Below are 113,461 nucleotides of genomic sequence, written 5' to 3' on the forward strand. Positions count from 1 at the left end.
GCGTCTGCTCGACCGAACTGGCGGGGCGGATCGCCAAGCTCGTGGCCGAGCCGTTCCTTCTTCCCGGACACCGCGTCGAGATCGGTACCAGCATCGGCATTGCGATCGCGCCCGATCATGGCAGCGATCAGGAGCAGCTGCTGAAGAAGGCGGACCTGGCGCTCTACCGCTCGAAATCGTCGGGCCGCAACTGCTTCACCATCTACGACAAGGCGATGTCGGCCGAGCTCGAGGCGCGCAGCACGCTGGAAGGCGATCTGCGCGACGCCATCGCGCGGTGCCAGCTCGAGGTGCACTATCAGCCGTTCGTCGACGCCCTCAGCGGCACGCGGCGCGGCTTCGAGGCGTTGGTGCGCTGGCGGCATCCGACGCGCGGCTTGATCGCGCCGGACCAGTTCATCCCGCTTGCGGAGGAGACCGGGCTGATCGTGCCGCTCGGCGAATTCGTGTTGCGGCGCGCCTGCGCGGACGCGGCCGGCTGGCCGTCAGATCTTGCGGTCGCCGTCAACCTGTCGCCGATCCAGTTCAAGGAGGCCGAGCTGTTCGAGACGATCAGCGCGGCGCTCGCCGATTCCGGATTGCTGCCGCAGCGGCTGGAGATCGAGATCACGGAATCCGTGCTGCTGGAGCGTGGCGTCGAGAACCACGCCTTCATGGAGCGGCTGAAGAGCATCGGCATCGCGCTCGCACTCGACGATTTCGGCACCGGCTATTCGTCGCTCAGCTATCTGACCGCTTTCCCGTTCGACAAGATCAAGATCGACAAATCGTTCATCCGCAACCTCACGCATCAGCCGCGCAGCTCCGCCATCATCTCCTCGATCGTGACGCTGGCGCGCGGGCTGGACATGTCGGTCACCGCCGAGGGCGTCGAGACCCGCGAGGAGTACGAGCGGCTGAAGGCGCTCGGCGTCAATTTCGCGCAAGGCTATCTGTTCGGCCGCCCGCAGCCGATCGAACGGATCCTGTTCGACGCGCCCGCCAAATCGTCGCAACGCGACGCGGCCTGAGGGCGGCCGCCCAAGGATCGCTCAATGAGGCATGCGCGAAAAGCGCTTGACCCGGGCAGTCCTGGATGGTCGGAAGGACCGTCCAGGGATGAAACACACAATGCGGCTTCCGTTCTTCTACGGCTGGGTCGTGGTCGCGGTGACCTTCGTCACCATGGCCATCGGCGTCAACGCGCGCACCGCCTTCTCGCTGTTCTTTCCTCCCATCATCTCCGAATTCGGCTGGGAGCGCGGCGTCACCGCGGGCGCCTTCTCCTTCGGCTTCGTCGTGTCGGGCATGGTCAGCCCGCTGATCGGCCGGCTGATGGACCGCGCCGGCCCGCGCGCGGTGATGGAGCTCGGCGTGGTTCTGATGGGCGGCGGATTGCTGCTTGCGCCGCTCACGAGCCAGCCCTGGCATCTCTACGTCACCATCGGCGTCATGGTCGGTGCCGGCTCGGTGTGTCTCGGCTATTCCGGACAGTCGTTGTTCCTGCCGAACTGGTTCATCCGCACGCGCGGCCTCGCCATCGGCATCGCCTTCGCCGGGGTCGGCATCGGCTCGGTGACGCTGCTGCCGTGGGTGCAGCACTTGATCGAAGGGACCGGCTGGCGCACCGCCTGTACGGCGATGGGCCTGATGATCCTGATCGTGCTGGCGCCGATCAATCTGTTCCTGCATCGACGTCCCGAGGATATCGGCCTTCGGCCTGACGGCGATGCGGCCCCGGCCGCAGGCGCCGCAAAACCCGCCTCCAACGTCGTCGATCCCGTCTGGGCCGGGACCGAATGGACACTCCGGAAAGCGGTCGCCACGACACGGTTCTGGTGGATCGCGCTCGGCTATTTCTGCGGCCTCTACATCTGGTACGCGGTGCAGGTGCACCAGACCAAATTCCTGCTCGACATCGGCTTTAGCCCGGGTGTCGCGGTGTGGGCACTCGGCATCGTCAGCCTGCTCGGCATTCCCGGCCAGATCCTGCTCGGCCATGTCTCCGACCGGATCGGGCGGGAATGGGTGTGGGCGATCAGCTGCGCGGGTTTTGCGATCTCTTTCGCGGCGCTGATGGCCCTGAAATTCCAGCCGTCATTGTGGCTGGTCTATCTCATGGTGTTCACGCAAGGCGCGCTCGGCTACGGCCTGACCTCGATCATGGGCGCGGTGGTGTTCGAGATTTTTCAGGGCAAGCACCAGGGCAGCATTTTCGGCACGATCATGCTGGCAGCATTGGCCGGCGGCGCCGCCGGTCCCTGGGTCACCGGCTTGCTTTACGATCGGGCCGGCGACTACACGCTCGCCTTTGGAGTTGCCATTATCGTGAGTGGGCTGTCGGCGCTCTCGATCTGGCAAGCCGCGCCGCGCAAGGTGCGCGCCGTCGCCGGCAAGCTTCAGGCGGGAACCGGCGCCGAATAGGTTCCGTGCGCGCCCAATTACCTTCGTTTCTTTCGCGGAATGTTAATCATGTCGCGTCTTGGCGCGGTGCGAGGGGACTGCAAAAACGACTTGGACACCATGGTGGCGCTAGCGTCGGTTGCAAATTTTCCCGATGCCTCCGGGTCTAGCGATGTCCGCCTCCGATTGTGCCATGACAGAAACTCCGGAAGTGCTATTGGCCGCGCTCGAACGCGCCGACGAGGGCATCGTCATCGTCGACAGCGCGCATCGCATCACGCATTTCAATGCCGGTGCGGAGCGGATCTGGAAACTCGCACGCGTTGATGTGCTCGGTCACGACGCCGAAATTCTCACCCTCAAATGCCTTCAGGCCGATCCGGTTGCAGAATTCCGTGACGAGATTAGCCTCGTGCGAAACGACGGCAGCCGCATCCGGGCGGCCATCTCGCTTTCATCCATTGCAAGTGAAGGCATCACCTATCGCATCGTGTTCGCGCGCGACGTCACCGCGGATGCCGAACGCCGCGCCAGGATCGGGCTTCTCCACGCCGTCTCCGACCAGACCAACCGCGCGGTGCTCATCACCGACACCGACCAGAACATCGTCTACGTCAATGCCGCCTTCACGACGCTGTTCGGCTACACCAGCGAGGAAGCCGAGGGCCGCCGTGCCAGGGGCCTGCTCGCCGGCCGCCACACCGATCGCAAGGCCGTTGCGAAGCTCGTCAAGCGCCTGATGGAGGGTGGCCACCGCGGCGAGGTCGAGATGCTCGCCTATGACAAGGACGGCGAGGAGATCTGGGTCTGCGCTCGCATCGATGCCTTCCGCGACAGGAAGGGCCAGGTCAAGCACATCTTCGCGCTGCTCGAGGATATCACCGAGACCAAGCAGCTGCGCTCGCTGCAGCAGCTCATCATGGGCGCGCTGGCTGACGAGGTTCCGATCGGCGAGATCGCCGACCGGCTGTGCCGCCGTGTCGAGCAGATCGCGCCCGACGTCGTCTGTTCGCTGCTTCATATCGATGCCGCGGGCCTGATCCATCCGCTCGGCGGCCCAAGCCTGCCCGAGGACTATTCCCGCGCACTGGACGGCGTTGCCATCGGCCCCAATGTCGGCTCGTGCGGAACCGCGGCCTTCTACGGCGAGCCGGTGCTGGCGACGGATCTGGAGACCGATCCGCGCTGGCAGCCGTACAAGGCGATGCCGCTCGCGATTGGCCTGCGCGCATGCTGGTCGACGCCGGTCAAGGCCAAGGACGGACGGGTCATCGCCACCTTCGCCTTCTACTACCGGGAGCCGCGCGCGCCGAGCAATTGGCATCGGCGCATCGTCGAGGCCTGCGTCAATCTCGGCGCTTTCGCGATCGAGCGCAAGGAAGCGCGCGCCGAGATCGCGCGGCTCGCCTATCACGATATCCTCACCGGCCTGCCGAACCGCGCGCAATTGCGGCGCCTGATCACCACCGCCATCGATGCCTGCCCGACCGGCAGCCACGTCGCGCTGGCCTTCCTCGACGTTGATCATTTCAAGGACGTCAACGACACACTCGGTCATGCCGCCGGCGACGAGCTCCTGATCCTGCTCGCGCAGCGCCTGCGCGAGCAGATCGGGCCCGAGGACATGCTGGGGCGGCTCGGCGGCGACGAGTTCGTGATCCTGCTGCCGCAGCGCAACGCCGAGGGTGCCGAGCGCGTCGCGGCCGGAATCACCGAAGCGCTGGCCGCGCCGCTGCGGCTCGGCTCCAGGCAGCTGCAGATGTCGGCGAGCATCGGCGTCAGCCTCTATCCCGATCACGCCACCGACATCGACACCCTGATGCAGCAGGCGGACGCGGCCATGTACATGGCCAAGCAGGCCGGCCGCTCGACCCATCGCCTGTTCAGCGCCGAGATGAACGGGCTCACCGAGCAGCGGCTGGCCTTGATTGCGGCGCTGCGCCGCGCCATCGCCGAGGGCGCGCTGACCCTCCGCTATCAGCCGCAGATCCGCAGCTGCGACGGCGCGATCCATGGCGTCGAGGCGCTGGCGCGCTGGCACGATGCCGAGCTTGGCGACGTCTCGCCGGCAAAATTCATCCCACTCGCCGAAGAGTGCGGCCTGATCGAGCAGATCGGCCTGTGGTCGGTGCGCGAGGCCTGCCGGCAGATGGCGAGCTGGCGCCGCGCCGGGCTGAACATTCCATCTGTGTCGGTGAATCTGTCGCCGATCAATTTCCGCAACGTCACGCTGGCCGCGCGGCTCAAGGACATCCTCGCCGAATACGATCTGGCGGCGGATGCGCTGATGCTCGAGATCACCGAGGGCGCGTTCATGCAGGACAGCGTCGCCGCGCTCGAGACGATGAACGCGATCCGGGAGCTCGGCGTCGGGCTTTCCGTGGACGATTTCGGCACCGGCTATTCCAGCCTCAGCCGGCTCGCCCATCTGCCGATCCGCGAGCTCAAGATCGACCGCAGCTTCATGCGCGACATCGAGCGTGACGCTGGCGCGCTCGCGATCGCCACCGCTGTGGTGCGCGTCGGGCAGGGCCTCGGCATGACTGTCGTCGGGGAAGGAGTTGAGACCGAGGCGCAGCGCAAAGTGCTGGCCGAGCTCGGCTGCGACGTCGTGCAAGGCTTCCTCTACGCGCCCGCGCTCGCGCCCGTAGCGTTCGAGCGCTGGCTGATCGAGCACTGCGCCGAGCAGGCGCGGGCGATGCTCGCCCGTCTCGACATTGCACCGGCCGGCGCGACCGAGGTGAAGCGATCGGCGTAGAGCATCTGCCCTCGGAGCCGCCACAGCAGCAACGACTGGCTAGTCATCGAAATCAACCAAACGCGTTACTTCGATCGTGTCTGGTTTGATTTTGCTCGGCATTGACGCGGCAATGCATAGTGAACGGTCAGCAGGCTTTCGTTCCTGTCATCGAAAATCAAGTGATCGGTCAAGGCCATTTCCGCGCGCATCGCGTTGCAGCAGAAGATCATCCATCGATTGAACGTGGGCAGCTGGCTCATGGACCGGTAAAGCTCGCCACACTCGATGGTCAGGTTCGGCCGGCCTTCCGCGCTCGCCAACTCGAGCCGGGATCGAATCTCTTGCCGGAAACGATCCGTTGAAACCATGCGACTCCGATAGCCGAAAACCTTTCTGAGAAGGGGATCAGCCGGCCAATAATGAAATCGAGCGAGGAACCCCGTCAACTCAGACGTCAGGCCGCGTGACCATAGAGCAATGCCAACACAAAGATACAGCTAATAAAGCCGATCGGATTGATGCGCTCGTCTCGCTATTGGGTGACGGCGTTCCTATATGCTCGAGATCACCGCCCGCCCTTGGCAGTTATCGGTGACTGAGAGCATTTCGCTCCCGCCTCAACCACGCAGGCGGTCGCATGTCCGATATCCCAAAATACAAATCTCCTGGACCGATTGGTATCTCGGGTGCCGGTGCGGGTCGCTGCGTCGGCCTGCATGCAGCGGAATCCATTTTCAATTGATCTGCGGCAGCGATCTCGCACGCAGATCGTCAGGAGGTTTACGTGGCAAACACAGCAACGATCCGAAATTCGAACGGACTTCCGGCCACATTCACGGGATCGAAGACCGGGCAGGACGACGCTCCGTTTGTCTTCGTCAAGGTCGGCGATGAAGAGCGCCGCATGCGAAGGGCCGAATGGGATGCGCTTCCGCCCTGGACCGGTCCGCGCCCGGCACGAACAGCCAACGACTGATCGCACAGCCTTGGGGAGGCCCGCTTGACGGTCGAACATGCCATCGTGCGAACCAAGCCGAAGCCCTGGGGCAGTCTCGATCTGCGGCCCTGGAGTGAGACGTCGACGAGCGACGGGCCGATCGGGGAATTGTGGTTCGAGCGCCCGGGTCTTGCTGCGCCCAAGACGACGTTGCTGCTCAAAATGCTCTTCACCACCGAGCCGCTGTCGATTCAAGTTCATCCGGATGATGCGTTCGCGCGCTCGATCGGGCTTGTCAATGGCAAGACCGAAGCCTGGTATATCGTCTCCGCGATCCCCGGCGCCCGGGTCGCGGTGGGATTGAACCATTTGCGCTCCGCCGCGGAGTTGCGAACCGCGATCACTGATGGCTCCATCGCCGATATCGTGGATTGGCAGCCGGTTCATCCAGGCGACGTCATTTTCATTCCTGCTGGAACGATCCACGCGATCGGCGCCGGCATCGTGCTCGTGGAAATCCAGCAGCACAGCGACGCCACGTTCCGGCTATTCGACTATGGACGAGAGCGCGAACTGCACATCGACCATGCCGTCGCGGTGGCGACGGCAGGCCCACGCCAGATCCAATCGCCGTCCGAACGCCTGAGCGGCGCGCGAACGGTCCTCACGGTCAATTCCTATTTTGCGCTGGAGCAGACGGACCTTGCTCCTGGCTCCGTTTGGATGCTCGACGCACCGAAAGAGACCTGGCTGCTGGCGATAGAAGGCCAGGCCCAACTCGGCTCGACGAGGCTGGCGCCGGGGGACGCGATCTTCCTGGAAGCCGACCATGCGGAAATCGAGGTGGGCGCGAACGGGTTGAAAGCGCTGCTGGCCTATCCCGGCCCGAAGATAAACCCTGCTGCGCTAACAGAGCGCAGTGCCGCGAGCGCCAGTCTCGCACCGCACGCCTTTCCCGGCACCCTGGTCCCGTCTCCCTTCGAGACCGCCACGCTCAAACAATCGGAGACGCCAAATTGGCTGCCGTAAATCGTATCGCATTCATCGGCAATTCGCTTCCCCGCCGCTGCGGCATCGCGACCTTCACTACTGACTTGCAGAGCGCCGTTGCGGCGTCCCGGAGTGATCTGGAGACGGTCATCGTCGCGATGACCGATCACGGCCAGGTCTACGATTATCCTGCCACCGTGGGCCTGGAGATCAACGACGACAGGCAAGATGATTATGTCCGTGCGGCTGCCTATCTGAACAGCGGCGGCTTCGAGGCCGTTTCGCTGCAACACGAATTCGGCATTTTCGGCGGCGAAGCCGGATGCCAGATCATGGCGCTTCTGTCGCGCCTGACCATACCGATCGTGACAACCCTGCATACGGTCTTGTCCGAGCCGACCGAGGCTCAGCGCGACGTCATCACGCGCATCGTCGAGTGCTCGTCCAAGATCGTCGTGATGGGTGAAAAAGGCCGGGAGTTGTTGCGCTCCGTCTATCACGTGGCTGACGAGAAGATCGAGATCATCGCGCACGGCATCCCGGAATTTGCGTTCGTCGAACCCGACGCGGCCAAGGCTGCGCTCGGATTCAGCAACAAGTCGGTCATCCTGACCTTCGGATTGCTGTCGCCGAACAAGGGCATCGAAGTCATGATCGATGCGATGCCTTCCATTCTGAAGACCCGACCCGACGCCGTTTACGTCGTCCTCGGTGCGACGCATCCCAACCTCGTGCGCGATCGTGGCGAAGCCTATCGTGAGTCCCTGATCGCGCACGCGCGCCAGGCTGGCGTCGAGGATCACGTCGTGTTCCTCGATCAATTCGTCGACAAGAAGACGCTGCTCGATTTCATCTCGATGTCCGACGTCTACGTGACGCCGTACCTCAGTGAGGCCCAGATGACCTCGGGCACGCTGGCCTATAGTTTCGGCCTCGGTAAGGCCGTGGTGTCCACCCCGTATTGGCATGCCCGTGAACTATTGGCCGATGGCCGCGGTATCCTGGTTCCGTTTGGCGATGCGGCAGCGCTTGGCGTCGAAATCGCCAAGTTGCTCACCAACGACGTGCTTCGGCAGGCGATGCGCAAGCGCGCCTATTCGAGCAGCCGCGCGATGACATGGGAAAGAACCGCCGAGCGCTATATGTCGGTCTTCGAGAACGCCGGCCGCCGGCATCGGCTCAAGACCATCGCGCGTATGGATACTGGCACGCTGCTGCGCGACAGCCGCGCCCCGCCGGAAATGCAGCTCGGCCATTTCCTGTCGATGTGCGACGACACGGGACTGTTTCAGCATGCCGCTCATAGCGTGCCGGATCGTGCCCACGGCTATTGCGTCGACGACAACGCCCGGGCGCTGCTCGTGGCCTGTGCGCTCAACAATCCGGGTGAAGAGCGGCTGCCGGAAGCGCTGACGGCGCGATTTGCCGCTTTCGTCCAGCACGCCTGGAATCCGGATACACGACGATTTCGCAATTTCATGGGCTTCAACCGCTGCTGGTTGGAGGACAAGGGGTCGGAGGACAGTCACGGACGTACGCTCTGGGCCTTGGGCGTGTGCGCGTTGACCGACGCCAGTTCGTCGCGGCGCTCATGGGCCGCGGCCTTGTTTTCCGAAGCAATGGTGACAGTGGAAGATTTTCGTTCGCCCCGTGCGTGGGCGTTCGTATTGCTGGGCCTCGATGCTTACTGCTCGGCTGTCCCGGGCGATGTCCAGGCGACCCGCCTGCGTGCCGTGCTTGCCGATCGGTTGATCTTGATCTTCGACACCGTGGCAACCGGCGATTGGGTCTGGTTCGAGGACGGGTTGGCCTATGATAACGCGCGCTTGCCCCAGGCGCTGATCATAACCGGTCTTGCCAGCAAGACATCGCGCTATGTCAATATCGGGCTGGAGTCGTTGCGCTGGCTTGTGAAGCGGCAAACCTCAGCGAAAGGCCAATTCCGCCCGATCGGCACGGCGGGGTTTGGCGATCGACGCCAGCCGTCGCAAGCCTTCGACCAGCAGCCGCTGGAGGCCGCGGCGACCATCGCGGCATGCCTCGCCGCGTGGCGGGCCGATCACGATGTCGAGTGGAAAGCCGAAGCCGCGCGGGTCTTCGCGTGGTTTCTGGGCAGCAACGACCTGTCGGCCTCGCTGGTCGATCTGGAGACCGGAAGCTGCCGGGATGGCCTGCACCCCGATCGTCCCAATGAGAACCGCGGAGGGGAATCCGTGGTGTCCTATTTGCTTGGGCTTTCCGAGATTCGGCAAATTGCCCGCCTGAGCGAAAGCCGGGCCAAACCTGCTCCTCTCGTCGCTTGACGGAGCAGGATTACGATTTCCTCCTTCAACCCATCGAGGCCGTCTTGTCGCAATCTCCCTTCCTCAAACGTCAAGCCCTTCAGCTGCGGCCTGATCCGACCCGTGTCATCGTTCGGCCTTTCAAGCCGGCAACAGAGCCGCGCGACCTCAATCCGACGGACAAGACCCGCGCCAACCATATCGTCGAACGGGTCCTCGCGCTCGATGCCGAGACGGCTGACCGGCAATTGGCCGACGTTCTGGAGAATTTCCTCGGCCGTCACCGCAACCTGTTGCAGATATTCGAGACACGCGCCGCGGAAATGGAAGAGGCGCTGGCCGACCATGCTGTATTCACGCAGGTGCAGCGCCAACTCGCGGGCGCCTATTTTCTCAACGAATATTCGTTCGAGGCCTCGGCATTGTTCAATCCGAGTATCGTGCCGCATCCCGATCAATCCGGAACGCCGGAAGGCAGCCTTCGCTTCATCCTAAGTCTTCGTGCCGTCGGCGAGGGTCACGTGTCGTCCCTGACATTTCGCTCGGGGCTTATTGCGGCAGACGGGACCGTGACCATCGACCCGACGGCGCGCCTTGCATCCAGCCCCGATCTCGTCAAGCTGACATCGGGCGCCGGCGGCGACGAGATTGATGTTACATTTGCGGCCGGCCAGGATCTGAGCGAGCGGGTGATTTTCCCGGTCACTGAAGCGCAGTCGAACGGGATCGAGGACGCCCGCTTTGTGCATTTCAGCAACGCCGGCGAGACGATCTACTACGCGACCTACACCGCTTATAGCGGACGGGCGATCCGGTCGGAGCTGATCGAGACGTCCGACTTTGTATCGTTCCGGCTATCGACCCTGAAAGGCAGTGCCGCGCGCAACAAGGGCATGGCGTTATTCCCGCGCAAGATCGGGGGCAGATATGCGATGATCGCGCGCCAGGACAACGAGAACCTCTATCTGATCTTTTCCGAAGACCTCCAGACGTGGGATGGCGGCCAGCCGATTCTGAAGCCGCGATACCCCTGGGAATTTGTGCAGATCGGCAATTGCGGATCACCCATCGAACTCGACGTCGGGTGGCTGCTTCTGACGCACGGCGTCGGACCTTTGCGAAAATATTCGATCGGGGCCGCGCTGCTGGACAAGAACGACCCTTCGAAGGTGCTCGGCCGCCTGCGCGAGCCACTATTGCGCCCGGACCCTTCCGAACGCGAAGGATATGTTCCAAACGTCGTCTACACTTGCGGCGCGATGCGCCACCACGACAAGATCATCTTCCCCTACGCGGTCTCCGACAGCTACTGCAATTTTGCGACCATCGAGATCGCATCCTTGATCGCGGCCATGGACAGGAGCGCATAGGAACTGCGCTGACCGTTCTCGACATCCATCCGGTGGATTGGAAAAGCGTGAAGCGGTCGGCGCAGAACACTGCGTCGAGCGGGTGATTTCCGGGCTCAGGCATCCGGTTGCAGGAACGTGCCGTACTGCTTGGTCGCGGCGACCGCGGCCGCGGCCTGTCCGATCATCCGCATCGCGGCCATCATCGGCCACGGCCCAAGGCTGACCCGCCGAACGCCGACGCGAGCCAGATCCGGAAGTGCGGGAACGCCTTGTGTCACCATGATGTTGACCGGCAGAGGCGTGAGCTGAACGAACTTTTCAATGAGAGCGAGGTCGGTGAGGCCGGGGACGAAAATTCCGTCGGCGCCGGCCTCGGCATAGACCTTCGCCCGCCTTGCCGCTTCATTCATGCACTCGTCCGGCGATCCGAATTTCAGTGGGAACGGATCTGTTCTCGCATTGATGAATAGCTGAACTCCCAGATCTTTCGCGGCGTCGCGCACGGCCTTGATCTTGGCGGCATGGAGTTCGGGATTGACCAGTTGCCGCTTTCCCCCCGATAGCCCGTCCTCGATATTGATGCCGACGGCGCCGGCTTTCAAAATCTCGGTCGCCGATCTGGCGGCGGCCTCCGGGGTGTCGCCATATCCTGCCTCCAGATCGATTGAGACTGGAACCGACACGGCCGCAGTCATCCGCGATACGAGGCCGGTCACCATGTCGAACGGGACATTTTCTCCGTCGGCGTATCCAAGTGCGGAGGCGACCGCGCCGCTGCTGGTCGCGATGGCCGGAGCGGTCTTCGCGATGGCTTTGGCGGTGGCGGCGTCCCAGGCGTTGAACAGGACGAGCGGATCGCCCTTCCTGTGAAGGGCATGAAAGGTCTCGGCGTATTGATGTTGTGTCTTGGCGTCCATTGCGCGCACTCCAGATTAGAAAATCGAAGGATGTTGTGGGCCACCGCCCTCTGCGTTCAGTCAGGCGCGTGCGTCTTGAACCAGTCCATGATCAGGCCGGTGACTTCTTCCTCACGCTCGAGGTGCGGGAAGTGCCCGACATCGGGCAGGACAATCCGCTTGTGCGGCCCCTTGAACAGCGGCTCCTCCTTGACCGAGTACCTCGCTGTCGGATCGTTGCTGCCATAGATCGTCAGCGTCGGCGTGTGCATGTCATTGATCGGCAGCCGGCCCGTGAGCCCCGCATCGGTCAGGCCTCCGTAATATTTCAGCGCCGCGGCCATCGTGCCGGGCGAGCTGAGTGTCTCCTTGATCGAACGGATGTGCTCGGCATTGTTGAATGTCGGTGACCACAGCTTCCAGAGATAGTCGACAAAGGGGAGGCCCTCGGTATTGACCGCGGATTCGGCGCCGGGCAGCTGGAAAAAATAGACGTGGAAGACGGCTCGAACGAGCTCCGGATCCCGTCTGATGCTCGAAATTGTAATCGGGTGCGCGGTGTTCATGACCACGGCGGCCTTGATTGCCGATGGCGCCGTGGCCAGCGCCTGAAAGGTCGAGGTGCCGCCCCAATCCATGCCGACGACGCGTGCCTGTCCGTCGTCGCTCAGCGCCGCGATGAGGGCTTCGAGATCCTTGCCCAGTGCGATCGGATCGAAAATGCCGTCCGCCGGAATCTCGGTCGGCGCATAGCCACGCAGGAACGGCGCGACGGCACGATACCCGGCATCCGCGAAGACCTGCAGCTGCTTTCGATACGACCAGGCATTGTCGGGAAAGCCGTGCAGGAACATGACCAGGGGGCCATCGCCCTGTTCGAGATAGGCGAAGCGCACGCCGTTGGCCTGGACGTATTTCAAGGCGGGTTCGGTGCCCCTGGTATCCGCTTGGGCATTCGCTTGTCGTGCCGCGCTCCGAGTATTCATCGTCATTCTCCATGTGATCGAGCCCCGCGATCCAAATTATGTGCGGAGCGCACATATCGTCAAGTTGTTTTTTGTGCGCTCCGCACATATTGTCGGTGTATGGAAATTGGAATCGCAAATTTGCTGGGGGCGCTTTCGCTCGCCGTCATGGATCGGATCGAGCAGGGCGCGCGCGAGGTCATCGGCCGCGGTGGCGAGACCCCTGCGGCACTGGTCGTCATCGGCTATGGCCAGGGCATGACCAACGACAAGCTGCGGCGGATCCTTGGCCTGTCGCATTCAGGAACGGTCCGGCTGGTGGACCGTCTGGTGTCGGATCGGCTGGTCGAACGTCGGCCCGGACAGGACGGCCGCGAGGTTGCTCTGCACCTGACGGCGAAGGGCGCCGCAACCCGCAACGATTTGATGACTTCGCGGATTTCGGCCGTCGCGTCGCTTCTGGATGTACTTTCGCCGGCCGAAACGAAGCGCCTTGAAACGCTGCTCCATGAGTTGTTGGCTCGGCAGGATACCTCCGAGATGGATCGCTTCACGATCTGCCGCATGTGCGACGACAGCGTTTGTACGAATTGCCCCTTGCCCACGGACAAGGGCAAACGCGCTCGCTAGCGGGCGCGCTCGAGACTATCATCCGGCTTGGGCGCAACGCGCGTTCACATCGCGGAAAGGAACGTCCGGCGTTTCCCCACGTTGTCGGCCCACCAGCACAAGCCGGGCCATACGATGAAGAAGATCGCCACCATCCTTGTCATGCTCTGTGCCTTTCCGGCTGCCGCCCGCGCGGACAGCTGGAGTGGCTATCGCATTCCCGAGACCGGGACCAGCGTCGATATCCCTTCGTCCATCTTCACCGAGCAAGCCGGCCGGCCCGACGGCTATGGCATGCAGTACCGGACCAGCGACGGCCGTGCGGATTTGACGGTGCAGGCCGTTCCCAATGACGGCAGCTCACCGGCCGCTTTCCTGGCGCGGAAGAATCCGCCGGCCGGCATCACCTACAAGCGCATCACGCCGCGCTTCTTCGTGGTCTCCAGCACCCGGGGCGGCAAGATCTGGTACGACCGCTGCAACTTTGGCCGCCGCTACGTGCATTGCGTGCTGATCAACTATCCGGCCGCCGAGAAGCGGCAGTGGGATGCACTCGTGACCCGCGTCAGCCGCACGCTGAGCGGCGGTTGATCCGTTCACCAGCGAAAAACCTGCTCACAAAGAAAAACTGCCCGCAGGTTGCGGGCAGCAGTCTCGTGAGGATGGTTCAGCGCACGTTGGTCGATGTCGTCGACATGGTCGGCTTGGAGCCCGGCACGTGCGACATGGTCTTGGTGGTCGACCCGACCTCCTCGCCCGCCTTGACTTTCGTGCGGGTGTGGGAGCGGCTGAACGTACCACCCTCATGCGCCTGCGCGCGCGCATTGGAATTGAGCACCGGACCGTTGCCCTTGTTCATGCTGGTGCCGGACTGCGCCTTGCCGTTGGCAGACGCGGCGCTGCCGCCCGCTGCAATCGACGAGCCGGTCTGTCCGGAGCCCGACGTCGACGTGCCGCCGGTGCCGAGCGTGCTGGCCGAGGTGCCGCCGGCCGCGGCCGAGCCCCCGGTGCCGCCGGTCATGCTGGTTTGCGCCGACAACGGCGAGGCGGCGGCAAGCAGGAGTGCGACCGACGAGGTCGCGATCAACATTCTCATCTGTGAAATCCTTTTGCTATGGCGACGATGTCGAGATGGTGCAGCCGTTGACCGTGACGGTGCTCGCGCTGGTCGAACCCGGGCCGCCGGCCGTCGAGGACGAACTCGACACGTTGCCGCCACCGGCCTGGACGTGCACCGACGATCCGCCGGCCGAGCTAGAGCTCGACAGCGAGCCGCTCGATGAGGTCGAGCCGGTGGTGCCCGAACCCGATGACCCCAGCGCGGTAATGCTGCCGTCGGGATGTTTTTCCACCGTGACCCGGCAGGTCTCGCCGGACGCGGTCTTGCCGGTTTTCTGCATGGTTTCCCCCGCAGCGGCGCTGCTCATCAAAGTCAAAACTGCGATCGCAACGATTGGTCTGTTCATGCCAGTCCTCCTCAGGAAGGACGAAGGAGCGGCATTGCTGCCGCTCCGCCGGCCGGATGTCAGTCCTTGTCCTTCTTCATCTCGTCCTTGTGGTGGCCTTTGCCCTTTTCCATGCCCATGTCGCTGGCATGTCCCGCGGAGGAGCCGGCCGCTCCCACGGTCGAGCCGCTCTTGCCGCCGCCGGCCGACGAGCCGCCCGTGCCGACTGTCGATGCCGAGTTGGAGCCGGAGCCTGCCGCAGAGCCGCCGGTGCCGACGCTGGACGAACTCTTGCCGCCACCCGCCGACGAACCACCGGTGCCGAGCGTCGAGGCCGAGCCTGAGCCGCTGCCGGAGCCTGCGGCGGAGCCGCCAGTGCCGATCGACGAACTGCTGGTGCCGCCGCCCGCCGACGAGCCGCCGGTGCCAAGCGTCGAGGCCGAGCCCGATCCGCTGCCCGAACCCGCCGATGAACCGCCCGTGCCTACGGTCGAGTTGCTGGTGCCACCGCCGGCTGACGACCCGCCAGTGCCGACCGTCGAACTCGACTGCGCCACGGCGAGCGCGGTACCGGCCAGCAGCGCAGCTGCGGCCGCAGACAATTTCAGAATCCTCATCGCTGTCTCCTCGAATGATCAAATTGCCAAAACAGGCACGGGATAAAGTGGCAAGCTGCAGAAACGTTCCTTGGATCGGTATGAGGATGTGGAAAATGCGCGCGAGAATTGCGACGAGGTTCCAGCGGCGCGGCGCGCCGATGCCGAGCGGGAACAGCGAAGCGCGACGATCTGAAGAAAACAAACGCTACTTCAACGACAATCCCGTCCTGCGCCGCAGATCCGTGATCGCGCGCAGAAAACTGTCGGCCGGCGTCGTCTCCGGATCGATCAGGCGGTGCAGGCGAAAGCCGTCTTCCAATGCCAGCACGACGGAGGCCATCCAGGGGGGATTGAGCGTGTCGCCCTTCGCGTTGCTCTTCAGCGTTGCCTCGATGATGTCGGCGACCAGCTTGCGCCGCGCGCGCAGGCGCTTTGCAAGCTCCGGTCGGCGCTTCTCGGCGCGGGCGACAAACAGGATCATCTCCATGTGGAGCAGCGGCGAGCGGCCGAGCGGATCCTGCCTTGTGCGATCCATCGCCTTCAGCGCCGCGATGAAGTCGTCGAGATTGTCGTGCTGCGCGAGGATGTCCATGTTGCGCCGGATCGACTGCGCGACATGGTCCTCGAGCATGGCGATAATCAGCTCGTCCTTGCTCTTGAAGTTGGAATAGAACGCGCCGCGGCTAAATCCGGCCGCCGCCGCGATCGCCTCGATGCTGGCGCCGCCGATGCCGTCCTGCTCGAACACGCGCGCCGCCGCCTCGAACAGCCTGTCGCGCGTGTCGTCCCTGGTCGGCCTAGTTCTCACCCTTGACATCGGGGCAGTTTAGGGCAAAATGCAACTCGATACAACAATGTATCGAGTTGATAATTCCGGGATGGTTACGCTGCGCAAGAGGGGCTGCGGCGTATGCGATTCATGCGGCAACCGATATGAGGTCACCATGAACGAGCACGTGCAGGGCACCGGCGGTCCGCTGTTCAACCCGCTGTCGCCGGACTTCATCCGCGATCCCTATCCGCATTATGACCGGCTCCGCGCGATCTACCCGATTCACGTGACGCCGTTCGGCCAGTTCGTCGCCAGCCGCCATGCCGATGTCAGCCTCGTGATGCGCGACAAGCGTTTTGGCAAGGATTTCGTCGAGCGCTCCAAGCGCCGCTATAGCGAGAAGATCATGGAGGAGCCGGTCTTCCGCAGCATGAGCCACTGGATGCTGCAGGCCGATCCGCCTGACCACACCCGCCTGCGCGGCCTCGTCGTGAAGGCCTTCACCGCCCGCCGCGTCGAGGACATGCGGCCACGCATCCAGGAGATCGTCGACCAGACCATCGATGCCGTGATCGACCGCGGCCACATGGACCTGATCGAAGACTTCGCCTTCCGCCTGCCTGTCACCATCATCTGCGACATGCTCGGCATCCCCGAGGACCATCGCGAGACTTTCTATAACAGCTCGCGCGATGGCGGACGGCTGCTCGATCCCGTGCCGCTGTCGCCGGAGGAGATCGCCAAGGGCAACGCCGGCAACATGATGGCGCAGATGTATTTCCAGCAGCTGTTCGAGCTTCGTCGCAAAAATCCCGGCGACGATCTCATTACCCAGCTGGTGCAGGCCGAGGAAGACGGCAACAAGCTCACCAACGAGGAACTGACCGCCAACATCATCCTGTTGTTCGGCGCCGGCCACGAGACCACGGTCAATCTGATCGGCAACGGCCTGCTGGCGCTGCATCGCAATCCGGACCAGCTCGCGCTTTTGAAGGCGCGGCCGGACCTGATGGTGGGCGCGATCGAGGAGTTTCTGCGCTACGATTCCTCGGTGCAGATGACCGGGCGGGTCGCGCTGGAGGATATCGACGATCTCGGCGGCGCCAAGATCCCCAAGGGCGAGACCGTGCTCTGCCTGCTGGGCTCGGCCAACCGCGACCCGGCGGTCTATCCTGACCGCCCCGACCGGCTCGACGTCACCCGCCAGAATGTGAGGCCGCTGTCGTTCGGCGGTGGCATCCATTTCTGCCTGGGGGCCCAATTGGCCCGGCTCGAGGCCGAGATCGCCATCGCCACGCTGTTGCGTCGGCTGCCCGACCTGCGCATCGACGACGTCGAAAACCCCGAATGGCGGCCGACCTTCGTGCTGCGCGGCCTGAAGCGGCTGCCTGCGAGCTGGTGATGGCTCGCCGGCGTTAACCTCCGCGCGCAACAGTCGCTGTGACTTCGCCACACTTCCCCCTATATAAGGGGCTGTTCCGGTACGTCTGAGGCCCTGCGGCTCAGGCAAGGCCCGCATCCGGTTTGGCCGAGGGGAGACCCGTGCAGACGACGCTGCTCGGATTGGCGATTGCCTTTATCTTAGCGCTGCTGGCCGCTCTGATCGGACCGTACTTCGTCGACTGGAACCAGTTCAGGCCCCAGTTCGAAGCAGAGGCCGGCAGGATCATCGGCGTGCCGGTGCGGGTGGCGGGCGAGCTCGACGCGCGGCTGTTGCCGGCGCCGACGCTGCGGCTGCGCGCGGTCACCTTCGGCGGCAACAACGATCTCGGCCGCCTGCGCGCCGACAAGCTCGACGTCGAGTTCAGCCTGAGCTCGCTGATGCGCGGCGAATGGCGCGCCACCGAGCTTTCGGTCAACGGCATGGCGGTCGATCTCGGTCTCGACGCGCGCGGGCGGGTCGATTTGCCGTCCACCGCGAGCGGCAGCTTCAATCTGGCATCGCTGGCGATCGAGCGGCTGAACCTCACCGGCCGCATCGCCCTGCATGATGCCGCCAGCCATTCGACACTGGAGCTCAACGACATCGCTTTCTCCGGCGATGTGCGCTCGCTGGCCGGCTCGGTCCGGGGCGACGGCAGTTTTGCCCTCAGCGGCGTGCGCTATCCGTTCCGCGTCTCCTCCGGCCCGAGCGCCGACGGCAACGCCACCCGCCTCCACCTCAACATCGATCCCGGCGAGCGCGCGATCCTCGCCGATCTCGAAGGCGTGCTCGCCTTCGACAACCGCCTGCCGAAATTCGAGGGCGCGCTGACGTTCGCCGTGCCGGCGCCGAAGAAGCCGGGCGAGGCGGGGCCGATGCCCTGGAAGCTCACGACGAAACTCAAGGCTGATCCGGCCGGCGCCAAGTTCGAGCAGGTCGACGCCAGCTTCGGGTCCGAAGACTCCGCGCTGAAGCTCGGCGGCGTCGGCGATATCAGGTTCGGGGCTTCGCCGCTGCTGCGTGCGGTGCTGTCGGCGCGCCAGGTCGATGCCGACAAGCTGACCGGCAAGGATGAGCCGCAGCGCATCCTTCCGGCGCTCCGCGCAGGCCTCGCCGCAATCCCGCAGGCGCCGATCCCGGCACAGATCGAGTTCAACTCCGACCAGATCATGCTCGGCGCACGGCCGCTCCAGAACATCACGGCCGAGCTTGCGACCGACGGACGATCCTGGACCTTCCAGCGGCTCGAGCTGCGCGCGCCGGGACAGACGCAGCTCTCGCTCAACGGCGCGACGCCCGGCGCCGACAGCTTCAGCGGCCGTCTCAGCGTCGATTCCTCCGATCCCGATACGCTAGTGGCCTGGCTCCAGGGCCGCAGCGAGGTCAACCGCCGCAGCACGCGGCCGCTGCGCCTTGCCGGTGACGTGACCATCGCCGCCAACCATTTCGCCATCGACAGGCTGAAGGCCGAGATCGACGGCGGCGCGGTCGAAGGCCGCATCGCTTTCGTCCAGACCGGCGCGAGCAAGGGCTCGCGGATCGACGCGGAGCTCAAGGCCGACCGCCTTGACCTCGATGCGGCCGCAAGTTTTGTGCGCGCGCTTTCGGGACCGCAGGGCGAATGGCCGGAGGAAGCGAAGCTGTCGCTCGATATCGGCCGCGCGATCTCGGCCGGGCAGGAGCTGCGGCCGTTCACCGCGAAACTCGGCTACGGCCCCGCATCGCTCTCGCTGGAGCAGTTGCGGTTCGGCCAGGCCAGTGGCGTGACCACGGAAGCAAGTGGCAGCTTCGACCGCGCCAAGGCCACGGGCAAGCTCGCGCTGAAATCCTCCGCCAATTCGCTGCGCGATCTCACTGCACTGCTCGAGCCGTTTGCGCCATCGGTGCGCGCGCGCTTCGACGCCATCCCGTCGCTGCCGGGTGCGACCCGCCTGAAGCTCGACCTCAGCCTCGACAAGAACGCCGAGCACGCCGATCGCAACGACGCGCGCGCTGTCCTCGAACTCGACGCGCCGCAGCTCAAGGCCAGCGCGACGCTGGCCGCGCAGACGCCGGTGGCCGCCGTCAACGGCATCGACGTCGACCGCTTGCGCAACAGCGACTTCACGCTGGACTCGAAAGTCGCGACACCGCAAGCCAGTGCACTGCTGGCGTTGCTCGGGCTCGATCGCGTGGTGGCCGCAGGCGAGGGCGCTTCGCAGTTCGAAGGCCGCTTGAGCGGCGCGTGGCGCCATCAGCTGCAATTGAATGCCAAGCTTAGCGGCGGCGGGCTGGATGCGGACGCACAAGGCAACGTCGAATTATCGGAGCCGAAAGGCAGCGTAAATTTGCGCGTGCGCAACGCCAATCTGGGGCCGCTGTTCGGGACCAGCCCGGCCGATAAATCGGTGCAGAGCGTCAATCTGTCCTCGCGCGTCGGCCTCTCAGGCAACCGTCTGACCTTCAACGATCTCGAGAGCACCCTGGCCGGCTCGCATTTGCGCGGTCATCTGGCGGTGACGCTCGATCAGGAGAAGACCGTCGACGGCGAAGTCGGCCTCGATACGCTCGACCTCGTGCCCGCGCTCGCGATGGCCATCGGCGCGGCCGGACACGATGCCAATGCGCCGCTGAGTGCCGGGCTTCTCGGCGGCTGGCGCGGCCGCGTCGCCTTCCAGGCGTTGCACGGCACGTTGCCCGGCGGCATCGAGCTGCGCCCCTTCGGCGGTACGGTCCGGAGCGACGGTCAGTCGCTCGCGCTCGACGCAATGAAGGGCGGCGTCGGCGGCGGCGAGATCTCGGCGAGCCTTGATGCGCGCAATAGCGCCAATGGTCTGACGCTCAACGCGCGCATCGAGCTCGGTAATGTCGACGCGGCGACGCTGCGGTACCGCGACCTCGCGCTGCCGAAGGGACGAGCCTCGGCGCAGATGGCGCTGACCAGCCAGGGCCGTAGCGTCGCGGCGCTCACCGGTGCGCTCGCCGGCAACGGTACGGTGACGCTCGAATCCGCTGAAATCTCCGGCCTCAATCCACGCGCCTTCGAAATCGCCATCCGCGCCAGCGACGGCGGCCAAATTGCCGACGACAATCGGCTGCGGCAGCTGGTCGAGCCCGCGCTGTCGGCGGGTCCGATTGCAGTGGCCTCGGCGCAGATCCCGTTCACGATCCGGGACGGGCGCCTGCGCGTCGGCGCAACGTCGCTAGAGGCGAAGAACGCGCGCGCCATCGTCTCCGGCGGTTACGACATCCCCGCCGACCAGGCCGACATCCGTGCCAGCCTGACGCCGATCATGACCGGGCTCTCCGGCGCTCCGCCCGAAATCCAGCTGTTCGCGGCCGGTCCCCCCGACGGGCTCAATCGCACCGTCGATCTTGGGCCGCTGTCGTCGTGGCTCGCGGTACGCACGATCGATCGCGAGACGCGCCGGCTGGACGCCATCGAGCGCGGCGAGCCGCCGCCGGCCACCGCCGCGTTGCCGACGCTGGTGTCGCCCGAACCGGCGCCGGAGCCGTCGCTCACGGATGTGCCGATGCCCGGCCGCGATCCGCGCCGTGCGCCGCCGCCGAAGCCCAAGTCCGATATCAGGGTTGCGCCGACGCCAAAGGCGCCGCAGGCCGCTCCCGCGGCACCAAGCCCGCCGCTTGCAAGCACGCAGATCGCGCCGCTGCCTCCGCCGATCGACGTCAGGCCGGCCCCGGGCCCGCCGCCCGCAAAGCCCAAGCCAAAGCCGCCGCTGGTGCTGACGCCGTCAAATCCGTAGGCGATAGTCCGTCATGCCCGGGCTTGTCCCGGGCATCCACGTTCTCCGTCCCAGGCGGTGAGACGTGGATGGCCGGGACAAGCCCGGCCATGACGCCGGAGAGACACCCTCACCCCAACCCTCTCCCGCAAGCGGGAGAGGGGGCGCAGCTTCCTCGTGACGTACCGGTAAACTCATTCTCTCGCTTTTTATCGAATTTTCCCCGGCAAAACTGATCTGCCGACTTTACCGGATTCTCGCGTTTGTTCCCTAGCCTCTGTTCCCAGAGGAACTCGGCGTCCTGCCGGCACAAGCAGGATGGCCAGCCAAGAACTGGGGTCATCGGGATGAACGGCGCGACAACACTTCTGCAGGATCTGGACGACGCAATCGCACGCGGCACCGACGAAAGCCGGACCAAGGCGTTGTGGCACGCGACCGACATTCTGATCACCGGTCGCTACAGCGACGACGAGATCAGCACGTTCGGCGAAGTCATCGGCCGGCTCGCCGACGAGATCGAGGTCGCCGCACGGGTGCAGCTCTCCGAGGTGATGGCAGCCTGCGATCACGCTCCGCTCAATGTCATTGCGCAACTCGCGATCGCCGACGAAATCGAGGTCGCCGGTCCCGTGCTGCGCGATTCCAATCGTATCGACGAGAAGCTGCTGGTCGAGAGCGCCATGACAAAGAGCCAGTCGCATCTGCTCGCGATCGCCCAGCGCAAGTCGATCGGCGAGGCCGTCACCGACGTGCTGGTCAAGCGCGGCGACCAGGAGGTTGTGACGTCGGTCGCCAAAAACGAGGGCGCGCGCTTTTCAGGTTCGGGCCTGCTCCACATGGTCCGCCGCGCCGAGGGTGACTCGATTCTCGCCGAGCAGCTTGGCCTGCGCAAGGACGTGCCGCGCCACATCTTCCAGCAGCTGATCTCGAAGGCGTCAGAAGACGTCCGCCGCCGGCTTGAGCACGAGCGCCCGGAAATGATGGCGCAGATCCAGAGCTCGGTAAGCGACGTCACCGGCGATCTGCAGTCCAAGTTCGGCCCGTCCTCGCGCAGCTATTTCGTCGCCAAGCGCGTGGTGACGACGCAGTACCGGCAGGGCAACCTCAACCAGGACTCGATCTCGAACTATGCGCGCCAGCACCGCTTCGACGAGGTGCAGATCGGCCTGTCGCTGCTGTCGTCGCTGCCGGTCGACGTGATCGAGCGCGCGATGATGGACCGCAATCGCGAGATGATCCTGGTGCTGTGCAAGGCGCTCGACTTCTCCTGGGACACCACCATGTCGCTGCTGTTCCTCGGCGCCAAGGATCATCTGATCACGGCGCGCGAGCTCCACGACAACGAGCGCGATTTCGGCAAGCTCAAGATCGAGACCTCGCGCAGCGTCTTGAAGTTCTACCAATCGCGCAAGACCGGCGCCGATCCCGTCACGGGTCGTCAGCCCGAGCTGCAGGTGCACTGAGCGGTACACCGAACAGGTACACCGAGCATCATCCGGGAATTGGCAGGGAGTATTTGCAATGTTGCCTCAATTCGGCACCGCCGTTCGCAAGAAGAACCTCAACAACGCCGCAGCCGGCGAGATCGGCGGCGGAGCAGCGGACCAGACCTCGGTCGATGCGGCATGGCTCGTGCTGGAAGCCGCCAACGACCTCGGCGACCATGCCGCGATCGAGGCTTGCCGCCGCGTCATCGACGCCGAGCTGAACGGCACGGCGGCCGGCAGCGCGGATGTCGATCTCGTGCTCGGGTATTTCAGGTAAGACTCCGCGGGCGTCCGCTCCATCCGCGCGATAGCGGCTGTTTCCACACCGTCATTGCGAGCGCAGGGCACCGCCGTCGCTCCTTCAATGGCACATTAACGCGCCGACAGCCCCAGACCGCGCGGCCATCCCGCGAACACGCGCATCGCACGCAGCTGTGATCTCCGGAACCGGCCGACGCGGGTAACGACCGAAGCTCCCCTTCGTACAGCCTTCAGCGAGCGTAGTCTCGCAGAGCTGATGGATGTGAAACCGGGGAGACATGGTCGGATGAAAGAGTTCAACGTCGCTGAGGTCGGGGGCGGTTCCTATCGTCCTCTTGCCATTCTGCGCTGGGTCATGGTGATCATCTTCGTATCGTTTGGCATGCAGAAATTCACGCCGCAATCTGCGCAGGGCATCGCGCAGTTCATCAGCAACAGCCCGTTCATCTCCTGGCTGTCGGTGTTCGGCCTGAGGGGAGAGGCCTATGTCCTCGGTGTCGCTGAATTCGTGATTGCGGCGCTGCTCGCGGCAGGCAGCTTCAGCCCGGTTTCGTCCGCCCTCGGTTCATTCATGGGCATGGTGACCTTTGCGATCACCTGGTCGTTCTTCTTCACGACGCCCGGCGTGGTCAAATGGAGCCTTTCATCCGATCCGATGGCGTGGAATCTGACCGGCGAATTTCTGTTCAAGGACATCGTCCTGCTGTGCGTTTGCGCGGTGTTGTTTCTGGCCTCCCTGCCGCAATCGGTTGTCCGGCTGCGCACCGGGTGATCGTCAGGCCGTCTCTCACCGCCGGATCCGGTAGAGGACGCCGTTCTCGCCGTGACGGAACGTGGTTCGCTCGAGGAGATAGTTGGACTTCTCCAGAACGCGGCGCGATGCGCCATTGCCGACATAGACCAGGCCAATGAGGGACGGCAGCTCGTGGTGTAACAGTCCAATATCGGTGAGTGCGGTCGCGGTCTCGCTTGCAAGGCCACGGCCCCAGAATTCGCGCTTGAACGCGTAGGCAATCTCGATCTCGTCGACATCGTCCACGAGGATATGCCTGATGCCCGCTCGCCCGGCGAATGCCCCGTCTTTCGTTCGCAGCACCCACAGACCGAAGCCATGCTGATCCCAATGCGCCATATTGGCGTCGAGATAGGTCTTCGTCTTCTCCGCCGAACGGACGCCGCCGAGATAGCGCGAAACCTCGGCATCGAGATGCAACGCGACGAGGTCGGCGAGATGATTTTCACGAAGCCTTTCGGCGCTGAGCCTCGCCGTTCTGAAATGTTCCATTGGGAACAGATAGCCGCTTCCGAGGTGGGGCGTCGAGTAACATTGACGCGGAATGACTTGGCTGGCAGTGCTTTTCACCGTTGCAAGGACGCGCTTTCAGTTGGGCGGCCGGCCCGGGGCGAATGTTCCCAAGCGGAGTGGCAATGGATTTCGAGCGCGACATAGCCAAGATCAGCGGGATCGCTGCGGTCTCGACCATCCTCGACGTGGTCAGCCGGACCACCGGCATGGGGTTTACGGCCGTTGCCCGCGTCACCGAGGACAGGTGGATCACATGTGCCTCGCGTGACGAACTTGCGTTCGGGCTGAAACCCGGTGACGAGCTCAAGGTTGAGACCACGATCTGCCATGAGATCCGGCAGAGCCGCGAGGCGGTCGTCATCGAGAATGTCAGCAAAGACGCCGGCTACTGCAAGCATCACACGCCTGCACAATATGGCTTCCAAAGCTACATCTCCGTGCCGATCATTCTGCCCGACGGTTCATTCTTCGGAACTCTTTGTGCGATCGATCCGAAGCCGCGCAAGCTTCGGACTCCCGAAGTCATCGGCATGTTCAAGCTTTTTGCCGAGCTGATCGCGTCTCATCTCGACGCGGCCGAGCGCGTCGAACTGATCGAGAACAGGCTCGCGCTGGAACAACGCAATGCGGAACTGCGCGAGCAGTTCATCGCCGTGCTCGGTCACGACCTCCGAAACCCTCTTGCCTCGATCCAGGGCGGCCTGCGGCTTCTGAACAAGAAGGTCGATGACGAGGGGAAGAACTGGATCAACCTCCTGCAGGGAAGCGTGGGCCGGATGGCGGGCCTGATCGACAATGTCATGGACTTCGCCCGCGCGCGGCTCGGCGCCGGGATGCAGCTCAAGTTGAAAGAACAGCCACTCGAGCCTGTCATCAGGCAAATTGTCGCGGAGTTCGAGAACGTGCACCCGGATCGCGTCATCGAAACGGTCGTCAACGTTCCGGGACCTGTGAGAATCGACGCCGACCGCATAGGTCAGATGCTGTCCAATCTTCTCGGCAACGCGATTTCCTATGGCGCCGCCGACAAGCCGATCAGGGTGCTGGCGCAGACGACCGGCGCTGGCTTTGATCTCAGCGTTGCCAACAAAGGCGCGCCAATTCCGGCTGATGCGATCCCGCGCCTTTTCACTGCGTTCGATCGCGGCGACGTTCTGCCGAACCAGAAAGGGCTTGGGCTCGGACTGTACATTGCCCAAGAGATCGCGCGCGCCCATGGCGGGTTGATCGTCGCGTCGTCGATGCGGGATGAAACGGTGTTCACCGCGACGTTTCCGGCGAGTCCGGCCCGCGGCTGAGAAGGCGTGCTACGCCGGCCTAGCTTGCCGTCACGAAGCGTCGCGCCAATTCTCCGACAATACCATCATGCGCCTGTTTTGCGCGACGGTGCAACCGGCGAACAGCTGATAGCGCTGATTGTGCGAGGCTCTTTCCGGATGCGGTCCGACGATTTTCTTGCGGGCAAGGCATTGTGCCTCTTCAGAGAGAGAGCTGCACGAAAACGTCCAGAGGATGTGAATTGGTTCACACACACGTGGTCGCTCCGGATTTACGGTACGCCTAATTCCGCGTAGAGCGGCCCGTTCGAACTATCTCGCTCAAGAGGGAGTTCAGGCTATGGCTAGCATCGTGTTGGGAATTGTCATTTCCATTTTACTATCGACACAAGCCTCCGCAGATCAGGTCGGTGACGCCGCGTCCGACCTGGTTCCTTCGCTGGTGCGCTGGTCCATCACGTTGTTGGGCCTGGTGGTGGCAGGCCGGTTGGCCTGGCAGGCTTTTGGCCGCGCGGTCAACATTGCCGAAGTCCCGACTTTCCCGCGATACATGACGACCCGGCAGCAGTATCGATTGGGCGGGTTCATCTTTGTCGTATTCTCATGCGGCTTCTTCCTTCTTCTCATCCATGAGAACCGCGACGTCATTGCCCTGGCGCCGCTGGTTCCTGCATTTCCGGTAGCCTTCATAGAGGCTGCGAAAAGTCAGTCTGCTCCGTACCTGACCGTCGTCGCCGCAATGGGGATCGTGTATCTGTTCCTCCTGACGAAGGAGGCTCAATGGAACGTCCTGCTGATGGTGCGCGATGTGATCCAGAGCTGGATCAGCGTGCCTCAGCTCGCGAAGCAGATCATGGCGCAAATCCGCTTTTCGCTGCGTGTGCCGCAGGAGGTGCTCTCGAAAGTCATCGCGAATTCTCCGGATGTCGTCGATCAGGACTTCCGCAAGGATCCGAACACCCCGGATCGGATGTGGGCGGAAATCTGTTACATGAAATGGTGGCTGACGCAGGGACGCGACACCGGAGATGACGCCACCTTCTTCACCGAGGACAGCTTTGGTTTCGACAAGCTGATGGCAGACTTCCAGCAGGGGGCGCCGACGATGAGCCAGTGGAAGGCTGGGACGTTGACGGGCCTTGCTGCGCCCCAGGCCACGCAACTGATCAAGGACCTCTACAACCGATTTGCCCGGCTTGTCGCGTGTTACCTGATCTATCGCAACGGCTCCCGCATCGACCTGCGCAATGAGGCCAGCAAATTCGGCATCGAAATCGATGCGCCCATTCACGACAATCCGCTACGGTACTGGATCGTCTATATCATTGCCTTGATCTGCTCCGTTTATCTGGGCGTGACCATTTCGGCCGTGATTTATGACGTGCTGCAAGGCAGAGGCGTCGTCTGGGCGCAGGACCCCAATCGCTCGATTGCATGGGTCATGTATTCGCTTTGCAATTATGGATTGGCAATCGTCGTCGTTCTCTTGCTTCGATTTGCGATGTCATCTTTGGGAAGCGATTCAGATCAGTCCCACCTCACCACTTATTGCTGGAGCTTCCTGGTCGCGCTCGCCGTAGGGCCCGCTGGTCTGACGTTGGCCGTGCATAACTTTGGCGAGGGCAATTTGCGGGAAATGTCCCTTGCCAGCCTTTACTTTGCGATGTTGCGGTGGGGCCTCGGGCCGGCGCTCGTGACAGTCTATATTTCGTACTATCTCGACAGGCAGAGCTGCTCCGATCTGCCGGACATCGACAATTCGATGCGAACGGTCGCGTGGCGGCTGTTCAATTGCTTCGGCTTTGCGGCAACCAATGTGTTCTTGCTTCTGCCCCAACTGCTGTCGCTGATGGCACAGGAGGGGGCAATCTGGGAAACCAATAAGCTGCGCTTCATTGCGGCTGGGACGACGTTCTGCCTGGCATTCGGCCTCGCATTGGCCGCGCAGTTCGCGCTCAAGAAGGAGCGGATTGGAACGGTGCTGGCGCATAAACCGGCTTGACGCCAGATATGGTCGGTCGTGGCGATGATGGCATCATGCTCCTGTTTTGCCCGACGGAGCAACTGGCGCAGCCCTGCGGCCGGACGATTTTCGCACAAGTGTAAGTCATTGATTTCACAACACCCGTCTACTGTGCATGGGGTTGTTTTCGCAGTTTTTTGTTTGGGGCCTACCCCGCCCCGAACGCGACCGCGACATTGTAGGTCAGAAGGCTCGCGGCATAGGCCAGCACCAGCATGTAGAAGAAGGTGACGGCCATCCAGGTCCAGCTTCCGGTCTCGCGCCGGATCACGGCCAGCGTCGATGCGCATTGCGGGGCAAAGATGTACCAGGCAAGCATCGACAGCGCGGTCGCGAGCGACCATTTCGTCGCCAGCACCTGGCCGATCTGCTCGGCCGCTTCCTTGCCGCCTTCGATCGCATAGACGGTGCCGAGCGCCGCGACCGCGACCTCGCGCGCCGCCATGCCGGGGATCAGCGCGACCGCGATCTGCCAATTGAAGCCGACCGGCGCCAGCAGCGGCTCGAGTGCCTTGCCGATGATCGCAGCGAGGCTGAAATCGATCGCCGGTTCGGTTGCGCCTGCGGGCGGCTGCGGGAACGAGGCCAGGAACCAGATCAGCACCATCATCGAGAAGATCGTGGTGCCGGCGCGGTGCAGGAACATCTTGGCCCGCGTGTAGACGCCGATCGCGATCGATTTCAGCCGCGGCATCTTGTAGTCCGGCAGCTCCAGCATGAACGGCGCCGGCGCATAGTCGCGCAGCATGAAGAATTTGATGAGAAACGAGACCAGCAGCGCGCTGATGATGCCGGCAGCGTAGAGGCCGAACATCACGAGGCCCTGGAGGTTGATGAAGCCCCAGACGTCTTTGGCCGGAATGAAGGCGGAGATGATCAGCGTGTAGACGGGAATGCGCGCCGAGCAGGTCATCAGCGGCGCGATCAGGATCGTGGTCAGCCGGTCGCGCTTGTTGTCGATCACGCGCGTCGCCATGATGCCGGGGATGGCGCAGGCGAAGCTCGACAGCAGCGGAATGAAGGCGCGGCCGTGCAGGCCGGCGCCGCCCATGATGCGGTCCATCAGGAACGCGGCGCGCGCCATGTAGCCGAAATCTTCCAGCAGCAGGATAAACAGGAAGATGATGATGATCTGCGGCAGGAACACGATGACGCTGCCGACGCCTGAGATCACGCCGTTCTGAAGGAAGCTCTGCAGCAGGCCTGCGGGTAAGGTCGCGTGCACGAACTCGCCGAGGGAGTCGAAGCCGGAATTGAGCAACTCCATCAGCGGCTGCGCCCAGGCGAACACCGCCTGGAACATCACGAACAGGATCGCCGCGAGCACGATCAGCCCCCCGACGGGATGCAGCACGACCGCGTCGATCCGCGCCGTCCAGGTGTCGGGCCGGCTGGGCAGGCTGACGCAGTCGGCGATGATGCGGTCGGCTTCGCGCTGGGTGGCGCGCAAGTCGGCCACGCTGAGCGCCCGCCAATTGTTCTCTCCCGGCTCGGCGGCGAGCTTTGCCGAAATCTCGTCGGTCAGCGACAGCAGGTCGGCCGTGCCGCCCTTGCGCACCGCGATCGAGGTGACCACGGGCACGCCGAGCTCCTTGGCGAGCCGCTCGACGTCGACAGTGATGCCGCGGCGGGTCGCGATGTCGAACATGTTGAGCACGAGGATCATCGGCCGGCCGGTGCGCTTGAGCTCCAGCAGCAGGCGGATGGTCAGGCGCAGATTGGTCGAGTCCGCCACGCACAGCACGAGGTCGGGCACGATCTCGCCGGTGGCCTTGCCGAGCACGAAGTCCCGGGTGATCTCCTCGTCCGGGCTCCGTCCGCGCAGCGAATAGGTGCCCGGCAGGTCGACCACGGAGACCTGGCGCCCCAAGGGCGTGACGAAGAAGCCTTCCTTGCGCTCGACGGTGACGCCGGGATAGTTCGCGACCTTCTGCCGGCTGCCGGTCAGCGCATTGAACAGCGAGGTCTTGCCGCTGTTTGGCGTGCCGACCAGGGCGAGATGCAGCAGGGGTGCTTCCATGGAATTGGGGTCCGGTCGCTTCAGGCGACGATAATGGCCATGGCTTCGCGACGGCGGACCGCGATGGTGATGCTGTCGACCCGCACGGCGATCGGGTCGCGGCCGACCAACCCCTCGTGCAGGATCTCGACCCGCGCGCCCTCGACGAAGCCGAGCTCGATCAGCCGACTCTCGAGTTCGATGTCCGAGAGTGCCGAGCCTGCGTCCTTGGGGGAAAGGTGCTGGATGACGCCGGTATAGCCGCGCTGGGCCAGGCCCAGCGGCATCTGCGGACGCGTATCATGGATGTCGGTCATGCCCTGTATTTTCAACGCAGGGCATCGAGGTCAAGCGCGCTCGGTCGCTGAAACTGCACCTTAGAGTGATTTTAAAGTACCAGCTTCGTGACAGAGGCGATCGGCGCCAGGATCGGCATCAAGGATCGGCGCAAAGACGGCTACTGGGCCGGGACCTTTTCCGCCTGGATGGCGGCCATGGCGCGGCTCTTGAAGTAGTCGAGCACGAACAGGCGGATCGCCGAGGACAGATTGCCCTGCTGGCGGTTGCTGTCGATCTCGCCGACCAGCTCGGACAGCGTCATGTTGCGCAGGCCCGAGATCTCCTTCATGCCGTTCCAGAACGCCTCTTCCAGGCTGACACTGGTCTTGTGGCCGGCGACGACGATCGACCGTTTCACGACGGGCGACTTCATGGCTGCTCCTCGCAATCGATCCGGTGCTGGTCCAGGTGCGTCTTCGCCTGATCCGCGCGCGTCTCCTCCGCCGACCGCTCCGCCTTCGTGCGGCCGAACTTCGTTCGGTTGGCGTCCGCCTGCTTCGCCGTGGCTTCCCGCTCGGCGCGCTTCCGGAAACGATTCAGGTTGATGACGTTCGCCATGTCGCGTCTCCATCATCCGATCCTCCGTGGGCAGGATGAAACATTCAGAAACTGTGCGCCGAATTGCGCCCGATGAGACTTGATCGCCATTCGCTTGTCCTCGTCAATCGACCCTTGGGCCATCAAACGATGAATTCCGCCCCGTGGGGGCGGAGGGGCTGCGTAACACGCAATCCCGCCGCGACATTGACGGTAATCAAATCCCGTCCTTTAAGCCCTACATTTAATGGAGCTAGGGGCTCCGTATCATTACGGATGGCTATCGGAATTCGGAATTTATCCCGGGCTGGTCATCTTCTCGGGGCGCACCAGGCGGTCGAATTCCTCGCTTGAGACGAAGCCAAGCCGCAGCGCCTCTTCCTTCAGGGTGGTGCCGTTGGCATGCGCCGTCTTGGCCACCTTGGCCGCGTTGTCGTAGCCGATCTTGGGGGCGAGCGCCGTCACCAGCATCAGCGAGCGCTGCATCAGTTCCTTGATGCGCTTCTCGTCGGCGCGGATGCCGCTGACGCAATGCTCGGTGAAGGAGCGCGCGGCGTCCGCCATCAGCCGGATCGAGTGCAGCATGTTGTAGGCCAGTACGGGCTTATAGACGTTGAGCTCGAAATGGCCCTGGCTGCCGGCGACCGTGATCGCGGTGTGATTGCCGAACACCTGGCAGCACACCATCGTCATCGCCTCGCACTGCGTCGGATTGACCTTGCCCGGCATGATCGAGGAGCCCGGCTCGTTCTCCGGCAGCATGAGTTCGCCGAGGCCCGAACGCGGACCCGATCCGAGCAGGCGGATGTCGTTGGCGATCTTGAACAGGCCTGTCGCGACCGAATTGATGGCGCCGTGCGCCGATACATAGGCGTCGTTCGAAGCCAGCGCCTCAAATTTGTTGGCCGCGCTGGTGAACGGCAGCTTGGTAATCCCGGCAACGTGCTTTGCGAACAGTTTTGCAAAGCGCGGCTTCGAATTGAGGCCGGTGCCGACGGCGGTGCCGCCCTGCGCCAGCGGATAGAGCTCCTTCACCGCGACCTTGAGCCGGGCGATGCCGCTTTCGACCTGTGCGGCATAGCCGGAAAATTCCTGGCCGAGCGTCAACGGCGTCGCGTCCTGGGTGTGGGTGCGGCCGATTTTGACGATCTTTGCGAACTCCTTCTCCTTCTTGCGCAGTGCACGCAGCAATTCGCCAAGGGCAGGGACCAGATCGGCGGTAATGCGGCTTGCCGCCGCGATATGCATCGCGGTCGGGAACGAGTCGTTCGACGACTGGCTCATGTTGACGTGATCGTTGGGATGCACCGGCTTCTTGGCGCCAAGCTCGCCGCCCAGGATCTCATTGGCGCGGTTGGCGATGACCTCGTTGAGATTCATGTTGCTCTGGGTGCCCGAGCCGGTCTGCCACACCACCAGCGGAAAATGATCGTCCAGCTTGCCCTCGATCACCTCGCGCGCAGCGCGGATGATGGCGTTGGCGCGGCGCTGGTCGAGCAAACCGAGCTCCTGGTTGGACTGCGCTGCGGCGAGCTTGACGATGCCGAGCGCATGCACGAGCGAGATCGGCATGCGATCGATGCCGATGCGAAAATTCTGGCGCGAGCGTTCGGTCTGCGCGCCCCAATAACGATCGGCGAGGACCTCGATCGGGCCGAAGCTGTCGGTCTCGGTGCGGGTCGCCGGGCGCGAGGAGCCGTCGGTCTTCGAGGGGGAAGTCTTCGAGAGGGAAGTTTTGGCCATGAGCACATCCATTCCGCCGCGCGAAATGCCGCGCGGCCTCATCATGTGCCTCTATATAGGGAATATAGGGAGTTTGGCCGCCTGCGACGGGCGCCGACCCGATCTAGATCATTTCTTGCGGAAACGATCCAATCGCACGACTTCGGCGCCGCCCTGGTTCGGAGCCGCCGGCTCCTCAGTGCCTTCCGCAGGGTCAGTGGCAGGGGCCACCGCGACCGCGGACGGGGCGGGAGCGGCCGGCAAGGTCTCGGCCGAGACGTCGGCGACATCGGAGGTGTCGAACTGGAGGCCGAATTTCACGGACGGATCAAGGAAGCTCTTGATGGCGCTGAACGGCACGATCAGCCGCTCCGGAATGCCGCCGAAAGACAGGCCGACCTCGAAGCGGTCCTCGAGCACGGTCAAATCCCAGAACTGATGCTGCAGGATGATCGTCATTTCTTCTGGATATTGGGCCAGCAGCCGGGACGACAGCTTCACGCCCTCGGCCTTCGAGACGAAGGTGATGAAGAAATGATGCTCGCCGGGTAGTCCCTGGGACGCGGCGTCGGTCAGCACCTTGCGCAACACGCCGCGCAGCGCGTCGCGGGCCAGCACATCGTATCGGATATGATCGGTCGCCATGGTGGTCCTGTTGCATTCCAGGAGCTGGGCCCTGCCGGCCCGACTCGCCAAGTCGCAATAGTACCGCGCCTGACGGGTCAGCAGGAGTCCCCGCGGGGTAGGAAATAAGAGGTAAGTGGAGGCTTCTGTTGCCAGGTGCCTCCGAACCCCGCCTAACGGAGCTTAACCCGTTAGGACTTCAGAATGGTCTTTCAAACTGCGTTACGCAGCCTGAGCAACCGGAGCAAAGTTGTCGTTGGCAACTATTGCATAGCCCGATAACGGCGGAACAATACCGGGAAAAAGAACGCCCTTTACGCCCTCGTCGATCCTATTTCGCCCCCGCCAAAGCCCGCTTTCAGGGCCAGCCCGCTGGTGGGCTTTGGTGGAGGCGCCGGGTACCGCCCCCGGGTCCGAATGGTTTATTGCGACGACCGTTTATTTCCATAGCCGGCGAACCGGCACTCCCAATATAGGGGGCAAACGTTTCAAATAACAGGTGTTTCGAGCGATCATTCCGAGGTTCCCTCTGGATAGGTTCCCGGCAGGCTTGGCCGCCTGCCGGCCGGCGTTCTAAGCTCCTGACATGTCCGAGGATTCCGCACCGGTCGCGCAACAACCAGTTCAAGAGCCGGACGGTCCAGCCACCAGCGCCGTTCCGCCGGGCTTGCTCGCGCTGTTCCTCGCCTTCGCCAGGATGTCGCTGGCGGGCTTCGGAGGGGTTTTGGTATTCGCCCGGCAGGCCATCGTCGAGCAGCACCGCTGGATGACGGCGGACGAGTTCAACGAGACTTTTGCGCTCTGCCATTTCCTGCCCGGGCCCAACATCGTCAATCTCTCGATGGTGTTCGGCGCGCGGCTGCGCGGGATCGCCGGCGGCATTGCCGCCTTTGCAGGGCTGTTGCTGCCGCCCACGCTGATCATGACGGTGCTCGCGATCATCTACGCCCGGTTCGGCGATGTGGACGTGCTGCGCCGCATCCTCGCGGGCATTTCCTGTGCGGCCGTCGGCCTCTTGATCGCGGTGGTCTTCCGGATGATGACGCCGCTGCTCAAGCGGCTGGACGCCTTGGCGCTCATCCTGATGCTGGGCGTGTTCCTCGCCATCGGCGTCCTTCGCCTGCCGCTCCAGGCCGTGCTTTTGGTCGCGATCCCCGTCAGCGTCGGCGCCACTTTCCTGATGCGGCGGAAGGTAGCAGCATGAACGCGGAGAACCCGATCTGGGGGCTGATCTCGACCTTCGGTCTGATGTCGCTGTTCGCGGTCGGCGGTGCCGCGGCGGCGGTGCCCGAGATGCACCGCATCGCGGTCGATGTGCATCACTGGATGACCGACAAGCAGTTCGCCGATGCCTATGCGATCGCGCAGCTCTCACCAGGTCCGAATGTGCTTATCGTCACGTTGATCGGCTATGCTGTCGCCGGCATCCCCGGCGCCCTGGCGGCGACTTTGGCCATGTGCCTGCCCACCGCGTTGCTTGCCTATTATGTCAGCCGGCTCCTCAACCGGCCGAACCAATCGCGCTGGCCCGGGCTGATCCAGGCTGCACTGGTTCCGCTCTCGATCGGCCTGATGGCGGCGAGCGCCCTGATCCTCGCCGAGTCGACCGATCGTACGCTTGCTGCGCTGCTTCTGACCGCGACGGTTGCAGTGGTCGCATCCGTCTCGCGCATCAATCCACTATGGATTTTGCTCGTCGGGGGCTTGTTGGGTTTTGCTGGCATTGTGTAATGAAAATGGCTAGGCAGGGATCCGGGCGGGGGCATCGATTTCCAGCCGATTAGAACAACAGTGCTCGTGGTTTACGGGTCGCGGAGGAGACATGCATGGCCGATACGATGGGCCACTCGGCGACAGCCAACCGAAACACCTCGGTGGTGATCAGCTTTTGTCTGCTGGCCATAGCGCCGCAGATTTTCGAATTCATCTGGTCGTTCGGGACGATCTTTGGCTGGGGCGCTGGACGCGGGCCGGCCGCCGTCGTCATCAGCCACGCGACTGCGCTGCTCGCGGGGGCGCCCGGCGCGTTGCTCGGGGCGGTCGGCGGTGACACCAAGAAGGCGTCATCCGATGTGCTGCTGGCGCTGATCTATTCCTATCCGATCTTTGCGGTGGCGATTCTCACGTTCTTCATGACGATCAGGTCCGCGCAGGACTATGTCGGCGGAATCGTGCTGATGGCGCTCGCCTTGTTCGCACTGTGGGCCTCTAGCGATTTGCAGGGGATGCGGGGCTTCTCCTTTGGCGCCGGCACGGCGCCGCGGATGTTTGGCGGGCTCCTCGTCGCACTTGGCGCCGGCATCGCGTTGACGGGGCTGCTGACCGACGGGCCCAGCATGGCGCACTATGCCTGGCGTGGGCCGCTCTTCGTGATGTTCTCGATCGTCTTCTTCGCGCTGGCGATTCGTCCGCTTGGGGTGGTGGTAACGGCGTTCGCAAGCTTCATGATCGCGGCGATGGGTACGCATGAGACACGCTGGGTCGAAGCGCTCATTGTCGGCGCCTGCCTGACGCTCGGCTGCGCGCTGCTCTTCCCCTACGTGCTAGGCCTGCCGATGCCGATGTTCCCGCGCTTCCTGGTTCAGTGAGGGTGTGATGTTCGATCTCTTCCACAATCTGGGCCTTGGTTTCGGTGTGGTGTTTCAGATCTCCTGGTGGTCACCCTGGTGGCTCTACGGTCTGTCGCTCCCGATCTCGATCAATATTCTCATGTGCCTGATTGGCGCATTGGTTGGCACACTGGTCGGCGTGCTGCCCGGTATCGGCACCGTCGCAACCGTGGCGATGCTCCTGCCGATCACGTTCGGATTGCCGCCGGTCGGCGCGCTGATCATGCTCGCCGGCATCTATTATGGTGCCCAGTACGGCGGCTCCACCACCTCGATCCTGGTCAATATTCCCGGTGAGGCGACGTCGGTCGTTACCGCCATCGACGGTCACCAGATGGCGAAGCAAGGCCGTGCCGGCCCGGCGCTGGCGATCGCGGCGATCGGCTCGTTCTTCGCCGGATGCGTTGCGACCGTGCTCATCGCCGTGCTCGGTGCGCCGCTGACCAAGCTCGCTCTGGCGTTCGGCCCGGCGGAATATTTCTCGCTGATGGTGCTCGGCCTGATCTTTGCGGTGGTGCTGGCCAAGGGCTCGGTCCTGAAAGCGATCGCGATGATCGTGTTCGGCCTGATGCTGTCGATGGTCGGCTCCGACATCGAGACCGGCGCCTCGCGCATGGCGTTCAACATTCCGGAGCTTGCCGACGGTCTCGGCTTTGCGACGGTGGCGATGGGCGTGTTCGGCTTCGCCGAGATCATCCGCAACCTCGACGCCGGCGCCGAGATGAACCGCGACCTCGTGCAGCAGAAGATCACCGGCCTGATGCCGACCAGGAAAGACCTGATCGACTCGGCGCCTGCGATCCTGCGCGGCACCGTGCTCGGATCGATCCTCGGTATCCTGCCGGGCGGCGGCGCGGTCATCGCGTCCTTTGCGTCCTACACGCTCGAGAAGAAGATCGCCAAGAACCCGTCGCGGTTCGGCCGCGGTGCGATCGAAGGCGTGGCGGCGCCGGAAAGCGCCAACAATGCCGCGGCGCAGACCTCCTTCATCCCGCTGCTGACACTCGGCATCCCGCCCAATGCCGTGATGGCGCTGATGGTGGGCGCGATGACCATCCACGGCATCGTGCCCGGTCCGCAGGTGATGCAGAAGCAGCCGGAGCTGGTTTGGGGCATGATCGCCTCGATGTGGATTGGCAATCTGATGCTGATCATCATCAACCTGCCGCTGGTCGGAATCTGGGTGCGGCTGTTGCGCGTCCCTTACCGGCTGATGTTCCCCTCGATCGTGATCTTCTGCGCGATCGGCATCTACTCGGTGAACAACGCGCCGGTCGACGTCATCCTGGCAGGCGTGTTCGGTCTGGTCGGCTACTGGCTGATCAAGCACGATTTCGAGCCGGCGCCGCTGCTGCTCGGCATGGTGCTCGGACCGCTGATGGAAGAGAACCTGCGCCGCGCGCTGCTGATCTCGCGCGGCGACTGGAGCGTGTTCCTGACGCGTCCGCTGTCGGCCGTGCTGCTCGGCATCGCCGCTTTCCTCCTGGTGCTCACGGTGCTGCCGGCGTTGCGTGCCAAGCGCGACGAGGTGTTCACCGAATCCGAAAACTAGGGGCGCCGCCAGCGTCGGCGCGCCGTGACCCGAACCCAAGCCGGCAAGTTGGCCAGCAGGATCAATCTGATAGACAAGGGGCGGGACGCTGAGTTCCGCCCCTTGTCGTTTGCACCGGGAGCGCTCACTTTTCCGGGTATAATGCGCATGGATGGCGAATCGCCGCTGTCGCAGCGCGGGGGCGGCCGCTAAGTTCGCCGCCTCCCCAAAGGCTCACGCACATGCACCAGTATCAGGACCTGCTCGAGCGGATTCTTTCAGACGGCGCCGAAAAGACCGACCGGACCGGCACCGGCACGCTGTCGGTGTTCGGCCATCAGATGCGCTTCAACCTGTCCGCCGGTTTTCCGATGCTGACCACAAAGCGCCTGCCGCTGAAGGCGATCGTGCACGAACTGTTGTGGTTCCTGAAAGGCGATACCAACATCAAATATCTGCGCGACAACGGCGTCACCATCTGGGACGAGTGGGCCGACGCCAACGGCGATCTTGGCCCCGTCTACGGCCACCAGTGGCGCTCCTGGCCCGCGCCGGACGGACGCAGCATCGATCAGATCGCGAATTTGATCGACATGATCAAGCGCAACCCGGACTCGCGCCGCCTGATCGTCTCGGCCTGGAATCCGGCCGAGGTCGACAAGATGGCGTTGCCGCCGTGCCACTGCCTGTTCCAGTTCTATGTCGCCAACGGCAAGCTGTCGTGCCAGCTCTATCAGCGTTCGGCCGACGTGTTCCTCGGCGTCCCCTTCAACATCGCCTCCTACGCACTGCTCACCATGATGGTGGCGCAGGTCACGGGCTTGAAGCCCGGCGACTTCGTGCATTCGTTCGGTGACACCCATCTCTATTCCAACCATCTGGAGCAGGCGAAGCTCCAGCTCACGCGCGCACCGCGCGCGCTGCCGGTGATGCGGATCAACCCCGACGTGAAGGACATCTTCTCCTTCCGTTACGAGGACTTCGAGCTCGTCGGCTACGATCCGCATCCGCACATCAAGGCCGCGGTCGCGGTCTGAAGTCGATGCAGCTCAACATCCGCCGTGTGCGTCCCGGTGAGGCCGGGCTGGTTCTCGCTTTCATCCGCGAGCTCGCCGAGTACGAAAAACTTTCGCACGAGGTCGAGGCGACCGAGGCTGACATCGCCGACGCACTGTTCGGCGAACGACCGCAACTCCATTGCGCTCTCGCCGAGTGGAACGGCGAGCCGGTCGGCTTCGCGGTGTGGTTTGCGAATTTTTCGACGTTCAGCGGCCGCCACGGCATCTATCTCGAAGATTTGTATGTGCGGCCATCGCATCGGGGCAGGGGCCTCGGCAAGGCTCTGCTCGTGCACCTCGCCAGGGAATGCGTCGAGAACGGCTGGTCGCGGCTGCAATGGGCGGTGCTTGACTGGAACGCGCCGTCGATCGCGTTCTACAAATCGCTCGGTGCCATCATGCTGGAGGACTGGACGCTGTGCCGCGTCACCGGTCCGGCGCTGACGCGGCTTGCCGGGAGCGCGACCTGATGGAGATCGTCTTCGTCGTCGCGATCGCGGAGAACGGCGTCATCGGGGCCGGCAACGCAATGCCGTGGCGAATGAAATCCGACATGGCGCGCTTCAAGGCGCTCACGATCGGCAAGCCCGTGATCATGGGCCGCAGGACCTTCGAATCCCTGCCCCGGCCGCTTCCCGGCCGCACCAACATCGTCGTCACGCGCGATGCGGATTATCGCGCCGCCGGCGCCATCGTGACGACATCGACTGCCGCCGCAGACGCCATCGCGCGCGGCGATGCCCTGCGGCGTTCGGTCGCCGAGATCGCCGTGATTGGCGGCGCCGAAATCTTTCGGCAATGGCTCGATCGCGCCGATCGCCTCGAGATCACCGAAGTGCATGCCCGGCCCGAAGGCGACACGCATTTCGACATCGACAGGGCAGAGTGGGATGAGGTTGAACGCATCCGTCATCCTGCCGGACCCCACGACAGCGCCGACTACTCCTATGTGACATATCGTCGGCGGGCAGGCCATTAACCGCATTTGCCAATGTTAACATTGACTTTTCTGCCCCCAAGCTTAGCTCGGAGGGCGGCGAGGGCTGCGTTGTAAGGGACCTGCCTGTCCCCTATAAAGCCGGACCGGACAAAGCGGGCGGGGGCAATTTCACCCTGCCGAGGAGAGCGTCGAATGCCGTGGAAGAATCAGGGCGGTGGCCCATGGGGCTCGGGTCCGAAGGGACCATGGGGCAACGGCCCGCAACCGGTCGGGCCAAGGCCGCCGGATCTGGAAGATCTTCTGCGGCGCGGCCAGGATCGCCTCCAGCAGATCATGCCGGGTGGCTATTTCTCCGGCATCGGCATCACGCTGATCGTGCTGCTCATCGTCGCGTTCTGGCTGCTGTCGGGCTTCTTCCGGGTGCAGTCCGAAGAGCTCGGCGTCGTGCTGCGCTTCGGCAAGCATGTCCGCACCGTGGAGCCCGGCCTGAACTACCATCTGCCCTATCCAATCGAGACCGTGCTGCTGCCAAAGGCCTTGCGCGTTTCCACCATCTCCATCGGCATGACGCTGATCGACGACCCGGCGCGGCGCGGCCGCTCCATTCGTGACGTGCCGGAAGAGAGCCTGATGCTGACCGGCGACGAGAACATCGTCGACGTCGACTTCACCGTGCTCTGGCGCATCAAGCCCAACGGCGTCGGCGATTTCCTCTTCAACATCCAGAATCCCGAAGGCACCGTGAAGGCGGTCGCCGAGAGCGCGATGCGCGAGGTGATCGGCCGCTCGCAGATCCAGCCGATCCTGACCGGCGCGCGCAACGTTACCGAACAAGGCGTGCAGGAACTAATCCAGAAGACCCTGGACAGCTACGGCGCCGGCATTCAGATCAGCCAGGTGCAGATGCAGAAGGTCGACCCGCCGGCGCAGGTGATCGACGCCTTCCGCGACGTCCAGGCGGCGCGCGCCAATCTCGAGCAGCTGCAGAACGAGGCGCAGACGTATGCCAACCAGGTCGTGCCGCAGGCACGCGGGCGTGCGGCGCAGATCATGCAGGCCGCCGAAGGCTACAGGGAGCAGACCGTCGCCGAGGCCAAGGGCCAGAGCTCGCGCTTCCTGAAGGTTTACGAGGAATACAAGAAGGCGCCCGACGTGACGCGTGAACGGATTTATCTGGAGACGATGGAGCGCGTGCTCGGCGGTTCGGAAAAGCTCATTTATGACGGCGGCCAGTCGGGCCAGGGCGTCGTGCCTTATCTGCCGCTCAGCGAGTTGACGGCCAAGCGGCCGCCTGCAACCGGCCAGCAGACGACCGGAGGCAACCGATGAGATCTCCGGTCACAGGTATCGTCACGCTGCTCGGCCTCCTGCTCGTCGTGATCGTGGGCTACATGTCCCTGTTCACGGTGGCGCAGACCGAGCAGACCATCGTGCTGCAGTTCGGCAAGCCCGTCGATGTCGTTACCGCTCCCGGCCTGCACTTCAAGGCGCCGTGGAATTCGGTGATCAACATCGACAAGCGCATCCTCGATCTGGAGAACCCGTCGCAGGAAGCGATCGCGTCCGACCAGAAGCGGCTCGTGGTCGACGCCTTCGCGCGTTACCGCATCAAGGACGCGCTCCGCTTCTATCAGAGCATCGGCTCGATCCAGGCCGCCAACATCCAGCTCACCACGCTCTTGAACGCTGCGCTGCGCCGCGTGCTCGGCGAGGTCACCTTCATCAACGTGGTCCGCGACGACCGCGAGAAGCTGATGCAGCGCATCCGCGATCAGCTCGACCACGAGGCCGACGGCTACGGCATCCAGGTCGTCGACGTCCGGATCCGCCGCGCCGATCTGCCGGAGCAGAACAGCCAGGCGGTCTATCAGCGCATGAAGACGGAACGCGAGCGCGAAGCCGCCGAGTTCCGCGCGCAGGGCGGCCAGAAGGCCCAGGAGATCCGCTCCAAGGCCGACCGCGAGGCGACCGTGATCGAGGCGGATGCAAGGTCGCTGGCCGAGCAGACGCGCGGCGTCGGCGATGCCGAGCGCAACCGTCTGTTCGCCGAAGCCTACGGCCAGGACGCGGATTTCTTCGCCTTCTACCGTTCGATGGCGGCCTATGAGACCGGGCTGCGCGCGAACGACACCCGCTTCCTGCTGCGCCCGGACTCGGATTTCTTCCGGTTCTTTGGTAACCCGTCCGGCAAGACGGCGACCACGACGCCAGCGAAGCCGTAAGTGAGACAAGGGCGGCAAGTCTGGCCGCCCTTCGTCCAGACAAGAACAGCACAACGGGAGGTTCCAATCCGATGAGGTCCATTGCGTTCGCCGACTTCCTCATCGGTTTGGGCATCCTGTTCGTGCTGGAAGGCTTGATGTTCGCGGCAAGTCCGGCCTGGATGCGCAAGGCCATGAAAAGCGCGATGGCCACGCCGGATAACGTCCTGCGGGCGGTCGGCATTGGTTCGGCCGTGGCCGGCCTGGTCCTGATCTGGGTTATGCGACGTCCAATTTAGCCGTCGCACCAACGCCAAAGTGAAGGCGAGGGACCGGTTTTCGCCTTATTATCCGGGTCTTGAGGCCCGTTAAGGTCCGCGCTTGCGCCGTCCCCCCGTTCGAGCGCAGTCTTGACGTCGAATCCTTGTTTCCTGGAGATCACAATGACCGCTGCCACCATTGCCCCGACCCGTTTGCGCTTAGGGCTGGCCGCGCTCGCCGTTGGCGCTTTCAGCGCACTCGGCACACCGGCCTATGCGCGCGGACCGGATGGCATCGCCGACGTCGCCGAGAAGGTGATTGACGCGGTCGTCAACATCTCGACCTCGCAGACCGTCGAAGCCAAGGGCGGGGGCGGCGGCAGCAATGCCATGCCGCAACTGCCGCCCGGTTCGCCCTTCGAGGAGTTCTTCGACGACTTCTTCAAGAACCGCAAGGGTCCCGGCGGCGGCAGCAAGGGCGGCGAGAACAGCCCGGCGCCGCGCAAGACCAACTCGCTCGGAAGTGGCTTCATCATCGACACGTCAGGCGTCGTCGTCACCAACAACCATGTCATCGCGGACGCCGATGAGATTAACGTCATTCTCAACGACGGGACCAAGATCAAGGCCGAACTGGTCGGAGTCGACAAGAAGACCGACCTTGCCGTGCTCAAGTTCAAGCCGTCGAAGCCGCTGGTGTCGGTGAAGTTCGGTGATTCCGACAAGCTGCGCCTCGGCGACTGGGTCGTCGCGATCGGCAATCCTTTCAGCCTCGGCGGCACCGTGACGGCCGGTATCGTTTCGGCGAAGAACCGTGACATCTCCTCAGGTCCCTACGACAGCTACATTCAGACCGACGCCTCCATCAACCGCGGAAATTCCGGCGGTCCGCTGTTCAACCTCGATGGCGACGTCATCGGCGTCAACACGCTGATCATCTCGCCGTCCGGCGGCTCGATCGGCATCGGCTTCGCCGTACCGTCGAAGACGGTGGCGGGTGTCGTCGACCAGCTCCGCCAGTTCGGCGAATTGCGCCGCGGCTGGCTTGGCGTGCGCATCCAGAGCGTCACCGACGAGATCGCCGAGAGCCTCAACATCAAGCCGCCGCGCGGCGCGCTGGTTGCCGGTGTCGACGACAAGGGCCCGGCCAAACCGGCCGGCATCGAGCCCGGCGACGTCGTCGTCAAGTTCGACGGCAAGGACGTCAAGGACCCGAAGGATCTGTCTCGCGTGGTCGCCGACACGGCGGTCGGCAAGGAGGTCGACGTCGTCATCATCCGCAAGAGCCAGGAGGAAACCAAGAAGGTCACGCTCGGCCGGTTGCAGGATGCCGACAAGGTGCAGGCCGCGGTGAAGACCGACGAGCCTCCGCCTGAAAAGACCGTGACACAGAAGGCGCTCGGCCTCGATCTCGCCGCGCTGAGCAAGGACCTGCGTGCGCGCTACAAGATCAAGGACAGCGTCAAGGGCGTGGTCGTCACCAATGTCGACGCCAATTCGGATGCCGCCGAGAAGCGCCTCTCGGCCGGCGACGTCATTGTCGAGGTGGCGCAGGAGGCCGTCTCCAGCGGCGCCGACATCCAGAAACGGGTCGACCAGCTCAAGAAGGACGGCAAGAAATCGGTGCTGCTGCTGGTGTCGAACGCCGACGGCGAGCTGCGTTTTGTCGCGCTGAGCGTGCAGTAAGAGCGCTCGCTTTCACCTCTCGTCATGGCCGGGCTTGACCCGGCCGTCCACGCCTTGCCATGCGGACGAGCGTAACGTGGATGCCCGGGACAAGCCCGGGCATGACGGCGGAGAGGAGGAGGCTACGCCTCCACGAACTCCTCGCGCCGATACCCCTGCGCGTACAGCAGCGCGGTGAGATCGCCATGATCGATCCGCGCCGCCGCAGCGGCGGCCACCGCGGGCTTGGCGTGATACGCCACGCCCAGCCCCGCCGCCTGGATCATCGCGAGATCATTGGCGCCGTCGCCGACCGCCAGCGAGTCGATGTCGTCGAGATCGAACGATTCCATCAGATCCACTAGCGTCGCGAGCTTTGCCGCGCGCCCCAAAATCGGCTCCTTCACCTCGCCAGTGAACTTGCCGTCGCGGACGACGAGCTCGTTGGCGCGGTTCTCCTGGAAACCGATCCTGGTGGCGACCGCGCTGGTGAAAAGCGTGAAGCCGCCGGAGACGAGGCAGGCATAGGCGCCATGGGCGCGCATGGTCGCGACCAGTTCGCGGCCACCCGGCGTCAGCGTAATGCGCTTGGCCAGCACCTCGTCGACGGCACTGGCGGGAAGGTCCTTGAGCAGCGCGACGCGCTCGCGCAGCGCCGGCTCGAACTCGATCTCGCCGCGCATCGCGCGCTCGGTGATGGCGGCCACATGGGCCTTCACCCCGACGAAATCGGCGAGCTCGTCGATGCATTCCTGACCGATCATGGTGGAATCCATGTCGGCGAGAAAAAGCTTCTTGCGCCGGAAGCCGACTGGCTGCACCACGATGTCGATGGGCAGGTCGCCGCGAAGCTCGCGGAGCCGCTGCTCGATGGCGTGACGGTCGCCTTCGAGGTTACTGTCGGCGCCGAATGGGATGTCGACTGCAACCCCGTCGAACAGCCAGTGCGCGGGAGCTGCCTGAGGCAGCACGGCGCGGGCGCCGTCGACGATGGTCGAGTCGAGCGCGGGATTATTCGGGTTGCAGATCAGCGTGGCAACGAGGGACATTTGAGGTTTTCGTGAGCGAGGGGCAAGTCGGCAGAAGGCATGTTGGCAAGGCGGTGCTTATCGCAGGCCCGACCGCCAGCGGCAAGTCGGCGCTGGCGCTCGAGCTTGCGCTCGCTGCGGGCGGGGTCGTGATCAATGCCGATTCCATGCAGGTCTACCGTGACCTCCGCATCATCACCGCGCGCCCCACCCTTGGCGACGAGGCGCAGGTGCCTCATCGCCTGTACGGCCATGTCGATGCGGCCGTGAATTTTTCAGCCGGTGCCTGGGTGGGCGACGCGGCCAAGGCGCTCGAAGCGGCGAAAGCCGAAGGGCGCCTGCCGATCTTCATCGGCGGCACCGGGCTCTATTTCAAGGCGCTCACGGCGGCCCTTTCCGTGGTGCCACCGATCCCTCTCGAGGTGCGCGAGGACGTCCGGGCGCGGCTGGAGCGGAACGGCGTCGAAGCGCTGCACGACGAACTCGCAGCCTCCGATCCGCGGGCGGCCGAGCGCTTGAACCGTCGCGATCGCACGCGCATTGCGCGCGCGCTCGAAGTGGTCGAAGCCACCGGCCGTTCGCTGCTGGACTGGCATCATGAGGGCCAGCCGCCGCTCTTGCCCAAGGACAGTTTTCGGGCGGTGTTCCTCGCGCCCGAGCGCGACGAGCTCTATGCGCGCATCGACGCCCGCTTCGACGCCATGTTGGGTGCCGGCGCGCTAGAGGAGGCGGTGCGTCTCGCCGCCCGAAACCTCGATCCGCTGCTGCCGGCGATGAAGGCTCATGGCGTGCCGGCGCTAATCCGGCATCTGCGCGGTGAGCTCAGCCTGGAGCAGGCGGCGACCATCGGCCGCGCCGACACCCGCCACTACGCTAAGCGGCAGTTCACCTGGTTCCGGCACCAATTGCCCGAATTCGAGTGGGTGAAGCCGGGGGAGATTCGGGGCTGGCTGGCGGCGATCGTGAACGCGGCGCGGGACCAAGGCTGACACGCTTTTGTGCCTCGGCTCCCGAATTTACCTCTCGCCCAACCCCGGGAACACCGCTACACTGCCAAAATCGCGCGGGAACGGCCGCATTGCCTTGACATCGGGGCGCTGGCCGCTATGTTTCGCGCAACCTTTGGGAAGCCGGGCACCTGCCATGCGTAACATTATTACCAAACTCCTTATCGCCGTCGTACCCAGGCACACCGCCGGGGGTGGCTAGCTGCCATCCACATGACAGGCGGTGTGCATGGGCCCTCTTCGGGGCCTTTTTTATTTCCGAAAACCCGACACGAACGAAGCCGCTGACAACAGCGCATCCGGAGCAAGCCAATGAGCGACAAGAGCCACGATCCGAACCAGATGACCGGCGCCGCGATGATCGTCCGCGCGCTCATCGATCATGGCGTGACCGACATTTTCGGCTACCCCGGCGGCGCGGTGCTCCCGATCTACGACGAGATCTTCCAGCAGAGCGAGGTCCAGCACATCCTGGTCCGCCACGAGCAGGGTGCGGGTCACGCCGCCGAGGGCTATGCGCGTTCGACCGGCCGGCCCGGCGTTGCCCTGGTGACCTCCGGTCCCGGCGCCACCAACATGGTGACGCCGCTCACCGACGCGCTGATGGACTCGATCCCGCTGGTCTGCATCTCCGGCCAGGTGCCGACGCATCTGATCGGCAACGACGCGTTCCAGGAATGCGACACCGTCGGCATCACGCGCCCCTGCACCAAGCACAATTGGCTGGTGCGCGACGTCAACGATCTCGCAAAGGTGCTGCACGAGGCGTTTTACGTTGCGACTACGGGTCGACCGGGCCCGGTGCTCGTCGACGTGCCCAAGGACGTGCAGTTCGCGACCGGCACCTATCATCCGCCGCGCAAATCCGACGTGCATCGCTCCTACGCGCCGCGGGTGAAGGGCGATGCGACGCAGATCCGCAAGGCCGTGGCGCTGCTCTCAGGCGCCAAGCGCCCCGTAATCTACAGCGGCGGCGGCGTGATCAATTCCGGCCCTGAAGCCACCAGGCTGCTGCGGGAGCTGGTCGAGGTCACCGGCTTTCCGATCACCTCCACGCTGATGGGCCTCGGCGCATATCCCGCCTCGGGCAAGAGCTGGCTCGGCATGCTCGGCATGCACGGCACCTACGAAGCCAACATGACCATGCATGATTGCGACGTCATGCTGTGCGTCGGTGCGCGCTTCGACGACCGCATCACCGGCCGCGTCGATGCGTTCTCGCCGGGCTCGAAGAAGATCCACATCGACATCGACCCGTCCTCGATCAACAAGAACATCCGCGTCGACGTGCCGATCATCGGCGACTGCGGCAACATTCTCGGCGACATTCTCCAGGTGTTCAAGGCGGAGGCGAAGAAGCCCGACATCAAGGCCTGGTGGCAGCAGATCGCGCAGTGGCGCGCCCGCAACTCGCTCTATTTCAGGAAGAGCAACGACGTCATCCTGCCGCAGCATGCGATCCAGAGCCTGTTCGAGGCGACGCGTGGCAAGGACACCTACATCACCACCGAGGTTGGCCAGCATCAGATGTGGGCCGCGCAGTTCTACGGCTTCGAGGAGCCGCATCGCTGGATGACCTCGGGCGGTCTCGGCACCATGGGCTACGGCCTGCCGGCCGCGGTTGGCGTGCAGGTTGCCCATCCCGACAGCCTCGTCATCGACATCGCGGGTGATGCCTCGGTGCAGATGACGATGCAGGAGATGTCGACGGCTGTGCAGTACGAGCTGCCGATCAAGATCTTCATTCTGAACAACCAGTACATGGGCATGGTGCGGCAGTGGCAGCAGCTGCTCCATGGCAACCGCCTGTCGCATTCCTATTCGGAGGCGATGCCGGACTTCGTCAAGCTCGCGGAAGCCTACGGCGGCGTCGGCCTCCAGGTGCACAAGCCCGGTGATCTCGACGGAGCCATCCAGGAGATGATCTCGGTCAAGCGCCCGGTGCTGTTCGACTGCCGCGTCGCGTCGCTGGAAAACTGTTTCCCGATGATCCCCTCCGGCAAGGCGCACAACGAGATGCTGTTGCCGGAGCAGGCCAACGACGAAGCCACCGCGAAGGCGTTCGCCGGCGGTAAGGCGCTGGTGTGAGCGTGATGTTCGACCTGAACGAGCTCGAACGCGCACATGCGATCGTGGGGCAGGCGGTGCCGGCAACGCCGGCGCACGCCTGGCCGCTGCTCGCCGAGCGGCTCGGCACGCAGGTCGTGGTCAAGCACGAGAATCACACGCCGACGGGCGCCTTCAAGGTGCGCGGCGGGTTGGTCTATCTCGATCGGCTGAAGCGCGAACGGCCGAACATTCCGGGCATCATCTCGGCGACGCGCGGCAATCATGGCCAGAGCCTCGCCTTTGCGGCGAGCCGCCATGGCGTAACTGCCGTGATCTATGTGCCGCGCGGCAATTCGGTCGAGAAGAACCGCGCGATGAAGGCGTTCGGCGCCGAACTCGTTGAGCACGGCGAGGACTTTCAGGCCGCACGCGAGGAAGCCGGACGCCACGCGCAGTTCGCCGGGCTGCACATGGTGCCGTCGTTCCATACGGACCTGGTGCTGGGCGTGGCGACCTATGCGCTCGAATTGTTCCGGGCCGCGCCCGATCTCGACATCCTCTATGTGCCGATCGGGCAAGGCTCGGGGATCTGCGGCTGTATCATGGCGCGCGATCTGCTCGGCCTGAAGACCGAGATCGTGGGCGTGCAGTCGACCGAGGCGCCGTCCTACGCGCTGTCGTTCGCGGCGGGTCAGGTGGTGACCACCGAGACCAGCAACACGCTCGCGGACGGCATGGCGACGCGGATTCCCGATCCGGAAGCGCTCGCGGTCATCCTCAAGGGCGCCTCGCGTATCGTCCAGGTGACGGACGATGAAATCGCGCTCGCGATCCATGCGCTCTGGACCGACACGCACAACCTCGCCGAAGGCGCTGGCGCCGCCGCGCTCTCCGCGGCGCTTCAGGAAAAGACAACATTGTCGGGCAAGCGCGTCGGTCTCGTGCTGTCCGGCGGCAATATCGATTTCGATCTGTTCCGCGGTTGGGTCGGGACGGATGCGCCGGTCGCTCATCGGGCGACGGCGTAACGACGAGAATGAAGGGGACGACAATGAACCAGCCCGCATCCGCCTATTTCATCGAGGAGCGCCACGACCCGAACGAGACGCACACGCTTTCGGTGCTCGTGCAGAACGAGCCCGGCGTGCTCGCGCGCGTCATCGGCCTGTTCTCGGGGCGCGGCTACAATATCGAGAGCCTCACGGTCTCGGAGACCGAGAGCCAGAAGCATCTCTCGCGCATCACCATCGTCACCACGGGTACGCCCATGGTGATCGAGCAGATCAAGCATCAGCTCGACCGCATGATCCCGGTCTATCGCGTCGTCGACATGACGCTGACCAAGCGCTCGATCGAGCGCGAGCTGGCGATGGTCAAGGTGCGCGGGCAGGGCGAGCATCGCGTCGAGGCGCTGCGGCTGGCGGACGCGTTCCGCGCCCGCGTGATCGACGCCACCACCGAGAGCTTTGTGTTCGAGATCACAGGCAATACAGATAAGATCAATCAGTTTATCGACCTGATGCGTCCGCTTGGCCTCGTCGAAGTGTCGCGCACCGGTGTTGCCGCGATTGGTCGCGGGCCTGAAGGAATGTGAGCCATGCTGGCGCGCGACTGGTATTACAACGAGCGGAACCGGATAGGGATCGGGCCTGCAGTGGCCTCGATCTACGACAGTCATGACGATGCCGATCTACGGGCGCGCGCCGCGCTGAAAATGCTCGGCGTCCAGCGCGGCTGGCGCATTGCCGATATCGGTTGCGGCAACGGCGTGCTCGCGACCGAGGCGGCGCTGATGGGCGCCGAGGTCGATGCCATCGACATCTCGCCCGCGATGCTGGCGCTCGCCGAGATCTACGCGCGCGAGCGCAAGGCGCCCGTGCGCACGCAGTCCGCCGGCCTGCTCAGCTTCGCCTACCGGCCGGAATCCTATGACCTGATCGTCAGCGAGTTCACGCTGCACCATCTGCCGGATTTCTGGAAGGCGGTAGCCATGTCGCGGATCTATCGCGCGCTCAAGCCCGGTGCCACTTTCTATTTGCGCGACATCGTCTACGCCTCGATGCCCGATGCGCTCGAGCGCGACGTTGACCAATGGGCCGACTTTGAGATCAAGAACCACGATGTCCCGCGTGAAAGCGTCGTCACCCACATGCGCGACGAGTATTCCACTTTCGGCTGGGTCATGGAGCGGATGCTGACCGACGTCGGCTTCACGCTGGTCTCGGCCGATTACCACGCCCCGATGCACGGCACCTATCTGCTGCGGAAACCCAATTCCTCCACGTAACGGCCGGCGAGCAAGGCTCGACCAGAACAACAAACAGGGCTGCACGACAGGGCAGAACCGGGAACGACAATGAAGCCGGCCGACATCCTCATCGCCATCCTGGTGGCGGTCATCTGGGGGCTTGCCTTCGTGGCAAGCCGGATCGCGCTCGACGAATTTTCGCCGGAGCTGATGACGGCGATGCGCTTCACCATTGCCGCGGTGCCGTGCCTATTCATCCGCAAGCCCAAAGTCGCCTGGTCGCTCCTGATCGCGATCAGCTTCACGCTCTTTCTCGGCCAATTTCTGAGCCAGGCCTATGGCATCGCCCATGGCGTGCCGGTGGGGCTGACCAGCGTCGTCGTGCAGAGCCAGGCGCTGTTCACGATCGGCTTTGCCGCGATCGCATTCGGTGAGCGGCCGACGCCGGTGCAGACGCTGGGCATCGTCATCGCAGCCATCGGCCTTTTGATGATCTGCGGCACGGTCGGCTATGATTTCAGCGTCGGTGCCTTCGCCGTGCTGATGATCGCGCCGGTCAGCTTTGCGGTCGGCAATGTCCTGCTGCGCGGCGCCCGCGGCGTGCCGATGTTCGATCTGTTCGCCTGGTTGTGCCTCGCCACCGCGGTGCCGCTGTTCGCGCTCACGCTGGTGGTCAACGGACCGACGCCGACCTGGCAGTCGCTGGTCCACATGTCGCTCACCGGCCTCATTTGCCTGCTGTTGATCGGCGCCATCTCCACCAGCATCGCCTATTGGCTGTGGGGCCGGCTGCTGCGTGACTATCCCACCGCGCAAGTGGTGCCGTTCGCGCTGCTGGTGCCGTTCGTCGGCTCGGCTGCGTCCAGCATCGTGTTCGGCGAGCGGTTCGGCCCGCTGCGTCTCGCCGGCATGCTCACCGTGATCGGCGGTATCGCGGTGATGGTGCTCGCGAAGCGTCCGCAGGTCCTGCCGAAGACCGCTTGAGGTGACTATGGCCTATTCGCTCTTCTATGCCTTCCTCGCCTTTATGGTCGTGATGTATTTCACGCCCGGGCCGAACAACATCATGCTGCTGGCCTCGGGCCTGACCTACGGCTTTCGGCGCACCATCCCCCACATCGCCGGTATCGTCATCGGCTTTGCTTTCATGATCGCCGCCGTGGGTCTCGGGCTCGGTACAGTGTTTCTGGCCTATCCGATCCTTCAGACCATCCTGAAATACGCCGGCGCGGTCTATCTGATTTACCTTGCCGCCGTGATTGCTTTGTCCGGCCCGACCACGCCGGACGGCGAGACCGGCCGCGGCCCGATGACCTTCTGGGGCGCGGCGATGTTCCAGTGGATCAACGCCAAGGGCTGGGTGATCGTGATCGGCACAATCACCGCCTACGCGGCGATTGCCCAATTCCCCATCAATATTGCGATCCAGACCCTGGTCAGCCTACTCGTCGGCGCGGTCTCGACCGTGGTCTGGGTCCTGTTCGGCACTGCACTACGGCCGGTGTTGACCTCCGAGCGGCTGGTCCGCGCCTTCAACATCCTGATGGCGATCCTGCTGCTGGCGTCTCTCTACCCCGTCGTTATGGATGCATGATGCCTCAGCTTTCCATGCAGAAACGGGTTTCCCAGGGGGCCGAAAATGCTCTAGACAGCCCCCGAAATCCGCAAATTTCACCGTCCGAGACCTGACCGACAAGACCTGACCAACGGCCGATTCCGGCCCCTGAACGAGGAAACGACCATGCGTGTTTATTACGATCGCGACGCCGACCTGAACCTGATCAAGGGCAAGAAGGTCGTCATCGTCGGCTATGGCAGCCAGGGCCACGCCCATGCGCTGAACCTGAAGGATTCCGGCGTCAAGGACGTGGCGATTGCGCTCCGCAAGGGTTCGGCCTCGGCCAAGAAGGCGGAAGCTGCCGGCTTCAAGGTGATGGAAGTCGCCGAGGCCGCCAAATGGGCCGATCTGGTCATGATGCTGACCCCGGACGAGCTCCAGGGCGACATTTACCGCGAGCAACTGCACGACAACATGAAGAAGGGCGCCGCCCTCGTCTTCGCGCACGGTCTCAACGTCCACTTCAACCTGCTCGACCCGCGCGCCGATCTCGACGTTCTGATGATCGCGCCGAAGGGCCCCGGCCACACGGTGCGTTCGGAATACCAGCGTGGCGGCGGCGTGCCCTGCCTGATCGCGATCGCCAAGGACGTCTCGGGTAACGCCCACGACCTCGGCCTGTCCTACGCCTCCGCCGTCGGCGGCGGCCGTGCCGGCATCATCGAGACCACTTTCAAGGAAGAATGCGAGACCGACCTGTTCGGCGAGCAGGTCGTGCTCTGCGGCGGCCTGGTCGAGCTGATCAAGGGCGGCTACGAGACGCTGGTCGAAGCCGGCTACGCCCCGGAGATGGCCTATTTCGAGTGCCTGCACGAAGTGAAGCTGATCGTCGACCTGATCTATGAAGGCGGCATCGCCAACATGAACTACTCGATCTCCAACACCGCGGAGTACGGTGAGTACGTCACCGGCCCGCGCATCGTCACCGACGAGACCAAGAAGGAGATGAAGCGGGTTCTGAACGACATCCAGTCCGGCAAGTTCGCCCGCGACTGGATGCTCGAGAACAAGGTCAACCAGACCTCGTTCAAGGCGACCCGCGCCAAGCTCGCCGAGCACCCGATCGAGGAAGTCGGCGCCAAGCTGCGCGACATGATGCCCTGGATCAAGAAGGGCGCGCTGGTCGACAAGTCGAAGAACTAAGCGGCCGTTCGGATACGGCGTATCGGTTGCGCCGCATCCGGACACGCGAGCGAAAACACAAGCTTCGCTCGCCAAACCAATTCTTAAATCTTCGCGATTATATTCGAGCGAGATCGCAACCAGCGGTCTCGCTCTTTTCGTCTCGCGCGAAGCATTGCTGCTTCATTCAAATTCTTCGCGAGCTGAAGTGCTCCCTGAGCATGAAGAACTGACGCTTAAACCACATTCTTGGTCTCGCGTTGTTTTCGGAATTTCTCAGAAGCTCCCGATCCTCAAAAGCCCAGCGTCTTCAGGGTCAAGGATTCGGCTCTTCATCCATACCTTCAGGATGCAATCAATCGCACGTCGCGAGGTTCGCACCTCGCTTCAACTTAAGAACTGACACCCGCGGCGTCTCCTAGAGCGGTGGACGGCATTGCGCCCCGGCACCTTTCGCCTGCATGATCGCGGGAGCTCTTGGGGAGGAAGATCATGCGATCCGTCGTCGTCACCGGCGCGTCCACCGGCATCGGCTGGGCCATTGCGAAGTTTCTGATCGGGCGCGGCTATCGTGTTTTCGGTAGTGTCCGCAAGCAGGCCGATGCGGATCGGCTCATGGGTGAATTCGGTACGAACTTCACGGCGCTGCTGTTCGACGTCACCGACGAGGCGGCGGTCCTCGCGGCTGCGCGAAAAGTCCGCGAGGCGCTGGGCGGCGAGACGCTGGCCGGTCTCGTCAACAACGCCGGCGTCGCGGTCGCCGGTCCCGTGCTCGAATTGTCGGTCGACGACTTTCGCCGGCAGATGGAGATCAACGTCATCGGCCCGGTCATCGCGACGCAGGCCTTTGGGCCGCTGCTGGGCGCCGACCCGTCGCTGGAGGGACCGAAGGGCCGGATCGTGATGATCAGCTCGGTCGCGGGCAAGAACGGCAATCCGTTGTCGGCGCCTTACTGCACCTCCAAGCATGCCATCGAAGGTCTGTCGGAGAGCTTGCGCCGCGAATTGATGCTGTTTGGCATCGACGTCATTATCGTCGCACCCGGCGCCGTCAAGACGCCGATCTGGAGCAAGGCCGAGCAGATCGATCTTTCGGTCTACCAGAACTCGCTTTATCTGCCGGCGCTGAACAAGGTCATGGCGTTCATGATGAAGCTCGGCGAGACCGGGCTGCCGGCCGAGCGGATTGCCGAGGTCGTTTTCGAGGCGCTCACCGCCGAGAGGCCCAAGGTTCGCTACCAGATCACGCCGGACCGGATGCGGCATTTGATGACGGCCACGCTGCCCAAGCGTGTGGTCGACCGCATCATCGCCAAGCGGCTCGGGCTGCTGCCGCAGGGCTGAGCCTCCGAGGTGAGACCATTGCCGGACAGGTGATCAATTTCCGATCGTGGGAGCGTCTTGAGATGCCGGCTTATGTGATTTTCGACGTCGAGATCAGGGATTTGCAGCAGTACCAAAGCTTCATGTTGGGCGTGAAGCCCGCCCTGGAGGCCGCTGGAGCTCGATATCTGGCGCGAGGGGGCGCCCACAAGGTCTACGAGGGAGACTGGCAGCCCCGCAGGATCGTTCTGCTGGAATTCCCATCCGTCGCAGCCTGGGAGGCATTTTACACAGGCGCGACCTACCAGGGACTCAAAGCGGTCCGGGACGCTTGCAGTTCTGCCCGCCTGGTCAGCGTCGAAGGCCTCGACTAGACGGCAAGTCGGTTCTGCACTGCGGGATTTGCCCTAGGGACGAATTGGGCCCGGAGACCGATCGGCTTCCGCTAACATTAAGCGAAGGTCGGACCGCGACACGCGTTGCTTGTCCGTGACCGTTCAATTACAGTTTTATGACACGGTGCAGGCCTTCCGGCTGCGCCGAACGCCGCAGGCCCGGTCAGCCGGCTCGGCATCACCGTGCCGGACCAGCAGTTGCGTGTCGTCGATGGCGTCCGCGCCCAATCCAGGTCCTTCTGCCACGACCGCCGTGCTGGCAAGCGTCGCTGCGCTCGGCATCTGGCGGCTGCTCGCGGTTGCAGCGCCGCATCTCGCGGCGCTCGTCCTGATGTACGAGACCGAGACGGATTTCGGCGCACGGCTCTCCTTCGTGCTGGCCTGGGGCATCCTCAACTTCTTCTGGATCGCGCTGCTGCGGCGGCCGGCGCTCTCGGGTGCGCTGTCGCTGACTATGGTCGTGGTGCTGGTGCTGCTGTCACGGCTGAAGCACGACGTCGTGCAGATGACGGCCAACTTCATCGACCTGATGATGATCGACCGCGACACGGTGGCGTTCCTGTTCACGATCTTCCCGAATTTGCGCTGGTCGGTGATCGGGGCCGGCCTGGTCACGCTGCCGCTGATGTATGCGCTGTGGTGGCTCGACCCATTCCGCGTCCGTAGGCTACCGGCACTCGCCTCGATGCTCGCCTGCCTCGCCGCGCTAGTCGGCTATTCGCTCTATCATCCGGACGAGGCTTGGCGCGGCTATTACGACGACGGCTATCTCTCGAAGTTCTTCCGCTCCGGCGTCAGCGCGGTCTCCGACTTCGCGCAATACGGCTTCATGGAGTCGGCCGTTTCGACCAACGAACGGCTCAACATGCCGCTGGTCGATGCCTGCCATCCTGCCGGCCGGCGGCCGAACATCATCATGGTCCATGATGAATCGAGCTTCGACATCCGCGCCGCGCAGGGCATCAAGGTGCCGGCCGGCTACGGCAGCCATTTCAAATCCTGGGACGGCAAGGAGCGCGCGTTCCTGGCCGAGAGCAATGGCGGGCCGAGCTGGTTCACCGAATACAACGTGCTCGCGGGGTTGTCGTCGCGCTCGTTCGGCCGCTTCGCCTATTTCGTGACGCGCATTGCAACAGGCCGTGTCGAGCGCGGCCTGCCGCTGGCGCTGCGCCGCTGCGGCTACGACACGATGTCGCTCTACCCCGCCTATGGCGGCTTCATGGCCGCGCGCAGCTTTCAGGTGACGACCGGCATCGAACGCTTCCTCGACTCCAAGGATCTCGGCGCCAAGGATGTCGAGCCGGATAGCTTCTTCTATGACAAGGCGCTCCGGCTGATGGGTGAGCGGACGCCGAACAAGCCGCTGTTCACCTTCATCTATCTCGGCGCCAATCATTTCCCCTGGGAGACGCGCTTCCGCCCGGATCTGCTGCCGAACTGGCGCGCACCGGGCAATGTGCCGTCCATCGACGAGTACCTGCGGCGGCAGGCGATGAGCGCCGAGCAGTACAACGCTTTCCTCGCGGGCTTGAAGAAGAAATTTCCCGGCGAACCCTTCCTGATCGTGCGCTACGGCGATCATCAGCCGGAATTCGCGCCCGGTATCCTCGAGCCCGGGCTCGACGAGGGCGCTCTCGGCAAGAAGCTCGACGCCTACGACGCACGTCTCTACGCGACTTACTACGCGATCGACGCCGTCAATTTCGAGCCGGTGAAAAGCGAGGCCGTGATGGACACGGTCGACGGCCCGTATCTGCCGCTGGTCATCCAGGAAGCCGCCGGCATCCCGCTCGATCCGTCCTTCGCCGAGCAGAAGGAGATCATGCTCCGCTGCAAGGGCATATTCTACGGATGCAAGGACGGGGCCGAAGCGCGCCGGCTTAACCGGCTGCTGATCGATGCGGGGATGATCAGGGGGCTGTAGCGTCTCTCCAACGTCGTCCTGGCGAAGGCCAGGACGACATCGAACGAATGGCGCGGCTACCGCCCACCCACCTTCTCCCATAGCCATTTCGCCACTGCATCCGCCGACGAATTCGCGTCATTGCCGGCGGCGCGCAAATTAGCTTCGCGCATGGTCGCGATGTCGATCTTGCCGAGCAGCGGCTTCACCGCGGCCCGCAGCCGTTCGTCGCCGGCGCGCTTTGGGGCCAGCAACAGGATCGCATCGTAGGGCGGGATCGCGTGCCTGGGATCGTCGAGCGCAACGAGATCGTATTTTGCGATCAACCCGTCGCTGGTGTAGCCGGCGATGACATCGACCTCGCCGCTGGCGACGGCCGCATACATGAAGTCCGGCTGCATCTGGCGCTGGGCGCGGAACGAGAGGCCATAGGCTTTTTGCAGCGCCGCCCATTCGGGTCGCGAGAAAAACTCATAGTCGCCGGCGATCGACAGGGTCGAAGCATGCGCGGCGAGATCGGCGATGGTGCGGATGCCAAGCGCCTCGGCGCGCTTCTTCGGGATCACCAGCGCATAGGCGTTCTCGAAACCGAGCTCGCCGAGCAGGGTGATGTTCTCCTTCGCAAGCGTTGTCTGCAGCTCCGCCAACAGCTCCGCGCGCGGCTTGATGTCCGTGCGGTGAAGCTGATTGGCCCAGAGCGTGCCGGAATAATCGACGTAGAGATCGATATCGCCGGCTTTCAACGCCTCGAAGATCACGCTTGAGCCGAGACCGGATCGTGCGACGGCGGAGAGACCGGCGGCCTGAAGCCGGTCCCGCATCAGCGCCGACAGCACATACTGCTCGGCGAACGTCTTGGCGCCGACGACATAGTTCTGTGACGAGCGCCCCATCGTCGGCACCAATGTTGCGGCGACCAGTGCCGCGATCCCGGCCGCGCCAAGCGCCGCACGCACGCGGCTGCGCCAGCGCAGGCCGCTCTCGATCAGGCCGAGCAGTTGATCGACGGCGAGCGCCAGCAGGGCCGAGGCAAAGCAGCCGAACAGCACGAACACCCAGTTCTGGGTCTGGAGCCCGGCAAAGATGTAATTGCCGAGGCTGGTCTGCCCGATCGGGGTCGACAGCGTCGCGGTGCCGATCACCCACACCGCGGCGGTGCGGATCCCCGCCATCATGACCGGCAGCGCCAGCGGCAGTTCGACCATCACCAGCGACTGCCGCGCGGTCATTCCGACGCCTTTGGCAGCCTCTATCAGCGCGGGATCGATGCCGTTGAGGCCGGTGATGCCATTGCGCAGCACCGGCAGCATCGAATAGAGCGCCAGCGCCAGCATCGCCGGCAGGAAGCCGAAAGCGGAGAAGGAGACGCCGAACCAGGCCAGCGCCACGGAGGCCGCGAGCAGCAGGAGCGGATAGAACAGCGCGAGCAGCGCCAGCCCGGGCACCGTCTGCACGATGCTGGCGAGCGCGAGCAGCACAGCGCGCGGCGTGGGACGGTTGCGCGTCAGAATCGCCAGCGGCAGGCTGACGATCAGGCCGAGCGCAAGCGCGGCGAGACTCACCCGCACGTGGTTGCCGAGATAGTCGGGCAAATGCGCCAGCGCTTCGCCCCAACGCGGATCGGTGAAAAGGCTCATGCCGCCCCGCCCTTTAGCAGCAGCGCGTTCAATCGCTCGACCTGGCGTCGCGGCGTCCGCAGCAGCTCCAGCACGTAGGCGTCGCTGCTTTTCGAGAGCTCCACTGGCGTGCCCTGCGCCAGCAGCTTCCCGCTGCGCATCACCGCGATGCGGTCGGCGAGCAGGATCGCTTCCGTCATGTCGTGGGTGATCATCACGGTGGTCAGGCCGAGCTTGCGGTGCAGCTCGCGAAAATCGTCGCCGAGCGCATCGCGGGTAAGGGGATCGAGCGCGCCGAATGGCTCATCCATCAGCACGATGCGGGGCCTTGCCGCAAGCGCCCGCGCCACGCCGACACGCTGGCGCTGGCCGCCCGAGAGCGCATCCGGCAACCGCCCGCGATGGGCGGCCCGGTCGAGCTGCACGAGCTCGAGCAACTCATCGACCCGTGTTGCGATATCCGCTGCCGAGACGCCGAGCAGCTTCGGCGTGATCCCGATATTGTCGGCGACGCTCAGATGCGGGAACAGTCCGCCGCTCTGGAAAACGTAGCCGATGCGGCGCCGCAGCGCGACCGGATCGACGGATTGCACGTCGTCGCCCTCGACCGTGATCGTGCCCCCATCCGCCTCGATCAGGCGGTTGGCGAGCCGCAGCAGCGTCGTCTTGCCCGAACCCGAGCCGCCGACGACGGCTACAAATTCGCCTTCGGCGATGTCGAGTGACACATCGTCCACGGCCTTGAGCGCGCCGAAGCTCTTGGTGACGTGGGCATAGCCAATCATCGGCCTGGACGGCATCGGGCGGGGCTCACTGCGCTGACCCGCCCCAGGGAAGGGAGGGGGAAGGGAGGGGATGACAAGGCCCATGCGTAGCACGCTTGGCGGCTTGATTGAACTTGGTCGCGCGAGCGGCTAAGGCATCGGGCCAAGTTCGGAGGAAGCATATGATAACGCCTACGGCAGTGGCGCTGGAAGATGCCAAGGTCGCGTTCCAGTTGGGGGACGGGCGGGTCTATACGGCGGTGGAGAAGGCGCATCTGACGGTGGCGCAGGGCGAGTTCGTCGCCATCGTCGGCCCGACCGGCTGCGGGAAATCAACACTGCTCAACGTCGCGGCCGGGCTGCTGAAGCCGGCTGCGGGGAGCGTCAGGATATTCGACCAGCCACTTGCCGGGCTGAACCGGGACGCCGGCTACCTGTTCCAGGCCGATGCGCTGTTCCCCTGGAAGACCGCGCTCGACAACGTCGCGATCGGGCTCGAAGTCAGCGGCACGCCGCGCAGCGAGGCACTGCCGCGGGCGCAGACATGGCTGACCTCGGTCGGTTTGGGCGCCTTCGCCAACCGCTATCCGCACATGCTCTCGGGCGGCCAGCGCAAGCGCGTGGCGCTGGCGCAGGTGCTGATCCGCGAACCAAAGATCCTGCTGATGGACGAGCCGTTCGGGCCGCTGGATGCACAGACCCGGCAGGTGATGGGCAACCTGTTGCTCGACCTCTGGAACGCTGACCGCAAGGCCGTGCTGTTCGTCACCCATGATCTGGAAGAGGCGATCGCGCTCGCCGACCGCGTCGTGATCATGTCGGCGGGGCCGTCCTCCCGCATCATCGGCGACTGGCGCGTGAGCCTGCCGCGCCCGCGCGACATTTTCGAAGTGCGGCTGGACAAGGAATTCCATGCGCTTCATCGCGAGATCTGGAGCGTGCTCAAGGACGAGGTCATGAAGGGCTATGCGCAGTCCACGCAAGCGGCGGAGGCGGTCTGATGTCGCGCGTCACGCTGCTTACGCTGCAAGTGCTGGTCGCGGTGGTCTGCCTCGCGCTGTGGCAATTGCTGTCGACTGTGCCCGTGTTCGGCAAGATCCTGCTGCCGCCGTTCTTCTTCTCCAATCCGGTCGATGTCTTCGCCCAGATCGTCAAATGGTTCTCGTCCGGTGTGATCTGGAAGCATCTCGGCATCACGCTGACGGAATCGATCCTGGCCTTCGTGATCGGATCGGCCGGCGGTGTGCTGATCGGCTTCTGGTTCGCGCGCCAGCCGCTGGTCGCCGCGGTGTTCGATCCCTACGTCAAGATGGTCAACGCTCTGCCGCGTGTGGTGCTGGCGCCGATCTTCGCGCTGTGGCTTGGGCTGGGCATCTGGTCCAAGGTCGCGCTCGGCGTGACGCTGGTGTTCTTCATCGTGTTCTTCAACGTCTATCAGGGCGTCAAGGAGGTCAGCCGCACCGTGCTGGACAACGGCCGCATGCTCGGCATGAGCGAGCGGCAGCTGATGCAGCACGTCTATTGGCCTTCGGCGCTGTCGTGGATGTTCTCCTCGCTGCACACGTCGGTCGGTTTTGCCGTGGTCGGTGCCGTCGTCGGCGAGTATCTGGGATCGGCGGCGGGGCTCGGCTACCTCATTCAGCAGGCCGAGGGCATATTCGACGTCGCCGGCGTCTTCGCCGGCATGTTCGTGCTGTCGGCCTTCGTCATCCTGATCGACTTTGGCGTGACGTTGGTGGAGCGGAGACTGCTGGTGTGGCGCCCGACCGTGGACGGACGCGGCTAGGCCGCAAGGGGCCCGCGCAACGCGCGAGCCCCGGATCGATCAGTCCAGCAGCTTGGTGTCATCGGGCGCCTGCGGCGGCGTCTTGATCGCGATCGCCTTGACCTGTCCGCTGATCGGCTTGGTGCCGCCATGCGGCGTCCCCTTCGGGATGATGACGAGGTCGCCCGGCTTCACCGTGACTTCCTTGTCACCGAACCAGATCGTGCCGATGCCCTCTAAAATGTACTGGATCTCGTTGGTGTTGGGATGCATGTGCTTGGGCACATTGCCGACCTGGATCGAGATGGTGGCGCCATCGGCGCTTGCGAACGTCTTGGAGCGGTAGCCGACGGCGTTGGCGTTCCCCAGCGCGTCGCCCTCCATCTCGCCGGTGTGGATGATCTGCGGAGTGATGTTCTCCGCGGCCAGCGCCGGCCGCAGCAGGTGGGTTGCGCCGCATCCGGCGGCAAAAGCGGTGGCGATCGACAGTCCGATTGCAAGGCGATTCATGGATGATCCTCCCCATCAAGAATTGTTCTTGTGGGCTTCATGCTATTGCGCCGAAAGGCCGATGGCCAGCGCCTTCGGTCCTGCTTCTCAAGCCAGCCCGGCTGCTTTATGGTGCCGCCAGCCGAACGGAGGAAACCAATGAAGAACACGATAGCCAGGCTCGCGGGCGCGCTGCTCGCGCTGACGCTCACCACCGGTCTTGCCGCGGCGCAAAGCAAGGTCACGATCGCGATCGGCGGCGGCTCCTGTTTGTGCTATTTGCCGACGGTGCTGGCAAAGCAGCTCGGCGAATACGACAAGGCGGGTCTCGACGTTGAGCTCGTGGACCTCAAGGGCGGCTCGGACGCGCTCAAGGCCGTGCTCGGCGGCAGCGCCGACGTGGTCTCCGGCTATTTCGACCATTGCGTCAACCTCGCGGCCAAGAAGCAGGAGCTTCAGGCCTTCGTGGTCTATGACCGTTATCCCGGCCTCGTGCTGGTGGTTTCGCCGTCGCACACCAACGAGATCAAGTCGATCAAGGACCTCGCCGGCAAGAAGGTCGGCGTCAGCGCGCCCGGCTCCTCCACTGACTTCTTCCTGAAGTATATGCTGAAGAAGAATGGCGTCGATCCCGCCAGCACCGCCGTGATCGGCGTTGGCCTCGGCGCCACTGCGGTCGCCGCCATGGAGCAGGGCCAGATCGATGCGGCCGTGATGCTCGATCCCTCCGTGACCGTGCTCCAGGGCAGCCACAAGGATCTGCGCATCCTCTCGGACACCCGCACGCAAAAGGATACGCTTGAGACGTTCGGCGGCGAATATCCGGGCGGCGCGCTGTACTCGACCGCGGCCTGGGTCGCCGGCCACGAGAAGGAGACGCAGGCGCTGACCAACGCGATCCTGGGCACGCTCGCCTGGATCCACTCGCACTCGCCCGAGGAGATCATGGCGAAGATGCCGGAGGAGACGGTTGGCAAGAACAAGGACCTCTATCTCGCTGCACTGAAGAACACGATCCCAATGTTCTCCGAGACCGGCAAGATGGACCCGAAGGGCGCCGACGCCGTGCTCGCGGTGTTCAGCGTTGGATCGCCCGAGGTCGCCAACGCCAAGATCGACGTCAGCAAGACCTTCACCAACAAGTATGTCGAGCAGGCCAAGAAGACCACGGGAAGCGTCAAATAACTGACGCGAAGGCGTGGTCATCAGGCGCATGACGTCACCAATCATTCATCGCGTCACGACGCTTGAACTTGCCGTGCGGCCGATCGTCTGGGCGTTCGCGGAGGAGCGGCGCGCCGAGATCGCCACGCATTTCGCCGAGAAGCAGCGCGAGCGGCCAAAGATCTGGAACGGTCGCGTCCTGCTCGGGCGTGATGCAACGTTCGCCGACGGGCATCTTTCTGCGACGTATTTCGAGACCGATTTCGCGAGCTTCCTCGCCTGGCGCGATTGGGGTTTTCCCGACAAGGCCGTGTTCAACGGTTTTGGCATGGGCGCGTTGCGCGCCTCCGACGGCGCCTTCGTCATGGGTGAGATGGCGCAGCACACCGCCAATGCGGGCCGGATTTATTTCCCGTCCGGTACGCCCGATCTCGAAGACGTCAGGGGCCACACGCTGGACATTCCCGGCAGCGTGATCCGCGAACTCGAGGAAGAGACCGGCCTGACCGCCGCCGACTATCGGGTCGAGCCGGACTGGCACTGCGTCGTCACCGGCCCGACGATTGCGATGTTGCAAATCGTCAACCTGGACATGCCGGGTGATGTGGCGCGTGCGCGGATCGAAGCCAATCTGGCGGACGAGGCCGAGCCAGAGCTCTCGGCCATTCATCTCGTGCGCGGGGTGAGCGATCTCACGCCGTCCATGCCGCGATTTGTCACGGCCTTCGTCGAGCAGCAGTTCGCGTTGCGCTGATGCGCGAGGCTTGACATCGCTGCGCTCAGCCCATGTGATGGGCGAAAATATAAAACCAAAAAGAATGCAATGCACAATCGTCCAGGGAGGTTTTGATGCGCGTGCGCATGGCTGCCCGTTTGGTACGTGGGCTGTTGGTCGCGATATCAGCGACGGGCTTGGCGGCGTCCGCCCAGGCTCAGGATCAAGGCAAAGAGAAGAAGATTAAGATCGGCGTCGTTTTCGATTTGACCGGGCCTCTCGCCGGCGGCGGCTCTGAGCTCGGCTATATCGGCGCAAAGATCATCCTCGACCATTTCGCCAGGACCGGCGTCGAGGGTTACAAGATCGAAGCGGTCTATGCCGACGCGCAAAGCAAGCCCGACATCGCGATCAACGAATCCGTCCGCCTGCTCGAGCAGGAAAAGGTCGACATGGTGCTCGGCTTCTTCTCCTCGGCGCAATGCGTGCCGGTGGCCGCCCGCGTCGAGCAGCTCAAGAAGTTCATGTGGATGACGACCTGCATCTCGTCGGCCGTGTTCAACGAGAAGGGTTACAAATATGTCTTCCGCCCGCAGGCGAGCGGCGACCAGTTCGGCATGATGACGATGGATTTCATCGCGCAGAACGCCAAGGCGAAGTTCGACAAGGAGCCGAAGGATCTGCGCGTCGCCATCATTCACGAAGACGGCGCCTATGGCGTCGACGTGTCCAGGGGCAACGAAGCCGGCGCGAAGAAGGCGGGATTCAACGTCGTGATGAAGGAAGGCTACTCGGCCACCGCGCCTGACCTCTCCGCGCTGGTGACCAAGTTGAAGCGCGCCAAGCCCGACGTCATTTTCCACACCGGCTACAACCCCGATATCACGCTGTTGCTGCGTCAGGCGCGCGAGCAGGGGCTGAAGTTCGGCGCGCTGATGGGGCACGGCGCGGGTTACGGCGTCTATGAGAAGCTGAAGGAAGGCATGGGGGTGGATGCCACCTACATCTTCAACACCGACCCGATTTCGATCTGGCTTGCCAACCAGAAGACCATGGATCCCAAGCTCCCGCCGGTGATCAAGATGGTCGGCGAGGAGTTCGACAAAATCCGGCCCGGGGTCGCCATCCGCTCGGCGCATGTCGGCATCGGTGCGTCCAACACCTATGTGTTCATGAACGACGTGCTGCCGCGCGCGATCAAGCAGTATGGCGGGGTCGATCCGGATGCGCTGCGCAAGGCTGCGCTCGACACCGATATTCCCGAAGGAGGCACCATGCTCGGATTCGGCGTCAAGTTTTACGGCGAGGGCACGCCGATGGCCGGGCAGAACGAGCGCTCATTCCCGGTCGTGATCCAGTATATCGACGACAAATCCTCCGTGGTGTGGCCCAAGAGTCAGGCGCAGCGCGAGGCCGTGCTGCCGCTGCCGAAGGGCACCACCTACAGCAACCAGTAGCGCCAGGGCGCGCAGAGAGGAGAGCGGGACGGTGCTGGAAGTCAGCGGGCTGGTGAAGCGGTTTGGTGGCTTCACCGCCGTCAACAATGTGTCGTTCAAAGTCGATCAGGGCGAGATCCTCGGCCTGATCGGCCCCAACGGCTCGGGCAAGAGCACGATCTTCAATATGCTCTCGGGTACACTGGCGCCGACGTCCGGTTCGATCCTGTTCGACGGCTCCGAGATCGCGGGCCTTCCGCCGCACCGGATCATCAACAGCGGCATCGGCCGCACCTTCCAGATCCCGCGACCATTCCGCCGCCTGACGATCTTCGAGAACGTCGCGCTCGCCGGATTCTATGGCCAGGGCCGCCACAGCCGTGCCAGGGCCGAGGAGGCGGCCGAGCGCTCGCTGGCGATGGTCGGCTTGCCGACCGATCGCCATGCCAGCGTCGACGGCCTCGGCGCAGCCGGCCTGAAAAAGCTCGAACTGGCGAAAGCGCTCGCCACCGCGCCAAAACTTCTGCTGGCCGATGAGAGCCTCGGCGGCCTCGACGAGGCCGAGATGGGGCAGGCGGCTAACATGCTCCGCAACATCCGCGACGAGCTCGGCATTACCATCATCTGGGTCGAGCACATCATGGGCGTGCTGATGCGCGTCGTCGATCGCGTCATGGTGCTCGATCACGGCGAGAAGATCTCGGAAGGTTTGCCGAGTGCCGTTGCCGGCGATCCCCGTGTCATCGAGGTCTATCTCGGCACCGATGCCGAGACCACGCAGGCTGCGGCCGCCGCAGCGCGCCGCCGCGCGGGGGTGCAGTGATGTTGGAGCTCCGCGGCGTCAATGCCGGCTATGGTACCTTCCAGGCACTGTTCGACGTCAATCTCGACGTGAGGGCGGGTGAGGCCGTCGGCGTCATCGGGCCGAACGGCGCGGGCAAGACCACATTGATGCGCGTCATCTCCGGGCTGATCCGCCCCTCGCGCGGCTCGATCAGAATGGAAGCCGTCGACGTCGTGGCCACGCCGCCGCACAAGATCGTCAGCCTCGGGATCGCGCATGTGCCGGAGAACCGGCGGCTGTTTCCGCAGCTCTCGGTCGACGACAATCTCAAGATGGGTGCCTTCATGCAGGAGGCGCGCGGCCACTATGCCGAGCGGCTGGACGTGGTGTTCGAGCTGTTTCCGCGCCTGAAGGAGCGCCGCCACCAGATGGCGGGCACCATGTCCGGCGGCGAGCAGCAGATGTGCGCGATCGGCCGCGCGCTGATGTCGAATCCAAAGCTGCTGCTGCTCGACGAGCCGTCGGCGGGGCTCGCGCCGGTCGTGGTGCAGCAGGTGTTCGAGCTGGTGAAGCGGATCCGCGCCAGCGGGCTGACCGTGCTGATCGTCGAGCAGAATGTGCAGCAGGTGCTGAAAGTGGTCGATCGCGCCTATCTGATCGAGGCGGGTACGATCAGGTCCTCAGGCACCTCGGCCGAGATGCTGGCGAGCGACACGGTCAAGGAAGCGTATCTCGGGGTGTGAGGTTCATGCAGGCATGCAAGCATTTCTGGACATTTTCGACATCTACCTGCTGGAGGCCGTGATCAACGGCATCCTGCTCGGCGGCGTGCTGGCGTTGCTCGCGCTCGGGCTCAATTTGATCTTCGGCGTCATCGACGTGACCTGGATCTGCTACGCAGAGCTGGTGATGATCGGCATGTACGCCATGTACTTCCTGGTGCAGTATTACGGCATCAGCTATTTCGTCGCCGCGCCGCTCACCATCCTGCTGGTCGCGGTGCTCGGCGCGGCGCTACATTACCTCGTGATCGCGCCGCTCCTCACCGCGCCGCCGATCAACCAGTTGCTGGCGACCGGCGGGGTGCTGTTCGTGCTGCAGAGCTTTGCCACCGTCGCCTTCGGCATCGACTTCCGCAACCTCGGCATCCGCCTGCCGGTGCTCGCCTTCGGCGACATGAATTTCAGCTACGCACGACTTCTGTCCTTCCTGGCTGCGCTGGTCGGCATGGTCGCGGTCTATCTGTTCATGACACGGACCTTCACCGGCACCGCGATCCGCGCGATCTCGCAGGACCGGCAGATCATGGCGCTGATGGGCGTCGACACGAAGCGGATCTATCTCATTACCTCTGCGATCGGCGGGGGGCTGGCCGGGCTCGCAGCCTGCCTGCTGGTTCTGCAATATGACGTGCATCCCTTCGTCGGCCTGTCATTCGGGCCGATCACCTTCCTGATCTGCGTGCTCGGGGGCCTCGGCAATTTCATCGGCGGCTTCATCGCCGCCTTCGTGTTCGCCGAGATCATCTCGCTCGGCGGCCTGTTCTCCGATCTCGAATGGGGCTATGTGCTCGCCTTCGCGTTCTTCATCGTCATGATGTTCATCCGGCCCGCGGGCCTGCTCGCGAGGCGCCGATGATGGGGCGGAGACGGCTTGCAGCTTGGGGGATCGGATTGGCGGCGCTGGTCGCGCTGCCTTTCGTCTATCGCGATCCCTATCATCTGCACATCCTGGTGCTGATCCTGATCTGGTCGTTCGCCTATACGTCCTGGTCGATGATGGGGCGGTTCGGCCTCGTCTCGCTCGGCCATGGCGGGTTCATGGGGATCGGCGCCTATGTCACCGCACTACTCTGGAATCACCTGGGCTGGTCGCCCTGGATCGGCATCCCCATCGGCATGGTCGCGGCCGGCGCGCTGGCGCTGATCGTCGGCTATCCCTGTTTTCGCTTCCGCATCACCGGGCACTATTTCGTGCTGGTGACGCTCGCGCTCTCAGGCATCGTGCTCCAGGTCATCACGGCGACGCGCGACTACACCGGCGGCTCGCTCGGCTACACGCCGAACCGGGCCGCGGGCAACAAGCTCTGGTCGCTGCAATTCGACGACAAGATCACCTGGTACCTGATCGCGCTCGGGGTCTGGCTTTTCGGCATCGTGGTCTGGCACTGGGTCGACCGCAGCATGGCCCGCTATGCGCTGGAGGCGATCTCGGAGGACGAGGACGCCGCGGCCGCCGCCGGCGTCGACGTCACCGCGGAGAAGCTGAAGATCACCCTGCTAAGCGCGCTGATGACGGCATTGGCCGGCGCGCTCTACTGCCAGTACCAGATGTTCATCACGCCCGATACCGTCAGCGGCATCGCGGTGTCGCTCCAGATGGTGTTCGCGGCCATCGTCGGCGGCCTGTTCGTCTCGCTCGGCCCGACCTTCGGCGCTATCATCACGATTATGCTGGCCGAGACCCTGCGCATCGGCTTCGGCACCAAGGCGGTCGGCTGGGACAATCTCGTCTACGGAGTGCTGCTGGTGCTTTTCATCATATTCCTTCCGAAGGGTATCCTTGGTAGCTTGCTCGACCGATTGAAGCCGCAACGCAAGGTGTCCCGCGCTCATGAGCAAGAAGTCGTCCAAATCGCTCGCCCAGGAGCTTGACCGTTACATTACACCATTCCGCTACGATGGTTCGGGCAAGTTTCATCTCAAGGATCACAAGACCAACGAGAAGGGCGACCTCGACAAGGAGAAGGCCCAGGAGATTCTCAATGCCAACATGAAGCGGCTGATCGCGTTTCAGGAGAAGCTCTACGCCCAGGACCGCTGGTCGGTACTGATCGTGTTCCAGGCGATGGACGCCGGCGGCAAGGATTCCGCGATCAAGGCGATCTTCGAGGGCATCAATCCGCAGGGCTGCGAAGTCAGTGCCTTCAAGGCGCCGAGCAGCAAGGAGCTCGATCACGATTTCCTCTGGCGCCACGTGGTCGCGCTGCCGGAGCGCGGGCATATCGGCATCTTCAACCGCTCCCATTACGAGGAATGCCTGGTGACGCGCGTGCATCCGGAGGTCCTCGCCAAGGAGAAGCTGCCGTCAATGCTCGTCACCAAGAACATCTGGAAGGAGCGGTTCGAAGACATCTGTGCGTGGGAGCGCTATCTCGCGCGCAACGGCACCGTGGTACTGAAGTTCTTCCTCAACCTGTCCAAAGACGAGCAGCGCGAGCGCTTCCTCGACCGGCTGGAGGATCCGTCCAAGCAGTGGAAGTTCTCCATGGACGACATCAAGGAGCGCGCGCTGTGGCCGCGCTACCAGGCGGTCTATCAGGACATCGTCCGGCACACGGCAACGCCTCATGCGCCGTGGTATGTCGTGCCGGCCGACCACAAATGGTTCGCGCGCGTCGTGATCGGGTCGGCCATCGTCGCGGCGCTCGAAAAGCTCGATCTGCGCTTCCCTCGCGCCGACAAGGCCTCGGCGGGTGAATTCGACGAGGTGCGCAAGGCGCTGGAGAAGGAGGAGAAGGCGGGCAAGAAACAAAAAACGCGAAAACAACCCCATGCACAGTAGCCGGGGATAACGAAATCAATGACTTGAAGGTCAGCGCGAGCGCTTGCGGATTTAACGAAATCGTTTGACTCGTCGGGCAAAACAGGGGCATGATGTCATCATCCCCAAATTCCTCAGTACTCGCGTCCACCGGTAGCAGAAGCGTTCTACATTGGCGGGAAGGGCGGCCTCGCAATTCGCCCACATCTCGCATTTCGCTGCAAGCGAATCCGTCGCAGTCAGATGGAACGCGCCCTCAAATGTGATTTGCGCGCCGTTGATCTTGCTTGACAGTTCTGCGTCACGGGAGGACCATCTCAATGGTCGCAAACAAGCGACGCGCAACGTCCACATCAAGAGCAAGGGGAGGTCTATGACACCACCTCCGCAGATCCAGCCGCGTTAAGTGCGATGGAGCTCGTTCGGACTATCGCATAGCGGCAGAAAACCGCGAACGGCACGCCGGGCCAAGGTTTAGAGGGCTGCATCAGTGTGGCATAGCCCCTACCTGCCCGGCGCTGTATTGTGCATCACATCGATTGCACACCGATCCACGTCGGAGCGCCGTGACGCGGCCGCCGTGCTTTTGACATCGTGCTTCTCTCTTCCTCCTCCTCACGGCCGTCATTCCGGGCCGACTCCCGGAATGACGGAGGGCTGTCGCATATCAGGGCTGTCGCATATGACGTCTGAGCGGCGCCTGAGCGAGCGCCTCGTCCTTCGAGACGCCGCGTTCTGCGGCTCCTCAGGATGAGGCTCAGCTGCATCCACCGCGTTGAAATGTTGCCGCATATTCATCCCTCATCCTGAGGGCTCGCCGCAGGCGGGCGTCTCGAAGAATGGCCGCGGTTGAGCTTCCAGCCGCGTGCCTGCATTCCGATCGCTGCACGTCCTGCCTTGAGACCGCGGTTCCCGTTTCCTGCACCGCGGCAAATGCCAAGAGAATGTCGCCTCATTGGCCAACTTCCGACACAGCGCCCGGGCGAATAGCGTCGATCCGACATGATGCATGTGCTTCGGCGGTGACGGGCCCGACGTCGCCGTCGCATTCATTTTCCCAGGGATCCCTCGTGTCGCATAAGCTTGCCTCCGCGCTTCTCGCCGCGCTCTTGATCGCGATCTCATCTCTCTCCTGCGCCCGCGCCGCGCCGCCGACGAGTAGCGCTGCCGCGTTGTCGCCCGATGAGGCCAAGCGCGCGCTGGAAACGCTGCAGGACGACAAGAAGCGCGCGCAGATGATTGACACGCTGCGCGCGATCGCCAATGCGTCCGGTGCACAGCAGCCCGCGCCCGAGCCAAAATCGCCGATCCCGCTCGCGGCCGACGGCCTCGGTGCGCAGCTCATGCTCACCGTGTCCGAGGAAATCGGCGAGATTTCGCGAGACGTCGCCGATATGGCCAGGACGCTCACGCACTTCCCGGCGTTCTATTACTGGATCGTGCGGACCGCGAACGATCCCGCGGCCTACAATCTCCTGATCGAGATCGCCTGGAAGCTTGCGCTGGTGTTCGGCTGCGCCTTCTGCGCCGAATGGGTGATCTTCCGTCTGATCCGCCGCCCCGTCGTGTTCCTGGAAGGGCGCATGCCGCAAACGGCGCGTCTGCCGGTGCAGGTGTTGCCCATTGCCGATCCGCCGTCATCCGTGGCCGATGTCACCCCGGCGCCCGAACTGCACATGCGCCGCCACAGCCTGGCGCGGGCCTGGCAAATCATGCTGCGGCTGCCGCTCGTGCTGGGACGCTTCCTGCTCGAGCTGCTACCCGTGTTGGTCTTTGTCGGCCTCGCCACGGCGCTGCTCGGCACCGAGATCGGCGGGCCCACCACCGTCCGTCTCGTGATCCTCGCCGTCGTCAACGCCTATGCGTTCTCGCGCGGGCTCATCTGTGTGGTCCGTGTGCTGGCGGGACCGTTCGGCTTGTTTCCGGTCAAGGCCGAAACCGCCGCCTATATCGAGATCTGGGCGCGCCGTATCGTCGGTGTCGGCGTCTCCGGCATCGCCTTTGCGAATGTGGCGCTGCTGCTCGGCCTGCATCGCGGCGGCTACGCCGCTCTCCTGCGCATGGTGATGCTGGTCGTGCATCTCTTCATCGTCGTCATCATCCTGCAATGCCGCCGCCAGGTCGCCGAAGCGATCCGCGCGCCGGCCGACCGGCAGGGGATCGCGGCGCGACTGCGCAACCGCATCGCGGGCGGCTGGCACTATCTCGCCATCGCGCTCGACCTTGCGCTGTGGGCCGTGTGGGCGCTGAACATTCGCAACGGCTATTCGTTGCTGCTGCAATATTTCGTCGGCACCATCGCGGTGGCGCTGATCACGCGTGTCGCCATCATGCTGACGCTGGGCCTGATCGACCGCGGCTTCCGCATCAAGCCCGAGATCCTCCAGCGCTTTCCGGGCCTCGAGATCCGCGCCAACCGCTACCTGCCGCTGCTGCGCAAGATCGTATCCGGCGTGATCGCCTTCATCGGCCTGGTGGCCGTGCTCGAAGTCTGGGGCGTCGACGCCATCGTATGGTTTTATGGGGGCCAGATCGGCAGCCGGCTGATCTCGGCGGTGGTGACGATCGGACTTGCCGTGTTCATCGCAGCTGCGATCTGGGAAGCCAGCAACGCGCTGCTGGACCGCCAGATCAATACGCTGTCGCGCGATGGGCACTATGCCCGGGCCGCGCGGCTGCGGACCTTTCAGCCGATGCTGCGCACGGCCTTGCTGTGCGTGATCGCCACTGTCGTCGGGCTCACGGCGCTCAGCGAGATCGGCGTCAACGTCGCGCCGCTGCTGGCGGGCGCCGGCATCGTCGGCATCGCCATCGGCTTCGGCTCGCAGAAGCTGGTGCAGGATCTCATCACCGGCCTGTTCCTGCTGCTGGAGAACACCGTCCAGGTCGGCGACAGCGTCAGCGTGTCCGGGCTATCGGGCGTGGTCGAGAACGTCTCGATCCGCACGATCAGGCTTCGTGCCGGCGACGGTGCCGTGCACATCGTGCCGTTCAGCGCGGTCACGACTATCACCAATGCCAGCCGCGGCGCCGGCAATGCGTCCGTCAGCGTCAACGTCGCCTACAAGGAGGATACCGACCGCGCCGGCCAGATCCTCAAGGACATCGTCGACGAGATGCGCCGCGAGGTGGAATTCCGCAGTCTGATCCGCGGCGATCTCGAGCTCTGGGGCATCGACAAGGTCGACGGCGCCATGGTGTCGATCGTCGGCCAGATCCGCTGCACCGAGGCCGGCCGCTGGCCGGTGCAGCGCGAATTCAACCGCCGCATGAAGCAGCGTTTCCAGCACAACGGCATCGAGGTCGCATCCGCCACCCAGACCATCCTGATGCACATCGCGCCGCCGGCTGATGGCGCCGCTCATCTGACGCCAAGGCGAGCGGTCGGCTAGAGAGTCTGTCCATAAACGTCGGCTTGCCAATCGAAAGCGGAAGTGTCCGACCTTGCGTGTGATCGGCGGCTCGTGATCCAAACCGGAAGTCGGCATGCCAACGATAACTCAGAACAGAGGAGGTGGCGCCTTTTGGCCCCGCCTTGCCCTTAAGTTCGTTTGTGTCCACGCCATGAACGTACTCGCGCGTGTCCTTCAAACGTTTTTCTTGGATGTACGCGCTCCTCAAGTCGATTGTGTCTACCCCAATCGCCGATGACACCCACGGCGCGCGCCATGGGGCAGTCGGGGGGTACCCATTTGCTTGCGTGCTTCCTGCCGTCTGAATGCTTTTTTAAGTCAAAGCAATTGCAGAGATATCGATACCGACGAGGACAGATTCGGTATTTATACTTCCGTCCGGGTTTCTCCTGAACGCGCGCCGTTTGGTTGGCATCATAATCCCTTGAATGTTCTTGTACTCGGACATGTAGTGCGCGGCTGGAGCGCCACCTGCGACGAGTGTGGTATAATCCAAACGAGCGATGAGCCCGTTTTCATCGACGTGGAATATCTGGTCCGGACAGTGAGTTCCAACCTTCTCGGGAAAAGTGATCTTGAGCCGCCGGCGTACCGTGCCTTGGTCGGTCGCCGGGTCTATCTCTTCCGCTTTGGCACTCTCAGTGACAAACATAAATGGAGTATTCAGATAATTCCAAAGTGCATACCCGGTAAAGTAAGCCAGATGCAGCCTATCCCACGTCGTCTGAAGAGTATGTCCTTCAAACGCATTTCTTGGATGTACGCGCTCCTCGATAAGCTTCCCGTCGATTGTCTCTAGCCGAACACGATCCGGTTCGTAGATGCTTTGCACGCCTTCTTCGGTAAAGTGCGTAAAGCAAGTTCGCTGTTCTTTCGTTTGCGCCTTCAATTGAACATTTCGAAGACACTATCCCATCCCTTTCTAGTCCAGTGCGAACCATGCATCGAGAGGTTCACGTCGATCGCGTTGAATTTTCGCCATCGTTCAAGAGTTCCGTGAGACTCAAGCACCAGATCTAAAAGAGCAGTCATGTGTCCTCCGGTTCGCCCTATTGGAATTAGGGCCATCGCTTTCGATATCGCACTAGCTGCGGTTTCAGGCGCTTAGAATTAAGGGCGCCTGACCGTTGATCATCCATTAGTTGGGTTTCAGAAGGACTTTCCCGCCTTTTTGCGCATGCGCCATGGCCTGAGTTGCCTGCTCGAGCGAATAAACGCCGGCGACCGGAACGTGCAGTTTGCCTTCGGCGATCAGTCGCTCGGCTGTCCGCGTATGAGCCGCAAGCTTTTCGTGTGCATCTCGAAAGCGCGGAAATCCCAGCCAAAACCCTTCCAGGGTCATCTGCTTGAAAATGATGTTCAGAGGACTCATGGCCGCGGGCTTTCCGCTGACGCCGCCATAGACGACCATCTTGGTGTTCGACGCGAGGCAAGACGCTACCGAGTGCGAGGACTCGCCACCCACGCCGTCGATGCCCAGCTTGATTTTAGCCTTGCCGGTCGCCGCTGCGACCTGCTTCACAACGTCGGGTCCATCGACAAGGACGACGTCAGCTCCGGCTGACTTCAGCTCATCCACCAGCTCTGGTCTGCGCACGAGGCTTACCGAGCGCAGTCCGAACTCCTTTGCAAACGCAATGACGCTGCGTCCCACACCGGAATTGCCGGCGTTCTGGATGACCCAGTCGTCCTTGCCGAGTTCGACATACTCGGTTAGGAGCAATGCCGCTGTGAGCGGATTGATCCGAAGCATTGACATCTGTTGGGGATCGGCTTGCTCAGACAAGACGATGAGATCGGTGGCCGGCACCGTGATGGCCTGTCTCCACACGGGAAGCCCGATCGGAATGGCGACACGATCGCCAGTCCTTACATTTTTAACCGAGGCTCCTACGGCGACAACGCGGCCAATAGCTTCGTTCCCGAGCGGCGCGGGCGGCTGCGGCCTGATCGCATACATGCCACGGATCATCAGAAGTTCAGCAAGTCCGATCGCTGAGTATTCGACCGCGACCGTGGCTTCATTTGCTGCCGGCGGTGGGGGTGGATCGCTTTCGACAACTTCAACCACCTCGGTGGGTTTGCCAAACTTAGACATTTGCAGAAACTTCATTGTCCCCTCCGCGAGAGCTGTATGGCTCATTCCGCCAAGTAATCTTACGGTTCCCTGACCGCTCGACGCCAAACCATGCTAAGTTCATATAACGAACTGTCATTAACGTCAACCTGTGTATGAAAAATGAACTCAGAAAAAGCGCATTCGCCCGAGCTGGATCTTCGCTTGATGTTGGAGCTAAAAAACAACTGCTCCATCAAGCGAACGCTCGAGATTGTTGGTGAAACCTGGACCTTGTTGATCTTGCGCGAGGCCTCATGGGGGGTTCGCCGCTTCCAGGACTTTCAAACGTTTTTGGGCATACCAAGAGCGGTGCTGTCTGAGCGCCTGGAAAAACTTGTTGAGTACGGAATCTTTGAAAAAACTCCTTACAAGGAGCCGGGGGCGCGAAAGCGCTATCAATACGAACCCACCAAAGCCGGCATCAAGCTATTGCCTGTGCTGATGGCATTGAGCCAATGGGGAGATGAGCATCTCGGCAAAGGATCTGCCCGCATGATCGACAAAGCGACTCGGGAAGAAGTGTTTCTGAAGGTCGTCAGCAAAAACGGCGACCATGTCCCAGTGGAGCGGGTGCGACCAGTAGTGCGGAGGTAATCACACGTTTGTGGTCAATAATGTTGATCGGCTTGCTGAAAGTAAGAAAGAAGTTCTTGAGCGATTGAGCAGGCGGGGTCCCATCGTGCGATTTGCCGAGCCTGCGGATCATCGGTCGGACACGCGCCAATGAAGCACTAACGCCAGCTGAGCGGGCCCCACGCGATTTCCACACATGGCCCAACTCGGACCTAGGGTGAGGTGCGCCAACGCGGCCGGTATCGGAGGCAGAGTGGACCTCAGACGAAGTGCAGCGCGAGTTTATGAGTACATGTCCTAAGCTGTCCGACATCATTTTCAGCTTGCCTCGGCCCGCGCCGCAGCGTTCACTCCGGCTCCAGCCTGCTGACAACATGCGGGCGACAAAAAGCGTGGGGGGAGACTGATGCGGGGGCTGTGGGCCGGATTGCATAATCATGCGATCGTCATTGCTGGGCTGATCGCCTATGGGTTGATCGCGCCGCTAAGCGCCCAGCCGTTTCCGTCGCGGCCGATCACCCTCGTGGTGCCGTTCGCGGCGGGCGGTCCGACCGATACGCTGGCGCGCATCCTGTCCGAACGCATCGCCGCTGAATTGCACACGTCGATCGTGGTGGAGAACATCGCCGGCGCCTCCGGCAGCATCGCCGGCGCCCGCGTCGCGCGCGCAACGCCTGATGGCACCACGATCACGATCGGCCATTGGGGCACGCATGTGCTCAACGGCGCGATCTTCAAGCTGCCATACGACGTGATCGCCGATTTCGAGCCGGTCGCGACGATCGCGATGGGCACGCAGCTCATCGTCGGCCGGAAGACGCTCGAAGCCAACACTCTGAAAGAGATGATCGCGTGGCTGAAGGCCAACCCCGGCAAGGTGACTGCCGGCACGGCCGGCGCCGGCACGGGGGCCCACGTCGCCGGTGTCTTCTTCAAGGAGAGGACCGGCACCGACTTCCAGTTCGTGCCGTATCGCGGCGCGGGGCCCGCCATGATCGACCTCGTGGCCGGGCAGATCGACATCATGTTCGATCAGGCCTCGAACTCGCTGCCGCACTACAAGAACGGTGCGATCAAGGCGTTCGCGGTGACGTCGCCGACGCGGCTCGCCTCCGCGCCCGACATCCCGACCGTCGACGAGGCGGGGCTGCCCGGTCTCTACATCTCCTACTGGCACGGCATCTGGGCACCGAAGAACACGCCGAAGGAGATCGTCACGAAGCTCAACGCGGCGATCGTCACCGTGCTTGCCGATCCTACCGTCAAGCAGCGGTTTGGCGAATTGGGGCAGGAGATTCCTCCGCCCGATCAGCAGACGCCCGCAGCGCTCGGAGCCTTCCAGAAGGCCGAGACCGAGAAATGGTGGCCGATCGTGAAGGCCGCCGACATCAAGGCGGAATAATACCACTGCCTCATCCTGAGGAGCCCGCGGAGCGGGTGTCTCGAAGGATGCGCCGCAAGCGAGAGCAGGGCCTGCGTGGTTCGCCCGGCGATGCAAAGCATCGTCCGGAGACGCGCGTTCCGCGCTCCTCACCATGAGGAGAACGACAGCCTCGCGGCGTTAACCTTTTCGTGCGCACGACGACCGGTCTGTCACCAAAACCTCGCTGCGGTGCGGGATCACAATGCTTGCCGCAGTTTTCTGCGTCCTTGATCTCAGGTGAGTGCTGGCCGACAATGCTCGCCCTTCAATAAGAAACTCCCTGGGGGAATTCGTGAATAGACCTGCTCGGGTCAGCGCCCATTCGACATCGTCCGATTCCGTGCACGGCATGGCGCTGCTGCGCGATCCCCTGCTCAACAAGGGCACCGCCTTCTCCGCGCAGGAGCGCGACGATCTCGGCCTGCGCGGCCTGCTGCCGCCTTGCGTGCTGACGATGGAGACCCAGGTCGAGCGCGTGCTGGTCAATCTGCGCACGCTGCCGACCGATCTCGAGAAATATGTCGCGCTGAATGCCTTGCACGACCGCAACGAGGCGCTGTTCTTCCGCGTCGTCGTCGACAATATCGACGAGATTCAACCGATCATCTACACGCCGACGGTCGGGCTCGCCTGCCAGAAATACGGCCTGATTTTCCAGCGGCCACGCGGCATGTTCATCTCCTCGCGCGATCGCGGCCAGATCGCCGAGATCCTGAAGAACTGGCCCTATCCGGCCAAGCTGATCGTCGTCACCGATGGCGAGCGCATCCTCGGCCTCGGCGATCTCGGCGCCAACGGAATGGGCATTCCGGTCGGAAAGCTCTCGCTCTATTCGGCCTGCGCCGGCGTGCATCCCGAAACGTGCCTGCCGATCGTGCTCGACGTCGGCACCAACAACGAAGAGCTCCTGAAGGACCCGTATTATCTCGGCCTGCGCGAGCGGCGGCTCACGGGCGAGGCCTATGACAGCTTCGTCGACGAGTTCATGGTCGCCGCGCGAAAGACCTTTCCGGGTGTGCTGATCCAGTTCGAGGATTTCGCCAACCACTCGGCGTTCAAGCTGCTGCACAAATACCGCGATGAGGCCTGCGTCTTCAACGACGACATCCAGGGCACGGCTGCGGTGGCGCTCGCCGGCCTGTTTTCGGCGCTGCGCGTCAACGGCGGCAAGCTGAAGGACCAGCGCATCCTGTTCCTCGGCGCCGGCGAGGCCGCGACCGGCATCGCCGATCTCGTGACGTCCGCGATGATGGCGGAAGGTGCCTCTGAAGCCGAGGCGCTTCGGCGCAACTGGCTGGTGGATTCCCGCGGCCTCGTCGTTGGCGCCCGCCAAGGCCTGTCCGGTCACAAGCTCCGTTATGCCCATGCCGGTCAGGCGCCGATCGCCGATTTCCTCACCGCGATCAGGACGCTGAAGCCGACCGCCATCATCGGTGTTGCCGCGGTCGGTGGCGCCTTCACGCCCGACGTGCTCAAGGCGATGGCCGAGCTCAACGAGCAGCCGATCGTGTTCGCGCTCTCCAATCCGACTTCGAAGGCCGAATGTTCGGCGGAGGACGCCTACCGCTACACCGGAGGCCGCGCGCTGTTTGCCTGCGGCAGTCCGTATGACCCCGTCAAGCTCAACGGCCGAACCTTCGTGCCGCGCCAGGGCAACAACTCCTACATCTTCCCGGGCGTCGGCCTCGGCGTCATCGCCAGCCGCTCGCGGCTGGTCACGGACGAGATGTTCATGGCGGCCGCCCATACGCTCGCCGATTGCGTCGGCAAGGACGATCTCGCGCAAGGCAGCCTCTACCCGGCGCTGCCACGCATCCGCGAAGTCTCGGTGCGTATCGCCGCCGCCGTCGCCGATGTCGCCTTTCAGCGCGGGCTCGCGGACGGACCCGCGCCGAACGACGTGAAGGGACTGGTTCAGTCCCAGATGTACGAGCCGCAGTACTGAGGCCTCCGCCTCGTCATGGCCGGGCATAGCCGTCCGAAGGACGGCGTCGCTTCCGCTCGCCTATGTCCCGGCCATCCACGCCTCGCCGGATGGTACGAAGAACGTGGATGCCCCGGACAAGCCCGGGCCCGACGACCGCTTGAAGCAAGCCACGTTAGGTCAGCACAGCGATACCATTTCAGGTAGAAACCCGGTTGCGCGGCGCGGCCGTATATGCGACGCTCTGTAGCGTTACAAGAAATTCAATCAAGGTAAGCCGCCATGGACGATCGTTTGCCCGAACTGGGCGACCTCGAGCACGAGGTCATGCAACTGGTTTGGGCCCATGGTCCTGTGACGGCCGAAATTGTGCGCGAGAAGCTGTCGCGTCGGCTGAAGGAATCGACAGTCCGCACGGTGCTGCGCCGGCTGGAAGAAAAGGGCTATGCTCGGCACACGGTGGACGGACGCACCTATGTCTACCACGCAGCCGAAGAGCGCGCGCGGGTTGCGGCCAAGGCGGTGCAGCGCATCGTCGACTGGTTCTGCAACGGCTCGATGGAGGAGGTCCTCGTCGGCATGGTCGACAATGCGATGCTCGATCAGCAGCAGTTGCGCACACTGGCCGACCAGGTGGCCAAGGCGAAGAAGGCGAGGGGAGTGAAGAAAGAATGATCGCAACTCTGGCGGAGGCGGCGCTGCGCTCCCTTGTGCTGGGAGGCGTCGTCTGGTTCGGCCTCAACCTGTTTCGCGTGCGCAATCCGCACGTCCACATGACGGCGTGGGTCGTCGTGCTGCTGGCGTCGCTGGCGATGCCGTTCGTGATGCATTGGCCGACGGTCACGATCACCCGGCTGCCATCGCCGGTATCGGTGCCGGCTGATGTCATGCCAGTTGATATCTCGACGTTCGAGATGCCGCAGCCCATGCAGCCGATGACGCCCGGCGCGGCGATTCCGCCGTCGAAGAACGGCGTCTCAATCAATTGGTGGCTGATCGCTACCGTCATCCATGCCGGCGTCGCCAGCCTGTTGCTGCTGCGGCTGGCCATCGGCCTCTGTCTGACCTGGCGCCTCGCGCGCGCGGCAAGGCCGATCAACGGTCCGCGCATGGTCGACGCCGATGTGCGCGTCAGCCGCGACGTCGGCGGTCCCGTCACGTTTGGCTCGACCATTCTGGTGCCGCCGCAATTTTCCGGCTGGGACGCCAAGAAGCGCCTCGCGGTGCTCGCGCATGAGGGCGCGCATGTCGCCAACCGCGATTTCTATATACTCCTGCTCGCCTCCCTCAATCGCGCGGTGTTCTGGTTCAGCCCGTTCTCGTGGTGGCAGCTCGCGCGTCTGGCCGAACTTGCCGAGATCATCAGCGACGCCGAGGCCATCGAGGTGATCGACGACCGGCTGTCCTATGCGGAAATCCTGCTTGATTTTGCAAGCACGGTAAACCCGCGGCCGGTCGAGCTCGCGATGGCGCGGGCCTCGACCGTGCGCGCCCGCGTCGAGCGCATCATCGCGGCCGCCGCGATGCCCGTCGCGGTCGGCTGGCGCAAGCGGGCGTGGATCGCGGCTGCGATCGTCCCGGCCGTGATCGTGTCCGCCGGCATGATCGCCTATCGCACGCCGGAGCCTGCGCCGCTCGCCGCGGATAGTGGAGAGGTGCCGGCCCAGCATTACCGCCCCTTCGTCAATTTCTACGCCATGGGTCCGACCTCGGTGTTCGCGATCTTCCGCGACGGCGACGAGGTCTACGGCCAGCTCACCGGGCAGCGCAAATTGCGCCTGACGGTCGGCACTGACGGCATCGCATCCTACCCCGCCTCGTCCGGTGAGATCACGTTCCCGCTCGATGCGGAGCGCCGCTCCGCCGAGCTGATGCTGCGCATGAATGGACGCGACATCCGCGCACTTCTCGTTGCCGAGATGCCGACGGCGGCCACCGATTCCGGATCACTCGATCAATATGTGGGCTGGTACAGGATCGCACCGAACCGCGTGCTCACGGTGGACCGCGACGGGGATCGGCTCCAGGTGCAGGAAACCGTACAGGGCCGGGCTGCGCTCCTCGCTGAGGGGGCCGACGCCTTCTCGATCCGTGGCGACAATCTGCTGGTTTTCCTGCGCGACGAGCAGGCCAGGGTCTCGCGCGTGCTGGTCCAGAACGCGGTGTTCGGCGCCCGCCTCGCACCGCGGATCGATGCGGCCGCGGCGCAGGCGATCGAGGCCGACTTCGCGCGTCGCGTTGCGGAAGTCCCCGATCGTTTCCGCGAGCAGGTCCCGGTCGCCGGCGGCAAGGAGATGATCCTGCGCGGGATCGAGGATCTGCGCAGCGGCACGCCGAACTACGACCGGATGAGCGCACCGCTCGCCGCCAAGGTCCACCGCCAGGTCGACGAGTTGCACGCGACCTTCGTCGCCCTCGGTCCGGTGGAGTCGCTGTTCTTCCGCGGCGTCGGACCGGGCGGCTACGACATCTATGGTGCGAAATTCGAGAACGGCACGGCGGAATTCCGCCTGCTGCTCGAGCCAGACGGCAAGGCCGGCGACGTCATCTTCCGGGCCGACGGCAATGATGAGCTCGGCGGCATCGTCACGTGCGCCGAGGAGGCGAATGTGCGCGGCCGCGCCGGCACTTCGCCGATCCGGATCATGGTCTACAACGAGATGGGCGAGGACATCCGCGTCTTCAATCTCGATGCCGACGGCAATCGCAAGGCCCAGAGCGTGGTCCGGCCCAACATGAGCTGGGCGGCCACGACCACGGTGAACAATCCCTGGGTGATCGCCGACAAGTCCGGACGGTGCCTCGAGGTGCTGATGCCGGGTCGGCAGACGCGCTTCCACAATGTCGAGGCTTCCAACATGGGCGCGAAGCCGGGGCGCGCCGCCCGCCGCGCCGTTCCGATCGCCAATGGCGAGGATATGCTGCGCCGCTATATCGCTGATGTCGGCAAGGGCCAGCCGGACTACGAGCACATGACGTCGGAAGTCGCCGACATCACGCGGCAGCAGCTTCCGTTCGACCAGGCGATCCTGGCGAAGCTCGGCGCGCTGCGTGCGGTCTCGTTCCGCGGCGTCACCGCGCTCGACAGCGACATCTACATCGCCCAGTTCGCCAACGGCTCGGCGGAATGGCGGATCGGCGTCAGGAACGGCACGATCACCAAGATCGCGCTCGGGCCGAATTTCTAGGAGCGTTGCGGCCGTCCATCAGTCACGCCGGATGGGCGGCTCGCGATATCGGACGGGACAGCGCAATCTCTGCTTGCGGGCCAGCACCGCAAATGCTACGATATGTAGCATTACGGTTCGTAGCCTTGCGCGGCGTGCCGCTGGCAGGCTCGAGAAAATCAGGCGTTCGCGATGACCAATTCCGCAAAGGCCGAAGCTGTGCTGGCGCTTCATCGCTTCGGGATGGGGCCGCGACCGGGATCGATCGCCGCCGTCGGCACCGACCCGCGCGGCGCACTGATCGCCGATCTCGACCGGCCGCTCACGCTGACCGCCGCCGCCGTCCTTCCCACCAGCGCAAAGGCCTATTGCACCGTTGCCGACGCCAATGCGCGGCGCGCGGCTAGGGCCAAGCAGGCGCAGCAGCAGGCCAAGAGGCAGCAGACGGCGTCCGCGCCGACAATGTCGGAAGACCAGACGCAAGGGCAGGGTGCGGACAAGGACGCCGCCGAGATGGCGGCCAAGCAGGCGGCCGAGGCCGTGCCCGATCCCGGGCGTCCGATCTATTTGCAGGAAGCCAAGCTGCGCACGGAAGCCGCGCTTGCCGCCGAGATCGGCTTCGCCGAGCGGCTGGTGTGGTTCTGGTCCAACCATTTCTGCATCTCGGCCAACAAGATCCAGAGCATGTCCGGCGCCTATGAGCGCGAAGCCGTTCGCGCCAATATGCTCGGCCGCTTCGTCGATCTCCTGTTGGCCGTCGAGGGCCATCCGGCGATGCTGTTCTATCTCGACAATCTCGGCTCGATGGGTGCGAACTCGATCGCCGGCATCAACCGCAGCCGCGGCCTCAACGAGAACATCGCGCGCGAGATCATGGAGCTGCATACGCTCGGCGTGCGCGCCGGCTACACCCAGGACGACGTCATCAGCTTCGCCAATGTGTTGACGGGATGGACGCTGGTGCCGCCCGGCGACAATCCCGAGCACGGTGGCGAGTTCACCTTCAATCCGCGGCTGCACGAGCCCGGCGGGCAAACCGTGCTCGGCAAGCGCTACGAGCAGGAGGATGCCGAGCAGGGCCGCGCGGTGCTGCGCGATCTCGCCGCGCATCCGGCGACCGCAACCCATATCGCGACCAAGCTCGCGCGCCATTTCGTCGCCGACGAGCCGCCGCCTGTGCTGATCGAGCAGATGGCGAAGACTTTTCGCGACACCGAGGGCGATCTTAAGCAGGTCGCGATCGCGATGGTGTCCTTGGACGAGGCCTGGCGCGGGCCGCCGTCGAAGCTCAAGCGTCCCAGCGAGTGGGGCGTTGGCATGGTGCGCGCGACCGGCGCCACGACGGTCGATCCAGTCCGCTTCACCGGCGGGCTGGAGCTGCTCGGCGAGGCGCTGTGGCGTCCATCCGCGCCCAAGGGCTATCCGGACGACGAGGCGAGCTGGATCGACGGCGTCGGCCGGCGGCTCGACATCGCCAACAATTTTGCCGAGCGCCTCGCCGGTACGGCTGATCCGCAGGCGATCATCGAGGACGTCTTCGCATCGGAGATATCACCCGAGGTGAAGCAGGCCGTCGGCCGCGCCGAGAGCCGGCAGCAGGCGCTCGCGCTGTTGTTCATGTCGGCGGATTTCCAGAGGAGGTGACCATGGGCTTTGACCATCATCTGCCCACGCGGCGCGAGCTTCTGGTCGGCTCCGGCGCGCTGTTCACGTGGAGCCAGATGCCGCGGATCGCGCGTGCCGAAGGGCGCGATCCGCGCCTGCTGGTCATTGTGCTGCGCGGTGCGCTCGACGGCCTTGGCGCGGTTGCGCCGGTCGGCGATCCCGACTGGATCTCCTTGCGCGGCGATCGTGCGCTGGTGCTGGACGGCAAGCCGCCCGCGCTGCCGCTCGATGCCTTCTTCGCGCTCAATCCGGCGATGCCGAATCTGCATCGGCTCTACAAGAGCGGCAAGGCTGCGATCGTCCATGCCGCCGCGACGCCCTATCGCGAGCGTTCGCATTTCGACGGCCAGGACGTGCTGGAAAGCGGGCTCGTCAAGCCGGGCATGACCAGCTCGGGATGGCTCAACCGCGCGCTGCTCGCGCTGGAATCCAGCGGGCGTGTCGACCCGCGCGGCAGCCGCGCGCTCGGCATCGGCTCCGTGACGCCGCTGGTGGTGCGCGGTTCGGCGCCCGTCATGACATGGGTGCCGCAGAGATTGTTGCCGGCGAGCGAGGACACGCAGAACCGCCTGCTCGATCTCTACCAGCACACCGATCCGAAGCTTGCGACCGTGCTCCAGGCCCGCATGAGGCTCGCTTCGCTCGGCGGCGCACCAGGCGCGGGCGATCCGATGTCCGACGATCCGACCTTGCCGCCGCCCGGCATCGCGCGCGTGCGCGCCTATTTCGCCGAAGCCGCCGGCACGGCCGCGCGCTATCTCGCCAAGCCTGACGGCCCGCGTGTCGGCGCCATGGGCTTCGTCGGCTGGGATACGCACATCGCCGAGGGCGTGGCCTCGGGCCAGCTCTACAATCTGCTCGGTGCTCTCGACGGCGCCTTTGCCGCGATCGAGAGCAATATGGGCGAAGCGTGGCGCGAAACAGTCGTGGCCGTCGTCACCGAGTTCGGGCGAACCGCGCGCATCAACGGTACGCAGGGTACCGACCACGGCACGGGCACGGTCGCTTTCCTGATCGGCGGCGGGCTCAACGGTGGTCGCGTGATCGCGGACTGGCCCGGTCTGAAGCCGGCGCAACTCTTCGAGGATCGCGATCTCAAGCCGACCACGGATTTGCGCGCGGTGCTGAAAGGCCTGCTGAGGGATCATCTGCGCGTCGAGGAGAAGGTGCTCGCAGAAGCCGTCTTCCCGGGCAGCGCCGACGTCAAACCGATGGGAGGCCTCGTCGGCTGACGACGCGGCTCTCGCAACCGGATCGGGTTCATGATGTGCACGCTGACACAACGGGAGCTCGACTTTCTCGCCAGCTTGAAGACCGGCTGGCAGCGGCTCTATCGGCGCGAGCTCGCGCGGCTCTCGAGGAGCGGCGCCGAACCTGACGAGGTTCCGCCGGAGACGCGCCCGATCTGGCGCGTCGTATCGGGCTTATCCCACGAGCCTGTCTCGATTCAGGACAAGCCAGTGTGGTGGAATCGCCACAGCTAACCCGAAACGGCTGCGGCCTCAGGCGCGCTTTCGTTCCGACAAGGTTCTGCCCTCATTGCCCACCGAAACTCGGGGCCATTCGGAGGGCGCATCATGTCTTGCTTTGCACGTGCCGAAAATGCCCGGATTTCGCCGGCAAGCCTGTGCCGGATCCTGCTCGCCACCATCGGCGCGGCGTCGCTTGCGGCGTGTGCGCAATCGCCGGTCGGCCACCAGAAGGCCGATCTCGGCACCCACCGCCAGGCCGCTGTCGAACGACCGCACAGGGTGGCGGCGCTGCATCCGCGTCCGATCAGCCGGGCGCGCATCCCCGACGGTGATGCAAAGCAGAGCGTCTCCCACGGCGTCGCCAGTTTCTATTCGGACACGGAGACGGCGAGCGGCGAGAGGTTCGACAAGAACGAATTGACCGCGGCCCATCCCAGCCTGCCGTTCGGCACCAAGCTGCGCGTCACCGATGTCTCATCCGGCCGCTTCGTCACCGTCAGGATCAACGATCGCGGGCCGTATGTTCGCGGACGCGTGGTCGACGTCTCTCCCTCCGCGGCGGAGGCGCTCGGCATGGTCGACAAGGGTGTCACCAATGTCCGGCTCGACGTGGTGCAATAATTTGCGGCTGCATCGATCCGAAGCGCTGTGCTTAACCGGCTGTTAGCCGCCTCAAGCCACCATGGATACCCAATCATTCGGGACTAGATCTAAGCTCTTGGGAGGCGGCGTTTGACCACGATCCAGTATCTCGAAGATCAGGCCGCACGCGCCGAGCGGCTGGCCAAACGGATCACGGATACATTGACGATCGAAAAGCTCCTGACCTTCGCGCACGAACGCCGCCGCGAGATCGAGGTCATCGCCGGCAAGTACCGGCGCGCCTGATTCTCATCCCCATGCGCGCTCAGCTGTGGCTTTCGACGAAGTCGCTGAGATAGTCCGGCAGCGTCATGCCATCAATGTCACAGCGCGCCCGGATCTCGCCGGCGACATCGGTCGAGATGTCCTTCATCCAGTGCTCCAGCGTGTTGAACGAGATGACCTTGATGGGGTCGTTGAAGCAGCCAGCGACGAGCTCGCCGATCGTGGCGTCGAGATCGCTTCGCTCGACGCGAATTTCGGTCGCCTTGTCGAGGCGGTCGATCACCACGAACAGGGTCTGGTCTGCGCCATAGGGCACGACAGGGGCTGGCACGCCGGCTTCAAGCATGTGAGGCACTCACGCCTTCGCTTCCGATCACCATCAACGGGAAAAACCGGCAGAAGGTTCCCGCGCTCAGCCGGTGCTTCTGCGAGGATCAGAGAAATTCGCGCAGCCGCGCCAGCTCCGTGATGTGCTCGGGCGAGAGAATGTCCGTGACCAGCGGCGGTTGCGCGATGGTGCGGATCTCATAGAGATGCCTGGTCGCCGCCGGCTTCGCCATGAACGCCGAGATGCATTCGTCGAGCGTACCCTCGATCACCTGGTAGGACGCTCGGTCCGACCGTCGCTGGTTCGCAAGCGAAGGCCATTTATGCAGCACCGCAAGGACACCAAAGTCGACCTTTGAATCCCCAACCACGTCCCCCATCGTCCCGCCTCACGCAAAAAGACCCCGGCACACGATCGTGCGTACCGGGGCCTACACCCATTACTGCATCTCAATGCCTCAGCACCAAACGCGATGGACCGGGAAATAGTTCCCGGCAAATGTTTGCTTTCAGCTCGCGGCCGCCGCGATTTTATGGCCCGGGCTGGTGTGCCCGTGGCTGGTCTCATCGCCGCGACCAACTTCGGGCGGAAGCCCGGCAAAGCGCCGCAAGGCCTCGGCCATCTGCACCCGGCTCGGCGCGCCGGTGATGATCACGTCCACCATCGTGAAGGACGAATGGAAATGGCCACGCGCCTTGAGTTGCTCGACCGGGACGCCGGCGGCTGCCATCGCCTCGGCATAGGCGATGCCTTCGTCGCGCAGGGGATCGAATTCGCAGGTGACGACGAAGGCCGGCGGTAGCCTTTCGACCTTGCCGCGGAGCGGCGAGGCGCGTGGATCGGTGCGGTCGGTCGGCGAGCAGTAGAGGTCCCAGAACCAGTACATCAGCGAGCGCGTCAGGAAATAGCCGGTCGCATTGTCGTTGTAGGAGGGGCGGTCGAAGGTGCAGTCGGTGACCGGGCAGATCAGGAGTTGGCCCGCGATCTCAGGGCCGCCGCGATCGCGCGCAAGCTGGCAGGTGACGGCGGCGATGTTGCCGCCGGCGCTCCAGCCCGCGACCAGCACCGGGCCCGGCCTGCCGCCGAGCTCGGCGGCGTGCTCGGCGATCCAGCGCGTCGCCGCATAGCCGTCTTCGGCCGCGGCCGGGAAACGATGCTCGGGCGCATGACGATAGCCGACGCTGACCAGCATCATGCCGGTCCGCCGCACCATGTCGCGGCAGAACGGCTCGTCCGACTGCTCGTCGCCGAGCACCCAGCCGCCGCCGTGGAAATAGACCACCACCGGATGCGGCCCCGGCGTTGCCGGCCGGTATACCCGGTAAGGCAGCGGACCGTCGGCGCCTGTCAGGGTGCCGTCGACGATCTCGCCGATCGGCCGTCCCGCCGGGCGGCCCTTGTTGAACTCGTCGACGAAGGCGCGGGCGCCGAGGGCGCCCATCGACTCGATCGGCGGCAGGTTGAGTGACGCCAGCAGGTTCAGCACCAGCCGCACGTCCGGCTGCAGCCGCACCACCTCGCCGTCATTGCATTGCGCGGCGACGTCGGGGCCGGTCAGCTTGAAGCCGAGCATGCCGCGGCTGACCACCTCGTCGCAGATGCTGCGATAGGGACCGACGCCGCCGGTATAGGGCATCAGGCCCTGCACCTTGCCGGGCACGTTGGCGCCCGTGTACCAGGTGTTGGCGAGCCGGTGCAGCGTCACCATCGAGCAATCGGCCATGTGCCTGTTCCAGCCGGCTTGCGCCGTCTCGGTCGGCTCGATCGTGGTGAAGCCGCCGTCGCGCAATGCTTTGAGCCGGTCGACGACCCAGTCGACATGCTGCTCGATTGACACCGCCATGTTCGACAGCACCGACGGGCTGCCGGGACCGGTGATCATGAAGAAGTTCGGGAAGCCTGCGACGGTGAGGCCGAGATAGGTCTGCGGCCCCTGCGCCCAGACGTCGGTGAGCGACTTGCCGCCACGTCCGGTGATCGGATGCACGGCGCGGATCGCGCCGGTCATGGCGTCGAAGCCGGTCGCGAACACGATCACGTCCACGTCGACGCTGCGCTTGGCCGTCGTGATCCCACTTGCGGTGATCGCCTTGATCGGCTCCTGACGCAGATTGACCAGCGTGACGTTCGGCCGGTTGTAGGTCGCGTAATAGTTGGTATCGAGGCAGGGGCGTTTGGCGCCGAACGGATGATCGTCCGGCATCAGCGCCGCGGCGGTCTCGGGGTCTTTGACGGCGGCGCGGATCTTCTCGCGGATCAGGTCCTGGACGATCTTGTTGCCGTCGATGTCGACCGCCTGGTCGGCCCAGAGCTGGGTCAGGATGTGGACGAGGTCGCCGGCCGCCCAAGCGCGTTCGAACCGCTCACGACGCTCGGCATCGCTTAATTGCCAGCTAACGACCGTCTGCTGCGGATAGGGCACGCCGGCCATCGACTGGCGCGCCTGCTCGCGATAGGCCGCGCGATCGCCTTGCAGCAGGCTCATGCGATCGGACGGCGCGGGACCGTTGTGCGCCGGAAGCGCGAAATTCGGGGTGCGCTGGAACACGGTCAGGTGCGCAGCCTGCTCGGCGATCAGCGGGATCGACTGAATGGCCGACGATCCCGTGCCGATCACCGCGACGCGCTTGCCGCCGAGATGGACGCCGTCATGCGGCCAGCGTCCGGTGAAATAGACCTCGCCCTTGAAGTCCTTCACGCCGTCGATCTCCGGCGGCTTGGGCGCCGAGAGGCAGCCGGTGGCCATGATGTAATGGCGGCAGGAGACCGGCGGGCCATTATCGGTGGTGAGCTGCCAGCGCTCGATCGCCTCGTCCCATTTCGCTTCCGTGACCTTGGTCTTGAAGCGGATGTCACGCCTGAGATCGTAGCGGTCGGCGACGAAGCCGAGATAGCGCAGGATCTCGGGCTGGGTCGCATATTTCTCCGACCAGGTCCATGCGGTCTCGAGGTCGGGATCGAAGGTGTAGCTGTAATCAATGGTCTGGATGTCGCAGCGCGCCCCGGGATATCGGTTCCAGTACCAGGTGCCGCCGACGTCGCCGGCTTCTTCGAGGCCGACCGCCGTCAGGCCGGCCTTGCGTAGCCGATGCAGAAGATAGAGGCCGGCAAATCCGGCACCGACCACGGCAACATCGACCTGCTGGCTGGTTCCGCGCCCCGTGTCCGAGGCACGTGCAGCAACCATTGCATCAGGCATGGCATTTCCTCCCGTGTGTTTTGTTTTGCCCGCAGGCTATCGCTGCAGGTTCGGCTTGTCATCACGGCATGTGCAATCTTCGGTAGCCATTTGCGGCGTCATCATGGCCGCGTGAATGTTGCGGCGGCACACGCATCGCGATGCACAAGGGCCGTGATTTCCCGGGCTAATCAGGGTCGATCCACCTGTGTATGCTCTTGTTTTTGCCACGCGTGCAAACGGGCGTCATGACAGAGTTGAGTGAGCGGACCAAAGCGAACATGGACGTCGTCCTGGAGGAGACGTGCCGCCAACTGCCTCACGGCGGCGATCACGACAGCCGCAGGTTCATCGCCGAGCGGCTGATCGAGGCGGCGCGGTCCGGTCACTCCACGCTCGGCGAGCTCGGCATCATCGCACGGCACGCACTGGCGGAGCTTGCCGCCAAGCGGAGCTAGGCGCAGCCGCGGCGCTTGCTTCGCGGCGGGCCACGGACATAACCTGCCCAAAATCCTTCCGCGCGTCGAGATGCTCCGAAGATGCGGTCCGTGTTCGCGCTTTTTGCGACGTCACTCGTCCTCTGTTGCGCCGGCTCGGTCGTGGCCCAGCCGGTCGGCCAGTTTCCATTTGCGCTGACGCGCGAAGGACAGATGCTTGGCGCCGTCGAAGGCGAGGTGGCCTCGTTCAAGGGGCTGGCCTATGTGGCCGCGCCGCTCGGACCGCTGCGCTGGCGTCCGCCGCAGGCTGCACCCGAGAGTTCGGAGATGCGCACCGCCTATGCCTATGGCGCGCCGTGTCTTCAGCCCTCGCTGCCGGGATCGAGCGAGGATTGCCTCACGCTGAACGTGTTTCGTCCGTTCGGGGTCGACGGCCCGCTACCGGTGATGATGTTCATCCACGACGGCGCTTTCGTCAGCGGCACCGCGAATGATCCGCTGTTCGACGGTGCCAGGCTCGCGCAAGCCGGCCTCATCGTGGTGACCGTGAATTTTCGCCTCGGCGCGTTCGGCTGGCTCAGCGATCCCGCGCTGTCGGAAGGCGGCTCCGGCAATTTCGGCCTGATGGACCAGATCGCGGCGCTGCATTGGGTGCACGACAACATCGCGGCCTTCGGCGGTGATCCCACCAACGTCACCTTGTTCGGCAGTGGCGCAGGCGCAACGTCGATCGCGCTGCTGATGCTGTCGGAGCAATCGCGCGATCTCTTCCAGAAAGCCATTCTGCAATCGATCCCCGGCCGTGCGCGCCTGCGTTCGGCACAAGAGGCCGAAATTGTGGGGCGGCAATTCGTGGCGGTGCTGGGGCGACAGGCCGATTTACGTACAGCCGAACCGCAACGCCTGCTTGCCGTCGAAAAACATTTCCTGGAAAAATCGCCGCGCAGCTTCGCGCCGACGATCGATGGGAGTCTGGTGAGCGAGGAGGTCGCCGCGGGCTTCGCAGCTGGACATGAGAGCCGCATCCCCTTGATCATCGGCTCGAACGACGACGAGACCGGTTTCGACGGCGAGCTGGATATCCGGGAAGAGCTGGCATCGTCAGGCACCACCAGCGATGAGCTGCGCAGGCTCTATCCCGATCTCGCCAGACCTTCGGACCGCGCGGCAAGGTTCTACACCGACAGGGTCTTCTCCGAGCCAGTGAGACTGCTGGCGCGCCTGCATGCCGCCAGCGGTGCGCCGACCTTTCGCTATCGCTTCACCTATGTGCCGGAGGCACGGCGCGCAAACCCCGAGGGCGGTCACGGGCGGGAATTGCAGTTCATCTTCGGCGTCGAAGGCATGCCCGGTGCAGGCATCTTGTCAGGAGCCGATCGCGAGGTCGCAAATCGCATGCGCGCCTACTGGATCAATTTCGCCAGGAGCGGCGATCCCAACGGTGCGGACCTGCCGCATTGGGATTCGGCCGCAGGCAGCGATCGCCTGCTGCTGATCGCGAACGATGGCATCGCGAGCGGAGACGACCCCTGGTCGGAGCGTCTGGACCGGTTCGCGCATTAGAGGGATGAGTTGGACTTAAGCCGCGAGCTCGACGCGCGGCGCCGGGCTTAGCCGGTCTTCCTCCAGATAATCCATCGCGCCGTCTTTCTCGACGGCGTAGAACTGCTGGCCTTCCTTCGACTTGTAGGCGGCGCGAACGACGCCGCGGCGGCCCTTGTCACTGTTGACGACATCCCCCAACGCAAACTTCTTCATTTCACGTCCCTGGCTGCTGGCCGACTCCTTCGGCTACGCCCGGGATTCTGGGCAGCAAATCGTTAACGTCTTGCTAACCATACGGGTTTGCCTATGCTCGCGGCCGATCGCGCGGGCAACTCGCACGCGCATGTTGCCAACGAAACGAGCCTTCGCCCATGGTGCGATTTCCCACCTTCTTCCTGTCGCATGGCGGCGGTCCGTGGCCGTTCATGGAAGACAGGCGGGTGCAATACGCGAAAACCGCCGAGGCGTTCGGCCGGCTGCCACAGCTCTTGCCGGAGAGGCCCAAGGCCGTGCTCGTCATATCAGGACATTGGGAGGCTGACGCCTTCACCGTGTCGACTTCCGCGCATCCGCCGATGGTGTACGATTATCACGGTTTCCCCGAGCACACCTATCACCTCAAATACCCGGCGCCGGGGCGGCCCGAGCTCGCCGCGGAGGTAAAGGCGCTGCTCACGCGCGCGGGTGTTGATTGCCGGGAGGATCCCAACCAGGGGTTCGATCACGGCACCTTCGTGCCGCTCGGGCTGATGTATCCGAACGCCGACATGCCGATCGTGCTGCTGTCGCTGAGATCGAGTTACGATCCGGCCGAGCACATCAGGATGGGGCAGGCGATTGCCTCCCTACGCGACGAAGGCATTCTGATCGTCGGCAGCGGACTCACCTATCACAACATGCGCGGGTTCGGCCGTGCCGAATCGAAGCCGGTCTCGTATGATTTCGAGGCTTACCTGAACGAGGCGATCAGCCACAAGGACGCGGCGCGGCGCAACGCGATGCTGGTTGACTGGGAGAACGCGCCGAGTGCGCGCCTGGCCCATCCGCGCGAAGATCATCTGCTGCCGCTGATGGTGGCCGCCGGCGCCGCCGGCAGCGACACGGGCAAGCGCGTCTTCGTCGACGAGGTCGCGAATGTCGCGATGGCGTCGTATGTGTTTGGCGGGTGATCTTCTCCTCTTCCCGCAAGCGAGGAGAGGTGAAGAAGAGTGGCTCACCCGTATTTCAGCTTCATGAACAGGATGCCGCCGGCGAGCACCATGGTGATGGCGTTCGCGGCGACGAGGGGCGCATCGCCCGACAGCAGGCCATAGACGAGCCAGAGCGCCAGCCCAAGCACCATGACCAGGAACATGCCGAGCGAAATATCGCCGGTGGAGCGGGTCTTCCACACTTTGATGGCTTGCGGCGCGTAGGCCACGGTGGTGCAGGTCGCGGCGGCAAAGCCGATCAGCTTGATCAAGAACGGGTCCATGGCGGCTCTATAGCATTGATTCGAGGATGGTCGCGCCTCAGGCGCGCGCGGTCATGAGGCCGCGATAGAGCGCGGCATAGTCACCGGCGCGGTTGCGCCAGGACACGTCGGTCGCAAGGCCGCTCAGTTGCAGCCGGCGCCAGGTCAGCTTGTCGTGAAAGGCGATGTTGGCCTTGCGCAGCGTGCCGGCGAGGGCATCCGCGGTGACGGGTGCGAACTTGAAGCCGGTGGCATCGCGGCCTGATTTATCGGCATCGCCGATATCGACGATGGTATCCTCGAGGCCGCCGACCCGCGAGACGATGGGCACGGCGCCGTAGCGCAACGCGCAGAGCTGAGTCAGGCCGCATGGCTCGAACCGCGAGGGCACGATGAGCGCGTCCGAGCCGGCCTGGATCAGATGCGCCATGATCTCGTCGTAGCCGATCACGACCCCGATCCGGCCAGGGTTCGCGCGCGCTACGGCCTGATAGCGATCCTGGAGATCGCGATCGCCGCTGCCGAGCAAAGCGAGCTGCATGCCTTCGCGCAAAATGGTCGGAATGGCTTCGAGCAGGAGATCGAGCCCCTTCTGCCACGACAGGCGGCTGATGACGCCGAGCAATGGCGCTTCGTCCGAGGAATCCAGATTGAACTGTTGCTGAAGCACCGCCTTGTTCGCGGCCCGGAACGTGAGGTCCTCCGCGCCGAAGCGGTAGGCGATGTGCGGATCTTCTTGCGGATTCCAAACGTATACATCGATGCCGTTGAGGATTCCGCTCAGCACGTTCGCGCGGGCGCGAAGCAGGCCGCCGAACCCCATGCCGCCCTCGTCGGTCTGGATCTCCTGCGCATAGGTCGGCGAGACCGTGGTGATGCGATCGGCGAATTGCAGGCCGGCTTTCAAGAAACTGATGCCGCCGAAATATTCGAGGTCGTTGACGCCGTAGGCGCGCCAGGGCAGGCCAATCGAACCAATCAGCTCGGGCACGAACTTGCCCTGATAGGCCATGTTGTGGATGGTCATCACTGTAGCCGGCCGCGGCCGATTGTCATAGTGCAGATAGGCCGGCGCGAGCCCGGCCTGCCAGTCATGGGCATGCACCACGTCGGGCACGAAGGCGGGAACGAGGCCGTGGCCGATATCGGCCGCGATGCGCGAGAGCGCGGCGAACCGCACGCCATTGTCCGGCCAGTCGACGCCTTCGGGCGTCACGTAGGGGTTGCCAGGCCGTGCGTAGAGATGCGGCACGTCGAGCACGAACAGATCGAGGCCGTCATGCGAGCCGGCGAGCAGACGTCCGGGTCCGCCGAAATAATCCGGCCAGCGCCGGATTTCGTCGGCTCCCCCCAGCACCCGCATCACGTCAGGATAGCCTGGCATCAAGGTGCGCATCTCGACGCCATGCGCCTTGAGCGCAATCGGCAGCGCGCCCGCGACATCGGCGAGACCGCCAGTCTTGACGATGGGATAGACTTCAGAGGCGACCGCGAGGACGCGAACAGGCGTCATGTATTGAGCCTGTCGAGCATCGGCTGGGTGATGAGCGAAATGCCCTGCTCGGTGGTGCGGAAGCGTCTTGCGTCCAGCTCGGGATCTTCGCCGACGACGAGCCCTTCCGGGATCTCGACGCCGCGATCGATCACGACGTTCTTCAGGCGCGCGCCGCGGCCGACATTGACATAGGGCATGATCACGGCGTTCTCGACATTGGCGTAGGAGTTGACGCGCACGCCGGTGAACAGCAGTGAGCGCCGCAGCGAGGCGCCGGAAATGATGCAGCCGCCCGAGACCAGCGAGCTCACGGCCTGGCCGCGCCGGCTCTCCTCGTCGTGGACGAATTTTGCCGGTGGTGTGATCTCGGAATAGGACCAGATCGGCCAGGCGCTGTCGAACAAATCGAGCTCGGGCACTACGTCGGTGAGGTCGATATTGGCGGCCCAATAGGCGTCGACCGTGCCGACGTCGCGCCAATAGGCGCGGGGGTCGCTGCCCGAGCGAACGCAGGAGGTCGAATACTGGTGCGCCATGGCGCGGCCGTTCTTGACGAGGTAGGGGATGATGTCCTTGCCGAAATCGTGGTTGGAATTCGGATCCTCGGCGTCGCGCTTGAGCTCTTCGAACAGGAATTTTGCGTCGAACACGTAGATGCCCATGCTGGCGAGCGAAACGTCCGGCTTGCCCGGCATCGGCGGCGGATCTTTCGGCTTTTCCAGGAACTCTTTGATCCAGCCGTTCTCGTCGATATGCATGATGCCGAAGCCGGAAGATTCCTGGCGCGGCATCTCCAGGCAGCCGACGGTGACGTCGGCGCCGCTGTCGACGTGCTGGCGCAGCATCACCTCGTAATCCATTTTATAGATATGGTCGCCGGCGAGAACGACGATGAAGCGGCAGGCGTGGGATTCGATGATGTCGATGTTCTGGTAGACTGCATCGGCCGTGCCGACATACCACATGTTTTCGGAGACGCGCTGGCTCGCCGGGAGGATGTCGAAGCTCTCGTTGCGCTCGGGGCGGAAGAAGTTCCAACCCATCTGAAGGTGCCGGATCAGGCTGTGCGCCTTGTACTGGGTGGCGACGGCGATGCGGCGGATGCCCGAGTTCACCGCGTTCGACAGCGCGAAATCGATGATGCGAGATTTTCCGCCGAAATAGACCGCAGGCTTGGCGCGCCGGTCGGTCAGCTCCAGCAGCCGGCTGCCGCGTCCGCCGGCCAGGACAAACGCCAGCGCCTGACGGGCAAGCGGCTCGGGTCTCGCGGCACTCATGTCATTCTCCCACAACTCTTGCGCTCGCGAGAAGCCTCCCGGCCGCGCACATTGGAACCGATAGTAACGGCACGAATAGTAAATCGGGAAGGTGGTTGTTGGTTGCGAATGCGCCGGAAGCTTAATGCTTTGCCGCCGTGATCGGGCCCCAGGCACCGTCCTGCCGGTGTCACTCGCGGCGAGGTTGTCGAGCCCGTCAGGTACCGGTTGATCAGAATGGAGGCATGCGTCTTGTGCGGTGCACGCAAAACTCGAGGCTTTGACCTCGCGCCAGGATGCCCGATGATGGCGCTGCGATCCATGTCCAAGCCAAACGTCAGAAAGGAGTAAGACGATGAGGGTCTGGAAAACGGCAGTCGCCGGTTCGCTCGCCGCCGCGGTCATGGCGGGGGGGATTCAGCAGGCGGCGGCGGCTCCGCTGCCCACCAATGTCGCAACCATGAAGGCCGCCGTCGGCGACGATGTCACGCAGGTGCACTGGCGCGGCCGAGGTTTTGGATGGGGTCTCGGCGGCCTTGCCGCTGGCGCGATCATCGCAGGTGCCATCGCCAGCAGCGCGCCCTATGGCTATGGCTACTATGGCGGCGGGCCCTATTATGGCGGCTACGGATACCCGGGCTACGGCTATGGTTATGCGCCGGCCTATTACGGCTATGGTCCGGCCTATGCTTATCCGCGCTACTATCGGCCTTACCGCCCGTATTTCGGCCCTCGTTACGGCTACTACCGGCCGTATTACCGGCACTATCACCGCGCGTATTGGTGATCGATCAAACGGGCGGACCCGCTCGCCGCAGGGCGACGACGCTGAAGAGGTTTGAGGGCCGCTGAATGCAAGCGGCCCGATCGGCTTGCGCGCGCTGAACCCGGTGATGCGGCACGACGAGCCGGCCATGCCCGCCCACGACAATCCCGATGCAGATCGCGACGATGATCGCGATCTCGATGCACCATTCGAGCGGTCCCGAGCTCATGGCAGCGCGATGGCGTTGGCGAGATCGAACTCGGACAGGCCCGGGCCGCCGCACGCAAGGTAGATGGCGACGAGGAAGATGCGGCTGAGGACGGTGAGGCCCAATATGATCCTGATGTCGTAATGGCGAATGGCAAAAGCGAGAGGCGAGATCGCCAGATGTTTTAGAATGCTCATGGCCAACTCCTTGCCAAAATTCAAGCATCGACTGCCTGCCGACTGAAATGACAGCGTGATGAAAAGGCCGTCCGACGCCTTGCCGGCGTCTCTGAAATGGACAGGCCAATGCTAGTGCCGGCGCAGGGCGCAGGTCTTTATCGCGTCCTTACATTTGGCTGAGCTTTCCCTTAAGATGGGCGAGCATCCGGGGGTCTGAGCCGTGCGTAGAGACGCGCTTGCCTTTGGTGAATTCCGCCTCGACCGTGCCAACGCGCTGTTGTGGCGAGGCGGGGAGCGGATCGCGCTGGCGCCGAAGCCGTTCGAGGTTCTTTGCTATCTCGTCGGTCGGCCCGGTGAGCTCGTCACCAAGGAAGAGTTGCTCGACGCGGTCTGGTCCGATCTGCACGTCAGCGAGTCGAGCCTCGCCGTTGCCGTGAACGCGCTACGCTCGGTGCTCGGCGACGACAGGCAGTCCCCCAATTACATCGAGACGGTCACGCGGCGCGGCTATCGTTTCATTGCGCCGGTCGCGACCGCCGACTTGCCTGCGATCGAGCGGGCGCCCGAAGAAGAGACCGCTTCCGTCACGGAGCAGGTCGTCGATCGACGCCGGCACTGGAGAGTCGGGCGCACCGGGGCACTCGACACGCTGGAGAAGGCATTGCAACTCGCTCGCACCGGACAGCGTCAGGTCGTCTTCATCACCGGGGAGGCCGGGATCGGCAAGACCACCCTCTTGCAAATGACGCTCGACAGGATGAACCAGCAGGGACTGGGCGTGCTGCACTGTAGCTGCAACGAGTTGTTCGGCACCCATGAGGCCTTTCTTCCGCTGATCGGAGCGCTGAACGAGTGCTGCCGTCGCACCGATGGAGCATCGCTGCTGACGTCCATCCGCGAGCACGCGCCGACCTGGCTCGCGCAGATGCCCGGTTTCCTCGGCGAAGCAGAGCGGGCCACATTCCAGCATGAGGTCTTTGGCGCAACGCGGGAGCGCATGCTGCGCGAATTTTCCGATCTCATGGAACATCTCGCTGTCACGCGACCATGGGTGATCATCCTGGAAGATCTGCATTGGAGCGACTTTGCCACCGTGGATGTGCTCTCCCGGCTGGCGCGGCGGGATCGGAAGGCTTCTATCCTCGTGCTCGCCACCTACCGGCCGATGGAAGTCGCCGTCGGCGGACATCCTATCCGTGCTGTTCACCAGGACTTGCGGATTCACGGACACGCCACCGAGCTCGCGCTCGATCGACTCACCGGCACCGACGTCGAACGCTATCTGTCCCTGCGCTTCAGCTCGGCCGATTTCGCCAGAGAGCTGGTCGAGCGCATCTTCGCGCGAACCGGCGGGCATCCTCTGTTCGTGTCGTCTCTGCTCGATCATCTCGTGGCGCAAGGCGCGCTCGTCGAGCACGAATTGGGCTGGCGGCTGGTCAGCGAAGACGCGGCCTCGCATGACAGCATGCCGCGCGATCTGGAAGGAATGATCAAGCAGCAGATCGATCACCTCACCGTGGACGAGCGCTGCCTGCTCGAGGTCGCCAGTGCGGCGGGAGCGGAGTTTTCCGCGCTCCATATCGCCGGTGCGCTGGACCGTCCCGTGCTGGATGTCGAGCAGATGTGCGAGGACCTGGCACGGACCGATCGCATCATCGTCGGGGCCGGCATGACCGAGTGGCCGAACGGAAGCGTCTCCGGTCGGTATGCGTTCCAGCACGCGCTTTACCAGGAGATCCTCTACCAGCGGCTCGCACCAGCGCGCTGCGCGAAAACCCATGCGCTGCTTGGGGCGGGGCTCGAGCAGGGCTATGGGCCGCAGGCTGCGGAGATCGCCGCCGTTGTCGCGCGCCATTTCGAACTGGGCCGTGATTTCCCGAAAGCGATGCATTATCTGGGCGCGGCGGCCGAGGGCTCGGCGCGAAGGTTCAGCACGCGCGAGGCCGCCAATTACCTGTCCCGCGCCTTGGAGCTGGTGCCGCATCTGCCGCCGGAATTTCGGGTGACGACACGTCTGAAGTTGCTGCTTCAGCGCGCCTGGGCCTGGCGGGCCAGTGGAGATTTCCTGAATTCCCTGCAGGATCTCAGCGCTATCGTGGCGCACGCGGCGGAGAACGGGCACGTGCGCGAAGAGGTGAACGCGCTGGTCGATCTCAGCAGATTCTGTCTTTACGTCGATCGGCGCCAGAGCCTGCCTGTTGCGGAACAGGCCCTTATCAAAAGCAGGGCGATCGACGACGCCGCATTCAGCGCTCTGGTCCAGGGCAACGTTGCCAATCTGAAGCTGATGCTCCGCGGCTGGGATCGCGAGAATGCGGACCTAGCCGAGCGTGCGTCAGCACTGATCACCGGAGAGCAGGATCTGAGCATGCGGCTGCGACGCTGCTCGATGGAGATGGTGCTGGAGTTTCTGCGCGCGAATTATCCGGCCTGCTGCGATGCGACGACCAGGGGAAAGGAGCTCGCCCGCCTGGTCGGTGACGTCTATCTGTTCGTGCTTTATGAATCAGTCGAGGCGTTTGCCCAGATTTATCTCGGCGAATGGGGCCAGGCGCAACGAAACCTCGTCTCCGCGTTGGCTATCTCGGAACGGAATGCAAATCCGCAGGCCGTCGCGCTGTGTCATCTCGCGATCGGATGGCTGTACTCCGAGGCGGAGGAATATGGCAGCGCGTCACGGCGTGCGGAGGATGCGCTCGGCCCGATGATCGAGGCCAATCCGTTCACGTTCTTCGTTGGCAGAAACCTGCTGGCGCGAGCTTATGTCAGGATGGGCGACCTCGCTCGGGCGCGGCAGCATCTCGATGCGATGGAGCGGCGAATGGAGGTCGACCGGGTGCCGATGGAGTCGCTGGTCATCCCCCATTATCTGCTGACTTGCTGCGACTATTGGATCGCGATCGGCGATCTGGACCGTGCCCAGGGCTCGGCCAGCCAGTTTCACGAGGTGACGAGCGCGGCACCTGACCGGCCGTTTCTCGCGCTGTGCTACGAGGCCATGGCGAGAATTGCGATGCTGAAGCACGATGCGCAACTCGCCGGCGGGCATTTGTCGGCGGCCATGTCGATCCTCCGCCATGCCAGGTTGCCGCATGCCACCTGGCGCGTTTACCGCACGACCGCGGTGCTCTATGGCAGCCTCGGACAAGCGCAAAGGGCTGCCAAGTGGCGGGGCCGCTCCAGCCAGGTGATCGCATCGCTGGCAGAGACGCTTGATCCCAATGATCCGCTGCGCTCGGCATCCTTTTTCGACGCAGGCCGGGACACCGGGCCCGATATTGCGGGACGGTGATCGGCTCAATCCGGCAGGTCCGCGATCTCTCGCGGTTCGCCGGGCCGTTGCTTGACCTTGAATTGATTTTGCTGCTGCCGCAGCGTGCGGGAGGCACGGTAGGCATCCCTGCGCAATCGCATGATCGAGCCGAGCGGCTGATGCGCGGCGAGACATCGCCATGGATCGAACGAAAGCACCTCGTCGGAATAGACGCGACGCGCGGGGCTGTCGGCGGTCTGGCGCGGAAGCGTGATCTTGCCGAGTGCTTGCGGCGGCGCGACGTCTTCAGGCCAGTCGATCGAGGCATCTTCGATCGGTGTTCGCTCCAGGTCGGTGCAGAGCTGGGCGAATAATTCGTACTCGGCCGCATTCTCCTTGAAGAAGGCAACGACGCTGTTCAGCACGGCATCATCGGCATCGTGGCAGGGTCGGCCGGTGAGTTGGCGAACCGACGCCGACATCGGCACCAGGCGAAGCCTTGCGATATAATCGCCAAACCGCAATGCTCCCTCCGTGTGAAAGGTTTCTCCGAGGATGTTGCTGCCGGCATCACCGAGCGCTTTCAAGACGATCGGGATCGGAATGCCTGTTCTGTCCGATGCGGCGACCAGGACGCGCGCCAAAAAGCCTATGGGTCCGTACGCCAGATCAGGCAGGAACAGGGTGTGCTCGACCTTGTGCTGTGCGCGCATATAGGCCATCGCATCCGCGAAATAGCTGGGGTGATTGACGAGCAGGAGATCCTGGTTCGTCGAATCGTCGTCGCCGAGCGCCTTAGCCCCCGTCACGCCCAAAACCTTGACGGCAAACCCTCGCGGCGAACGGACACGATCGCTCCTGTTGAATGCGGTGGAGAGGCGGACGATGATCGGGAAGTGGCCAGCCTGCTTGAACAGGCCTTGGCGCAGATGATCCGGCAAATTGTCGTAGACGATCAGTTCGCCCCGGAGATAGCCGGCGCCCTTGGCGTGCTGCTGCCGGGTCCCATGCTTGTCTTTGCGAAAAGTGCGATCACTCGTTCGCGAAATCGAAGCAACGATCTCCTCGACCGCCGCCGCTTCCTCCGGCAGGATGTGTTCGACGGACGGATCGTAACGAAGATACTGATCGGCTGACATGGCGCTGATCTCCAGCCCGAAGGTCGCCTTCCCATTGCAAGCGTCGACGGCCGCAGGGCGGATCACTGTAAGCCCGTCCAGTCGGGATCGGCAACCCGAGAGCGAGTTGTGATTGCCTGGACAAGCCGCGGGATGAGGCATCCTGTTACCGACGCGATCACACGGTCGATGCTAGGCCAGCGGCGTCTCGTAAGTCCTTATGGGCTCCTTATGTTGTCCTGATTTTTTCCTTAAGGCCGGGCCGGCGAGCGGGGTCCTGGCTGGCGTCTAAAGCGACAGCCACACGATCAGGCTCATGCAGGCCAAATGCGCGAGTAAGATCGCGGCGAGATGCAGCGGGCCAGCGTTGAGACGGAGCCCGCGCATCCCGCCGCCTCCGCCTAGTTCGATCCCGCGGCCGCAGCGGTGAAGCTGCGGTCGACGGCTTTGCTGACGTCGAGCTTCTTCGGCAGGATGCCGTAGCGCGTCGAGCGGTCGGAGGCTTCCTGCACCTCCTTCACGACGTTCTCGTCGATCGGAATCGGGCTGGTGCGCTGCGCGGTGTAGGCCGAGAGCAGCACATCCTCCGGCAGCTTGGTCAACTCGGCCGTGCTCTTGGCGTACTCGCCGAGATGATCCAGCGACCACAGCCGCGCCTTGTTCAGCCGCTGCACGAGGTCCTGCACCGCTGCGCGCTTGGTGGCGATGGCGTTGTCGGAAGCGACGATGAAGGTGATGGTCGGCGTCAGGCCCTCGCCATTGGCGATGACGCGGGCCTTGTCCTTGAGCGTCGCGAACGAGACGTAGGGCTCCCACACCGCCCAGGCGTCGATCGAGCCCGCAACCAGCGCGATCTTGGCGTCGACCGGGCCGAGCGGCGCGAAGGTCGCGTCCTCCAGCCTGATCTGCGCCTTCTCCAGCGTGGCGTCGATCAGAAACTGGCCCCAGCCGCCGCGCGTGCCGGCGAGGCGTTTTCCCTTGAGGTCGGCGGCCGATTTGATCGGGGAATCCTGGCGCACGAGGATGGCTTGTGTCTTGGCATCCGACCTTGTGCCGCCGATCGCCTTGATCGGCGCGCCGGCCGCGTAGACGGAAAGGAACGAAAGGTCGCCGGTATAGCCGACGTCGAGCGCGCCGGCGTTGAGCGCCTCCAGGATTGGAGCTGCCGCGGGGAATTCCGACCACTCGATCTTGTAAGGCAGATCCTTCGCGTAGCCCGAGATCTCGAGCAGCGAACGATTGCCGCCCTTCTGGTCGCCGACCCGCAGCACGACGGCATCGGCTGCGAACGACGCCGCGGCCGTCGACAGGGTGATGGCGGCGGCAAGCAGCGATGCAGCGAGCCGGCGCGCGATGGAATGATCGAGGGAGTTGATGCTCATGTGGCCTGTCTTGTTGCTTTGCCCACGACGCGTGAGCGAACGATGCAGCGAGACGATCAAGTCTATGGCCGCATGATGCGCGGTCAATGAAATGGCTAACCGTATTGCGCGCGCGATCGGCAAGGACGTTTCAGCGAGGCGCCGATTTCGAGAACGTGCGGTATGCGCCACTGATGCTGCGCAAAAATGAAGCAGGAGAGGGAGTAGCCCCGTGCTCCGTCAATCGATCCATCGGCGGAAATCCTTTCGTCGTCCTCGCACGCACCGGTGGAGAGAATGACTTCGCTTCGTGCCACATTCGAAATTCCATTTCATTGACGATACGGCGAACGCGCCGCATGATTTGCGCATCGCATCAAGGCACCGAGCAGGCGCCGGCGAAAAGATTTTCTCTCGACGCAGGTCCGCACGGAACAGGCGCAACGCAAGCTGTTGTGCCGATGGCGGAGCCGTGCCAGCGCAGGAGTGGAGACGGATGAACGACGACGACAAGCGCGACGGATCGAGGCTCGACCGGCGCCATTTGCTCCAGGCGGGATTAGCTGCGGCATTCGCTGCGCCGCTCGGTGCCTTCGGTGCGGCACAGGCCTTTGCGCCGCGGACAATCGCGCCCGGCGTCGATCTCTCGGAGTTTCCGCTGTGCCGGACTGCGTCGGATGTGCCCGCGCTCACCGGCGCGCCGCGCAAGCTCAAGCTATCCTGGAACGCGGGCGCGGTCTGTCTCGCCCCGGTGCCGGTCGCCATCGAGCACGGCTTGTTCCAGAAGCATAATCTCGACATCGAGCTCATCAATTATTCCGGTTCGACCGACCAGCTGCTCGAGGCCATCGCAACCGGCAAGAGCGATGCCGGTCTCGGCATGGCGCTGCGCTGGCTAAAGCCGCTGGAGCAGGGCTTTGACGTCAAGATTGCCGCCGGCACCCACGGTGGCTGCATGCGGGTCCTGACCCGCGCCGATTCCAGCGTGAGCAAGCTTGCCGATCTCAAGGGCAAGATCGTCGCGGTCGGTGATCTCGGCGGCCCAGACAAGAATTTCTTCTCCATTCAGCTCGCCAAGCTCGGTATCGATCCGAACAAGGATGTCGACTGGCGCGCCTATCCCGGCAACCTTCTCAACGTCGCCGTCGAGAAGGGCGAGGTGCAGGCATTCCTGTCGTCCGACCCGCTGGGTTATCTCTGGCTCAAGGACAGCCAGTACAAGGAGGTCGCCTCCAATCTCGATGGCGAGTATCGCGACAAGAGCTGCTGCATCCTCGGCCTGCGCGGCAGCCTGGTGCGCGAGGAGCCGCTGGTCGCGCGCGCCCTGACGCAGGCGCTGCTTGATGCCGCGATGTTCACCGCGCAAAATCCGTCTGTGACGGCGAAATCGTTCCAGCCTTACGCGCCGAAGACGGCGTCGCTCACGGATATCGAGGGCATGGTGCGCTACCACACTCATCACCATCACCCCGTCGGCGAAGTGCTAAAGCGCGAGCTCAAGGCCTATGCCGACGATCTCAAGAGCGTGCAGGTGTTCAAGCAGAGCACCGATACGGCCAGATTCGCGGAGCGCATCTATGTCGACGTATTCGCTGTCTGACGGCCTTGCCTCCGGCGCGCCGCGCCTCTTGCGCGCACCCTGGCTGACGAGCTGGGTCCGGGACTCCGGTGCCGGCATTCTCGCCAGCGTGGCGTGGATTGCCTTCGGCCTGTCCTGCCTGTGGTGGGAGGACGTCGGCGACTGGTCGCGGACCCATTCGCTCGGCATTGCCGCGTTTGTCATCGCAGCGATCGCGTTGTTCGGGACGGTCGGTGCCGATTACCTCGGTTCGACGGGCCGGACCTTGCGCCAGCGCGCGCCGTGGCTCGTCGTGCTCGGCGTTGTCCTGACCCTGTGGGAAGTCGCGACGGCAAAATTCGCCTGGCTACCGTTGCCGTTCTTTCCGCCGCCGCAATCGATCATCGAGGTCTACACCGACGATCTGCCAAAACTGCTCGATAGCGTGTTCGCCTCGGTCAAGCTCCAGCTCGGCGGCTATCTGATCGGCGCGACGGTCGGCTTCCTGACCGGCGTCTCGATCGGCTGGTCGCGCGCGGTCGGCTATTGGGTGCATCCGGTGCTGCGCTTCATCGGCCCGTTGCCGGCGACCGCCTGGCTGCCGATCGCCTTCTTCACCTTTCCGTCGAGCTGGAGCGCATCGACCTTTCTGATCGCGCTGGCAACCGGCTTCCCGGTCACCGTGTTGACTTGGTCGGGTGTCGCGAGCGTGAGCAACGCATATTACGACGTCGCGCGGACGCTCGGGGCGAAGCCTTCCTTCCTGGTGCTGAAGGTCGCGATCCCCGCGGCCTTGCCGCACGTTTTCGTCGGCCTGTTCATGGGGCTCGGCTCGTCCTTTGCCGTGCTCGTCGTCGCCGAGATGATCGGCGTCAAGGCAGGGCTCGGCTGGTACCTGCAATGGGCGCAGGGCTGGGCCGCCTATGCCAACATGTATGCGGCGCTGATCGTGATGTCGTTGCTCTGCTCCGGCGCGATCACGCTGCTGTTTGCGATCCGCGATCGCCTGCTGGTTTGGCAAAAGGGGACCGTGAAATGGTAGCCGCAACCGCACTGGCTGACTTCGACGCTCACCCGGCGGCCGGTGCCGCGCTCGACATCGAGCAGGTCAGCCACGCCTTCGACATCGACGGCGCCGAGCTGCCGGTGCTCAGCGACGTCAGCATCTCCGTCGAGCCGGGCGAGTTCGTTGCGCTGCTCGGCCCCTCCGGCTGCGGCAAGTCGACCTTGCTGCGCCTGGTCGCAGGCCTCGACAAGCCCAGGTCCGGAACACTGCGCGAGGACGAGGCGCGCATCACGCGACCGCAACCGTCGCGCGTCGTCGTGTTCCAGGATCCGACCTTGTTTCCCTGGCGCACGGTGTGGGACAATGTCGCGCTGGGGCTGGAGGCGCAGGGCATCTTGAAGAGCCAGCGTCACCGCGTCGATGCCGCGCTCGATCTCGTGGGGCTATCGTCCTTCCGCAATGCCTATCCGCACCAGCTCTCGGGCGGCATGGCGCAGCGCGTCGCGCTGGCCCGTGCGCTGGTCAACGATCCCAAAATCCTCATCCTCGACGAGCCGCTCGGTAAGCTCGACTCGCTGACCCGCATCACCATGCAGGCCGAGCTGGTCTCGCTGTGGCAGCGCAAGGGCTTTACCACGCTGCTGGTGACGCATGACGCCGAGGAGGCGCTGGTGCTCGCCAACCGCGTCATCGTGTTCAGCGACCGCCCGGCGCGCGTGAAGGCCGACATTCGTGTCGATCGGCCCTATCCGCGCCATCGCGGCGATCCGTATCTCGCGGATTTGCGCCGCCAGATTCTTGGCCTACTGGGATTGGACGCCACATGGTGACTTCGATTGCCAAGGGGCGCGCGGCCCATCACGAGCCCGACTACATCGCACGTGCCGAGGCGCTGGCCGAGGCTTTCGCCGCGCGCGCGGCCGAGCACGATCGCACCGGCAGCTTCCCCTTCGAAAACTTTCGCGAGCTCTCCGAGGCGGGCCTGCTGTCGCTGACAGTGCCCGCCGTCCATGGCGGGGGCGGGGCGGGCGCACGATACGCCGCCCGCGTCCTCGGCATCATCGGCAAGGCCGATCCGTCGACCGCACTGGTGCTGTCGATGCACTACATCAACCATCTGGTGATGGCACGGAGCCCGACCTGGCCGGTGCGGCTGTCGCGCAAGCTCGCGCGCGAGAGCGTCGAAAGCCTTGCGCTCGTCAACGCGCTCCGCGTCGAGCCCGAACTGGGCTCGCCTGCGCGCGGCGGCCTGCCCGCGACCATTGCACGTCGGACCGAGACCGGCTGGCGGCTCTCGGGGCACAAGATCTATTCGACGGGATCGCCGATCCTGAAATGGTATCTGGTCTGGGCGCGGACGGACGAAGCCGAGCCGCGCGTCGGACAGTTCCTGGTGCCGGCGGGCCTGCCAGGCACGCGCATCGTCGAGACATGGGATCATCACGGCCTGCGGGCCAGCGGCAGCCACGACGTCATCTTCGAGGACGTCGTGATACCTCTCGATGCCGAGATCGATGTGCGCAAGCCGGCCGACTGGCGCGCACCTGATGTCGCGCAGGCGACCGTCCACACGATCTTCGTCGCCGCGATCTATGACGGCGTTGCGCGGGCTGCACGCGACTGGCTGGTCGCGTTCCTGAAGCAGCGGGTACCGGCCAGCCTGGGCGCGCCACTTGCGACCTTGCCGCGGGCGCAGGAGATCATTGGCGGGATCGAGACGCGGCTCATCGTCAATGCGCGGCTGATCGCATCCTTCGCCGGTGATTTCGATGACGGTGCCGAGCTTTCCGCGGCCGAGTCCAACGTCATCAAGCTGACCGTGACCAACAACGCCGTCGCCGCGGTCGAGGATGCCTTGTCGCTGACCGGCAATCACGGGCTGTCCCGCGCCAATCCGCTGGAGCGGCACTATCGCGACGTCCTGTGCGGTCGCGTGCACACGCCGCAGGACGATTCCACGCGCACCGGCCTCGGCCGTGCCGCATTGGGCCTCTAGCCTGCCGCCAAACATTCAGGGAGAACATCATGTCGGTCGAGTTCATCGGCTTTATCGCCAACAGCAATGCTTCCGAGACCATCGTGCGCCAGGGTCCGGTGCTCGATCCCGCCTATATCGAGACGGTGGCGAAGGCGCATGAGCTCGCGGGTTTCGATCGCGCGCTGCTGGCGTTCCATTCGACCACGCCGGATGCGCTCCAGGTCGCCCAGCATGTGCTGATCATCACCAAATCGTTGAAAGTGATGATTGCGCAGCGGCCGGGCTTTACCGCGCCGACGCTGCTCGCGCGGCAGCTTGCGACGCTTGACCAACTCTATGGAGGCCGCGTCTCGCTCCACGTCATCACCGGTGGCAATGCAGCCGAGCTCAGGCAGGACGGCAATACGCTCGACGACAAGGACGAGCGTTACGCCCGCACCAGCGAGTTTCTCGACGTGGTGAAGCTGGAATGGACCAGCGAGAAGCCGTTCAACTACAGCGGCAAGTATTACAACGTCGAGAACGGCTTTTCGCAGGTGAAGCCGCTGCAGAAGGCCGGCATCTACACCTTCGTCGGTGGTGGCTCTGACGCTGCGATCGACGTCGCAGGCAAGCATGCCGACACCTTTGCGCTGTGGGGTGAATCCTATGCGCAGGTGCGCGACGTCACCTCGCGGGTTCACAATGCGGCCGTCAGGCAGGGCCGTCGGACGCCGCGCTTCAGCCTCTCGGTGCGGCCGATCATCGCTCCGACCGAGAAGCAGGCCTGGGAAAAGGCGGACGAGATTCTTGCGCGCGCCACCGCGTTCCAGGACAAGACCGGCTATCGCAAGCCCGCCGACGGCCATGCCACCGCCGGTGCGCGGCGCCTGCTCTCGCTCGCCGACCAGGGCAGCCGCATCGACACGCGGCTGTGGACCGAGATCGCAAAGCTTACCGGCGCCAACAGCAACACCACCGCGCTGGTCGGCACGCCCGAGCAGGTCGCCGAGGTCTTCGGCGACTATTACGACCTCGGCGTCAGCCATTTCCTGATCCGCGGCTTCGATCCGCTTCCCGATGCCATCGAGTATGGCCGCGAGCTGATCCCGCTGACGCGCGAGCTGATCGCCAAGCGCCAGGCTGTTCGCGGCGAGGCGGCGGAATGATCCGTCTCATGCTGGCCGACGCGATAATGTTCGGCTGGTCGCGGACGAGCAGAGCGAAATCGACCTCTACCTTCACTGGGGTCTGATCAAGCAGAAGCTCGAGGCGGCCGAGATCGCTACTGCGCAGAGCCGGGACCCATGCCGCACAGATGCTCCCGGTGAGATAGGCCCCGGCTCAGCAGCGTACCACTGCGTGATGCGCTGCGTCCGGGGCACGAGATCTCAAAAGGCTCTCAAGCATCCGTGAAGCGGGCAGAGCGCATTCCAACCCGGCCGGATTTCGCGATGCGTTTGTTCTGCGTTTCATGTCAGCGACAGCACTCGCATTGCTATTTGCACCAACTCCCTTGCAGCACGCCCGGTGTCCTCAAAAATCATCCAGACGACCACATCGGGAGACCGGCAATGGGCCTGCAAGAAACAAAAATCGAATCGCTTCCCTTCGTCACCGCTGAACTCAATTACCTCGCGCCGGTTTCGGGCAAGCCGCGCACTTACGCCTTCGATCCACCGCCTGGCGAGCCCAAAAGCACGTCATTGCCGGAGCCGCATCAGGTACCGATCTTCGATGCCCGGCTGATCGCACAAAACATCTCGCTCGACCGCGAAGGCTTTGCGCTGGTGCGGCATCCACATCAGGTGAAGGACTTCTCTAATGAGGAGGAAATCAAGGCGGTCTACTATCCCGCCGTCGAGGCCTTCCTGCGCGCAACGCTGAAAGCCGACCGCGTCGTCATCTTCGACCATACCGTGCGCAGGCGCGTTGAGGGTGCCGCGGACATCCGCGACGGTGGCCCGCGTCAGCCGGCAACGCGCGTCCACGTCGACCAGACCGTCGTCTCAGGCGCCAACCGCGTGCGTGAACATCTGCCCGACGAGGCCGAAGAGTTGCTGAAGGGCCGCGTCCAGGTGATCAATCTGTGGCGGCCGATCCGCGGTCCCTTGCGAGATTCGCCGCTGGCGATGGCCGACGGCACGACGGTGGCGCCCGACGACCTCGTTGCCTCGGATCTGATCTATCCCAACCGTCGCGGCGAAACCTATTCGGTGAAATACAATCCGAACCATCGCTGGTTCTATTTCCCCGAGATGACACCGGACGAGGCGCTGTTGCTGAAGTGCTACGATTCCGCGACCGACGGCCGCACCCGCTTCGGGCCGCACACCGCGTTCGTCGATCCGACCACGCCGGCCGATGCCGCGCCGCGCGAGAGCATCGAAGTCCGCACACTGGTGTTTCACAAACAGTAACAAACTGTGATGGCACTGCCGGGCGCGGCCCGGCAGTGGCTCAGGAACCCGCGGGAACCGCCAAACGTTTGCGCCGGGGGCAGGCCAACCCGGAGGGGTGCCGTGCGAGCGCAGACCACGTTATTTTCTTGCCTTGCTACTTTTTCGCTTTCTGCAGTTTCCTTTGCTCAGGCCGAAAGCGGGCTTGCCTCCTATTACGGATACGGAAAAGCCGGGAAAGGCGAGCTGACCTGCGCGCACCGGACGCGCCCGTTCGGAAGCGTGCTGAGGGTGTCCTACGGCAGCCGCTCGATTCAGTGCCGCGTCAACGATCGCGGCCCCTTCATCCGCGGCCGCATCGTCGATCTCTCGGTACCGGCTGCCAAGGCGCTGGGCATGATGAGCGCCGGCGTGGTGCGGGTCTCGGTGGAATAGGTCCGCCGGCGCGCTATAGTGCTGCCTAAAGCATGGGTCGGGGGGCGCTATGGCCAGGATCAGGGTGGGACTCGTCGGCTGCGGCTTCGTGTCGGAGCTGCATATGTATGCGTTCCGGCGAGTCTACGGCGTGGATGTCGAGGTCGCGGCGGTCGCTGCGCGCGGCGACCACGTCGTCGAATTCGCCGGCCGCCACCAGATCCAACGGGTCTATCGCGGCTTCGCCGAGCTGATCGCAGATCGCGAGCTCGATGTCATCGACATCTGCACGCCGCCCAATCTTCATGCGGGGATGATCGTCGCCGCCATGCAGGTCGGCAAGCACGTGATCTGCGAAAAGCCGTTCGCCGGCTATTTCGGCCGCGACGGCGACCGGCAGCCGATCGGCAAGCATGTGCCGAAGGCGCTGATGTATGAGCGCGTGCTGGAAGAGATGGACGCCACGCGTGCCGCGATCGAGCGCACCGGAAAGCTCTTCATGTATGCCGAGGACTGGATCTACGCGCCGGCCGTGACCAAGACCGCGGAGATTCTGAGAGCGACCAAGGACAAAATCCTGTTCATGAAGGGCGAGGAGAGCCATTCCGGCTCGCATGCGGCCCATGCCGCGCAATGGGCGATGACCGGGGGCGGCTCGCTGATCCGGATGGGCTGCCATCCGCTCTCGGCGGTGCTGTATCTCAAGCAGGTCGAGGCCAAGGCGCGCGGTGAAACCATCCGCGTCGCCAGCGTCAGCGGCGATGTCGGCAATGTCACGGCCGTCCTCAAGCCGGAGGAGCGCACCTACATCAAGTCCAATCCTGTCGACGTCGAGGATTGGGGCACGCTGACCGCGACGTTTTCGGACGGCACCAAGGCCACCGTGTTCTCCGGCGACATGATCATGGGCGGCGTGCGCAATCTGATCGAGACCTACACGTCAGGCGGCTCGCTGTTCGCCAACATCACGCCGAATGATCATCTGATGAGCTACCAGACCTCCGAGGAGAAACTCGCCTCCGTCTACATCACCGAGAAGGTCGACCGCAAAACCGGCTGGCAATATGTCTGCCTCGAAGAGGAGTGGACGCGCGGCTATCTCCAGGAGATCCAGGACTTCATGGAATGCGCCGCGACGGGACGGCAGCCGCTGTCGGACCTCGCGCTGGCGTACGAGACAATCAAGGTGAACTACGCGGGATACTGGGCGGCGGAGGAGGGACGAAGGGTGGTGATGTAGGGCGTGATGAACTCACTGAGCTAGCCGCAGGCACGGTGCCAATCCTTCTCCCCTTGCGGAAGAAGGTGGCATAGGCGGCCTTCGGCCGCCGTTCTCAAGAACGCCGAAGCGTAGCTTCGGCTATAGCGCCGGATGAGGGGTTCTCTCCGCGGTTTCAAATGAGAGAGGTTTGCTCGCGGAGGCAACCCCTCACCCGTCTCGCCGTTTCGCGGCGAGCCACCCTCTCCCGCAAGCAAGGGGAGCGGGTGCGCCGTCGGCGCGGCGCGTAGCCTCACGTCCCGTAGGTCGAGCCCTTCGGCAGCGGAAACACCGGGTCCCGCGTCCGGATGTTCGTCGGCCACACCACCGAGATGTGTTCGCCGGCATTCTGCATCACCACCGGGGTCGAGCGCTCGTTCTGGCCGGACATCGGCGTGCCCGGCGGGAAGAATTTCACGCCATAGCCCTGGATGGTGCCGCCGGCTGGAATGTCGACGTCGAGCGCGGCCTTGCGAATGGCCTCGGGCTCGAAGCTGCCGTACTTCTCCTTGGCGACCGGCAGCACGTTGTTGAGCAAGATCCAGGTCTGGTTGAAACCCATCGAGCAATGCGGCGGCACGTCGGTGGCGCTGGTCTTGGCCTGGTAGCGCGAGACCATGGTCTTGGTCAGGTCGCCGATTCCAGGCGCGAGCTTGGAGGCATCGAGCAGTTGCGCCGGCACCGGATCGATGTTGCAGAAATTGTCGATGTCGGGGCCGAAGGTCGCGCGCAGCTTGTCGAGCTGGCTGTAGCCGGCGCCCGCGCCGAACAGCATCTTGAAGCGCAATCCGCTCTCGCGGGCCTGGCGCAGGAACAGGGTGATGTCGGGGTTGTAGCCGGCGTGCGAGATCACATCGACCTTGGCGCGCTTGAGCTTGGTCACGAGCACCGAGAGATCGGGCGCGGAAGCCGAATAGCCTTCGCGCATCACCACCTGGATGCCCGCCTGCTTGGCATAGGCCTCGTCGGCCGCCGCGACGCCGACGCCGTAAGGGCCGTCCTCGTGGATCAGCGCGACCTTGACGTCCTTCGGGTCCATGCCGAGCTTGCCTTGCGCGTGCTCGGCGACGAAGCCCGCGAAGGCCTGGCCGTACTGATCGGAATGGATCTGCGCGCGAAACACATATTGCAGGTTCTTGTCCTTGAACACGGCGGTCGAGACCGCGGTGGTGATCCAGAGGATCTTCTTCTGCTGCTCGACCTTCGCCGCCATCGGCACCGCATGCGCGCTGGAATAGACGCCGTTGATGATGTCGATCTTTTCCTGGCTGATCAGCCGCTCGGCCTCGTTGATGGCGACGTCGGCCTTGCTCTGAGAGTCCGCCGCGACCGGCACGATCTTGGTCTTGCCGCCGATGCCGCCCTTTTCGTTGACGAGGTCGATGGCGATCTGCGCGCCGACCGAGGAGGCGACCGAGCCGCCGGCGGCAAACGGACCGGTGAGGTCGTAGATCAAGCCGATGCGCAAATTCTCGGCTTGCGCCTGGGCCCGTGTCCAATCGAGGCTGAGTGCGGCGGCGGCAGCCGCCGAGCTCTTCAGCAGCTGCCTGCGTGAAGTGGGCATCCTATCCTCCCTCAAAGATCGTCTTATGATTTGGTCTTGTTATTCTTTTTCGAAGTATGGGGAGCGGGGCGGCGGAAAGTCAACATGGCGAAAGTCGGGGTCCGGTCTCCGCGACGCAGAACGCAATTGCGAAATGGGTGATGAGCGCGCCCGTTACTGTTTCAAGCGACGGGCAAGATAGCCAGCGGTCTTCCCGCCGGCCGCGGCGACCTCTCGCGGCGTCCCCGACGACACGATACGGCCGCCTTCCTCGCCGGCGCCGGGACCGAGGTCGATGATCCAGTCGCTATGAGAGACGACATCCATGTCGTGCTCGACCACGACCACGCTGTTGCCGGCGTCCACGATGCGCTCGAGTTGGGCGATCAGCCGCTCGACATCCCTGGGATGAAGACCGGTGGTCGGCTCGTCCAGGACATAGAGCGTGTGACCGCGTTGCGGCCGCATGAGCTCGGTCGCAAGCTTGATGCGCTGGGCTTCCCCGCCCGACAATTCGGTGGCGGACTGACCGAGACGAATATAGCCGAGCCCGACCTCGCGGACGACCGATAGGGACCGGTTGAGGGTTGGATCTTCGTGGAAGAATTCGAAGGCTTCGTCGACGCGCATCGCCAGCACATCCGCGATGGATTTTCCGCGGATCTTCACCTCCAGCGTCTTGTCATTGTAGCGCGCGCCCTTGCAGGTCGGGCAGGGCGCATAGACGCTGGGAAGAAACAGAAGCTCGACGCAGACAAATCCTTCGCCTTCGCAGGTGCTGCATCGGCCCTTCGCGACATTGAAGGAAAAGCGCCCGGCATCGTAGCGGCGGGACTTTGCCTGCGGCGTCACGGCGAACAGCTTCCGGACGTGGTCGAACAGGCCGGTATAGGTTGCAAGGTTGGATCGCGGCGTGCGGCCGATCGGCCTCTGATCCACCACGACGAGACGATCGACCTGGTCGAGGCCGGCGACGATCTCGCCGCCCAATGTCTCGACCGTGGGTGCCAGGCTATCGTCGTCCGCGTCCGCAGCCCGTGCATGGCCGAGATGCTCCGCCATGGCATCGACGAGGAATTGGCTGATCAGGCTCGATTTGCCGGAGCCCGACACGCCGGTCACGCTGGCGAGAACGCCGAGCGGGATATCGACGTCGAGGCCGCGGAGATTATTCCGGGTCACACCCCGGACTTTCAGATGCGCCTTCGGCTGGCGGCGGACCATCGGCAGCGGCTTTCGTGGATGCGCGAGATAATGGGCGGTTCGCGATTGCGCGACCTGCCCGAGTCCTGAGGGCGGTCCGCTATAGAGGATGTTCCCGCCGCCTTCGCCGGCATCAGGCCCGACATCCACCAGCCAGTCGGCATGCTTGATCACCTCGATCTCGTGCTCGACCACGAAGATCGAATTGCCCGCGTGTTTCAGCCGGTCCAGCGCCCGCAGCAGCGCCTCGGTGTCGGCGGGATGCAGACCTGCCGACGGTTCGTCGAGCACATAGACGACGCCGAACAGGTTGGAGCGAACCTGGGTCGCAAGTCGTAGCCGCTGCAACTCGCCCGGCGACAGCGTCGGCGTGCTGCGCTCGCAAGCGAGATAGCCGAGGCCGAGATCGAGCAGGACGGCCAGCCGCGCCGACAGATCCTCGCAGATCCGCCTGGCGACGATGGTCTTCTCCGATGCGTTATCCGTCGAAGCTTTTGCGAACGGCTTCATCATCTCCTGTAGCTTCTTGAGCGGCAGATGAGACATCTCGGCGATATCAAGTCCGGCGAATTTGACCTTGAGCGCCTCGGGCTTCAATCGCGTGCCATGGCAAGTCGGGCAGTCCTGGGTGATCATGAATTGCGCGACGCGGCGCTTCATCATCGCACTCTCGGACTTGGCAAAGGTCTGCATCACGTAGCGCTTGGCGCCGGTGAACGTGCCCTGATAGCTCGGCTCCTCCTTGCGGCGCAGGGCCCGTTTGGCTTCGGCCAAGTCGTAACCGGCATAGACCGGAACGGTCGGCTGCTCCTCCGTGAACAGGATCCAGTCGCGGTCCTTCCTGGGCAGCTCACGCCAGGGCTTGTCCACGTCGTAGCCCAGCGTGGTCAGGATGTCCCGGAGGTTCTGTCCCTGCCAGGCACTCGGCCAGGCCGCGATGGCGCGCTCGCGGATGGTTAAGGTGTCGTCGGGCACCATGGACTTCTCGGTGACGTCGA

Annotated in this window: 104 protein-coding genes and 1 other RNA gene (2 of these 105 only partly in view); 72 read left to right on the forward strand and 33 right to left on the reverse strand. The window is 64.0% G+C overall.

The features are described 5' to 3' along the window. The 3 genes from AC0L3B_RS21250 to AC0L3B_RS21260 form a co-directional block, all read left to right on the forward strand. Positions 1-1,010: the end of a bifunctional diguanylate cyclase/phosphodiesterase gene (locus AC0L3B_RS21250; RefSeq protein ID WP_473380989.1), read on the forward strand. 1,381 nt of this gene lie to the left of the window's left edge; the window shows 1,010 of its 2,391 coding nt (coding positions 1,382-2,391); the start codon falls outside the window, past its left edge; it ends in the stop codon at positions 1,008-1,010. A 100-nt stretch (positions 1,011-1,110) separates the two neighbouring features. Continuing rightward, positions 1,111-2,403 carry an MFS transporter gene (locus tag AC0L3B_RS21255; RefSeq protein WP_473381019.1) on the forward strand — a complete coding sequence of 431 codons (1,293 nt, stop codon included), beginning with the start codon at positions 1,111-1,113 and terminating at the stop codon, positions 2,401-2,403. 151 nt (positions 2,404-2,554) lie between these two features. After that, positions 2,555-5,140: an EAL domain-containing protein gene (locus AC0L3B_RS21260; RefSeq protein WP_473380990.1), complete on the forward strand. Its 2,586-nt coding sequence runs from the start codon at positions 2,555-2,557 to the stop codon at positions 5,138-5,140. A gap of 65 nt (positions 5,141-5,205) precedes the next feature. On the opposite strand, the gene AC0L3B_RS21265 is transcribed toward AC0L3B_RS21260, so the two are convergent. After that, positions 5,206-5,490: a hypothetical protein gene (locus AC0L3B_RS21265; RefSeq protein WP_143274173.1), complete on the reverse strand. Its 285-nt coding sequence runs from the start codon at positions 5,488-5,490 to the stop codon at positions 5,206-5,208. Between the two features lie 416 nt (positions 5,491-5,906). Between AC0L3B_RS21265 and AC0L3B_RS21270 the strand changes: the two genes are divergently transcribed. Genes AC0L3B_RS21270 through AC0L3B_RS21285 form a run of 4 tightly spaced genes read left to right on the forward strand, consistent with a single transcriptional unit; the run spans position 5,907 to position 10,701 of the window. Beyond that, positions 5,907-6,098: a hypothetical protein gene (locus AC0L3B_RS21270; RefSeq protein WP_018454304.1), complete on the forward strand. Its 192-nt coding sequence runs from the start codon at positions 5,907-5,909 to the stop codon at positions 6,096-6,098. Between the two features lie 24 nt (positions 6,099-6,122). Next, complete coding sequence (locus AC0L3B_RS21275; protein WP_473380991.1) at positions 6,123-7,088, forward strand: class I mannose-6-phosphate isomerase; 966 nt, start codon at positions 6,123-6,125, stop codon at positions 7,086-7,088. Continuing rightward, the gene (locus AC0L3B_RS21280) at positions 7,076-9,352 is read left to right on the forward strand and encodes a glycosyltransferase family 4 protein (RefSeq protein ID WP_473381020.1); all 2,277 of its coding nucleotides are present in this window, start codon (positions 7,076-7,078) and stop codon (positions 9,350-9,352) included. Before AC0L3B_RS21275 ends, AC0L3B_RS21280 begins: the two co-directional genes overlap by 13 nt. Positions 9,353-9,396: 44 nt before the next feature. Further along, a complete protein-coding gene (locus AC0L3B_RS21285; RefSeq protein WP_473380992.1) occupies positions 9,397-10,701 on the forward strand; it encodes a glycoside hydrolase family 130 protein in 1,305 nt (434 codons plus the stop codon). A gap of 95 nt (positions 10,702-10,796) precedes the next feature. On the opposite strand, the gene AC0L3B_RS21290 is transcribed toward AC0L3B_RS21285, so the two are convergent. Both AC0L3B_RS21290 and AC0L3B_RS21295 read right to left on the reverse strand, forming a co-directional pair. Continuing rightward, positions 10,797-11,600 (reverse strand): isocitrate lyase/PEP mutase family protein, encoded by an 804-nt coding sequence (locus AC0L3B_RS21290; RefSeq protein ID WP_473380993.1) that lies wholly within the window; start codon positions 11,598-11,600, stop codon positions 10,797-10,799. Positions 11,601-11,656: 56 nt separating this feature from the next. Next, positions 11,657-12,565: an alpha/beta fold hydrolase gene (locus tag AC0L3B_RS21295; RefSeq protein WP_026232712.1), complete on the reverse strand. Its 909-nt coding sequence runs from the start codon at positions 12,563-12,565 to the stop codon at positions 11,657-11,659. 120 nt (positions 12,566-12,685) lie between these two features. Here AC0L3B_RS21295 and AC0L3B_RS21300 point away from each other — a divergent pair, with 120 nt between their 5' ends. Continuing rightward, a complete protein-coding gene (locus AC0L3B_RS21300) occupies positions 12,686-13,174 on the forward strand; it encodes a MarR family winged helix-turn-helix transcriptional regulator (RefSeq protein WP_368507266.1) in 489 nt (162 codons plus the stop codon). Between the two features lie 114 nt (positions 13,175-13,288). After that, positions 13,289-13,744, forward strand: a complete 456-nt coding sequence (locus AC0L3B_RS21305) for a hypothetical protein (RefSeq protein WP_473380994.1) — start codon at positions 13,289-13,291, stop codon at positions 13,742-13,744. A gap of 76 nt (positions 13,745-13,820) precedes the next feature. Here AC0L3B_RS21305 and AC0L3B_RS21310 read toward each other — a convergent pair whose 3' ends face one another. The 4 genes from AC0L3B_RS21310 to AC0L3B_RS21325 all read right to left on the reverse strand — a co-directional run bounded on the left by AC0L3B_RS21310 (position 13,821) and on the right by AC0L3B_RS21325 (position 16,014). Continuing rightward, positions 13,821-14,243: a hypothetical protein gene (locus AC0L3B_RS21310; protein ID WP_018454312.1), complete on the reverse strand. Its 423-nt coding sequence runs from the start codon at positions 14,241-14,243 to the stop codon at positions 13,821-13,823. Between the two features lie 22 nt (positions 14,244-14,265). Continuing rightward, positions 14,266-14,619: a hypothetical protein gene (locus AC0L3B_RS21315; RefSeq protein ID WP_026232714.1), complete on the reverse strand. Its 354-nt coding sequence runs from the start codon at positions 14,617-14,619 to the stop codon at positions 14,266-14,268. Between the two features lie 59 nt (positions 14,620-14,678). After that, positions 14,679-15,215 carry a hypothetical protein gene (locus tag AC0L3B_RS21320; protein WP_018454314.1) on the reverse strand — a complete coding sequence of 179 codons (537 nt, stop codon included), beginning with the start codon at positions 15,213-15,215 and terminating at the stop codon, positions 14,679-14,681. A 187-nt stretch (positions 15,216-15,402) separates the two neighbouring features. Beyond that, positions 15,403-16,014, reverse strand: a complete 612-nt coding sequence (locus AC0L3B_RS21325; protein WP_085385110.1) for a TetR/AcrR family transcriptional regulator — start codon at positions 16,012-16,014, stop codon at positions 15,403-15,405. A 127-nt stretch (positions 16,015-16,141) separates the two neighbouring features. Here AC0L3B_RS21325 and AC0L3B_RS21330 point away from each other — a divergent pair, with 127 nt between their 5' ends. The 5 genes from AC0L3B_RS21330 to AC0L3B_RS21350 all read left to right on the forward strand — a co-directional run bounded on the left by AC0L3B_RS21330 (position 16,142) and on the right by AC0L3B_RS21350 (position 23,637). Further along, positions 16,142-17,371 carry a cytochrome P450 gene (locus tag AC0L3B_RS21330; protein ID WP_018454316.1) on the forward strand — a complete coding sequence of 410 codons (1,230 nt, stop codon included), beginning with the start codon at positions 16,142-16,144 and terminating at the stop codon, positions 17,369-17,371. A 140-nt stretch (positions 17,372-17,511) separates the two neighbouring features. Continuing rightward, complete coding sequence (locus AC0L3B_RS21335) at positions 17,512-21,135, forward strand: AsmA family protein (RefSeq protein WP_473380995.1); 3,624 nt, start codon at positions 17,512-17,514, stop codon at positions 21,133-21,135. Positions 21,136-21,461: 326 nt separating this feature from the next. After that, positions 21,462-22,580, forward strand: coding sequence for a DUF2336 domain-containing protein (locus tag AC0L3B_RS21340; RefSeq protein ID WP_473380996.1), 1,119 nt, complete (start codon positions 21,462-21,464; stop codon positions 22,578-22,580). A 58-nt stretch (positions 22,581-22,638) separates the two neighbouring features. Then, positions 22,639-22,881, forward strand: a complete 243-nt coding sequence (locus AC0L3B_RS21345) for a hypothetical protein (RefSeq protein ID WP_247820427.1) — start codon at positions 22,639-22,641, stop codon at positions 22,879-22,881. 270 nt (positions 22,882-23,151) lie between these two features. Continuing rightward, positions 23,152-23,637: a YkgB family protein gene (locus AC0L3B_RS21350; protein ID WP_085360657.1), complete on the forward strand. Its 486-nt coding sequence runs from the start codon at positions 23,152-23,154 to the stop codon at positions 23,635-23,637. Positions 23,638-23,652: 15 nt separating this feature from the next. On the opposite strand, the gene AC0L3B_RS21355 is transcribed toward AC0L3B_RS21350, so the two are convergent. Then, positions 23,653-24,150 (reverse strand): GNAT family N-acetyltransferase, encoded by a 498-nt coding sequence (locus AC0L3B_RS21355; protein ID WP_018454321.1) that lies wholly within the window; start codon positions 24,148-24,150, stop codon positions 23,653-23,655. A 143-nt stretch (positions 24,151-24,293) separates the two neighbouring features. Between AC0L3B_RS21355 and AC0L3B_RS21360 the strand changes: the two genes are divergently transcribed. Together AC0L3B_RS21360 and AC0L3B_RS21365 are read left to right on the forward strand one after the other, a co-directional pair. Then, positions 24,294-25,469, forward strand: a complete 1,176-nt coding sequence (locus AC0L3B_RS21360) for a GAF domain-containing sensor histidine kinase (protein WP_018454322.1) — start codon at positions 24,294-24,296, stop codon at positions 25,467-25,469. 319 nt (positions 25,470-25,788) lie between these two features. Further along, positions 25,789-27,450: a hypothetical protein gene (locus tag AC0L3B_RS21365; RefSeq protein ID WP_247475476.1), complete on the forward strand. Its 1,662-nt coding sequence runs from the start codon at positions 25,789-25,791 to the stop codon at positions 27,448-27,450. A gap of 169 nt (positions 27,451-27,619) precedes the next feature. Here AC0L3B_RS21365 and feoB read toward each other — a convergent pair whose 3' ends face one another. The 7 genes from feoB to ssrA form a co-directional block, all read right to left on the reverse strand. Beyond that, positions 27,620-29,491: a ferrous iron transporter B gene (feoB, locus tag AC0L3B_RS21370; RefSeq protein WP_018454324.1), complete on the reverse strand. Its 1,872-nt coding sequence runs from the start codon at positions 29,489-29,491 to the stop codon at positions 27,620-27,622. Positions 29,492-29,511: 20 nt separating this feature from the next. After that, the gene (locus tag AC0L3B_RS21375; protein ID WP_018454325.1) at positions 29,512-29,787 is read right to left on the reverse strand and encodes a FeoA family protein; all 276 of its coding nucleotides are present in this window, start codon (positions 29,785-29,787) and stop codon (positions 29,512-29,514) included. Positions 29,788-29,927: 140 nt separating this feature from the next. Then, a complete protein-coding gene (locus AC0L3B_RS21380) occupies positions 29,928-30,182 on the reverse strand; it encodes a ribbon-helix-helix domain-containing protein (RefSeq protein WP_018454326.1) in 255 nt (84 codons plus the stop codon). Next, positions 30,179-30,367, reverse strand: coding sequence for a DUF4169 family protein (locus AC0L3B_RS21385; RefSeq protein ID WP_018454327.1), 189 nt, complete (start codon positions 30,365-30,367; stop codon positions 30,179-30,181). Before AC0L3B_RS21385 ends, AC0L3B_RS21380 begins: the two co-directional genes overlap by 4 nt. A 276-nt stretch (positions 30,368-30,643) precedes the next feature. After that, entirely contained in the window at positions 30,644-32,089 is a 1,446-nt protein-coding gene (gene fumC / locus AC0L3B_RS21390) for a class II fumarate hydratase (protein ID WP_244561280.1), read from the reverse strand. Positions 32,090-32,197: 108 nt separating this feature from the next. After that, positions 32,198-32,713, reverse strand: coding sequence for an SspB family protein (locus AC0L3B_RS21395; protein ID WP_018454329.1), 516 nt, complete (start codon positions 32,711-32,713; stop codon positions 32,198-32,200). Between the two features lie 114 nt (positions 32,714-32,827). Further along, positions 32,828-33,194: a transfer-messenger RNA gene (gene ssrA, locus AC0L3B_RS21400) on the reverse strand. A gap of 84 nt (positions 33,195-33,278) precedes the next feature. Between ssrA and AC0L3B_RS21405 the strand changes: the two genes are divergently transcribed. The 11 genes from AC0L3B_RS21405 to AC0L3B_RS21455 all read left to right on the forward strand — a co-directional run bounded on the left by AC0L3B_RS21405 (position 33,279) and on the right by AC0L3B_RS21455 (position 42,977). Next, positions 33,279-33,896, forward strand: coding sequence for a chromate transporter (locus AC0L3B_RS21405; protein ID WP_018454330.1), 618 nt, complete (start codon positions 33,279-33,281; stop codon positions 33,894-33,896). Beyond that, positions 33,893-34,423, forward strand: a complete 531-nt coding sequence (locus AC0L3B_RS21410) for a chromate transporter (RefSeq protein ID WP_018454331.1) — start codon at positions 33,893-33,895, stop codon at positions 34,421-34,423. Before AC0L3B_RS21405 ends, AC0L3B_RS21410 begins: the two co-directional genes overlap by 4 nt. A 95-nt stretch (positions 34,424-34,518) precedes the next feature. Further along, entirely contained in the window at positions 34,519-35,280 is a 762-nt protein-coding gene (locus tag AC0L3B_RS21415; protein ID WP_018454332.1) for a tripartite tricarboxylate transporter TctB family protein, read from the forward strand. Positions 35,281-35,287: 7 nt separating this feature from the next. Continuing rightward, positions 35,288-36,853 (forward strand): tripartite tricarboxylate transporter permease, encoded by a 1,566-nt coding sequence (locus tag AC0L3B_RS21420; RefSeq protein ID WP_018454333.1) that lies wholly within the window; start codon positions 35,288-35,290, stop codon positions 36,851-36,853. Between the two features lie 221 nt (positions 36,854-37,074). Beyond that, complete coding sequence (locus AC0L3B_RS21425) at positions 37,075-37,869, forward strand: thymidylate synthase (RefSeq protein ID WP_473380997.1); 795 nt, start codon at positions 37,075-37,077, stop codon at positions 37,867-37,869. A gap of 5 nt (positions 37,870-37,874) precedes the next feature. After that, positions 37,875-38,360: a GNAT family N-acetyltransferase gene (locus AC0L3B_RS21430; protein ID WP_018454334.1), complete on the forward strand. Its 486-nt coding sequence runs from the start codon at positions 37,875-37,877 to the stop codon at positions 38,358-38,360. Further along, entirely contained in the window at positions 38,360-38,869 is a 510-nt protein-coding gene (locus AC0L3B_RS21435) for a dihydrofolate reductase (RefSeq protein ID WP_018454335.1), read from the forward strand. The genes AC0L3B_RS21430 and AC0L3B_RS21435 overlap by 1 nt, the downstream gene beginning before the upstream one ends. A 153-nt stretch (positions 38,870-39,022) precedes the next feature. Beyond that, positions 39,023-40,159, forward strand: coding sequence for an FtsH protease activity modulator HflK (gene hflK / locus AC0L3B_RS21440; protein ID WP_007600977.1), 1,137 nt, complete (start codon positions 39,023-39,025; stop codon positions 40,157-40,159). After that, positions 40,156-41,052, forward strand: a complete 897-nt coding sequence (hflC, locus tag AC0L3B_RS21445; RefSeq protein WP_018454336.1) for a protease modulator HflC — start codon at positions 40,156-40,158, stop codon at positions 41,050-41,052. The genes hflK and hflC overlap by 4 nt, the downstream gene beginning before the upstream one ends. Positions 41,053-41,123: 71 nt before the next feature. Further along, complete coding sequence (locus tag AC0L3B_RS21450) at positions 41,124-41,330, forward strand: DUF2065 domain-containing protein (protein ID WP_018454337.1); 207 nt, start codon at positions 41,124-41,126, stop codon at positions 41,328-41,330. Positions 41,331-41,474: 144 nt separating this feature from the next. After that, complete coding sequence (locus tag AC0L3B_RS21455; protein WP_018454338.1) at positions 41,475-42,977, forward strand: Do family serine endopeptidase; 1,503 nt, start codon at positions 41,475-41,477, stop codon at positions 42,975-42,977. 122 nt (positions 42,978-43,099) lie between these two features. Here AC0L3B_RS21455 and serB read toward each other — a convergent pair whose 3' ends face one another. Further along, positions 43,100-44,005 (reverse strand): phosphoserine phosphatase SerB, encoded by a 906-nt coding sequence (gene serB, locus AC0L3B_RS21460; protein ID WP_018454339.1) that lies wholly within the window; start codon positions 44,003-44,005, stop codon positions 43,100-43,102. A gap of 11 nt (positions 44,006-44,016) precedes the next feature. Here serB and miaA point away from each other — a divergent pair, with 11 nt between their 5' ends. From miaA to AC0L3B_RS21515, 11 genes are all read left to right on the forward strand, one after another. Next, a complete protein-coding gene (miaA, locus tag AC0L3B_RS21465; protein ID WP_473380998.1) occupies positions 44,017-44,973 on the forward strand; it encodes a tRNA (adenosine(37)-N6)-dimethylallyltransferase MiaA in 957 nt (318 codons plus the stop codon). 330 nt (positions 44,974-45,303) lie between these two features. Next, positions 45,304-47,079, forward strand: a complete 1,776-nt coding sequence (locus AC0L3B_RS21470) for an acetolactate synthase 3 large subunit (RefSeq protein WP_368507270.1) — start codon at positions 45,304-45,306, stop codon at positions 47,077-47,079. A gap of 5 nt (positions 47,080-47,084) precedes the next feature. Next, complete coding sequence (locus AC0L3B_RS21475; protein WP_085350263.1) at positions 47,085-48,068, forward strand: threonine dehydratase; 984 nt, start codon at positions 47,085-47,087, stop codon at positions 48,066-48,068. A 23-nt stretch (positions 48,069-48,091) separates the two neighbouring features. Next, a complete protein-coding gene (gene ilvN, locus AC0L3B_RS21480) occupies positions 48,092-48,634 on the forward strand; it encodes an acetolactate synthase small subunit (protein ID WP_007613340.1) in 543 nt (180 codons plus the stop codon). 3 nt (positions 48,635-48,637) lie between these two features. Continuing rightward, positions 48,638-49,327, forward strand: coding sequence for a class I SAM-dependent methyltransferase (locus AC0L3B_RS21485; protein ID WP_085385120.1), 690 nt, complete (start codon positions 48,638-48,640; stop codon positions 49,325-49,327). Positions 49,328-49,396: 69 nt separating this feature from the next. After that, positions 49,397-50,272 carry an EamA family transporter gene (locus AC0L3B_RS21490; protein WP_473380999.1) on the forward strand — a complete coding sequence of 292 codons (876 nt, stop codon included), beginning with the start codon at positions 49,397-49,399 and terminating at the stop codon, positions 50,270-50,272. A gap of 7 nt (positions 50,273-50,279) precedes the next feature. After that, complete coding sequence (locus AC0L3B_RS21495; protein WP_085385122.1) at positions 50,280-50,882, forward strand: LysE family translocator; 603 nt, start codon at positions 50,280-50,282, stop codon at positions 50,880-50,882. Between the two features lie 147 nt (positions 50,883-51,029). Beyond that, positions 51,030-52,049: a ketol-acid reductoisomerase gene (gene ilvC, locus AC0L3B_RS21500; protein WP_085385123.1), complete on the forward strand. Its 1,020-nt coding sequence runs from the start codon at positions 51,030-51,032 to the stop codon at positions 52,047-52,049. 471 nt (positions 52,050-52,520) lie between these two features. Continuing rightward, complete coding sequence (locus AC0L3B_RS21505; protein WP_473381000.1) at positions 52,521-53,372, forward strand: SDR family oxidoreductase; 852 nt, start codon at positions 52,521-52,523, stop codon at positions 53,370-53,372. A gap of 62 nt (positions 53,373-53,434) precedes the next feature. Continuing rightward, positions 53,435-53,725 carry a DUF1330 domain-containing protein gene (locus tag AC0L3B_RS21510; protein WP_018454346.1) on the forward strand — a complete coding sequence of 97 codons (291 nt, stop codon included), beginning with the start codon at positions 53,435-53,437 and terminating at the stop codon, positions 53,723-53,725. 232 nt (positions 53,726-53,957) lie between these two features. Beyond that, on the forward strand, positions 53,958-55,670 hold the full coding sequence (locus tag AC0L3B_RS21515; RefSeq protein WP_473381001.1) for a sulfatase-like hydrolase/transferase: 1,713 nt from the start codon (positions 53,958-53,960) through the stop codon (positions 55,668-55,670). Between the two features lie 56 nt (positions 55,671-55,726). Here the strand turns inward: AC0L3B_RS21515 and AC0L3B_RS21520 are convergent, their stop codons facing one another. Both AC0L3B_RS21520 and AC0L3B_RS21525 read right to left on the reverse strand, forming a co-directional pair. Then, complete coding sequence (locus AC0L3B_RS21520; protein WP_473381002.1) at positions 55,727-57,286, reverse strand: glycine betaine ABC transporter substrate-binding protein; 1,560 nt, start codon at positions 57,284-57,286, stop codon at positions 55,727-55,729. Next, complete coding sequence (locus tag AC0L3B_RS21525; RefSeq protein WP_018454349.1) at positions 57,283-58,065, reverse strand: ATP-binding cassette domain-containing protein; 783 nt, start codon at positions 58,063-58,065, stop codon at positions 57,283-57,285. Before AC0L3B_RS21525 ends, AC0L3B_RS21520 begins: the two co-directional genes overlap by 4 nt. Before the next feature lie 146 nt (positions 58,066-58,211). Between AC0L3B_RS21525 and AC0L3B_RS21530 the strand changes: the two genes are divergently transcribed. Next, entirely contained in the window at positions 58,212-59,030 is an 819-nt protein-coding gene (locus AC0L3B_RS21530; protein WP_085350258.1) for an ABC transporter ATP-binding protein, read from the forward strand. Further along, positions 59,030-59,815, forward strand: a complete 786-nt coding sequence (locus AC0L3B_RS21535; RefSeq protein ID WP_018454351.1) for an ABC transporter permease — start codon at positions 59,030-59,032, stop codon at positions 59,813-59,815. The genes AC0L3B_RS21530 and AC0L3B_RS21535 overlap by 1 nt, the downstream gene beginning before the upstream one ends. Positions 59,816-59,854: 39 nt before the next feature. On the opposite strand, the gene AC0L3B_RS21540 is transcribed toward AC0L3B_RS21535, so the two are convergent. Next, complete coding sequence (locus AC0L3B_RS21540) at positions 59,855-60,304, reverse strand: cupin domain-containing protein (RefSeq protein ID WP_473381003.1); 450 nt, start codon at positions 60,302-60,304, stop codon at positions 59,855-59,857. A 138-nt stretch (positions 60,305-60,442) separates the two neighbouring features. On the opposite strand from AC0L3B_RS21540, the gene AC0L3B_RS21545 reads away from it, so the two are divergent. From AC0L3B_RS21545 to AC0L3B_RS21585, 9 genes are all read left to right on the forward strand, one after another. Further along, entirely contained in the window at positions 60,443-61,468 is a 1,026-nt protein-coding gene (locus AC0L3B_RS21545) for an ABC transporter substrate-binding protein (RefSeq protein WP_018454353.1), read from the forward strand. 28 nt (positions 61,469-61,496) lie between these two features. Further along, entirely contained in the window at positions 61,497-62,201 is a 705-nt protein-coding gene (locus AC0L3B_RS21550) for a hypothetical protein (RefSeq protein WP_018454354.1), read from the forward strand. Positions 62,202-62,296: 95 nt separating this feature from the next. Further along, entirely contained in the window at positions 62,297-63,619 is a 1,323-nt protein-coding gene (locus tag AC0L3B_RS21555; protein WP_085350254.1) for an ABC transporter substrate-binding protein, read from the forward strand. 31 nt (positions 63,620-63,650) lie between these two features. Then, entirely contained in the window at positions 63,651-64,421 is a 771-nt protein-coding gene (locus tag AC0L3B_RS21560) for an ABC transporter ATP-binding protein (protein ID WP_018454356.1), read from the forward strand. Continuing rightward, positions 64,421-65,125, forward strand: coding sequence for an ABC transporter ATP-binding protein (locus AC0L3B_RS21565; protein ID WP_085350252.1), 705 nt, complete (start codon positions 64,421-64,423; stop codon positions 65,123-65,125). The genes AC0L3B_RS21560 and AC0L3B_RS21565 overlap by 1 nt, the downstream gene beginning before the upstream one ends. Positions 65,126-65,138: 13 nt before the next feature. Further along, on the forward strand, positions 65,139-66,020 hold the full coding sequence (locus AC0L3B_RS21570) for a branched-chain amino acid ABC transporter permease (protein ID WP_018454358.1): 882 nt from the start codon (positions 65,139-65,141) through the stop codon (positions 66,018-66,020). Then, positions 66,017-67,036 (forward strand): branched-chain amino acid ABC transporter permease, encoded by a 1,020-nt coding sequence (locus AC0L3B_RS21575; RefSeq protein WP_085350250.1) that lies wholly within the window; start codon positions 66,017-66,019, stop codon positions 67,034-67,036. The genes AC0L3B_RS21570 and AC0L3B_RS21575 overlap by 4 nt, the downstream gene beginning before the upstream one ends. After that, on the forward strand, positions 66,996-67,946 hold the full coding sequence (locus AC0L3B_RS21580) for a polyphosphate kinase 2 family protein (protein WP_085385132.1): 951 nt from the start codon (positions 66,996-66,998) through the stop codon (positions 67,944-67,946). The genes AC0L3B_RS21575 and AC0L3B_RS21580 overlap by 41 nt, the downstream gene beginning before the upstream one ends. A gap of 1,049 nt (positions 67,947-68,995) precedes the next feature. Then, positions 68,996-71,317, forward strand: coding sequence for a mechanosensitive ion channel domain-containing protein (locus AC0L3B_RS21585; RefSeq protein ID WP_473381004.1), 2,322 nt, complete (start codon positions 68,996-68,998; stop codon positions 71,315-71,317). Positions 71,318-71,651: 334 nt separating this feature from the next. Here the strand turns inward: AC0L3B_RS21585 and AC0L3B_RS21590 are convergent, their stop codons facing one another. Together AC0L3B_RS21590 and AC0L3B_RS21595 are read right to left on the reverse strand one after the other, a co-directional pair. Further along, the gene (locus tag AC0L3B_RS21590) at positions 71,652-72,227 is read right to left on the reverse strand and encodes a hypothetical protein (RefSeq protein ID WP_473381005.1); all 576 of its coding nucleotides are present in this window, start codon (positions 72,225-72,227) and stop codon (positions 71,652-71,654) included. 249 nt (positions 72,228-72,476) lie between these two features. Next, a complete protein-coding gene (locus AC0L3B_RS21595) occupies positions 72,477-73,451 on the reverse strand; it encodes a zinc-dependent alcohol dehydrogenase family protein (protein WP_018454363.1) in 975 nt (324 codons plus the stop codon). 126 nt (positions 73,452-73,577) lie between these two features. Between AC0L3B_RS21595 and AC0L3B_RS21600 the strand changes: the two genes are divergently transcribed. From AC0L3B_RS21600 to AC0L3B_RS21645, 10 genes are all read left to right on the forward strand, one after another. Then, positions 73,578-74,051: a winged helix-turn-helix transcriptional regulator gene (locus AC0L3B_RS21600; RefSeq protein ID WP_018454364.1), complete on the forward strand. Its 474-nt coding sequence runs from the start codon at positions 73,578-73,580 to the stop codon at positions 74,049-74,051. A gap of 385 nt (positions 74,052-74,436) precedes the next feature. Continuing rightward, positions 74,437-75,432, forward strand: a complete 996-nt coding sequence (locus AC0L3B_RS21605) for a tripartite tricarboxylate transporter substrate-binding protein (RefSeq protein ID WP_085350245.1) — start codon at positions 74,437-74,439, stop codon at positions 75,430-75,432. A 313-nt stretch (positions 75,433-75,745) separates the two neighbouring features. Beyond that, positions 75,746-77,398: an NAD-dependent malic enzyme gene (locus tag AC0L3B_RS21610; protein ID WP_083926483.1), complete on the forward strand. Its 1,653-nt coding sequence runs from the start codon at positions 75,746-75,748 to the stop codon at positions 77,396-77,398. A 261-nt stretch (positions 77,399-77,659) separates the two neighbouring features. Beyond that, complete coding sequence (locus tag AC0L3B_RS21615; protein ID WP_018457458.1) at positions 77,660-78,052, forward strand: BlaI/MecI/CopY family transcriptional regulator; 393 nt, start codon at positions 77,660-77,662, stop codon at positions 78,050-78,052. After that, on the forward strand, positions 78,049-80,565 hold the full coding sequence (locus AC0L3B_RS21620; RefSeq protein ID WP_018457459.1) for a M56 family metallopeptidase: 2,517 nt from the start codon (positions 78,049-78,051) through the stop codon (positions 80,563-80,565). The genes AC0L3B_RS21615 and AC0L3B_RS21620 overlap by 4 nt, the downstream gene beginning before the upstream one ends. A gap of 171 nt (positions 80,566-80,736) precedes the next feature. Then, positions 80,737-82,188, forward strand: coding sequence for a DUF1800 domain-containing protein (locus AC0L3B_RS21625; protein ID WP_473381006.1), 1,452 nt, complete (start codon positions 80,737-80,739; stop codon positions 82,186-82,188). A 2-nt stretch (positions 82,189-82,190) separates the two neighbouring features. After that, positions 82,191-83,441: a DUF1501 domain-containing protein gene (locus AC0L3B_RS21630; RefSeq protein WP_018457461.1), complete on the forward strand. Its 1,251-nt coding sequence runs from the start codon at positions 82,191-82,193 to the stop codon at positions 83,439-83,441. A gap of 30 nt (positions 83,442-83,471) precedes the next feature. Next, positions 83,472-83,693 (forward strand): hypothetical protein, encoded by a 222-nt coding sequence (locus AC0L3B_RS21635; protein WP_026233375.1) that lies wholly within the window; start codon positions 83,472-83,474, stop codon positions 83,691-83,693. A 93-nt stretch (positions 83,694-83,786) separates the two neighbouring features. After that, complete coding sequence (locus tag AC0L3B_RS21640) at positions 83,787-84,302, forward strand: septal ring lytic transglycosylase RlpA family protein (RefSeq protein WP_018457463.1); 516 nt, start codon at positions 83,787-83,789, stop codon at positions 84,300-84,302. Between the two features lie 111 nt (positions 84,303-84,413). Further along, positions 84,414-84,569 carry a hypothetical protein gene (locus tag AC0L3B_RS21645; RefSeq protein WP_018457464.1) on the forward strand — a complete coding sequence of 52 codons (156 nt, stop codon included), beginning with the start codon at positions 84,414-84,416 and terminating at the stop codon, positions 84,567-84,569. Between the two features lie 19 nt (positions 84,570-84,588). Here AC0L3B_RS21645 and AC0L3B_RS21650 read toward each other — a convergent pair whose 3' ends face one another. The 3 genes from AC0L3B_RS21650 to AC0L3B_RS21660 all read right to left on the reverse strand — a co-directional run bounded on the left by AC0L3B_RS21650 (position 84,589) and on the right by AC0L3B_RS21660 (position 88,075). Then, positions 84,589-84,894, reverse strand: coding sequence for a hypothetical protein (locus AC0L3B_RS21650; protein WP_018457465.1), 306 nt, complete (start codon positions 84,892-84,894; stop codon positions 84,589-84,591). Between the two features lie 88 nt (positions 84,895-84,982). Next, the gene (locus tag AC0L3B_RS21655; protein WP_018457466.1) at positions 84,983-85,255 is read right to left on the reverse strand and encodes a hypothetical protein; all 273 of its coding nucleotides are present in this window, start codon (positions 85,253-85,255) and stop codon (positions 84,983-84,985) included. A 129-nt stretch (positions 85,256-85,384) separates the two neighbouring features. Beyond that, complete coding sequence (locus AC0L3B_RS21660) at positions 85,385-88,075, reverse strand: flavin-containing monooxygenase (protein WP_026233376.1); 2,691 nt, start codon at positions 88,073-88,075, stop codon at positions 85,385-85,387. A gap of 191 nt (positions 88,076-88,266) precedes the next feature. On the opposite strand from AC0L3B_RS21660, the gene AC0L3B_RS21665 reads away from it, so the two are divergent. Further along, positions 88,267-88,512 carry a hypothetical protein gene (locus tag AC0L3B_RS21665; RefSeq protein ID WP_018457468.1) on the forward strand — a complete coding sequence of 82 codons (246 nt, stop codon included), beginning with the start codon at positions 88,267-88,269 and terminating at the stop codon, positions 88,510-88,512. Positions 88,513-88,593: 81 nt separating this feature from the next. Then, a complete protein-coding gene (locus tag AC0L3B_RS21670; RefSeq protein ID WP_018457469.1) occupies positions 88,594-90,054 on the forward strand; it encodes a carboxylesterase/lipase family protein in 1,461 nt (486 codons plus the stop codon). A gap of 15 nt (positions 90,055-90,069) precedes the next feature. Here AC0L3B_RS21670 and AC0L3B_RS21675 read toward each other — a convergent pair whose 3' ends face one another. Beyond that, positions 90,070-90,249 (reverse strand): hypothetical protein, encoded by a 180-nt coding sequence (locus AC0L3B_RS21675; protein ID WP_007601069.1) that lies wholly within the window; start codon positions 90,247-90,249, stop codon positions 90,070-90,072. Positions 90,250-90,407: 158 nt separating this feature from the next. Between AC0L3B_RS21675 and AC0L3B_RS21680 the strand changes: the two genes are divergently transcribed. After that, positions 90,408-91,205 carry a DODA-type extradiol aromatic ring-opening family dioxygenase gene (locus AC0L3B_RS21680; RefSeq protein WP_473381007.1) on the forward strand — a complete coding sequence of 266 codons (798 nt, stop codon included), beginning with the start codon at positions 90,408-90,410 and terminating at the stop codon, positions 91,203-91,205. Positions 91,206-91,249: 44 nt separating this feature from the next. Here AC0L3B_RS21680 and AC0L3B_RS21685 read toward each other — a convergent pair whose 3' ends face one another. The 3 genes from AC0L3B_RS21685 to glgC are packed head-to-tail and all read right to left on the reverse strand — an operon-like array spanning position 91,250 to position 94,261. Beyond that, positions 91,250-91,510, reverse strand: coding sequence for a SemiSWEET transporter (locus tag AC0L3B_RS21685; RefSeq protein WP_018457471.1), 261 nt, complete (start codon positions 91,508-91,510; stop codon positions 91,250-91,252). A 37-nt stretch (positions 91,511-91,547) separates the two neighbouring features. Continuing rightward, positions 91,548-93,002: a glycogen synthase GlgA gene (gene glgA, locus AC0L3B_RS21690; protein ID WP_473381008.1), complete on the reverse strand. Its 1,455-nt coding sequence runs from the start codon at positions 93,000-93,002 to the stop codon at positions 91,548-91,550. Beyond that, entirely contained in the window at positions 92,999-94,261 is a 1,263-nt protein-coding gene (glgC, locus tag AC0L3B_RS21695) for a glucose-1-phosphate adenylyltransferase (RefSeq protein ID WP_007613273.1), read from the reverse strand. Before glgC ends, glgA begins: the two co-directional genes overlap by 4 nt. Positions 94,262-94,595: 334 nt before the next feature. On the opposite strand from glgC, the gene AC0L3B_RS21700 reads away from it, so the two are divergent. Further along, complete coding sequence (locus tag AC0L3B_RS21700) at positions 94,596-95,027, forward strand: hypothetical protein (RefSeq protein ID WP_018457473.1); 432 nt, start codon at positions 94,596-94,598, stop codon at positions 95,025-95,027. A 204-nt stretch (positions 95,028-95,231) separates the two neighbouring features. Here the strand turns inward: AC0L3B_RS21700 and AC0L3B_RS21705 are convergent, their stop codons facing one another. Continuing rightward, positions 95,232-95,411 (reverse strand): hypothetical protein, encoded by a 180-nt coding sequence (locus tag AC0L3B_RS21705; protein ID WP_247456541.1) that lies wholly within the window; start codon positions 95,409-95,411, stop codon positions 95,232-95,234. A 202-nt stretch (positions 95,412-95,613) separates the two neighbouring features. On the opposite strand from AC0L3B_RS21705, the gene AC0L3B_RS21710 reads away from it, so the two are divergent. Continuing rightward, complete coding sequence (locus tag AC0L3B_RS21710) at positions 95,614-98,685, forward strand: ATP-binding protein (RefSeq protein ID WP_473381009.1); 3,072 nt, start codon at positions 95,614-95,616, stop codon at positions 98,683-98,685. A gap of 5 nt (positions 98,686-98,690) precedes the next feature. Here the strand turns inward: AC0L3B_RS21710 and AC0L3B_RS21715 are convergent, their stop codons facing one another. Next, a complete protein-coding gene (locus AC0L3B_RS21715; RefSeq protein ID WP_085350307.1) occupies positions 98,691-99,785 on the reverse strand; it encodes a catalase family protein in 1,095 nt (364 codons plus the stop codon). A 380-nt stretch (positions 99,786-100,165) separates the two neighbouring features. Then, positions 100,166-101,146, reverse strand: coding sequence for an ABC transporter substrate-binding protein (locus AC0L3B_RS21720; protein WP_377829577.1), 981 nt, complete (start codon positions 101,144-101,146; stop codon positions 100,166-100,168). Positions 101,147-101,621: 475 nt separating this feature from the next. Between AC0L3B_RS21720 and AC0L3B_RS21725 the strand changes: the two genes are divergently transcribed. From AC0L3B_RS21725 to AC0L3B_RS21760, 8 genes are all read left to right on the forward strand, one after another. Then, positions 101,622-102,725, forward strand: coding sequence for an ABC transporter substrate-binding protein (locus tag AC0L3B_RS21725; RefSeq protein ID WP_085360713.1), 1,104 nt, complete (start codon positions 101,622-101,624; stop codon positions 102,723-102,725). After that, positions 102,703-103,725: an ABC transporter permease gene (locus tag AC0L3B_RS21730; RefSeq protein WP_247475453.1), complete on the forward strand. Its 1,023-nt coding sequence runs from the start codon at positions 102,703-102,705 to the stop codon at positions 103,723-103,725. The genes AC0L3B_RS21725 and AC0L3B_RS21730 overlap by 23 nt, the downstream gene beginning before the upstream one ends. Next, a complete protein-coding gene (locus tag AC0L3B_RS21735) occupies positions 103,719-104,519 on the forward strand; it encodes an ABC transporter ATP-binding protein (protein WP_473381010.1) in 801 nt (266 codons plus the stop codon). Before AC0L3B_RS21730 ends, AC0L3B_RS21735 begins: the two co-directional genes overlap by 7 nt. Beyond that, positions 104,513-105,685: an acyl-CoA dehydrogenase family protein gene (locus AC0L3B_RS21740; RefSeq protein WP_473381011.1), complete on the forward strand. Its 1,173-nt coding sequence runs from the start codon at positions 104,513-104,515 to the stop codon at positions 105,683-105,685. Before AC0L3B_RS21735 ends, AC0L3B_RS21740 begins: the two co-directional genes overlap by 7 nt. A gap of 29 nt (positions 105,686-105,714) precedes the next feature. After that, complete coding sequence (locus AC0L3B_RS21745; RefSeq protein ID WP_473381012.1) at positions 105,715-106,815, forward strand: LLM class flavin-dependent oxidoreductase; 1,101 nt, start codon at positions 105,715-105,717, stop codon at positions 106,813-106,815. A 405-nt stretch (positions 106,816-107,220) separates the two neighbouring features. Then, positions 107,221-108,066 carry a CmcJ/NvfI family oxidoreductase gene (locus AC0L3B_RS21750; protein WP_473381013.1) on the forward strand — a complete coding sequence of 282 codons (846 nt, stop codon included), beginning with the start codon at positions 107,221-107,223 and terminating at the stop codon, positions 108,064-108,066. Positions 108,067-108,168: 102 nt separating this feature from the next. Continuing rightward, complete coding sequence (locus AC0L3B_RS21755) at positions 108,169-108,480, forward strand: septal ring lytic transglycosylase RlpA family protein (RefSeq protein ID WP_007601095.1); 312 nt, start codon at positions 108,169-108,171, stop codon at positions 108,478-108,480. A 49-nt stretch (positions 108,481-108,529) separates the two neighbouring features. Beyond that, positions 108,530-109,699, forward strand: coding sequence for a Gfo/Idh/MocA family protein (locus tag AC0L3B_RS21760; RefSeq protein ID WP_473381014.1), 1,170 nt, complete (start codon positions 108,530-108,532; stop codon positions 109,697-109,699). A gap of 271 nt (positions 109,700-109,970) precedes the next feature. Here the strand turns inward: AC0L3B_RS21760 and AC0L3B_RS21765 are convergent, their stop codons facing one another. Further along, positions 109,971-111,281 carry an ABC transporter substrate-binding protein gene (locus tag AC0L3B_RS21765; protein WP_018457488.1) on the reverse strand — a complete coding sequence of 437 codons (1,311 nt, stop codon included), beginning with the start codon at positions 111,279-111,281 and terminating at the stop codon, positions 109,971-109,973. Positions 111,282-111,434: 153 nt separating this feature from the next. Further along, positions 111,435-113,461: the 3' portion of an excinuclease ABC subunit UvrA gene (uvrA, locus tag AC0L3B_RS21770; protein ID WP_473381015.1), read on the reverse strand. It continues 487 nt past the right edge of the window; the window shows 2,027 of its 2,514 coding nt (coding positions 488-2,514); the start codon falls outside the window, past its right edge; its stop codon occupies positions 111,435-111,437.

It is taken from the genome of Bradyrhizobium sp. Kon56 (genome assembly GCF_055807635.1).

What these genes read in the sequence shown, in the direction of transcription:
- feoB (WP_018454324.1), bottom strand. Translation starts at nt 29,491, where the DNA reads ATGGAAGCACCCCTGCTGCATCTCGCCCTGGTCGGCACGCCAAACAGC.
- AC0L3B_RS21535 (WP_018454351.1), top strand. Translation starts at nt 59,030, where the DNA reads ATGTCGCGCGTCACGCTGCTTACGCTGCAAGTGCTGGTCGCGGTGGTC.
- AC0L3B_RS21475 (WP_085350263.1), top strand. Translation starts at nt 47,085, where the DNA reads ATGTTCGACCTGAACGAGCTCGAACGCGCACATGCGATCGTGGGGCAG.
- AC0L3B_RS21470 (WP_368507270.1), top strand. Translation starts at nt 45,304, where the DNA reads ATGAGCGACAAGAGCCACGATCCGAACCAGATGACCGGCGCCGCGATG.
- AC0L3B_RS21295 (WP_026232712.1), bottom strand. Translation starts at nt 12,565, where the DNA reads ATGAATACTCGGAGCGCGGCACGACAAGCGAATGCCCAAGCGGATACC.
- ilvN (WP_007613340.1), top strand. Translation starts at nt 48,092, where the DNA reads ATGAACCAGCCCGCATCCGCCTATTTCATCGAGGAGCGCCACGACCCG.
- AC0L3B_RS21630 (WP_018457461.1), top strand. Translation starts at nt 82,191, where the DNA reads ATGGGCTTTGACCATCATCTGCCCACGCGGCGCGAGCTTCTGGTCGGC.
- AC0L3B_RS21600 (WP_018454364.1), top strand. Translation starts at nt 73,578, where the DNA reads ATGAACTCAGAAAAAGCGCATTCGCCCGAGCTGGATCTTCGCTTGATG.
- AC0L3B_RS21745 (WP_473381012.1), top strand. Translation starts at nt 105,715, where the DNA reads ATGTCGGTCGAGTTCATCGGCTTTATCGCCAACAGCAATGCTTCCGAG.
- AC0L3B_RS21595 (WP_018454363.1), bottom strand. Translation starts at nt 73,451, where the DNA reads ATGAAGTTTCTGCAAATGTCTAAGTTTGGCAAACCCACCGAGGTGGTT.
- AC0L3B_RS21485 (WP_085385120.1), top strand. Translation starts at nt 48,638, where the DNA reads ATGCTGGCGCGCGACTGGTATTACAACGAGCGGAACCGGATAGGGATC.
- AC0L3B_RS21635 (WP_026233375.1), top strand. Translation starts at nt 83,472, where the DNA reads ATGATGTGCACGCTGACACAACGGGAGCTCGACTTTCTCGCCAGCTTG.
- AC0L3B_RS21325 (WP_085385110.1), bottom strand. Translation starts at nt 16,014, where the DNA reads ATGTCAAGGGTGAGAACTAGGCCGACCAGGGACGACACGCGCGACAGG.
- AC0L3B_RS21515 (WP_473381001.1), top strand. Translation starts at nt 53,958, where the DNA reads ATGGCGTCCGCGCCCAATCCAGGTCCTTCTGCCACGACCGCCGTGCTG.
- AC0L3B_RS21615 (WP_018457458.1), top strand. Translation starts at nt 77,660, where the DNA reads ATGGACGATCGTTTGCCCGAACTGGGCGACCTCGAGCACGAGGTCATG.
- AC0L3B_RS21290 (WP_473380993.1), bottom strand. Translation starts at nt 11,600, where the DNA reads ATGGACGCCAAGACACAACATCAATACGCCGAGACCTTTCATGCCCTT.
- AC0L3B_RS21525 (WP_018454349.1), bottom strand. Translation starts at nt 58,065, where the DNA reads ATGCCGTCCAGGCCGATGATTGGCTATGCCCACGTCACCAAGAGCTTC.
- AC0L3B_RS21640 (WP_018457463.1), top strand. Translation starts at nt 83,787, where the DNA reads ATGTCTTGCTTTGCACGTGCCGAAAATGCCCGGATTTCGCCGGCAAGC.
- AC0L3B_RS21510 (WP_018454346.1), top strand. Translation starts at nt 53,435, where the DNA reads ATGCCGGCTTATGTGATTTTCGACGTCGAGATCAGGGATTTGCAGCAG.
- AC0L3B_RS21395 (WP_018454329.1), bottom strand. Translation starts at nt 32,713, where the DNA reads ATGGCGACCGATCATATCCGATACGATGTGCTGGCCCGCGACGCGCTG.
- AC0L3B_RS21625 (WP_473381006.1), top strand. Translation starts at nt 80,737, where the DNA reads ATGACCAATTCCGCAAAGGCCGAAGCTGTGCTGGCGCTTCATCGCTTC.
- AC0L3B_RS21405 (WP_018454330.1), top strand. Translation starts at nt 33,279, where the DNA reads ATGTCCGAGGATTCCGCACCGGTCGCGCAACAACCAGTTCAAGAGCCG.
- AC0L3B_RS21365 (WP_247475476.1), top strand. Translation starts at nt 25,789, where the DNA reads ATGGCTAGCATCGTGTTGGGAATTGTCATTTCCATTTTACTATCGACA.
- AC0L3B_RS21410 (WP_018454331.1), top strand. Translation starts at nt 33,893, where the DNA reads ATGAACGCGGAGAACCCGATCTGGGGGCTGATCTCGACCTTCGGTCTG.
- AC0L3B_RS21570 (WP_018454358.1), top strand. Translation starts at nt 65,139, where the DNA reads ATGCAAGCATTTCTGGACATTTTCGACATCTACCTGCTGGAGGCCGTG.
- glgC (WP_007613273.1), bottom strand. Translation starts at nt 94,261, where the DNA reads ATGAGTGCCGCGAGACCCGAGCCGCTTGCCCGTCAGGCGCTGGCGTTT.
- AC0L3B_RS21255 (WP_473381019.1), top strand. Translation starts at nt 1,111, where the DNA reads ATGCGGCTTCCGTTCTTCTACGGCTGGGTCGTGGTCGCGGTGACCTTC.
- AC0L3B_RS21675 (WP_007601069.1), bottom strand. Translation starts at nt 90,249, where the DNA reads ATGAAGAAGTTTGCGTTGGGGGATGTCGTCAACAGTGACAAGGGCCGC.
- AC0L3B_RS21380 (WP_018454326.1), bottom strand. Translation starts at nt 30,182, where the DNA reads ATGAAGTCGCCCGTCGTGAAACGGTCGATCGTCGTCGCCGGCCACAAG.
- AC0L3B_RS21765 (WP_018457488.1), bottom strand. Translation starts at nt 111,281, where the DNA reads ATGCCCACTTCACGCAGGCAGCTGCTGAAGAGCTCGGCGGCTGCCGCC.
- AC0L3B_RS21670 (WP_018457469.1), top strand. Translation starts at nt 88,594, where the DNA reads ATGCGGTCCGTGTTCGCGCTTTTTGCGACGTCACTCGTCCTCTGTTGC.
- AC0L3B_RS21565 (WP_085350252.1), top strand. Translation starts at nt 64,421, where the DNA reads ATGTTGGAGCTCCGCGGCGTCAATGCCGGCTATGGTACCTTCCAGGCA.
- AC0L3B_RS21740 (WP_473381011.1), top strand. Translation starts at nt 104,513, where the DNA reads ATGGTGACTTCGATTGCCAAGGGGCGCGCGGCCCATCACGAGCCCGAC.
- AC0L3B_RS21545 (WP_018454353.1), top strand. Translation starts at nt 60,443, where the DNA reads ATGAAGAACACGATAGCCAGGCTCGCGGGCGCGCTGCTCGCGCTGACG.
- AC0L3B_RS21265 (WP_143274173.1), bottom strand. Translation starts at nt 5,490, where the DNA reads ATGGTTTCAACGGATCGTTTCCGGCAAGAGATTCGATCCCGGCTCGAG.
- AC0L3B_RS21685 (WP_018457471.1), bottom strand. Translation starts at nt 91,510, where the DNA reads ATGGACCCGTTCTTGATCAAGCTGATCGGCTTTGCCGCCGCGACCTGC.
- AC0L3B_RS21750 (WP_473381013.1), top strand. Translation starts at nt 107,221, where the DNA reads ATGGGCCTGCAAGAAACAAAAATCGAATCGCTTCCCTTCGTCACCGCT.
- AC0L3B_RS21375 (WP_018454325.1), bottom strand. Translation starts at nt 29,787, where the DNA reads ATGACCGACATCCATGATACGCGTCCGCAGATGCCGCTGGGCCTGGCC.
- AC0L3B_RS21760 (WP_473381014.1), top strand. Translation starts at nt 108,530, where the DNA reads ATGGCCAGGATCAGGGTGGGACTCGTCGGCTGCGGCTTCGTGTCGGAG.
- AC0L3B_RS21345 (WP_247820427.1), top strand. Translation starts at nt 22,639, where the DNA reads ATGTTGCCTCAATTCGGCACCGCCGTTCGCAAGAAGAACCTCAACAAC.
- AC0L3B_RS21310 (WP_018454312.1), bottom strand. Translation starts at nt 14,243, where the DNA reads ATGTTGATCGCGACCTCGTCGGTCGCACTCCTGCTTGCCGCCGCCTCG.
- AC0L3B_RS21660 (WP_026233376.1), bottom strand. Translation starts at nt 88,075, where the DNA reads ATGCCTGATGCAATGGTTGCTGCACGTGCCTCGGACACGGGGCGCGGA.
- AC0L3B_RS21305 (WP_473380994.1), top strand. Translation starts at nt 13,289, where the DNA reads ATGAAGAAGATCGCCACCATCCTTGTCATGCTCTGTGCCTTTCCGGCT.
- AC0L3B_RS21665 (WP_018457468.1), top strand. Translation starts at nt 88,267, where the DNA reads ATGCTCTTGTTTTTGCCACGCGTGCAAACGGGCGTCATGACAGAGTTG.
- AC0L3B_RS21350 (WP_085360657.1), top strand. Translation starts at nt 23,152, where the DNA reads ATGAAAGAGTTCAACGTCGCTGAGGTCGGGGGCGGTTCCTATCGTCCT.
- AC0L3B_RS21520 (WP_473381002.1), bottom strand. Translation starts at nt 57,286, where the DNA reads ATGAGCCTTTTCACCGATCCGCGTTGGGGCGAAGCGCTGGCGCATTTG.
- hflC (WP_018454336.1), top strand. Translation starts at nt 40,156, where the DNA reads ATGAGATCTCCGGTCACAGGTATCGTCACGCTGCTCGGCCTCCTGCTC.
- AC0L3B_RS21495 (WP_085385122.1), top strand. Translation starts at nt 50,280, where the DNA reads ATGGCCTATTCGCTCTTCTATGCCTTCCTCGCCTTTATGGTCGTGATG.
- AC0L3B_RS21605 (WP_085350245.1), top strand. Translation starts at nt 74,437, where the DNA reads ATGCGGGGGCTGTGGGCCGGATTGCATAATCATGCGATCGTCATTGCT.
- AC0L3B_RS21555 (WP_085350254.1), top strand. Translation starts at nt 62,297, where the DNA reads ATGCGCGTGCGCATGGCTGCCCGTTTGGTACGTGGGCTGTTGGTCGCG.
- AC0L3B_RS21455 (WP_018454338.1), top strand. Translation starts at nt 41,475, where the DNA reads ATGACCGCTGCCACCATTGCCCCGACCCGTTTGCGCTTAGGGCTGGCC.
- AC0L3B_RS21575 (WP_085350250.1), top strand. Translation starts at nt 66,017, where the DNA reads ATGATGGGGCGGAGACGGCTTGCAGCTTGGGGGATCGGATTGGCGGCG.
- AC0L3B_RS21720 (WP_377829577.1), bottom strand. Translation starts at nt 101,146, where the DNA reads ATGAGCATCAACTCCCTCGATCATTCCATCGCGCGCCGGCTCGCTGCA.
- AC0L3B_RS21360 (WP_018454322.1), top strand. Translation starts at nt 24,294, where the DNA reads ATGGATTTCGAGCGCGACATAGCCAAGATCAGCGGGATCGCTGCGGTC.
- AC0L3B_RS21730 (WP_247475453.1), top strand. Translation starts at nt 102,703, where the DNA reads ATGTCGACGTATTCGCTGTCTGACGGCCTTGCCTCCGGCGCGCCGCGC.
- serB (WP_018454339.1), bottom strand. Translation starts at nt 44,005, where the DNA reads ATGTCCCTCGTTGCCACGCTGATCTGCAACCCGAATAATCCCGCGCTC.
- AC0L3B_RS21735 (WP_473381010.1), top strand. Translation starts at nt 103,719, where the DNA reads ATGGTAGCCGCAACCGCACTGGCTGACTTCGACGCTCACCCGGCGGCC.
- AC0L3B_RS21650 (WP_018457465.1), bottom strand. Translation starts at nt 84,894, where the DNA reads ATGCTTGAAGCCGGCGTGCCAGCCCCTGTCGTGCCCTATGGCGCAGAC.
- fumC (WP_244561280.1), bottom strand. Translation starts at nt 32,089, where the DNA reads ATGGCCAAAACTTCCCTCTCGAAGACTTCCCCCTCGAAGACCGACGGC.
- AC0L3B_RS21340 (WP_473380996.1), top strand. Translation starts at nt 21,462, where the DNA reads ATGAACGGCGCGACAACACTTCTGCAGGATCTGGACGACGCAATCGCA.
- AC0L3B_RS21320 (WP_018454314.1), bottom strand. Translation starts at nt 15,215, where the DNA reads ATGAGGATTCTGAAATTGTCTGCGGCCGCAGCTGCGCTGCTGGCCGGT.
- AC0L3B_RS21530 (WP_085350258.1), top strand. Translation starts at nt 58,212, where the DNA reads ATGATAACGCCTACGGCAGTGGCGCTGGAAGATGCCAAGGTCGCGTTC.
- AC0L3B_RS21550 (WP_018454354.1), top strand. Translation starts at nt 61,497, where the DNA reads ATGACGTCACCAATCATTCATCGCGTCACGACGCTTGAACTTGCCGTG.
- AC0L3B_RS21540 (WP_473381003.1), bottom strand. Translation starts at nt 60,304, where the DNA reads ATGAATCGCCTTGCAATCGGACTGTCGATCGCCACCGCTTTTGCCGCC.
- AC0L3B_RS21705 (WP_247456541.1), bottom strand. Translation starts at nt 95,411, where the DNA reads ATGAGCATTCTAAAACATCTGGCGATCTCGCCTCTCGCTTTTGCCATT.
- ilvC (WP_085385123.1), top strand. Translation starts at nt 51,030, where the DNA reads ATGCGTGTTTATTACGATCGCGACGCCGACCTGAACCTGATCAAGGGC.
- AC0L3B_RS21655 (WP_018457466.1), bottom strand. Translation starts at nt 85,255, where the DNA reads ATGGGGGACGTGGTTGGGGATTCAAAGGTCGACTTTGGTGTCCTTGCG.
- AC0L3B_RS21425 (WP_473380997.1), top strand. Translation starts at nt 37,075, where the DNA reads ATGCACCAGTATCAGGACCTGCTCGAGCGGATTCTTTCAGACGGCGCC.
- glgA (WP_473381008.1), bottom strand. Translation starts at nt 93,002, where the DNA reads ATGACGCCTGTTCGCGTCCTCGCGGTCGCCTCTGAAGTCTATCCCATC.
- AC0L3B_RS21620 (WP_018457459.1), top strand. Translation starts at nt 78,049, where the DNA reads ATGATCGCAACTCTGGCGGAGGCGGCGCTGCGCTCCCTTGTGCTGGGA.
- AC0L3B_RS21430 (WP_018454334.1), top strand. Translation starts at nt 37,875, where the DNA reads ATGCAGCTCAACATCCGCCGTGTGCGTCCCGGTGAGGCCGGGCTGGTT.
- AC0L3B_RS21260 (WP_473380990.1), top strand. Translation starts at nt 2,555, where the DNA reads ATGTCCGCCTCCGATTGTGCCATGACAGAAACTCCGGAAGTGCTATTG.
- AC0L3B_RS21415 (WP_018454332.1), top strand. Translation starts at nt 34,519, where the DNA reads ATGGCCGATACGATGGGCCACTCGGCGACAGCCAACCGAAACACCTCG.
- AC0L3B_RS21435 (WP_018454335.1), top strand. Translation starts at nt 38,360, where the DNA reads ATGGAGATCGTCTTCGTCGTCGCGATCGCGGAGAACGGCGTCATCGGG.
- AC0L3B_RS21385 (WP_018454327.1), bottom strand. Translation starts at nt 30,367, where the DNA reads ATGGCGAACGTCATCAACCTGAATCGTTTCCGGAAGCGCGCCGAGCGG.
- AC0L3B_RS21505 (WP_473381000.1), top strand. Translation starts at nt 52,521, where the DNA reads ATGCGATCCGTCGTCGTCACCGGCGCGTCCACCGGCATCGGCTGGGCC.
- AC0L3B_RS21330 (WP_018454316.1), top strand. Translation starts at nt 16,142, where the DNA reads ATGAACGAGCACGTGCAGGGCACCGGCGGTCCGCTGTTCAACCCGCTG.
- AC0L3B_RS21355 (WP_018454321.1), bottom strand. Translation starts at nt 24,150, where the DNA reads ATGGAACATTTCAGAACGGCGAGGCTCAGCGCCGAAAGGCTTCGTGAA.
- AC0L3B_RS21580 (WP_085385132.1), top strand. Translation starts at nt 66,996, where the DNA reads ATGAGCAAGAAGTCGTCCAAATCGCTCGCCCAGGAGCTTGACCGTTAC.
- AC0L3B_RS21700 (WP_018457473.1), top strand. Translation starts at nt 94,596, where the DNA reads ATGAGGGTCTGGAAAACGGCAGTCGCCGGTTCGCTCGCCGCCGCGGTC.
- AC0L3B_RS21315 (WP_026232714.1), bottom strand. Translation starts at nt 14,619, where the DNA reads ATGAACAGACCAATCGTTGCGATCGCAGTTTTGACTTTGATGAGCAGC.
- hflK (WP_007600977.1), top strand. Translation starts at nt 39,023, where the DNA reads ATGCCGTGGAAGAATCAGGGCGGTGGCCCATGGGGCTCGGGTCCGAAG.
- AC0L3B_RS21715 (WP_085350307.1), bottom strand. Translation starts at nt 99,785, where the DNA reads ATGTCAGCCGATCAGTATCTTCGTTACGATCCGTCCGTCGAACACATC.
- AC0L3B_RS21420 (WP_018454333.1), top strand. Translation starts at nt 35,288, where the DNA reads ATGTTCGATCTCTTCCACAATCTGGGCCTTGGTTTCGGTGTGGTGTTT.
- AC0L3B_RS21725 (WP_085360713.1), top strand. Translation starts at nt 101,622, where the DNA reads ATGAACGACGACGACAAGCGCGACGGATCGAGGCTCGACCGGCGCCAT.
- AC0L3B_RS21680 (WP_473381007.1), top strand. Translation starts at nt 90,408, where the DNA reads ATGGTGCGATTTCCCACCTTCTTCCTGTCGCATGGCGGCGGTCCGTGG.
- AC0L3B_RS21490 (WP_473380999.1), top strand. Translation starts at nt 49,397, where the DNA reads ATGAAGCCGGCCGACATCCTCATCGCCATCCTGGTGGCGGTCATCTGG.
- AC0L3B_RS21450 (WP_018454337.1), top strand. Translation starts at nt 41,124, where the DNA reads ATGAGGTCCATTGCGTTCGCCGACTTCCTCATCGGTTTGGGCATCCTG.